Genomic DNA, 115,343 nt, shown 5'->3' with positions numbered 1-115,343 from the left:
TTTCGGATCATAGTTCTGATCTTTGCTACGGCCATACCCTGCCACCAGCTGTGACTGGAAAATACCCTGGTTATAGCGCAACCCGGTGTCCCAGTTCTGGCTGTAAACCTGACGCGTGTCCGGCCGCCCATCAATGCCGGTCGCGCCATAGTGATCGTAACCGTCATACGCGGAGCGGTTATCGTAGCCAAAGCCACGGACGAATCCGCTGACGCTGTCGGTAAACTGCTGCTCCACCGAGCCAAACAGCGATTTACTCATAAAACCATCGCGGTCTGGCTGGCGCGGGGCATCTTTTGCGGCAATATCAAAACCACGGGTATAGGTATAATCACCGGCCATGGTGATTTTGGTTTTATCGAACACCTGCTGGAAGGCACCGTTATAGTTTTGATACCCCTTTGAACCGACACCCGCAGAAATTTCCGCACCCGGCTTGTCGCGCCCGGTAATGATGTTAATCACACCGCCAATCGCGTCGGAGCCATACAGCGCCGAACGTGGGCCGCGAATGTACTCAATACGCTGAATCAGCGACGTCGGAATTTGGCTTAAATCGGGAACGTTGCTGATCCCGGCATTATTCAGGGGGATACCATCAATCAGTACCAGAACATGGCGGGATTCTGTACCGCGAATAAACGTTGAAGAGGTTGACCCCATCCCGCCGCTTTGTGCGATGTCCACACCCGGCAGGCGTGACATGATTTCCACAACACTCGTTGCCTGCCAGCGTTCAATATCCTCACGGGTCACGACGGAGGTCGGAGCCAGAACGGTTTTTGCTGGTTGTTCGAAACGGTTTGCTGTCACCACCAACGAGTCGGCGCTTTCCTGCGCCCAGCCCGAAAATGCCGTGACGGAAAACGCCGTCAACAGCGATACTTTTTTAATCATTGTTAAAGCATCCACAATATAAGAAGGATGCCGCAGGCCTCATCGATAGCACGCGATGATGAAACCAAATGCGACGTGATCCCGGCAGGTCTTCGGGCTGGGTGGCGTTATACGGATGAAGACTTCCCATTTTCACAGTGTCTACAACTCTCATCCCGCCAGTCTTTACCGCTGCGCGTCAGCTCCAGATTTGCACTGGATTCCCTTTTCACTCTCAGGAGACCGGAAACAGAATGCTACAATTAGACACGTATAGATGTCCAGATAGCTATTAGCCATTAAATCTGGACATCCACTGCACAATCCCTACAATCCCCGCGTAATTCTTTATCACTCAGGACGCATCATGACCCCCGAACACCTCCCGACAGAACAGTACGACGCACAGCTGGCAGAAAAAGTTGTCCGCCTGCAAAGTATGATGACGCCTTTCAACGCGCCGGTTCCCGAGGTGTTTCGTTCTCCGGTCAGCCACTACCGTATGCGCGCTGAGTTCCGCATCTGGCACGATGGCGATGACCTGTACCACATCATTTTCGATCAGCAGACGAAATCCCGCATTCGCGTAGACAGTTTTCCGGCGGCGAGTGAGCTCATCAACCAGCTGATGACGCTAATGATCGACGGTGTACGCAATAATCCGGTGCTGCGCAACAAGCTGTTCCAGATTGACTACCTGACCACTCAAAGCAATCAGGCCATTGTTTCTCTGCTCTATCACAAAGCGCTGACCGACGAGTGGCGCGAGCAGGCAGAAGCCCTGCGCGATGCGCTGCGCGCACAGAACATCAACGTGCACCTGATTGGCCGCGCGACCAAAACCAAAATCATGCTGGACCAGGATTACATCGACGAGCGTCTGCCGGTAGCAGGTAAAGAGATGGTTTACCGTCAGGTAGAGAACAGCTTCACCCAGCCGAATGCCGCCATGAACGTGCAGATGCTTGAGTGGGCGCTGAAGGCGACAGAAGGGTCTAAGGGCGATCTGCTGGAGCTCTACTGCGGTAACGGCAACTTCTCGCTGGCGCTGGCGCGTAATTTCGAGCGCGTGCTGGCGACGGAAATCGCCAAACCGTCGGTGGCAGCCGCGCAGTACAACATCGCCGCTAACCATATTGATAACGTACAAATTATTCGTATGGCGGCAGAAGAGTTTACCCAGGCGATGAACGGCGTACGCGAGTTTAACCGCCTGCAAGGGATTGATTTGAAGAGCTACCAGTGTGAGACAATTTTTGTCGATCCGCCGCGCAGTGGCCTGGATAGCGAAACCGAGAAGATGGTGCAGGCGTACCCGCGTATTTTGTACATCTCCTGTAACCCGGAGACGCTGTGCAAGAATCTGGAAACATTAAGCCAGACGCACAAGGTTGAACGTCTGGCGCTGTTCGATCAGTTCCCGTATACGCACCATATGGAGTGCGGCGTTTTACTTACCGCACGGTGATCTGTAGGCCGGATAAGCGTAGCGCCATCCGGCATTTTTTGGCAGATGGCGCTTCGCTTACCTGCCCTACAAATAATTCATTACTCCGGTAACTGGCTCTTGCGGCTACGCATGCGCGAGCCAATCCAGAACACCAGCGCCACAGACAGTACCGCAGGCAGGAAGTTAGAGCCAATATCCGGATACTCTGCGCGCACCACGGTGCTGTACAACAGTACACCCAGAATAAAACAGGCTGCGGCCAGTCCCGGTAACCCAACCGGCATGGTGCGGTTCAGATAACGTTGATGCAGGCAGTACACCGTCAGCACCAGCGCGATAATCGGGAAAATCGAGAACGGTACAATTGAGCTAAAAACCGCCGCAAACGTACCATTAATGGATAAGCCAGCGATCAATGCCAGCAACAGCGTTCCTTTATCCTGACCTGACTGTTTCATTACTCACCTTCACTCATCGTTTTGATGTGCCAACTTCTCTTGTTCACGGCGATACCAGTAGTACGCACCTTTAGAAATCATCCGCAGCTGCAATACCAGTCGCTCTTCGAGTTGCTTACGTTGTTCAATGCTGACATCCAGCGCTTCGGCACCCGCGCTGAAAACAATCGTCACCATCGCCTCGGCCTGTGCTTCAGTAAACGCACGCGGCATATGGTTTTCGAGTTCAAGATAGTCGGCAAGTTCCGCGATGAAATGCTGAATTTCACGCGCGACGGCGGCACGAAACGCGGCTGACGTTCCGGAACGCTCACGCAACAGCAGGCGAAACGCGTTAGGGTTATTGCCGATAAATTCCATAAATGTCGACACGGAGGTGCGGATCACGCTGCCGCCTTTGGCGATACGCTGACGCGCCTGACGCATAAGCTGGCGCAGCATCAAACCGCTCTCGTCGACCATGGTCAGGCCCAGTTCATCCACATCACGGAAATGACGATAGAAGGACGTTGGCGCAATCCCGGCCTCGCGCGCCACTTCACGCAGGCTCAAACTGGCAAAACTCCGCTCAGCACTCAGTTGACTGAATGCGGCTTCCACCAGCGAACGCCGGGTTTTCTCTTTTTGTTGTGCTCTTACGCCCATCACGATAGTTGAATCCTTCCAAAGGCCCGTTGGCACTATACCAGAGAATAAAATTAATCTGTTTACCTGGCTTTGTGAATGATTGTTTACGGGCGGTTTGTGCTCCACTGCCCGAAAAAAGCACAACGATAATTGGGTTACCCTGGCAATGATGTTATGATTCTGTTGCTTTTATGTATAAGAACAGGTAAGCCTTGCCATGCCACATTCCTACGATTACGACGCAATAGTTATTGGTTCCGGCCCCGGCGGCGAAGGTGCTGCTATGGGTCTGGTAAAACAGGGAGCCAGAGTAGCGGTTATTGAGCGCTACCATAACGTCGGCGGCGGTTGCACCCACTGGGGCACCATCCCTTCGAAAGCCCTCCGCCACGCCGTTAGCCGCATTATCGAATTTAACCAGAACCCTCTTTACAGCGACCACTCCCGACTTCTTCGTTCCTCCTTTGCCGATATCCTGAATCACGCAGACACGGTCATTAACCAGCAGACGCGCATGCGTCAGGGTTTCTATGAGCGCAACCACTGTGAAATTCTGCAAGGGAACGCGCATTTTGTGGATGAACACACCCTGGCGCTGGAGTGCCACGACGGTTCGGTTGAGACGCTCACCGCTGAAAAATTTGTGATCGCCTGCGGCTCCCGTCCTTACCATCCGGCAGACGTGGATTTCTCGCACCCGCGCATTTACGACAGCGACTCCATCCTCAGCCTGCACCACGAGCCACGCCATGTGATCATCTACGGCGCGGGCGTGATTGGCTGCGAATATGCGTCGATTTTCAGGGGAATGGAGGTCAAAGTTGATCTGATCAACACCCGCGACCGCCTGCTGGCGTTCCTCGATCAGGAGATGTCAGATTCCCTCTCCTACCACTTCTGGAACAGCGGCGTGGTGATTCGCCACAACGAAGAGTACGAGAAAATCGAAGGCTGCGACGACGGTGTGATCATGCACCTGAAATCTGGTAAGAAGCTGAAGGCGGACTGCCTGCTGTACGCCAACGGCCGTACCGGCAACACGGATTCATTGCAGCTGGAGAATATCGGGCTTGAAACCGACAGCCGCGGTCAGCTCAAGGTCAACAGCATGTACCAGACTGCGCTGCCGCACGTTTACGCGGTGGGCGACGTGATTGGTTACCCAAGCCTGGCCTCCGCCGCGTACGATCAGGGCCGCATCGCCGCACAGGCGCTGGTGAAAGGTGAAGCGACGGCGCATCTGATTGAAGATATCCCGACGGGCATCTACACCATTCCGGAAATCAGTTCTGTCGGCAAAACCGAGCAGCAGCTGACGGCCATGAAGGTGCCTTACGAGGTGGGTCGTGCCCAGTTTAAACATCTGGCGCGGGCGCAAATCGTGGGGATGAGCGTGGGTACGCTGAAGATCCTGTTCCATCGCGAGACGAAAGAGATCCTCGGTATTCACTGCTTCGGTGAGCGCGCGGCGGAAATCATTCATATCGGCCAGGCGATCATGGAGCAAAAAGGTGGTGGCAACACCATTGAGTACTTCGTTAACACCACCTTTAACTACCCGACCATGGCGGAAGCCTATCGGGTAGCTGCGCTAAACGGCTTAAACCGCCTGTTTTAACGCGCTGTCGAAATGGCCATCCATCGCACCCCGGATGGCCTCTGCCAGCTGCTCATAGCGGCTGCGCAGCGGTGACCCCGGACGATAAACCAGACCAATGGTGCGACGCGGCTCCGGCTTAATACAGGGCAGATAGACCACGCCATCACGTTTACGCTCGTGCGGCACCGCCAGCGCCGGCAGCAGCGTAATACCGCTTCCCGCCGCCACCATATTACGCAGCGTTTCCAGGCTGGTTGCGCGGAAATGGGTATCTTCATCGGCACCCGCTTCGAAGCAGAAGCCCATCGCCTGATCGCGCAGACAGTGGCCATCTTCCAGCATCAGCAGTTTTTCACCGGCCAGATCGGCCATCGGCACGCGATCGCGGTTCGCCCACGGGTGATCTTCATAGATCGCCAGCATCATCGGCTCATCGAACAGCGGTACTTCAATAAACGCTTCACTCTCTTTGACCAGCGCCAGGATCGCGCAGTCGAGCTTGCCGCTGTCTAACTGCGCCAACAGCTGATGGGTTTGCGCTTCATGCAGGTACATTTCGAGTTTCGGGAACGTCTGGTGCAGCATCGGAATGATTTGCGGCAACAGGTACGGGCCAACGGTTGGGATCAGGCCAATATGCAGCGGGCCGGACATCGCTTCCCCCTGCTGGCTTGCCATTTCCTTGAGCACTTTGACCTCGCGCAGTACGGTGCGCGCCTGATCCACCAGCAGCAGACCTGCCTGCGTGAACAGTACCTTACGACTGGTGCGCTCCAGCAGCATCACGCCCAGCTCATCTTCCAGCTTGCGGATCTGACCGCTCAGCGTTGGCTGGCTGACGTGGCAGGAGTCTGCCGCGCGGCGAAAATGGCGATGCTCAGCTAACGCTACCAGGTATTCAAGATCACGAATATTCATTATTCATCCTCCGTCGCCACGATAGTTCATGGCGATAGATAGCATAGCAACGAACGATTATCCCTATCAAGCATTCTGTTGAATAATACATCACATAGACGAGGCGGCACGTTTTTGACCCTTGACGTCCCCGCACCGTCAGCGAGTTTCTCTCAAAACTCGAAAAACTAAAGCCAACGTGAACTTTTGCGGACCCCGTGGTCCGCTTTTTTTTGCGTAAAAAAAAGCCCAGCACTAAGCCAGGCTCCGTTTTTCTCCCTCTCCCTGTGGGAGAGGGCCGAGGTGAGGGCACCAGCCCGCACTATTCAAACCAATTCAAACCAACCGGTTTTTCGCATCCGCAATCGCCTGCGCTACCTGCTTCGGCGACACGCCACCTTTCGCTGCACGCTTATCCAGGCAGGATTGCAGGGCCAGAATCGGGTAGACATCCTCCCCGATAACCGCGCTGAATTTTTGCAGGTCGGCAAGCGCCAGCTCTTCAAGGGCTTTACCCTGACGAATCGCTTCCACCACCGCTTCACCCACAATATGGTGCGCCTCGCGGAACGGTACGCCTTTCGCCACCAGGTAGTCCGCCAGCTCGGTAGAGTTAGCATACCCCTGCTGCGCCGCTTCCTGGCAGCGCGGACGTTTCACCTGAATGCCGTCCAGCACCAGCGCGCCCATATGCAGACAGTCCAGCCAGGTGTCGAGCGCGTCGAACAGCCCCTCTTTGTCTTCCTGCATGTCTTTGTTGTATGCCAGCGGCAGCCCTTTCAGGGTCATCATCATACCGGTCAGCGCGCCCTGCACACGGCCACACTTACCGCGGATCAGCTCCAGCGCATCCGGGTTTTTCTTCTGCGGCATCAGGGAGGAGCCGGACGTCACGCGGTCGGACAGCTCTACAAACCCGGCTTCGCCAGAGTTAAAGAAGATCAGGTCTTCGGCAAAGCGCGACAGGTGCACCATCCCGATAGAGGCATTCGAGAGCAGCTCCAGCACGTGGTCACGGTCAGAGACGCTGTCCAGGCTGTTGCGGGTGGCGGAGGCAAAGCCCAGCCAGCCTGCCAGCTGCTCACGGTCGATTTCATACGCCGTACCGGCCAGCGCGCCGCTGCCCAGCGGGCTGACGTCCAGACGCTTTAAGGTATCCTGTAAACGGCTCTCATCACGCGCCAGCATCTCAACGTAGGCCAGACACCAGTGCGCGAACGTCACCGGCTGCGCGCGTTGCAGGTGGGTATAACCCGGCATCACCGCATCCTGATTGCTCTGCGCGGTGTCCACCAGTGCGCTCTGCAACTGACGATTCGCCGCCAGCAGTTCGCCGATGGTCTCTTTGCACCACAGCTTCAGGTCGGTCGCCACCTGGTCATTACGGCTACGCCCGGTATGGAGCTTTTTACCCAACTGGCCGACTTTATCGATCAGTTTGCCTTCCACCCAGCTGTGAATATCTTCGGCATCGCTCTGGAGGATTTGCTCCGGATCCAGACGCACCTCTTCCAGCAGGTTGTTCAGCGCCTCTTCCAACTGCTGCTGTTCGTCTGCGGTCAGCACGCCAACGGTCACCAGCGCTTTGGACCAGGCCACAGAGCCGACAATATCCTGTTCGGCCAGGCGGTAGTCGAAGCGCAAAGAGTCGTTGAACTGTTTGAACCGCTGATCCGCTGCCTGTGTAAAACGCCCACCCCAAAGTGCCATAACGAATTTCCTTAATGATGATATTTTTGCCCGGTGGCGCTGCGCTTACCGGGCCTACAAAATTCACGTAGGCCGGATAAGCGAAGCGCCATCCGGCACAGAATCTTAAGCCAGAATACGCGTGCCAATCGGCGTGCCGTTAAACAACGCCGGGAGTTGCTCCGCGTGACGCCAGGAGGCGATATCCACCGGGCGGCCCAGCGTGCGGGCCGCATCCAGCGCGGCGTTCACTTTAACGATCATGCCGTCGGTGATAATGCCCTGATCGATCAGCTGCTCGGCTTTTGCGGCGGTCATTTCCGCAATGCGCTGGCCTTTGCCGTCCAGAATGCCGCTCACGTCGGAGAGCAGGATCAGGTCTGCGCCCAGCGTTGCCGCCAGCGCCGTCGCCGCCTGGTCCGCATTGACGTTCATCAGTTCGCCCTCTTCGGTCACGCCGATTGAGCTCACCACCGGCAGGAAACCGCCTTCCAGCAGGGTGTTAATCAGCTCAGGCGAACCTGGCTGCGCCAGTCCAACATGGCCAAGCTCTTCGTCGAGCTGGGTCACTTTTACGCTATCTCCATCGCCCAGACAGAGGCCAACGGAGGCGATATGGTGTTTCTTCGCCCACGCCAGCAGCGTTTTGTTCGCCGTTCCCGCCAGCGCGCCGGTAATGATGTCAATCTGATCCGCTGGCGTCACGCGCAGGCCATTTTTCTTTTTCACCGGCAGGTTGAGCCCTTTCATCAGCTCATCCACCACGCAGCCGCCGCCGTGCACAATCACCAGCGGACGTTGGTGTGATTCGCGATAGTTCACCAGTGCGGTAAACAGGCGCTCCAGCGCTTCTTCGCTGTCCAGCAGTACACCACCGAGTTTGATAATTAATGGATTCATCATCACACCTTAAATAAGAGCCTGCGTTTCAGGGAAGCCGAAACGAATATTTGCACACTGCATTGCCTGTGCGGCAGCGCCTTTGAGTAAGTTATCTTCTGCGGCGACCACAATCAGATGCTCGCCCTGCACGGCAAAGCCGATGTCGCAGAACGGCAGGCCAACCACGTTTTTCAACGCCGGCACGCCTTTGTCATACAGGCGCACCAGCGGTTTATCCGCATACGCCTGCGTGAAGACCTCGCTCACCTGTTCTTTGGTCACACCCGGTTTCAGGCGGCAGGTAATGGTTTCGAGGATCCCACGCGGGAAGCTGCCGAGGTGCGGGGTGAAAATCACGTCCGCGCCCAGATGGGTGGTGATTTCAGGGTGATGGCGGTGATTAAACACGCCATACGGCTGAAGGCTCACTTCGCAGAAGCTGTTGGAGATCGCCGCTTTGCGCCCGGCGCCGCTCACGCCACTGGTGGCGTTGATCACCGGCCACTGATGCAGATCCAGCAGACCGGCGTCGATCAGCGGCTTCAGGGAAAGCTGCGCCGCCGTCGGGTAGCAGCCCGGCACGGCAATCAGATCCGCTTCTTTCAGTTTGTCAGCGCTCCACTCCGCCAGGCCGTACACCGCTTTTTCGAGCAGATCCGGGTGCTGATGGGTGAAACCGTAATATTTTTCGTAGAACGCGCTGTCGTTAACGCGAAACGCGCCGGAGAGATCAAAGACCACGCAGCCGGCCGCTAAAAATTGCGGTGCCAGGTCGTGGCTAACTTCATGCGCCGTGGCTAAAAACACAACGTCAACGCCGTCGGTGAACTCGCTGATGTCAGACATGGGCTGCAAAGGCAAATCAACCACGCCCTTAAGCTGTGGATGCAAATCGGAAATTAACTTTCCGGCATCATTGCTTTGCGCTGACACGGTCAAAGCGGTTATGGTCATATGAGGGTGGCGATTTACGTAGCTTACAAGCTCTGCGCCCGCATAACCGCTAGCGCCTACAATCAGCGTATTCAACATCGGGTTCCTTTATGCTCAACGATAATGTATTTTTATTCACATTTATTGCATGAATATTGATACTATCACGACCTAAGGTGTGTCAACAATGAAAATGAACTTACCGCCATTTATCGAGATTTACCGCGCCCTGATTGCCACACCCTCCATCAGCGCGACGGAAGAAGCCCTGGATCAGAGCAATGAGTCTTTAATCAATCTGCTGGCGGGTTGGTTTAGCGATCTTGGGTTTAACGTTGAGGTTCAGCCCGTCCCCGGAACACGCCACAAATTTAACCTGCTCGCCAGTACCGGACATGGCGCGGGCGGCCTGCTGCTGGCTGGCCACACTGACACCGTGCCGTTTGATGATGGCCGCTGGACGCGCGATCCGTTCACGCTGACCGAACATGACAACAAACTCTACGGTTTGGGCACCGCCGACATGAAAGGCTTTTTCGCCTTTATCCTCGACGCGCTGCGTGACGTGGACGTGACAACCCTGAAAAAGCCGCTCTACATTCTGGCGACCGCCGATGAAGAGACCAGCATGGCGGGCGCACGTTATTTCTCTGAAAACACATCGATTCGTCCTGACTGCGCGATCATCGGCGAACCGACCTCTCTGCAACCGATTCGGGCGCACAAAGGCCATATTTCTACCGCGGTGCGCGTGCTCGGACAGTCCGGCCACTCCAGCGATCCGGCGCGCGGCGTGAACGCCATCGAGCTGATGCATGACGCGATTGGCCGCATCATGACCCTGCGCGACGATCTGAAAGAGCGCTATCACTACGAGGCGTTCACCGTGCCGTATCCGACGCTAAACCTCGGCAGCCTGCACGGCGGTGATGCGTCCAACCGTATCTGCGCCTGCTGCGAACTGCATATGGATATCCGTCCTCTGCCGGGCATGACGCTGAGCGATCTGGATGGCTTACTGAACGAAGCGCTGGCACCGGTCAGCGAGCGCTGGCCGGGCCGTCTGACGGTCTCCGAACTGCATCCGCCGATTCCAGGCTACGAATGTCCGCCTGACCATCAACTGGTTCAGGTGGTGGAAAAACTGCTCGGCGAGAAAACCGACGTGGTGAACTACTGCACCGAAGCGCCGTTTATTCAGACGCTGTGCCCGACGCTGGTTCTGGGCCCTGGCTCCATCAACCAGGCCCACCAGCCGGACGAATATCTCGAAACCCGCTTCATCAAGCCCACTCGCGAACTCATTACCCAGGTTGTGCATCACTTCTGCTGGCATTAAAAACGCACCGAACAGTCCCCTCTCCCTGTGGGAGAGGGTTAGGGTGAGGGCAACAAATCGCATGATCTTCGTCACATTCCCATAAGCATCTCTTATCTGACGCAATACGAATTAAATTTCGTAAATTGCCCACATTTATTCGTTTGCTGAACCGTTTTCGCAGCAATTGACGACGGGGGTTTTACGTGGCTTTATAAAGGGAGATGACAAAATAATGTCCAGAAGATTTTCGCATGGGCATAAACAAAAATGATGGGGTGACTGGGTTTTTATGAACGAACAATATTCCGCGTTGCGTAGTAATGTCAGTATGCTCGGCAAAGTGCTTGGAGATACCATCAAAGACGCACTGGGGGAGAACATCCTCGACCGCGTTGAAACCATCCGCAAGCTGTCCAAATCTTCCCGCGCCGGTAACGAGGCCAATCGTCAGGAGCTGCTCACCACCTTGCAGAACCTCTCCAACGATGAGCTGCTGCCCGTTGCCCGCGCCTTCAGCCAGTTCCTGAACCTGGCAAACACCGCTGAGCAATACCACAGCATTTCGCCAAAAGGCGAAGCGGCCAGCAACCCGGAAGTCATTGCCCGCACCCTTCGTAAACTCAAAGACCAGCCCGACCTCAACGAAGCGACCATCAAAAAAGCGGTGGAATCCCTTTCGCTGGAGCTGGTGCTGACCGCACACCCAACCGAAATCACCCGTCGTACGCTGATCCACAAAATGGTGGAAGTGAACAACTGTCTGAAGCAACTGGATAACAAAGACATTGCCGACTACGAACGTAACCAGCTTATGCGCCGTCTGCGCCAGCTGATTGCCCAGTCCTGGCACACGGATGAAATTCGTAAGCATCGCCCAAGCCCGGTCGACGAAGCCAAATGGGGCTTTGCGGTGGTGGAAAACAGCCTGTGGGAAGGGGTCCCCAACTACCTGCGCGAGCTGAACGAACAGCTGGAAGAGAACCTGGGCTACCGCCTGCCGGTTGATTTTGTTCCGGTGCGCTTTACCTCCTGGATGGGCGGCGACCGCGACGGCAACCCGAACGTGACGGCGGAAATCACCCGCCACGTCCTGCTGCTGAGCCGCTGGAAAGCGACCGACCTGTTCCTGAAAGATATTCAGGTGCTGATCTCCGAGCTGTCGATGGTGGAAGCCACGCCGGAACTGCGCGCGCTGGCCGGTGAAGAAGGCGCCAGCGAACCGTACCGTTTCCTGATGAAAAAACTGCGCGGTCAGCTGATGGCCACTCAGGCCTGGCTGGAAGCGCGCCTGAAAGGCCAGCGCCTGCCGAAGCCGGAAGGTCTGCTGAGCCAGAACGAACAGCTCTGGGAGCCGCTGTACGCCTGCTATAAATCGCTCCAGGCCTGTGGGATGGGCATCATTGCCAACGGCGAACTGCTCGACACCCTGCGCCGCGTGAAGTGTTTCGGCGTGCCGCTGGTGCGTATCGACGTTCGTCAGGAAAGTACCCGTCATACCGAAGCACTGGGCGAGCTGACCCGCTACCTCGGCATCGGCGACTATGAAAGCTGGTCAGAAGCCGACAAACAGGCGTTCCTGATCCGCGAGCTGAACTCCAAGCGCCCGCTGCTGCCGCGCAACTGGGAGCCAAGCAACGACACCCGCGAAGTACTCAACACCTGTAAAGCGATCGTGGATGCGCCGAAAGGATCGGTGGCCGCCTATGTGATCTCCATGGCGAAGACCCCGTCCGACGTGCTGGGCGTTCACCTTCTGCTGAAAGAAGCGGGCATTGACTATGCTCTGCCAGTGGCCCCGCTGTTTGAGACCCTCGACGACCTGAACAACGCTAACGACGTGATGACCCAGTTGCTGAACATCGACTGGTATCGCGGCTTTATTCAGGGCAAACAGATGGTGATGATTGGCTATTCCGACTCCGCGAAAGATGCGGGCGTGATGGCAGCCTCCTGGGCGCAGTATCAGGCGCAGGATGCGCTAATCAAAACCTGCGAAAAAGCCGGTATTGAACTGACCCTGTTCCACGGACGCGGCGGCTCCATTGGCCGTGGCGGTGCGCCTGCACACGCAGCGCTGCTCTCTCAACCACCAGGAAGCCTGAAAGGCGGCCTGCGCGTGACCGAGCAGGGTGAGATGATCCGCTTCAAGTACGGCCTGCCGGAAGTGACCATCAGCAGCCTGTCGCTCTATACCAGTGCGATCCTGGAAGCCAACCTGCTGCCGCCGCCGGAGCCAAAAGAGTCCTGGTGCCGGATCATGGACGAGCTGTCTGACATCTCCTGCGACCTCTATCGCGGCTACGTGCGTGAAAACAAAGACTTTGTGCCTTACTTCCGCTCAGCAACGCCTGAGCAGGAGCTGGGTAAACTGCCTCTGGGTTCGCGCCCGGCCAAGCGTCGCCCGACCGGCGGCGTTGAATCGCTGCGCGCCATTCCGTGGATCTTCGCCTGGACGCAAAACCGTCTGATGCTGCCGGCCTGGCTGGGTGCCGGTGCGGCGCTGCAAAAAGTGGTGGAAGACGGAAAGCAGAGCGAACTGGAAACCATGTGCCGCGACTGGCCATTCTTCTCTACCCGTCTGGGCATGCTGGAGATGGTCTTCTCGAAAGCCGACCTGTGGCTGGCGGAATACTACGATCAGCGTCTGGTGAAACCAGAGCTGTGGGCGCTGGGTAAAGAGCTGCGCGAGCTGCTTGAAGGCGATATTAAAGTGGTGCTGGATATCGCTAATGACTCCCACCTGATGGAAGACCTGCCGTGGATCGCCGAGTCTATCCAGCTGCGTAACATCTACACCGACCCGCTGAACGTTTTACAGGCTGAACTGCTACACCGTTCGCGTCTGGCGGAGGAGGAAGGTAAAGAGCCGGATCCGCGCGTTGAACAGGCGCTGATGGTAACGATAGCAGGCGTTGCGGCAGGTATGCGCAACACCGGTTAATGCTCAGTGCCCGGCAGCGCTACGCTTGCCGGGCACTTCTCGATCTTCCCCCTTCCCTGATCTCCTCCTCAATCTTTGCCACCGGTAAGGCAATCACGTTTCCCTTAGACGTAGCGCAACAAATGACCGGCACGCCGGGAGTAGAGTCACTCTTAGTGCAGTTCGAACAGGACAGAATTTACCTCAAACACTAAGGGAGTAATGTTATGGACCGTGTCATTCAATCCCCGGGAAAATACATCCAGGGCGCAGATGTTCTCACTCGCCTCGGCGACTACCTGAAGCCGCTGGCAAATCGCTGGCTGGTGGTGGGCGATAAATTTGTGCTGGGTTTTGCTGAAGAAACCCTGCGCCAGAGTTTTAAAAAAGCCGGACTCCATGCCGAAATTGCACCATTTGGTGGCGAATGTTCGCAAAATGAAATCGATCGCCTGAAAAAACTGGCCGACAGCGCTGACTGTCTGGCGGTGCTGGGTATCGGCGGCGGAAAAACGCTGGATACTGCCAAAGCGCTGGCCCACTTTATGGACGTGCCGGTGGCCATTGCCCCGACCATTGCCTCCACCGATGCGCCGTGCAGCGCCCTTTCCGTGATTTATACCGACAGCGGCGAGTTCGATCGCTACCTGATGCTACCGCACAACCCGAACATGGTGATTGTCGATACCAAAGTGGTGGCGGGCGCACCTGCGCGCCTGCTGGCCGCCGGGATTGGCGATGCCCTGGCAACCTGGTTTGAAGCGCGCGCCTGTTCGCGCAGTGGCGCCACGACCATGGCGGGCGGCAAGTGCACGCAGGCGGCGCTAGCGCTGGCAGAGTTGTGCTACAACACGCTGGTTGAAGAGGGCGAGAAAGCGATGCTGGCGGCGGAACAGCACGTGGTCACACCGGCTCTGGAACGCATTATCGAAGCCAACACCTATCTCAGCGGCGTGGGCTTTGAAAGCGGCGGGCTGGCGGCGGCGCATGCCATTCACAACGGCATGACGGCGGTGCCGGATGCGCATCATTTCTACCATGGTGAAAAGGTCGCGTTCGGCACGCTGACGCAACTGGTACTGGAGAACGCGCCGGTTGAAGAAATTGAGACCGTCGCCGCGCTTTGCCACAGTGTTGGGCTGCCGATCACGCTGGCGCAGCTGAATATCAAAGAGGATATTCCGGCCAAAATGCGGCTGATCGCGGAGGCGTCCTGTGCCGAAGGGGAAACCATTCACAACATGCCTGGCGGCGTAACGCCGGATCAGGTCTATGCGGCGCTGCTGGTGGCGGACCAGTACGGACAGCGTTTCCTTCAGGAGTGGGAGTAATAAAAAAGCCGGGTGGCGCTGCGCTTACCCGGCCTACATGGCACTTTAATTTGTAGGCCGGGTAAGGCGTAGCCGCCACCCGGCACAATGGCTACTTCACGTCAAACCGGTCCAAATCCATCACTCGCGCCCACGCGGCAACAAAATCACGAACGAACTTCTCGTGTGCATCACTGCTGGCGTAAACTTCGGCCAGCGCACGCAGGACGGCGTTTGAACCGAAGACCAGATCGGCGCGGGTCGCGGTGTATTTCACTTCCCCGCTGGCGCGATCGCTACCGGCAAACAGCTCGTTTGAGTCGTCGGTCGCTTTCCACTGGGTGTTCATATCCAGCAGATTAACGAAGAAGTCGTTGCTCAGCACGCCCTCGCGGTTGGTAAACACGCCATTCTTGCTGCCATCGAAGTTTGCACCCAGTACGCGCAGACCGCCGATCAGCACCGTCAGTTCCGGCGCGGTCAGGGTCAGCTGCTGGGCTTTGTCGATCAGCAGCGACTCCGTAGTGGACACATCCACCTGCGCACGGTAGTTGCGGAAACCGTCGGCAACCGGTTCGAGCAGGTTAAACATCTCGATGTCCGTCTGGTCCTGACGCGCATCCACGCGGCCCGGGGTGAACGGTACGTTGACGTAAACGCCCGCGGCTTTCGCCGCCTGCTCAACGCCCACAACACCCGCCAGCACGATGATATCGGCCAGTGAGGCTTTATTAGTGGTGCGCTGGATTGCTTCCAGAGCCGGTAACGCCCGCACCGCCGCGGCGTTCACATCCCAGTCGCGCTGAGGCGCCAGCGCCAGACGCGCGCCGTTAGCGCCGCCACGCTTGTCGCCGCCGCGGAAGGTCGATGCCGACGCCCAGGCCACGGAAACCAGCTCGCTCACGGAGAGACCAGAGGCCGCGATTTCCGCTTTCAGGCTTTCAATATCTTCCTGCGTCGGATGGAACACCGGTTGAGGCAGCGGATCCTGCCAAATCAGATCTTCTTTCGGTACTTCCGGGCCGATGTACCGCGCTTTTGGCCCCATATCGCGGTGGGTCAGCTTGAACCACGCGCGCGCAAAGGCTTCGTTGAAGGCCTGCGGATCGTTCAGGAAGCGACGGGAAATTTTCTCGAATTCCGGATCAAAACGCAGCGTCAGGTCGGTGACCAGCATGGTTGGCTTGCGTTTTTTTGACGGGTCGAACGGGTCAGGCATAATTTCCGGCGCATCCACGGCTTCAAACTGAATGGCGCCCGCCGGGCTACGCGTCTGCACCCATTCGTATTTGAACAGGTTCTCGAAGAAGTAATTGCTCCACTGGGTCGGGGTTTGAGACCAGATAACTTCCAGCCCGGAGGTGATGGCGTCAGCGCCAATACCGGTGCCGTGCGTGCTGGCCCAGCCCAGGCCCTGCGCTTCAATCGGCGACGCTTCCGGGTCAGTGCCCACGTGCGTGGCTTCACCTGCGCCGTGCGTTTTACCGAGCGTATGGCCGCCCGCAATCAGCGCGACGGTCTCTTCGTCATTCATGCCCATGTTGCCAAAGGTAGCGCGGATCGCCGCCGCCGCAGACAGCGGTTCACCGCTGGCGTTCGGCCCTTCCGGGTTAACGTAAATCAGGCCCATTTCGGTGGCCGCAAGCGGGCGCTTCGCCAGCGCTTCCGGGTCACGGTGGGTCAGCCAGGCTTTTTCATCGCCCCAGTTCACGTCCAGATCCGGTTCCCAGACGTCTTCACGCCCGGCACCGAAACCAAAGGTGCGGAAGCCGGAGTTCTCCAGCGCCACGTTACCCGCGAGGATAAAGAGGTCAGCCCAGGAGATTTTTTGTCCGTATTTTTGCTTAATTGGCCACAGCAGGCGGCGAGCCTTATCCAGGCTGACGTTATCCGGCCAGGAGTTCAGCGGTGCAAAGCGTTGCTGACCGCGTCCGGCGCCGCCGCGACCGTCAACGGAGCGATAGGTACCCGCACCGTGCCAGGCCATACGGATAAACAGGCCCGCATAGCTGCCCCAGTCGGCAGGCCACCACGGTTGTGAGTCGGTTAACAGTGCTTTGAGATCGCCCTTAAGGGCGGAATAGTCGAGCTTGCTGAATTCTTTGCGGTAGTCGAAGTCTTCACCCAGAGGGTTAGAACGGCTGGAGTGTTGATTAAGTAGATCGATGCGAAGTTGTTTAGGCCACCATTCTTTGCTGCCGGTACCTGCACCCGCGCTATGATCGACGCCGCCCTGGTGGAACGGACATTTGCCGGCGGATGCCGCGTTATTGGTCTCGTCTGACATGCTCATCGCTATGCTCCCTTTACAGTGTTACCGTTACGATATACACCACTAGCGATAAGAGATAGTTGAATTAATCCACAGATTCGATAGCTAATACCTTTTAACTCTCCGTTCGATTAAAAATCCCTCATTTTATGAGGGTTTTTTACTTTACAGCGCCGGGCGAACACCGAGCGTATGGCAAATGGCGTAGCTCATTTCCGCGCGGTTCAGGGTATAGAAATGGAAATCTTTCACCCCTTCGCGACTTAAAATCTTCACCATGTCCATCGCGATATTGGCCCCCACCAGCTTACGGGTTTCCGGATCGTCGTCCAGCCCTTCGTACATTTTGGACATCCACAGCGGAATGCGCACGTTGGTCATATCTGCGAATTTCTTCGCCTGTTTGAAGTTCGAGACCGGCAGAATGCCAGGAATGATTTCGACATCAATACCCGCCGAGACGCAGCGGTCGCGAAAGCGCAGGTAGCTTTCCACGTCAAAGAAGAACTGAGTAATCGCGCGGTTAGCACCGGCCTCCACTTTACGCTTCAGGTTGAGCAGATCCGCCTGGGCGCTTTTGGCTTCCGGGTGAACTTCAGGGTAGGCGGCCACGGAGATATCAAAGTCGGCAACGTCTTTCAGCAGCCCGACCAGATCGGTGGCATACATCTCCGGCTTGCCGCTGCCTGGCGGGAGGTCGCCGCGCAGGGCCACAATGTGGCGAATGCCGTTATTCCAGTAGTCCTGGGCAATGGCGCGCAGTTCATCACGGGTGGCGTCGATACAGGTCAGGTGCGGTGCCGCTTCCAGACCGGTTCGATCTTTAATGCCCTTAATGATGCTGTGCGTGCGGTCACGCTCACCGGAGTTGGCGCCGTAGGTTACGGAGACGAACTTCGGCTTCAGGCTGCTCAGGCGATCGATAGAGCTCCACAGGGTTTGCTCCATTTCACTGGTGCGCGGCGGGAAAAATTCAAAAGAGACGTTAATCTGGCCGTTTACTTCGGCCAAGCTCTGATTCAGTGCTTCCCGCTGGTTGGCGTGAAAAAAGCTCATACCTTACCTCTATCTTTCGCGTGTCGATGTTTGTTGTGTTGTGAACTTCTATACGTTTAGACGTCCAGATGTAAAAATGACGGAAAAGCGGGATGACGTCAACAGAAATAATCAACAATAACGGTGAGGTTTGTTCAGGCAAGATGAAGGGCGTTCATGATGGGGGTGAGTGCGGTCTGCTGCCCTCACCCTAACCCTCTCCCACGGGGAGAGGGAACAAGCGAAATTACAGCAGCTTAGCCAGACGATTAATGTCAGACTGAATGGCTCCGGCGGTGACATCGCGTCCCGCGCCCGGGCCACGGATCACCAGCGGGTTATCGCGATACCAGCGGCTTTCGATGGCGAAGACGTTATCGCACGGCAGGAGCGCCGCCAGCGGATGTTCAGGACGCACCGCCTCCACGCCCACGCGCGCTTTACCGTTCGCCTCGAAGCGCGCCACGTAACGCAGCACCAGGCCCATCTCGTTAGCCGCTTCCAGACGTTGCACCATCTGCTCGTTCAGCTCGTCGCCGTTCTCGAAGAAGTGATCGACGGACCCTTCCTCGCAGCCCGCAGGCACCAGCGACTCAACGCGTACCTGACCCGGCTCAATGTCGTAGCCGGCTTCACGCGCCAGGATCACCAGCTTACGCATCACATCTTTACCGGCAAGGTCAACGCGGGGATCCGGCTCGGTTAAGCCCTGCTGCCACGCCTGATCCACCAGGTCGGTGAACGGAACGGTGCCATCAAACTGCAAAAACAGCCAGGAGAGCGTGCCGGAGAAGATCCCGCTCAGCGCCAGAATGCTGTCGCCGCTTTCAATCAGGTCGCGCACGGTATGGTTCACTGGCAGGCCCGCGCCAACGGTGGCGTTATACAGCCAGTGACGGCCCGTTTTTTCGAATGCGTCATGGATCTGACGGTATTTATCAGTGCTGCTCGCGCCCGCCAGTTTGTTGGCGCTGATGACGTGGAAACCGTGGCTGGCGAAATCCAGATACTGATCGGCCAGCTGTTCGCTGGCGGTCACATCCAGCACCACCAGATCGTCGTACGGGTGCGCGCGCATCCACAGGAACAGCGACTCTTCATCCTGCTCAACCGCTTCATCGTTAAAGAAGGCCAGCGCCCGGCTGGCGTCCAGCCCTTCGTAGTTCAGCAGGCTGCGGCGGCTGTCCACCACCCCTGCCAGAATAAATTCAAACCCGGTACGCGCCGAAAGCGTTACCTGCTCGCGGGCGAACAGCTCCAGCCAGCGGGAACCGATATTCCCTTTCCCGAACAGTACCAGGCCGATGCGTTTTTCCGCGCGGAACAGGGAGGTGTGCAGACCCTGAATCAGGCTTTCGGTTGGCCCTTTACGCAGCACGGCAACCAGACTGATGCCCTCTTCCGACTGCCAGGTGAACTCCACCGGCTGACCTTTCAGTTGCTGCCAGAAGCGGTGGCAGTGGAGCGGGTTACGGGTGACGCCCGCGCCCACCATCGCCACCAGCGCCAGCCCCTGACGCAGGCGAAGCTCGCCCGGCAGGCCCGCTTCATCCAGAATTTTCAGGGCGCTGTCCACCACTTCAGCGGTATAGCAGAACTGCAACAGCTGACGATCGTTATGTACGCCAACGGCCAGCGGACGCACCTGGGCACGTTTCAGGATGGTGTCGATATCTTTGTGTGCCAGTTTGAAATCCTGGCCCGCAGGCACCTGGAACTCAATCAGGCAGATGTCATCATGGCTGGTGACAATGCGCGCGCCCGTACCGGATGCCAGCACGCGTTCAATGCGGGTGGAACCCTGATCCGGCGTGTAGCTACAGCGTAGTTGCAGGTCGATGTCGCTGCCGGAAACCGGCTGTAGCGTGCGCGCGTGCAGCACCGGGGCCGCCAGACGCGCCAGTTCGCTCGCTTCGTCGAGACGCAGCAGCGGCAGCAGGCAGGCATCTTTTACTTTGCGCGGGTCCGCGCTGTAGACACCGGCCACGTCGCTCCAGATGGTGACGCGGGACACGCCCGCCAGGGCGCCAATCTGCGTTGCCGAGTAGTCAGAGCCGTTGCGGCCCAGCAGAACGGTTTCGCCAGCATTGCTGCGGCTGATAAAACCGGTGACGACAATACGTTTACCAGGATGTTGCACCAGCAGCTGTTGCAGCAGCGGGTAAGACAACCCTTCGTCCACCTGCGGCTGCGCGGCACGTTCGGCACGCAGGAAATCACGCGCGTCGAGCCAGGCGGCTTCCACACCAAGATGTTGCAGCACGGCGGCCATCAGGCGCGCAGACCACACTTCACCGTGGCCAACCACTTCCGCATACACTGCATCGGTAATGCCGCTGTCCAGCAGAGCGGCCAGACGCTCAAGGTCGTGCGTAAAAGCGCTAATCAGCCCGTCCGCCACGTCCGCAGGCAGCAAACCGGCAATCAGTTCACTCTGGTAACGACGTAAGGACTGTTGCACCTGATGCGCAGAGAGGCGATCGGTCTGGCTCAGTTTCAGCCAGCTAATCAACTGGTTGGTGGTGCTGCCCGCCGCAGAGACAACCATCATGTCCCCCGGCTGTGAATACTCGGTCATGATCCCTGCGACACGCAGGTAACATTTCACATCAGCAAGACTACTACCACCAAACTTGTGCAGCTGACGACCCTTCGTCCCTGCCTGCGCTATCACACTCATGATTACCCCTTGGCTGCGACCCGGAAGCCATTTTCCAGATCGGCAATTAAATCTTCAGAATCTTCAATACCGGTCGAGATACGCAGCAGCGTCTCGGAAATCCCGGCGGCGGCACGTGCTTCGGGTGCCATACCTGCGTGCGTCATGGTTGCGGCGTGGGAGATCAAGCTTTCTACTCCCCCTAAGGATTCCGCCAGCGTAAACAATGACAACCCGCTCAGGAAGCGACGCAGCGTTTGCTCGTCACCGTCCAGTTCAAAACTTAACATCGCGCCAAATCCTTTCTGTTGGCGCGCGGCAATCTCGTGCCCCTGATTTTCCGGCAGCGACGGGTGATAAAGCTTCTTCACCAGCGGCTGGGTTTTCAGGAAATCCACGATCGCCTGGGCATTACGCTGCGCCACGTCCATACGCGGCGACAGCGTACGGATGCCGCGCAACAGCAAATAGCTGTCGAACGCGCCCGCGGTGACGCCAATGTTATTGGCCCACCATGCCAGTTCGGTGACTACCTCAGGATCTTTGGCAATCACCACACCTGCTACTACGTCAGAATGGCCGTTCAGATATTTAGTGCATGAATGCAACACCAGATCGGCACCCAGTGCCAGTGGGTTCTGAAGGGCCGGACTGAGGAACGTATTATCCACTACACTTATCGCTCCCGCATCCCTTGCGAGCTGACAAATTTTCGCAATATCGACTACGCGCAACAATGGATTGCTTGGACTTTCCACCAGCACCAGCTTCGGCTGCTCGGCAAGCGCCTGTTTCAGCGCCTGTTCGTCGTTTTGATCGACAAACAGCACACGGTAGCAGCCACGTTTCGCCAGGCTATCAAACAGACGATAGCTGCCGCCATAACAGTCGTGCGGCGCCACCAGCAGATCGCCAGGTTTCAGGAACACCGTAGTCACCAGGTGAATGGCAGACATGCCGGTATTGGTTAATACCGCACCCGCGCCGCCTTCCAGTTCCGCCAGCGCGCGCTGCGTGACGTCACGCGTAGGATTGCCGCGACGCGAGTAGTCATGCGCGCGGGGTTCATTAAATCCGGTGAAATTATAGGTGCTGGAGAGATGAATTGGCGGGACAACGCAGCCGTACTGCTCGTCATCATTCAATCCGCTACGCACTGCGATGGTGGCCTGTTTACGCGTCATGGTGAGGCTTCCTGGCGAATGAGGTGAAAAGTCAGGCACCAGAGTAAACATTGAAAGTATGGACGTCAATACATCTGGACATCTAAACTTCTTTGCGTATAGATTGAGCAATGTGCAAATAGCCGTTAAAATTATATGCTTTAGGACACGCTACAGCGGCAATATCCGTGCCTCGGTATCGTCTCTACGGTAAACTACGCAAGATTACGGTTCAAAACTGATGGTTACCGGTTTTGCACCTTTAGATTAATGACTGAGAGGATTAAAGGTATCTCATGGCTGAATGGAGCGGCGAATATATCAGCCCATACGCTGAGCACGGTAAGAAGAGTGAGCAAGTCAAGAAAATCACGGTGTCCATTCCTCTGAAGGTGTTGAAGATCCTCACCGATGAACGTACGCGTCGTCAGGTGAACAACCTGCGTCACGCCACCAACAGCGAACTGCTGTGCGAAGCGTTCCTGCATGCGTTTACCGGCCAACCGTTGCCGAACGATGACGATCTGCGCAAAGAGCGCAGTGACGAAATTCCAGAAGAGGCGAAGGTGATCATGCGTGAACTGGGTATCGACCCGGATACGTGGGAATACTGATAAGCGGATACAAAAAAGGCACCTTGCGGTGCCTTTTTTTCGGGAAACTTATTTAGCGCCCGGGATGCTGAAACGCTTGTTGAAGCGGTCAACACGGCCACCGGTTGCAACATCACGCTGCTTACCAGTGTAGAACGGGTGGCATTTGCCGCACACGTCCAGGTTCAGATCGTGACCCACGGTAGAGCGGATCTGGATAGAGTTACCGCAAGAGCAGTTTGCAGTAATCATTTCGTATTTCGGGTGAATATCTTTTTTCATGGGAGAACCTCAGTTAAGGCCGCGTCGCTCTTCCAGCCCTAACGCCAGACACCACGCGATGTTGAATGTAAGTTCTTTGGCGTAAAATACACCAAAGGCGGCGAATCATACAGAATTTGACCAACGTATGCAAACTGATCCGCACGCCGCTTTCACTAATGTGTATACTAACGCGCCACTTTTCAAGTCAGGAAGATTCGATGCCCGTCGCTCACGTTGCCCTGCCCGTTCCGCTTCCCCGCACCTTTGACTACCTGCTGCCCGACAGCATGAGCGCCAAAGCGGGCTGTCGCGTGACCGTGCCGTTTGGCAAACAGCAGCGCGTGGGGATCGTGGTGTCCGTCAGCGAACACAGCGAACTGCCGCTTAACGAGCTGAAATCGGTTGTTGAGGTGCTGGACAGCGAGCCGGTTTACTCCACCAGCACCTGGCGACTGCTGCTGTGGGCGGCAGATTATTATCATCATCCGATTGGCGACGTGCTGTTCCATGCCCTGCCCATTATGCTGCGCCAGGGCAAGAGCGCCAGCCACGCGCCAATGTGGTACTGGTTTGCCACCGAGCAGGGCCAGGCGGTGGACATTAACAGCCTGAAGCGCTCGCAGAAACAGCAGCAGGCGCTGGCCGCGCTGCGCCAGGGAAAAATCTGGCGCCATCAGGTCGACGAGCTTGAGGTAAGCGAAACCGCGTTGCAGGCATTAAGGAAGAAAGGGCTGAGCGAGCTGGCCAGTGAAGCACCTGCCCTTCACGACTGGCGCGACGGCTTTTCCGTCTCGGGCGGTGGCCTGCGTCTGAATACCGAGCAGGCCACCGCCGTGGGCGCGATTCACAGCGCCGCCGATCGTTTTTCCGCCTGGCTGCTGGCGGGCGTCACCGGCTCCGGTAAAACCGAAGTATATCTGAGCGTGCTGGAAAACGTGCTCGCGCAGGGCAAACAGGCGCTGGTGATGGTGCCGGAAATCGGCCTGACGCCGCAAACCATCGCGCGTTTCCGTGAACGCTTTAATGCGCCCGTTGAGGTTCTGCACTCCGGCCTGAACGACAGCGAGCGCCTCAGCGCCTGGCTGAAAGCGAAAAACGGCGAAGCAGCAATTGTGATCGGCACCCGTTCATCGCTGTTTACGCCCTTTAAAAATCTCGGCGTTATCGTAATCGATGAAGAGCATGACAGCTCCTATAAACAGCAGGAAGGCTGGCGCTATCACGCCCGCGACTTAGCCGTGTACCGCGCCCACAGCGAGCAAATCCCCATTATTCTCGGGTCCGCCACCCCCGCGCTTGAAACGCTGCACAACGTTCGCCAGCGTAAATACCACATGCTGCGCCTGACGCGCCGTGCGGGGAATGCCCGCCCGGCCATTCAGCATGTGCTGGATTTGAAAGGCCAGCAGGTGCAGGCCGGGTTAGCGCCTGCGCTGATTAGCCGCATGCGCCAGCATTTGCAGGCGGGCAACCAGGTGATCCTGTTCCTGAACCGCCGCGGCTTCGCGCCTGCGCTGCTGTGCCACGACTGCGGCTGGATCGCGGAGTGCCCGCGCTGCGATCACTACTACACCTTCCACCAGGCTCAGCGCCATTTACGCTGCCACCACTGCGACAGCCAGCGTCCGGTCCCCCGTCAATGCCCGTCCTGCGGCTCAACGCACATCATGCCGGTCGGTCTGGGAACGGAACAGCTTGAACAGGCGCTCGCGCCCTTCTTCCCGGACGTACCCATCTCCCGTATCGACAGGGATACCACCAGCCGTAAAGGGGCGCTGGAGCAGCAACTGGCGGAAGTGCATCGCGGCGGCGCGCGCATCCTGATTGGTACTCAGATGCTGGCGAAAGGGCACCACTTCCCGGACGTGACGCTGGTCGCCCTGCTGGACGTCGACGGCGCGCTGTTCTCCGCGGATTTTCGCTCCGCCGAGCGTTTCGCCCAGCTTTATACCCAGGTTGCCGGTCGCGCTGGTCGAGCGGGTAAGCAGGGCGAGGTGGTGCTGCAAACGCACCACCCTGAACATCCGCTGCTGCAAACTCTGCTGCACAAAGGCTATGACGCCTTCGCGGACCAGGCGCTGGCCGAACGTCAGACGATGCAGCTTCCCCCATGGACCAGCCACGTTATCATCCGTGCGGAAGATCATAATAACCAGCAGGCTCCGCTGTTCCTGCAACAGCTGAGAAACCTCCTGCAAGCCAGCCCGCTGGTGGATAATCAGCTGTGGATTTTAGGCCCGGTACCCGCGCTCGCCCCGAAACGCGGCGGCCGTTTCCGCTGGCAACTGTTACTTCAGCACCCCTCGCGTATCCGTTTACAGCAGATCGTCAGCGGCACGCTGGCGCTGATCAATACCCTACCGGAAGCGCGAAAAGTGAAGTGGGTTCTTGACGTCGATCCGATTGAAGGCTGAAGACGGATCGAAAAATTTAATGCGCCTCACACTTTTTATGAAAATTCTGTAACCGATTCCATTAACTATCTGTAAAAATGGTGCTGTCCGCAGTTCGGTGTTCAGGCGAGGAGAAGACGTTGAAGTCCAGGAAAGAGGTTGCCTCGGCGACCATGAAAGACGTTGCCGAGAAAGCACAAGTCTCAACAGCAACCGTGTCCCGCGCATTGATGAACCCTGACAAAGTCTCCCAGGCGACCCGAAACCGGGTTGAAAAGGCGGCGCTTGAGGTCGGTTATTTCCCGCAAGCCATGGGGCGCAACGTTAAACGCAACGAATCCCGCACCATCCTGGTGATCGTGCCGGATATCTGCGATCCCTTCTTCAGCGAAATCATCCGCGGCATTGAGGTCACGGCCGCCGCCCAAGGCTATCTGGTGCTGATTGGCGATTGTGCTCACCAGAACCAGCAGGAAAAAACGTTCATCGACCTGATCATCACCAAGCAGATTGATGGCATGCTGCTGCTTGGCTCACGCCTGCCGTTTGATGCCAGCATTGAAGAACAGCGCAATTTACCGCCGATGGTCATGGCGAACGAATTCGCGCCGGAGCTGGAGCTGCCAACCGTTCATATCGATAACCTCACCGCCGCATTCAACGCCGTGAACTATCTTCAGGAACTGGGGCATAAGCGTATCGGCTGTATCGCCGGACCAGAAGAGATGCCGCTGTGTCATTACCGCTTGCAGGGCTACGTTCAGGCGCTGCGCCGTACCGGGGCTATCGTCGATCCGCACTACATTGCGCGCGGTGATTTCACCTTTGAAGCGGGCGGGCAGGCGCTGGAAAAATTGCTGTCCTTGCCAGAACCGCCCACCGCGGTCTTCTGCCACAGCGACGTGATGGCGCTGGGGGCGTTATCCTACGCCAAACGTCACGGCCTGCGCGTGCCGCAGGACCTGTCGATAATCGGTTTTGATAATATTTCACTTTCGGAGTTTTGCGATCCGCCGCTTTCGACCGTTGCACAGCCGCGGTATGACATCGGCCGTGAAGCGATGCTGCTTTTGCTGGATCAGCTGCACGGTCAATCAGTTAGCAGTGGGTCACGACTACTGGATTGTGAGCTGATTGTGCGCGGCTCTACCCAGGCATTAACTTAAAGTAAATACCTTTCGACACCCTTATCTGGTCAAAGCCCCGTCGCTTAAGTAACATGGCGGGCTGACGAACGAATAAATACAGCGAAACGATAGTGGCACAACGAGATTATGTACGTCGCGGCCAGCCGGCACCTTCGCGACGCAAAAAGAGTAGTTCAAAAAGCAAGCAACGCAGCCTGTCTGCTGTCTCCCCAGCTATGGTCGCCATTGCTGCGGCTGTGCTGGTGGCCTTTATTGGCGGCCTCTACTTCATTACGCATCATAAAAAAGAAGAGTCTGAAGCCCTTCAGGGTAACAAGGTCGTTGGCAACGGCCTGCCGCCGAAGCCTGAAGAGCGCTGGCGCTACATTAAAGAGCTGGAAAGCCGCCAGCCTGGCGTACGTGCGCCTACCGAGCCTTCTGCCGGGGGTGAAGTAAAGAATGCCGATCAGCTGACGGACGAACAGCGTCAATTGCTCGCTCAGATGCAGGCGGACATGCGCCAGCAGCCTACGCAGCTGAACGAAGTACCGTGGAACGAACAAACCCCGGCGCAGCGTCAGCAAACGTTGCAGCGCCAGCGTCAGGCTCAGCAGCAAACGCAACAGCAGCAGTGGACGCAGACGCAGCCGGTACAGCAGCCGCGTTCACAACCGCAGCAGCAGACGCGTACCGTACAAACTCAGCCTGTCCAGCAGCAACCGAAGGCGCAGCCGCAGAAGCAAACGGCACAGCCGTATCAGGATCTGTTGCAGACGCCTGCGCATACCACTGCGCAACAGCCAAAAACGCAGCAGGCTGCGCCGGTCACCAAAGAGACCGAGGCACCGAAGCAGACGGCTGAGAAAAAAGATGAACGCCGCTGGATGGTTCAGTGCGGTTCGTTTAAAGGCGCCGAACAGGCAGAAACGGTGCGTGCTCAGCTGGCATTTGAAGGATTTGACTCTCGCATTACCACCAACAACGGCTGGAATCGCGTAGTGATTGGACCGGTCAAAGGCAAAGAAAACGCAGACGGCACCATTTCCCGTTTGAAAGTGGCTGGCCACACAAACTGCATTCGACTCGCCTCCGGGGGTTGAAACCCCCAAAATCCCCCCCATCTATCATTTAATTCAGCCCTGAGCACAGGCTCAGGGCTTCTGTTTCCCGAATCTGTAACCAGGGGGTCTGCTCGTGACAACAATAGTAAGTGTACGCCGTAACGGCCAGGTGGTAATTGCCGGTGATGGCCAGGCCACGCTGGGTAATACCGTCATGAAAGGCAACGTGAAGAAAGTACGTCGTCTTTATAACGACAAAGTGATCGCCGGTTTCGCAGGCGGCACGGCTGATGCCTTCACGCTGTTTGAACTGTTTGAACGCAAACTGGAAATGCATCAGGGTCATCTGGTGAAAGCCGCCGTTGAGCTGGCAAAAGACTGGCGTACCGACCGCATGCTGCGCAAGCTCGAAGCGCTGCTGGCCGTGGCTGACGAAAACGCCTCGCTGATCATCACCGGTAACGGCGACGTGGTTCAGCCTGAAAACGACCTGATTGCCATCGGCTCTGGCGGCCCGTACGCCCAGGCCGCAGCCCGTGCGCTGTTGGAAAATACCGACATGAACGCGCGCGATATCGCGGTGAAAGCGTTGGATATTGCAGGTGATATCTGCATCTATACCAACCACAATCACACCATCGAAGAATTACCGTCTAAAGCGTAAGGATCGCCCATGTCTGAAATGACCCCACGCGAAATTGTCAGCGAACTGAACAAGCACATTATCGGCCAGGACGACGCCAAGCGCTCCGTGGCTATCGCACTGCGTAACCGCTGGCGTCGCATGCAGCTCGACGAAGAGCTTCGCCACGAAGTGACACCCAAAAATATTCTGATGATCGGCCCGACCGGTGTGGGTAAAACCGAAATCGCCCGTCGTCTGGCCAAACTGGCTAACGCGCCGTTCATCAAAGTTGAAGCCACCAAGTTCACCGAAGTGGGCTATGTGGGTAAAGAAGTGGACTCCATCATCCGTGACCTGACCGACTCGGCGATTAAGATGGTGCGTGTCCAGGCAATTGAGAAAAACCGCTATCGCGCCGAAGAGATGGCCGAAGAGCGTATTCTCGACGTGCTGATCCCACCGGCAAAAAACAACTGGGGACAGGCTGAACAGCAGCCTGAACCTTCTGCTGCGCGTCAGGCATTCCGCAAAAAACTGCGCGAAGGCGAGCTGGACGACAAAGAGATTGAGATCGATCTCGCTGCCGCGCCAATGGGCGTGGAAATTATGGCACCTCCGGGCATGGAAGAGATGACCAGCCAGTTGCAGTCCATGTTCCAGAACCTGGGCGGGCAGAAGCAGAAAGCGCGTAAGCTGAAAATCAAAGACGCGATGAAGCTGCTGATTGAAGAAGAAGCCGCGAAGCTGGTTAACCCGGAAGAGCTGAAACAGGATGCTATCGACGCGGTTGAGCAGCACGGTATCGTGTTTATCGACGAAATCGACAAGATCTGTAAGCGCGGCAACGCGTCCGGCCCGGATGTCTCACGCGAAGGCGTTCAGCGCGACCTGCTGCCGCTGGTGGAAGGTTGCACCGTCTCCACCAAGCACGGCATGGTTAAAACTGACCACATTCTGTTTATCGCCTCCGGTGCGTTCCAGATTGCCAGCCCGTCTGACCTGATCCCGGAACTTCAGGGACGTCTGCCAATCCGCGTCGAGTTGCAGGCGCTGACCACCGAAGATTTCGAACGTATCCTGACTGAGCCAAACGCTTCTGTGACCGTACAGTACAAAGCGCTGATGGCGACCGAAGGCGTGAACATTGAATTTACCGATGACGGTATCAAGCGCATCGCCCAGGCCGCGTGGCAGGTCAACGAAACCACCGAAAACATCGGTGCGCGTCGTCTGCACACCGTGCTGGAACGCCTGATGGAAGACATTTCTTATGATGCGAGCGACCTTAACGGTCAAAGCATTACCATTGACGCAGACTATGTGGGCAAACACCTGGATGCGTTAGTGGCAGATGAAGATCTGAGCCGTTTTATTCTATAATCGCGTTCAATGCATTTTCATCACTGTTGATGGGGGCTATGGCCCCCATTTTTATTGGCTAAATAACTATGACTGATATCAGCCGTACACAGGCGTGGCTCGAAAGTCTGCGTCCTAAAACGCTTCCTCTGGCTTTTGCCGCCATTATCGTCGGTACCACGCTTGCCTGGTGGCAGGGTCATTTCGATCCGCTGGTAGCAGGTCTGGCGCTTGTCACCGCCGGGCTGCTGCAAATCCTCTCTAATCTCGCCAATGATTACGGCGATGCGGTAAAAGGCAGCGACAAGCCTGACCGCATCGGGCCGCTGCGCGGCATGCAAAAAGGGGTGATTACCCAGGCACAGATGAAGCGGGCGCTGATTATCACCGTGGTGTTGATTTGCCTGTCCGGGCTGGCGCTGGTGACGGTCGCCTCGAAAACCACCAGTGATTTCATTGGCTTCCTGGTGCTGGGCTTGCTCGCCATTATTGCAGCCATTACCTATACCGTCGGGACGCGTCCTTACGGGTATATTGGTCTGGGCGACATCTCCGTGCTGGTGTTCTTCGGCTGGCTGAGCGTGATGGGAAGCTGGTACTTACAGGCGCACACGGTGATCCCTGCCCTGTTCCTGCCGGCGACCGCCTGTGGTCTGCTGGCGACGGCGGTGCTGAATATCAATAATCTGCGCGACATCGATAGCGACCGCGAGAACGGTAAAAACACGCTGGCCGTGCGTCTGGGTCCGGTGAATGCACGCCGCTATCACGCCTGCCTGCTCATCGGCGCGCTGGTCTGCCTGGCGCTGTTCAATCTGATTTCGCTGCACAGCCTCTGGGGCTGGCTGTTTGTGCTCGCCGCACCGCTGCTGATTAAGCAGGCCCGCTACGTTATGCGTGAACTCAGCCCGGCCGCCATGCCACCGATGCTGGAACGTACGGTAAAAGGCGCGCTGTTGACTAACCTGCTGTTCGTCATCGGGATTGTCTTAAGCCAGACGCTGAGTTAGCTGACAAATATCAATTAACAATTGATGATTTTGCCAACAACGCATTTCGCACGATATACTGAACACATTCGCAGCAACAGAGCGTTAAACCTATGAAATACGATACCTCCGAGCTTTGTGACATCTACCAGGAAGATGTCAACGTCGTTGAACCCCTGTTCTCCAACTTTGGTGGGCGGTCGTCGTTTGGCGGACAAATCATCACGGTGAAATGTTTCGAGGACAACGGGTTGCTGTACGATCTGCTCGAAGAGAACGGTCGTGGTCGCGTCCTGCTGGTGGATGGTGGCGGTTCAGTGCGCCGTGCACTGATCGATGCGGACCTCGCCCGCCTTGCGGTGCAAAACGAGTGGGAAGGGATTGTGGTCTACGGCTCCGTGCGCCAGGTGGACGATCTCGAAGACCTGGATATCGGTATTCAGGCCATTGCCGCCATTCCGGTTGGCGCAGCGGGTGAAGGCATCGGCGAAAGCGACGTGCGCGTTAACTTCGGCGGCGTGACCTTCTTCTCGGGTGACCACCTTTATGCTGACAATACCGGCATTATCCTTTCTGAGGATGCGCTGGATATTGAGTAGTTAATCGGTAAGCGAGATGCATAAAAAAACCGCCAACAGCAATGTGGCGGTTTTTTTGTCCCTCGGGATTCGCGGTCCGTTGGGTGATATTGCAACCTTTAACCAGGATTTTTATCTTACCCTGGTTCATTCCTCAGGTAACCCCTGTCGACCCTTTATAAATTCCTAATTATGTGTGGAAACCTTAACTCCGCAGCTGTTGCTCATTATGATGCTGTGTCCCTTTCCGCCATCTCGCAAATGGGCATCGGTCCAGGGAAAGGTGTATTCACAACCGTAAAGCAACCTTTAACCGGGCTTGTGTCCACCGACTTATCACCGATGGTGAACGGTGGAGCGGTAAGCAGCAGGGACCGCATAATGAAACGCTATTTATGTATCGCGTTCATTGTCGCCAGCGTACTCGTTGTAAAGAGCGATGAACCTGTTGGGTTTGTTGCTTTTGCTACGACAGCGCAGGACAAGTAGCGTTAAGGCCGCCCAGGGCGGCCTTTTTTATGGTTTGATATCGGTTAGCGGAAACCATAAAAAAGCCGGGTGGCGGCTTCGCCTTACCCGGCCTGTTCAATGCATTCCCTAAGGAAATTAAACTTCTTCCATACGTCCCAGCAGCGCCTGCAAGCGTTCCTGCCAGCCGTTCTGCTGTTCGCGCAGCTGGTTGTTTTCGCGCTCCAGTTCTTCACGGCTGTGTTGAGCATTCTGAACTTCCTGTGACAGGGAGTTGTTCTTCTCTTTCAGCTCTTCAATTTCCATTTGCAGCAGCGTGATGGTGTCAATCGCCTGCTGTACTTTCGATTCCAGTTTCTCAAACACTTCTAAAGACATGATCCTACCTCTCCTGAATTGCAAGGCGACGCTTTAACGTAAACGCGCACAACATATGTTCCGATTGTATGGAGCGCCGTCGCCCCTGTCCAGCGGCATGCCACGCAGATCGCGGTTTGCAACACTTTTCGGCCTCGTCCTGGTGCGTTCGCCGCATATACCCCTAAGTTGTTAACCCATAAGTTAAAGAAATGATTCAGCCCATAATCATTATCTGATGCAAAAACGCGCTTTATGGCGCGAAAACGCTCATTTTATTGACGCAGACCACACATTTAGATTTCGATATTTCTCGTTTGTGCTCGTTAACGATAAATTAACACTATGTCTACAGGGCATCGTGACTGTCACGGGCGGTCACGCAAACAATAAACATTACTCTTTTGCAGGATTCCGATTATGAGTCAGACATCAACCTTAAAAGGCCAGTGTATTGCCGAGTTCCTGGGTACCGGGTTGTTGATATTCTTCGGAGTAGGCTGTGTCGCAGCACTGAAAGTGGCGGGTGCCAGTTTTGGTCAGTGGGAAATCAGTATTATCTGGGGTCTGGGCGTGGCGATGGCCATCTACCTGACCGCAGGGGTTTCCGGTGCACATCTTAACCCGGCGGTGACCATCGCGTTGTGGCTATTCGCGTGTTTTGACGGACGCAAAGTTGTTCCTTTCATCATTTCGCAATTTGCCGGCGCCTTTTGCGCAGCGGCGTTAGTTTACGGGCTTTATTACAATCTTTTCATCGACTTCGAACAGACGCATCATATGGTGCGTGGCAGTGTCGAAAGTCTGGATCTGGCAGGCATTTTCTCAACGTATCCGAATCCGCATATCAATTTTGTGCAGGCGTTCGCGGTTGAGATGGTGATTACCGCTATTCTGATGGGCGTCATCATGGCGCTGGGCGACGATGGAAACGGCATTCCGCGCGGCCCGCTGGCGCCACTTTTGATTGGCCTTCTGATTGCGGTAATTGGCGCATCCATGGGTCCGCTGACCGGCTTTGCGATGAATCCGGCGCGTGACCTGGGTCCAAAAACCTTCGCCTTCTTTGCGGGATGGGGCGATGTCGCCTTCACGGGCGGCAAAGACATTCCTTACTTCCTGGTTCCGCTGTTCGGGCCAATCGTAGGGGCGGCGCTGGGCGCATTCGGCTATCGCAAATTAATTGGTCGCCACTTACCGTGCGACACTTGTGTGGAAGAGGAGAAAGAGACGGCTTCCACCACACAACAAAAAGCTTCGCTGTAATCTGACTACGGGACACATACCATGACCGAAAAAAAATATATCGTTGCGCTCGACCAGGGCACCACCAGCTCCCGCGCTGTCGTAATGGATCATGACGCGAACATTGTCAGCGTGTCTCAACGCGAATTTGAGCAAATTTACCCGCGTCCAGGCTGGGTAGAACACGACCCGATGGAGATCTGGGCGTCGCAAAGCTCCACGCTGGTGGAAGTGCTGGCGAAAGCCGACATCAGTTCTGACCAGATTGCCGCTATCGGTATCACCAACCAGCGTGAAACGACTGTGGTCTGGGAGCGCGAAACCGGTAAGCCCATCTACAACGCCATTGTCTGGCAGTGCCGTCGTACGTCAGAGATCTGCGAACAGCTGAAGCGCGAAGGAATGGAAGAGTACGTGCGCAGCGCCACCGGCCTGGTGGTTGACCCCTATTTCTCCGGCACCAAAGTGAAGTGGATCCTCGACCACGTGGAAGGTTCACGCGAGCGCGCACGACGTGGCGAGCTACTGTTCGGCACCGTCGATACCTGGCTTATCTGGAAGATGACTCAGGGACGCGTTCACGTCACCGACTACACCAACGCCTCGCGCACCATGCTGTTCAACATCAACACCCTTGAGTGGGATGACAAGATGCTGGACGCGCTGGACATTCCGCGCGCGATGCTGCCAGAAGTCCGTAAGTCTTCAGAAGTGTATGGCCAGACCAACATTGGCGGTAAAGGTGGCACCCGTATTCCTATCGCCGGTATCGCCGGTGACCAGCAGGCGGCCCTGTTCGGCCAGCTGTGCGTCAAGGAAGGGATGGCGAAGAACACCTACGGCACCGGTTGTTTTATGCTGATGAACACCGGCGAGAAAGCGGTGAAATCAGAAAACGGTCTGCTGACCACCATCGCCTGCGGCCCGCGCGGCGAAGTGAACTATGCCCTGGAAGGCGCGGTATTCATGGCGGGTGCCTCCATTCAGTGGCTGCGCGACGAGATGAAGCTGATCAGCGATGCGTTTGACTCCGAATACTTCGCGACCAAAGTGAAAGACACCAACGGCGTGTACGTGGTGCCAGCGTTCACCGGTCTGGGCGCACCGTACTGGGATCCGTATGCCCGCGGCGCGATTTTCGGCCTGACGCGCGGCGTGAACTCTAACCACATCATTCGCGCGACGCTGGAATCTATCGCCTATCAGACGCGCGACGTGCTGGAAGCGATGCAGGCTGACTCCGGCATTCGTCTGCACGCCCTGCGCGTGGACGGCGGTGCGGTAGCCAACAACTTCCTGATGCAGTTCCAGTCCGACATTCTGGGCACCCGCGTTGAACGTCCTGAGGTGCGAGAAGTGACGGCGCTGGGCGCGGCGTATCTGGCAGGTCTGGCGGTTGGCTTCTGGCAAAACCTCGACGAGCTTCAGGAAAAAGCGGTTATCGAACGCGAATTCCGTCCTGGCATCGAAACCACCGAGCGCAACTACCGCTATAGCGGCTGGAAGAAAGCGGTGAAACGTGCCCTGGCGTGGGAAGAGCACGACGAGTAAACCTATATTCCCTCTCCCCTGGGAGAGGGTTAGGGTGAGGGGCTCCGACCGCACCGGTCCCCTCGCCCCTCCCCACTCTGTGATAAACTTCGTGCAATTCCTTTTGATTGTACGAGTACCTCATGAAACGTGAACTTGCTATCGAGTTTTCCCGCGTCACCGAAGCTGCCGCCCTCGCAGGCTACAAGTGGCTGGGCCGTGGCGACAAAAATACCGCAGATGGTGCAGCCGTCCACGCCATGCGCATTGTGCTTAATCAGGTCAATATCGATGGCACTATCGTCATTGGCGAAGGCGAAATCGACGAAGCGCCGATGCTCTACATCGGTGAAAAAGTCGGGACGGGCAAAGGCGATGCCGTGGATATCGCGGTCGACCCAATCGAAGGCACCCGTATGACGGCGATGGGCCAGGCCAACGCGCTGGCGGTACTGGCGGTGGGCGATAAGGGCTGCTTCCTCAACGCCCCCGATATGTATATGGAAAAACTGATCGTCGGTCCTGGCGCTAAAGGCGCTATCGACCTTAGCCTGCCGCTGGACGCCAACCTGCGCAATATCGCTGCGGCGCTGGGTAAAGCGCTCAGCGAACTCACCGTGACCATTCTGGCGAAACCGCGCCACGACGCCACCATTGCGTACCTGCAAGCGCTCGGCGTACGCGTGTTTGCTATTCCGGATGGCGACGTTGCCGCCTCTATTCTGACCTGCATGCCTGACAGCGAAGTCGACGTGCTTTACGGCATCGGCGGCGCGCCGGAGGGTGTGGTCTCTGCGGCAGTGATCCGCGCGCTGGACGGCGATATGCAGGCGCGTTTGCTGCCACGCCATGAGGTCAAAGGCGACAGCGACGAGAACCTTCGCATTGGTGCAGACGAACTGGCGCGCTGCGCGGCGATGGGCATCGAGGCCAATAAAGTGCTCGCGCTGAACGAGATGGCCCGCAGCGATAACGTGGTCTTCTCCGCAACCGGCATCACCAAAGGCGATCTGCTGGACGGCATCACCCGCAAGGGCAACATGGCCACCACTGAAACCCTGCTGATCCGTGGTAAATCCCGCACCATTCGTCGCATTAAGTCCATTCATTATCTCGATCGTAAAGATCCGGACGTACAGACGCACATTCTGTAAAACCGTTTGATCGATAGAGCTTTCCGGCCCGAATGGGCTGGAAATGTTTCCCGCAAGTACGGAAGATAGAAGAGAGAAACAGCACAGGAGAAGATCATGGCGGACTGGGTAACAGGTAAAGTCACAAAGGTACAGTTCTGGACCGATGCGCTATTTAGCCTCACGCTGCACGCTCCCGTTCATCCGTTTACTGCCGGGCAGTTTGCCAAGCTCGGGTTGGATATTGACGGTGAACGCGTACAGCGCGCCTACTCTTACGTTAATGCGCCTGATAACCCGGACCTTGAGTTCTATCTGGTCACCGTCCCGGACGGTAAGCTCAGCCCACGCCTCGCCGCGCTGAAGCCGGGCGATGAAGTGCAGATTGTCTCCGACGCGGCGGGGTTCTTCGTGCTGGATGAAATCCCCGACTGTGACACGCTCTGGATGCTGGCGACCGGCACGGCCATTGGCCCGTATCTTTCCATTCTGCAATACGGCAAAGATCTGGAGCGCTTTAAAAATATCGTGCTGGTTCACGCCGCGCGCTACGCCGCAGACCTGAGCTATTTGCCGCAGATGCAGGCGCTGGAACAGCGTTATGGCGGGAAGTTAAAAATTCAGACGGTGGTCAGCCGCGAAACCGCAGCCGGCTCGTTAACCGGTCGCGTTCCGGCGTTGATTGAAAGCGGCGCGCTGGAAGAAGCGGTGGGTTTACCGATGAATACCGAAACCAGCCATGTGATGCTGTGCGGTAACCCGCAGATGGTACGCGATACGCAGCAGTTGCTGAAGGATACCCGGCAGATGACGAAGCACCTTCGCCGCCGGCCGGGCCACATGACCGCCGAACACTACTGGTGATCAGCGGTACTTCACCTCAAGGGTATCTTTTCCATATTTGTTCTCGCTCTGGGTGCCGATAAACGCGCCCAGTTCGACAACCATCATTACAAAGATAACCGTCGGCAGCAGTCTGCCCACCACCCATGGGAGGATTGAGGGCAGCATTGACCAGTTCCCCGCCACCAGCATCCACGCCAGAATAATCAGGAAAGCCCATGCGCCGGAGCGGCCACGATCGTGCAGACGTTTCACCACTACGGCGGCGGTTGGCCACAGTAAACAGACCAGCGCAAATGCCGCCGTTTGCGTGCTCAGCCATGCGTTGTAGGCAACAAAAAACAGTAGCAGCATGGCGACAACCCACGTTGCAATCCAGATCCAGAAGTCACGGCGTCCAATACGCCCTTTGAATGAAAACAGCCACTGCTGTATGGTCATGTAAGGTTCCTTATTATTGTTTAGCCCGCATTTTACCCTGGAGTTGTGACCTTTTGACAAGCCGACAAGATATCGTTTTAATCATGGGCAATGATGGCCAGGGGCAATGTTGATGAAAAGTTCGGCACACTCTCTTTATTTGTGTTTAGCGATGCTGAGCGCCAGTTTTTCCCTCTATGCCGCGGAAACGGCTTCCCCGGTCACCGCCCCCTATCTTCTGGCGGGCGCCCCCTCTTTCGATCAATCTATCAGCCAGTTCCGCGAAGCCTTCAACAAAGAAAACCCCTCACTTCCGCTGGGAGAGTTCCGTGCGATTGACAGCGCCCGCGATACGCCGACCCTGACCCGCGCGGCCAGCAAAATTAACGAGAATCTGTATGCCTCTACCGCCCTTGAGCGCGGAACGTTAAAAATCAAAAGTATGCAGATCACCTGGCTGCCGATTCAGGGGCCAGAGCAGAAAGCGGCGAAAGCGAAAGCGCTGGAGTACATGAGCGCTATTCTGCGCGCCTTTACCCCCACCTTCACGAAAGCACAAAGCCAGCAAAAGCTGCAAAAACTGCTTACCGCCGGGAAAAACAAACGCTATTACGCCGATACGGAAGGTGCCGTTCGCTATGTCGTCGCAGATAACGGCGAAAAGGGGCTGACCTTCGCGGTTGAACCGATTAAGCTGGCTCTATCAGACGCACTCGAGGGGGCGAATTAATGACAAAAAGCAAAGCCTTTCGAGGGAAAATCTCTATACTGATTCACAGACCATGCTGCCCGACAGGGCGGCCATATTCCTTAATTCGCTTATTGAGCGTGGAGAATTGAAATGCGACATCCTTTAGTGATGGGTAACTGGAAACTGAACGGCAGCCGCCACATGGTAAACGAACTGGTTGCTAACCTGCGTAAAGAGCTGGCTGGCGTGACCGGCTGCGCGGTTGCTATCGCTCCGCCGGATATGTACCTGGATCTGGCTAAACGTGCCGCTGACGGCAGCCACATCATTCTGGGCGCGCAGAACGTTGACGTTAACCTGTCTGGCGCGTTCACCGGTGAAACCTCCGCTGAAATGCTGAAAGATATCGGCGCGAAATACATCATCATCGGCCACTCCGAGCGTCGCACCTATCACAAAGAATCCGATGAGTTCATCGCGAAGAAATTCGCTGTGCTGAAAGAGCAGGGTCTGATCCCGGTTCTGTGCATCGGTGAAACCGAAGCAGAAAACGAAGCAGGCAAAACCGAAGAAGTGTGCGCACGTCAGATCGACGCTGTGCTGAAAACCCAGGGCGCGGCAGCGTTCGAAGGCGCGGTTATCGCTTACGAGCCAGTCTGGGCGATCGGTACCGGCAAATCTGCAACTCCAGCGCAGGCACAGGCGGTGCACAAGTTCATCCGTGACCACATTGCAAAAGCAGACGCGAAAGTGGCTGAGCAGGTCATCATCCAGTACGGCGGTTCCGTTAACGCATCAAACGCAGCTGAGCTGTTCACCCAGCCAGACATCGATGGCGCACTGGTTGGCGGCGCATCCCTGAAAGCAGACGCTTTCGCGGTGATCGTTAAAGCGGCAGAAGCGGCTAAGCAGGCGTAATGCTGTTGCGGCGGGTGGCGCTTCGCTAACCCGCCCTACGGTTCTGTAGGCCCGGTAAGCGTCAGCGCCACCGGGCTTTTTTACAGCCGTCCCAGTAGGCTAAACCACAAATAATCCAGCGGCAGCAGCACCAGATACGTCGCAATCGCCAGCGCCAGACAGAGCAGCATCCCCGCCTTCGCAGGCACTTTCCCTAAGCCCATCGCCACCACAATCGGCGACGCCTGATACGGCAGCAGCGGCGTGGAATACCCCAGCACCTGAATCATGATCACCGACAGCAGCGGGAAGCCGGTCGCGTCCGAGAAGCTCTGCGCCAGCGTGGTGTACAGCGCAGGAACGCCGTTGGCGGTCATAATGAAGTTGAGCGCCGTGGTGATCCCCGTCAGCGCCAGGAAGCTGGTAAACGGGCGGTCTGCATCCAGCGGCATGATATGGAGCAACGCCTCGCCTACGGCCGCACCGATACCGGTCTGCGTCACCGTAACGGCCAGCCCGAGTATACCCGCGACGTAAATACAGGTGCGCATATTCACCCCCGCCGAGAACTCCTCCCCGGTGATAAAACCGATGCGCGGCAGCATAACGATGACCGAGGCCGCCAGCCCCGTCCACGCTGGCCCAACGCCGTGCCAGCTCTCCGTCACCCACATCGTCAACACCACCGCCAGCAGCCAGGCGAGTCGTTTTTCGTCACGCCCCATCGGTTCCGATGGCGTGAGATCCTTCGCCGGTTTCGGGTTGCCGGGGAACAGCCAGCAGATCAGGCCAATCAGAATCAGGCCTTTGAGAATACCCAGCACCGGGGTGTGCAGCAGCAGATACGGGACATAGTTGAGGTGGATACCGTATGAGCCTTCCGCCGCGCCGCTCATCACCAGGTTGGGCACGTTGGCGGGCAAAATAGTGGCCGAGAGCTGGAAGGTGCCAAACCCGACCGCCAGCGCCAGGCCAAACCAGGCCCGCGAGCCATCAGGAATGCCGGCCCGCTTCGCCATCGCGGCGACAATCGGCATCAGCAGCGCAATACGTCCCATGTTCGACGGCATCACGAATGCCAGGGCATAGCTCAGCAGCACAACGCTCGCCACCATCAGCGCCCAGGAGTCGGTAAGCTTTGCCGACAGCGCCCGGGCAGCCCTGTCCGCCAGGCCGGTTTTCCGAATCGCCACGCCCAGCACAAAGCCGCTGAACACCAGCCAGAAGGCAGACGAGGCGAAGCCGCCGAAGATCACTTCCGGCGGGGCGATTCTGGCGGTCATCGCCGCCGTGAAAAACAGCAGCGCGGTGATAAATTCCGGCAACAGCGACGTCGCCCACAGCACGATGGTGACGCCGACGATCAGCGAGGGAAGCAGCAGAGGATGCGTTAACCAGAGCGACATACCTGTCTCCTGTAGAATTTTTCAGCAAGTCTACGGCGACAGGCAGGGCGAGTAAACGCTATTTATGGTGGGGTCACTTCAGGATATCGCATTGATGATCCTGCAATTCCTCAGCCGACGCGCGGTTAAAGGTAAGCAGGTTACGCTCTGTCGCCAGCAATACAAACGAGCCGTCCGACTGCTGTGCCATCGCCAGCGCGAAGCGTCCCATATGATCGCGGGCTTCCGGCAGCTCTTCCGCCAGCATCATAAACGGGCTGCGCTGCACCAGTTCGTTCTCCGTCACCCGACGGGCAAGGTATTCATGCCCTTCCAGCCCGCCCGGAAGCGGTAACCACTGGGTGCTGATTTGCCCCTGCGACGCGTTCAGCTTCTCGCGCACGTCCGGGCGCAGACAGGAGATGTGGATATGAAAATGGTTTTGCGTGCGCCCGGTCGGGGAGTTGATGGTCAGCGAAACGGCGCTGTCAGGCACGTCGGCCCCCCGTTTCATACTCATAAAATGGCGAGACTGCCATGCCAGCCAGAAGAAATTCGGTGTCTGCGGCTCAGTCAGCAGCGGGCTTTCGGTGCCGTTGATACGGTACGTGGGCATCAGCAGGTATTGCAGCGGCCCGTTGCGGTCCTTGAACACCACGTAGCCCGCATCTGGCTTCACCTGCGCACACGGTGCCGGGTTACGGTTATGCAGCTGGTTGGGCACACACTGGTCGAGAACGATATGACGCAACGCATTCGGATTACCCGCTTTCATCCAGTACACGCCGCCTGCGGCAAGGGCGATAACGATCAGAATCAGTAAGATAATTTTTTTCACAACGCGTTCCCTGTTTTCAATAGAGGCAAAAGAGTAACGCAAAATGATGACCAAATAAAAAACCCGGCGGATTTCTCACACCGGGTTACCGTGTCGTTCTTTGTAAAACGCTTAGCGCTTGCTGATCTGGTCGAAGGTGCCGCCGTTAGAGAAGTGCTCTTTCTGCGCTTTGGTCCAGCCGCCAAACACATCATCAATAGTGAACAGCTTCAGTTTCGGGAAGGCGTTTTCGTATTTCTTCGCGACGGTCTCATCGCGCGGGCGGTAGAAGTTTTTCGCCGCAATTTCCTGCCCTTCAGGTGAGTAGAGGTACTTCAGATAGGCTTCCGCCACCGCTTTGGTGCCCTTCTTATCAACAACCTTATCGACGACGGAGACGGTCGGCTCAGCGAGGATGGATTCGCTCGGGGTGACGATCTCGAACTTGTCTTTACCCAGCTCGTTGGTCGCCAGCAGGGCTTCGTTTTCCCAGGCGATCAGCACGTCGCCAATGCCGCGTTCGACGAAGGTGTTGGTTGCGCCGCGCGCGCCGGAGTCCAGCACCTCGACGTTTTTAAACAGTGCTTTGACGAAGTCCTGTGCTTTGGCCTGATCGCCGTTGTTGTGGTGCAGCGCGTAGCCCCAGGCTGCCAGATAGTTCCAGCGTGCGCCGCCGGAGCTTTTTGGGTTCGGGGTAATGACAGACACGCCTGGCTTAATCAGGTCGTTCCAGTCCTTAATCTGTTTCGGGTTGCCTTTACGCACCAGGAAGACAATGGTCGAGGTGTATGGCGCAGAGTTGTCCGGCAGACGCTTGATCCAGTTTTTGTCGATACGGCCACGCTCGGCGATAGCGTCAACATCGTAGGCCAGCGCCAGGGTCACCACGTCGGCTTCAATACCGTTGATCACCGATGTCGCCTGCTTACCGGAACCGCCGTGAGACTGGCGAACCACCACGTTATCGCCGGTTTCCTGTTTCCAGTGCGCCGCGAAGGCTTTGTTGTACTGGTCGTATAGTTCACGCGTCGGATCGTACGACACGTTCAGTAACTGAATGTCCTTTGCCAGAACGCTGGTCGATGCCAGCAATAATGTTAACCCCACGCCCCATTTATTCATCGCCCAGCTCTCTTGTGTAGTGTTTTGATGAATGCAGCGTGCCAGAAAGCTAACCGATGATTAAAGAATAAAAAAAGATTGGCTATAACGTGGAGGAATAAAAAATCCGTGGGCACAAAAAAGCCGGGTGGCGGCTACGCCTTACCCGGCCTACGGACCGTGCTTTTGTAGGCCGGGTAAGGCGTAGCCGCCACCCGGCGCAATACAGACGCCAATCAGTACAGTTTTTTCGCGCAGTCCAGCCAGTCACCTTTGAACGGACGCTTCATGTTTTCAATGGCATCGATGATGTCATGGTGAACCAGTTTCTCGTTCTGGATACCGACGCAGCGGCCGCCGTGACCCTGAAGCAGTAGCTCGATCGCGTACGCGCCCATGCGGGACGCCAGGATACGGTCGTACGGGCCTGGGGAACCACCACGCTGAATGTGACCCAGAACGGTCGCGCGGGTTTCGCGTTTGGTTTCGGTTTCGATGTACTTCGCCAGCTCGTCAACGTCACAGATGTGCTCGGTGATAGCAACGATGGCGTGTTTCTTACCTTTCGCGATACCGGCTTTGATTTCAGCGACCAGATCTTCACGGCTAAATTCCACTTCCGGCACCACCACGAACTCACAGCCACCGGCAATTGCCGCCGCCAGAGTCAGGTCACCGCAGTAACGGCCCATCACTTCAACAATAGAAATACGCTGGTGAGAGGAAGAGGTGTCACGCAGGCGGTCAATCGCTTCCACAACGGTACCCAGCGCGGTGAAATAACCGATGGTGTAGTCGGTGCCTTTGATGTCATTGTCGATGGTGCCAGGCAGGCCGATGCACGGGAAGCCCATTTCAGTCAGACGTTTTGCACCCATGTAGGAGCCGTCGCCGCCGATAACCACCAGCGCATCCAGACCCCGTTTTTTCATGTTTTCGATAGCCACTTCACGGATGTGTTCGTCACGGAATTCCGGGAAGCGTGCAGAACCGAGGAAAGTACCGCCACGGTTGATCATGTCAGACACGCTGTAGCGGTCGAGCTGAACCATGCGGTCTTCATACAGACCCAGGTAACCGTCATAGATACCAAAAACTTCCAGACCTTCCGTCAGCGCTGCACGGACAACCCCACGGATTGCCGCGTTCATGCCCGGCGCATCACCGCCGCTTGTCAACACACCGATTTTCTTAATCATGACTACCTCTGAACTTAGGAACGCAAAATTGAAATCTGCTGCCGGAAGAAACTGTTCAACCGTCGAATACTGCAAATAGTATATCAATCCCTTCCAGCTGAATTGATTCAGGTCAGGCCATATGGTGGTAATTTATCCACAAAATGCTGCTCTGGCTCACTTTTTTACAACGAATTACGAAAGCTCAAAACGCCCTGGGTACGACAGAGCACGGATCCTGATGAATAATGACGTCTGACCCAGGGAAACGCTGCAAAATCGCCTGCTCCACCTGTTCAGCGACCATATGCGCCTGAACCAGTGGCAGGTTGTCTTCCATTTCCAAATGAATCTGAATAAAGCGGGTCGGCCCTGACTGCCGCGTACGAAGATCGTGAGCACCACTGACGCCAGGCCAGTTGGTCACGATGGCATAAATTTCATCACGTTCTGCATCCGGAAGCGCACGGTCAAGAAGCGACTGTACCGCTTCATACCCCATCCGCAAGGCGCTGTATAAAATATAGATCCCTATCCCTAACGCAAACAAAGCATCGGCCCGATGCCAGCCATACCAGGCCAGACCAAGCGCAATAAGAATAGCCCCATTCATCATAACATCAGACTGATAATGAAGCATATCGGCCCGTACAGCCTGGCTTTGTGTTTTGCGTACAACCCAGCGCTGGAACGTTACAAGAACAAGTGTGCTTATAAGTGCAACTACCGTTACGACCACGCCAACGCCCGGATCGTTCATCGGAGAAGGCGAAATAAGATGCTGAATACCGGTCAAAAACAGGAAAAGCGCAGAGCCCGAAATAAACATGCTTTGTGCCAGCGCGGCCAGCGATTCCGCTTTGCCGTGGCCAAACGTATGCTCTTCATCCGCCGGTTGCAGCGAGTAGCGCACCACCAGCAGGTTGGTCAGCGAGGCGGCAATATCCACCAGTGAATCCACCAGTGCCGCCAGAATACTGACCGACCCGGTGTACCACCACGCGAAAATTTTAATGATCAGCAAACACGACGCCATCACCGTCGCGGCTATTGCGGCCCGGCTTACCAGCCGTCCATAGGATTGATTCATAAACACTCCTGTCATGCCATGGCGCTAGTATAACGGATGGTGGTGGAGTGAAAGGATGAATAAAGCGTTAACAAACCTGAACGATGGGCAAAAAAAACCCCCACATCATGTGGGGGAAGACAGGGATGGTGTCTATGGCAAGGAAAACAGGGTTTACTGGTTACTACGGGTACTGCTATTGCTACTGAAAAGCGTCATATCTGAGCTTCGCTGCATCCGTGCAACCTCACGCAACTGGTTCATACGTTGCTGATGTTTGGTATTCAAAACCGCTTGCTGCTCGGGCGTTAGCAGGTGGAACATCTGGTTGCGAACCTTCGCCATCTCTACCTGGCGGGCAACCTGTTCCTGCGCCATTTTTTCGGCCTGAGCGCGTACAGCGCTTTCGTCAAAATTTTCTGCGGTGACAAGGCGATGCATTGTCTCCATTTCGCTAACATTAACAGGGGGCTGGTCGTGTCTCGCCCTCTGCATCAGATCTCGCATCTGTTGACGCTGATGTTCGGTTAAACTTATGCCGTCAAACATATGGCTTTGGCTGCTGTGCTGCGTTGCGCCCTCTGCTGAGGAACCGTTATCGCTGATGATAGCTACAGCAGCCTGGCTAAACGCACTGAAGGCCAGCGTTGAGGCCATGACGGCAGCGGTAACTTTGCGCATCACTTGCTCCCAAAATCTTTCGTGTCGCGATTCAACGAGAGACAGTCTACGATTCAGGCTGCAAACATGCGTCAGGGGGTGTAAAACAACGTAAAGTCATGGATTAGATAGCCTTGATGTCGTAATTTCTGCCTCGGAGGTATTTAAACAATGAATAAAATCCTGTTAGTTGATGATGACCGAGAGCTCACATCTCTTTTAAAGGAGTTGCTCGACATGGAAGGTTTCAACGTCCTGGTTGCCCATGATGGGGAACAGGCGCTGAGTCTCCTTGACGACAGCATCGATTTACTTTTGCTCGACGTCATGATGCCGAAGAAAAACGGTATTGATACGTTGAAAGAGCTTCGCCAGACACACCAGACTCCCGTCATTATGCTGACCGCACGCGGCAGCGAGCTTGACCGCGTACTCGGCCTTGAGCTGGGTGCGGATGACTATTTACCTAAGCCGTTCAACGACCGTGAACTGGTGGCCCGTATTCGCGCGATCCTGCGCCGCTCTCACTGGAGCGAGCAGCAGCAGAATACCGACAACAGCTCGCCTACGCTGGAAGTGGACTCCCTGAGCCTGAACCCGGGCCGCCAGGAAGCGAGCTTCGATGGTGAAACGCTGGAGCTAACCGGCACCGAGTTCACCCTGCTGTATCTGCTGGCACAGCATCTCGGCCAGGTGGTGTCGCGTGAACACTTAAGCCAGGAAGTGCTCGGCAAACGCCTCACCCCGTTTGACCGCGCCATCGACATGCATATCTCGAACCTGCGCCGTAAGCTGCCGGAGCGTAAAGACGGTCACCCCTGGTTTAAAACCCTGCGTGGTCGCGGTTATCTGATGGTTTCCGCTTCATGATAGGCAGCTTAACCGCCCGCATCTTCGCCATCTTCTGGCTGACGCTGGCACTGGTTTTAATGCTCGTTTTGATGTTGCCAAAACTCGACTCACGCCAGATGACGGAGCTACTCGACAGCGAGCAACGTCAGGGCGTGATGATCGAGCAGCACGTGGAAGCGGAGCTGGCAAACGATCCGCCGAATGATTTAATGTGGTGGCGCAGGCTGTTTCGCGCTATCGACAAGTGGGCGCCCCCCGGACAACGTCTTTTACTGGTCACCAGTGAAGGCCGCGTGATTGGGGCCGATCGCAATGAAATGCAGATTATCCGCAACTTTATTGGCCAGGCGGATAATGCCGATCACCCACAGAAAAAGAAATATGGTCGGGTAGAGATGGTCGGTCCTTTCTCGGTGCGGGATGGGGAAGACAATTACCAGCTCTATCTGATTCGCCCTGCGAGCAGTTCCCAGTCCGACTTTATCAACCTGCTGTTTGACCGTCCGCTTTTGCTGTTGATTGTCACGATGCTGGTCAGTTCCCCGCTGCTGTTATGGCTGGCGTGGAGCCTGGCGAAACCGGCGCGTAAGCTGAAAAATGCGGCGGACGAAGTGGCGCAGGGCAACCTGAGGCAGCATCCGGAGCTGGAATCCGGGCCGCAGGAGTTCCTGGCCGCCGGAACCAGTTTTAACCAGATGGTCTCTGCTCTTGACCGCATGATGACCGCGCAGCAACGCCTGCTGTCGGATATCTCCCACGAGCTGCGGACGCCGCTCACGCGCTTACAGCTGGGTACCGCCCTGCTGCGCCGCCGCAGCGGTGAGAGTAAAGAGCTGGAGCGTATTGAGACGGAAGCGCATCGCCTGGACAGCATGATCAACGATCTGCTGGTGATGTCTCGCAATCAGCAGAAAAACGCGCTGGTGAGCGAAACGGTGAAAGCCAATCACCTCTGGCATGAGGTGCTGGACAACGCGGCGTTCGAAGCGGAGCAGATGGGCAAATCGTTCACCGTCAACTTCCCGCCGGGCCCGTGGCCGCTCTACGGTAACCCCAACACGCTGGAAAGCGCGCTGGAGAATATCGTGCGTAACGCCCTGCGCTATTCGCACACGAAGATTGAAGTGGCGTTTTCGGTGGATAAAGACGGGATTACCGTCATTGTCGATGACGATGGTCCTGGCGTCAGCCCGGAAGATCGCGAGCAGATTTTCCGTCCGTTCTACCGCACCGACGAGGCGCGCGACCGTGAATCTGGTGGTACGGGGCTAGGTCTGGCGATTGTTGAAACCGCCATGCAACAGCACCGTGGCTGGGTGAAAGCCGATGACAGCCCGCTGGGCGGGCTGAGGTTAACGCTGTGGCTGCCGCTGTATAAGCGTTCGTAACCGTATGTGCCGGGTGGCGGCTTCGCCTTACCCGGCCTACTTTCTACGGAACCTCTTTCCCCCACAATCTCCGCGAACTGCTCTCGATCTTGCCGCTTAACCGCCGCTTCTGCATCGTTCTGGTCCAGCTGGTGGATAATCCCGCCGCTGACAGCAGGCGGTGATACTGCTCGTCATCAAACGGCATATGCCAGGCAATTGCGCAGGCCTCGTATACCGACACCTCACTCAAGCGCGAAGCCAGCTCAAGCGGCGCATCCGCCGAAACCTGTCCCGCCTGCACAACGCGATACAGCCAGCCGGTTTTACCCGCGTTTTGCAGCTGGGCCGACATATCCTGAATGCCGAAATGGTAATTAAGCTTAAAGCACGGTGAGCGCGGCTGGGTGACCTGAATCAAAGCATCGCCCCAGCGGTAAATATCGCCGATAAAGACGTTCTTCTCCGTCAGCCCCTCCGTTGAGAGATTTTCGCCAAACGCGGGGGCAACGAAGAGGTCCGCCTGTTCAGGAAATTCGGCTTTCCAGTGCTGATAGTGCTCGCGCGGATAGTGGCACAGCGCGCGATCGGGCCCGCCGTGGATTTTCTTTTCAGCCTGCTGGTCACCCGCAAGCCCGAGATCGGTCAACGTCAGCTCACCGTCGACCTGCACTTTGGCGATGGCGCTCGGGCGGCTGCCTTCGTACTCCCTTACCTTGCCTGTAAACACATTCACCGGGTAATGCATCTCCACTCCTTCAGATACAAAAAAAGCGAGTCATCAGACTCGCTTCTCACAGGCGTCAATGCAACCTTATTTTTTAGCGGCGAAACGCGCTGCTGCTTCGTCCCAGTTCACTACATCCCAGAAGGCTTTGATGTAGTCAGGGCGACGGTTTTGGAACTTCAGGTAGTAAGCGTGTTCCCACACGTCCAGACCCAGAATTGGGAAGCCGGATGCGCCAGAGATAGCTTCACCCATCAGCGGGGAGTCCTGGTTAGCGGTAGAAACGACCGCCAGTTTGTCACCTTTCAGGACCAGCCACGCCCAGCCAGAGCCGAAACGGGTTGCAGCGGCTTTTTCGAATTCCGCTTTGAAGTTGTCAACGGAACCGAAGTCACGCTCGATAGCCGCTTTCAGGTCGCCCTGAAGGGTGGTGCCGGTTTTCAGGCCTTTCCAGAACAGGCTGTGGTTAGCGTGACCGCCCGCGTTGTTGCGCAGCACGGTTTTCTTGTCTGCCGGCAGCTGGTCCAGTTTGGTGATCAGCTCTTCAACAGGCAGATTAGCGAACTCTGGCAGGCTTTCCAGCGCAGCATTCGCGTTGTTCACATAGGTCTGGTGGTGTTTAGTGTGATGGATTTCCATCGTCTGCTTGTCGAAATGCGGTTCCAGTGCGTCGTAGGCATACGGCAGGGATGGCAGTGTATAACTCATAATCCTCTCCATTATTGTCGGGCGGCACAGCTGTTAATGCCGCGTAAGCAGTTGGTTCATTATAGTTAATTAAATGATATTGAAAATGATTATCAATGCCGTAGTTTTTATAAGGTTATTAGATTTTTGATAAATGACAAAATTGTGAGTCTGCTCACGTGCTTAACGTGCTGATTGCCATCCTGAACAAAAGTGCGGCAACCTTCTGAAGGTTCCCAAACCGCCTCATTTTTACACTCATCAAGTCGGCGGGAAGCCTCCGGCTATAAAAACGATGAGGATGTAAAAATGAATCATGCGATTACGATGGGTATTTTCTGGCATTTGATAGGCGCGGCCAGTGCAGCCTGTTTCTATGCCCCGTTTAAAAAGGTGAAAGGCTGGTCATGGGAAACCATGTGGTCCGTTGGCGGCACCGTGTCCTGGCTGATTTTGCCATGGACAATCAGCGCCATGCTGCTGCCCGATTTCTGGGGCTACTTCTCCTCCTTCAGCGCCTCCACCCTGCTGCCGGTATTCCTGTTCGGCGCGATGTGGGGCATCGGTAATATCAACTACGGCCTCACCATGCGCTACCTAGGCATGTCGATGGGGATTGGCATCGCGATTGGCATTACGCTGATTGTTGGCACCCTGATGACGCCAATCCTCAACGGCCACTTCGACGTGCTGATCAACACTCAGGGCGGGCGAATGACGCTGCTGGGCGTGCTGGTGGCGGTGATCGGCGTGGGCATCGTCACCCGCGCAGGCCAGCTGAAAGAACGCAAGATGGGCATCAAAGCCGAAGAGTTCAACCTGAAGAAAGGGCTGCTGCTGGCGGTGATGTGCGGCGTCTTCTCGGCGGGCATGTCGTTCGCCATGAACGCCGCCAAACCGATGCACGACACCGCTGCGGCGCTGGGCGTCGATCCGCTGTACGTTGCCCTGCCAAGCTACGTGGTGATCATGGGCGGCGGCGCGCTGGTAAACCTCGGCTTCTGCTTCATTCGTCTGGCAAAAGTGAAGAACCTGTCGGTAAAAGCCGACTTCTCGCTGGAAAAACCGCTGATCGTCACCAACGTCCTGCTCTCCGCCCTCGGCGGTCTGATGTGGTATCTGCAATTCTTCTTCTACGCCTGGGGTCACGCCAGTATTCCGGCGCAGTATGACTACATGAGCTGGATGCTGCACATGAGCTTCTACGTGCTGTGCGGCGGGCTGGTTGGGCTGGTGCTGAAAGAGTGGAACAACGCCGGGCGACGTCCGGTTGGCGTGCTGAGCCTGGGCTGTGTGGTGATTATCATTGCGGCCAATATCGTCGGCCTCGGCATGGCGAACTGATTACGCTGCCTTTCGACTGCGATGACGCCACTGAACCGGCGTCATCCCCACCTCACGGTTAAACACCACCGAAAAGTAGTTACTGTCCTCAAAGCCGCAGCGCATCGCCACTTCACTCACCATCAGCTCCGTATGCTGTAACAGGTACTGGGCGTGGCAGATGCGCAGCTGGCGCAGATAGTGGTTGACCGTCATCCCCGTCTGGGTGCGGAACTGCTGGCGCAGCGCGCGCTCGCTGCACTGCTCCTGCTCGCAGAATTTTTCCAGCACGAAACTCTTGTTCAGACTGCCCGCAAGCCGGGTGATGAGCTTATCCAGCAGCGCTTCCTGCGTGGTAGCAGAGGGATTATCCGTAGCGTAACGATGCCGCTTCAGGGTCATCACCAGCTGGGCAAAAAGCAGCTCCGACATCTGGTTTGCCACCGGATCGCTCTTCTGGCTCTCCTGCTCCAGCTGGGAAATCGTCTGGCGCACCTGAGCCATGCCGTTGCTGCTTAAGCGCCAGTGCGGTTCGCCTCTGGCATCATGAAAACCGGGGATATTGCCCGCCCAGTCGACATTCAGTTTAAGTCTGTCGGGGCAGTAGATGACGTTCTGCAACACCAGATCGTTAACCGAGGCGTAGGAGTGTTTGTCTTCAGCGCGGATGTAGAACAGGTCTCCGCGCGTGATGCGGTAGGGGCGGTCGTTGAGGACGTGCAGGCCGTTGCCTCGCCATACCAGCACCAGCTCGCAAAACTCGTGGGTGTGCTCGGCAAAGACGTTTTGCGGGTAGCGGTCGGCCACCGCGACGGCCTGACTCGCGGAGGCAAAAAAATCATCTTTGCGAAGAATGAGCTGAGCAGCCACACCACAACCTCTACGGCGAATAACCGGACATTATTAGCCTTTTTGCAGCAAAAAAACGGTGACTGCCCTCGCGTTACTGAAGCAACGCGTCTTTCCCCTGACGAATATCGCGCGGCGACCAGTTAAACTCCCGGCGAAAAAGCGTCGAAAAGTGGTTACTGTCGCCGAATCCGCAGCGATAGGCGATATCGGTGACGCTTTCGTCGGTATGACGTAAAAGGTGCCGCGCTTTGATCAGGCGCAGACGGTTGAGGTAGCGCTGCGGCGTCAGCCCGGTATGCTGCTTGAGCTGACGATGCAGCGTGCGCAGCGAGAGCGAAAAGTCATCCGCCAGCGTTTCCCAGCAGACATCTTCGGCAAAATGATCTTCCAGCCAGGCCATCAGCTGATTCAGGCGCGCGTCGTTATTTTCCAGCCCTTCCACCAGGCTGCTGCGCCGCAGCAGCACCAGCAGTTGCATAAACAGCAGCTCGCGGGTAGCAATGGCGTGCGTCTCCTGTCCATCCTCGCTCTGCTCCATCTGGCTCACCAGCTGACGCACCTGCTGCAACGTGGACTGATTCACCCGCCAGTGCGAGGGGTAGTGACCGTCCTTCTCCTGCGGCAACAGCTGATTCAGCCCGGAGAGAAACTGGAACGCATCCGGAGAACGATAGAGCACATTAGTCAGGCAAAGGTTGTCGGTATGTTCATACAGGTGCCTGTCGTGATCGCGCACGAAGCACACCGTACCGCCGCTGATGGTATACGGCTGACCGTTAAACACGTGGATACCCGTTCCGTGCTCAACAATCACAATTTCATGAAAATCATGATGATGCTCCGGGAACGCAGCCTGAGGCAGCCGTGGCTCAATCGCGACCGGCGAAGCCCCCGAAGGAAAAAAATCGACGCTGTGCAGTACGGTCATAACGGCCCCCACCAATGAGAAAAGTTCTCAAAATAGTAATTAAGGCCTTCCACGCTCACCTTAAATTTTTGACAGCAAACCGCGCAAAAGCTGTCGGTTTTTCAAGAAACAGACGGAAAGATCAGGAAATGCGGTCAGCGTCACACTGCCTGCAAACCCCGCCATTACTGGAAACTGTGAACTCCCTCACGTTCATCTTTGCTTTCTTGCCAGCGCGAGATTTGGGCTGTCAGTGGCGAGAAGGTGGCTATTTCTTCCCTTTCTTACACTCCTCGCTAATGACTTAAGAAAGGACCCGACCATGACTTTTCGCCATTGTGTGGCTGTCGATTTAGGCGCATCCAGCGGCCGTGTAATGCTCGCCACCTGGGACTGCGACCTGCACACCCTTACGCTTCGCGAAATGCACCGTTTCGCCAATTGTCTGCAAAAACAGGACGGTTTTGTTACCTGGGATATCGACGCCCTGGAAGCAGAGATCCGCACCGGACTTCACAACGTCTGCGAAGACGGTATTCGCATCGACAGTATCGGCATTGATACCTGGGGTGTGGATTACGTACTGCTGGACAGTCACGGCGAACGCGTCGGCCTGCCCGTCTCCTACCGCGACAGCCGCACCGATGGGCTAATGGCGCACGCCATCGCCCAGCTTGGCAAGGAGAACATCTATGGTCGCAGCGGCATTCAGTTTCTGCCGTTTAACACGCTGTATCAGCTGCGCGCGGTAGTTGAGCAACAGCCAGAGCTGGTCGAAAAGGTGGCGCATGCGCTGCTGATCCCGGACTACTTAAGCTACCGTCTGACCGGCAACATGAACTGGGAATACACCAACGCCACCACCACGCAGCTGGTTAACATCAACACCGATAACTGGGATGAACATCTGCTGGCCTGGACGGGCGCCTCGCCGTCCTGGTTCGGCGCGCCAACCCATCCGGGCAATGTGATCGGCCACTGGCTTTGCCCGCAGGGGAATGAGATCCCCGTTGTCGCCGTCGCCAGTCACGACACCGCGAGCGCGGTCATTGCCTCGCCGCTCGCCGGCAAAGATGCGGCGTACCTCTCTTCCGGCACCTGGTCGTTGATGGGCTTCGAGAGCAAAACACCCTACACCAGCGATGCCGCACTGGCGGCGAACATCACTAACGAAGGTGGCGCCGAAGGGCGCTACCGGGTGCTAAAGAACATCATGGGCCTGTGGCTGCTCCAGCGGGTGCTGAAAGAGCAGAACATCACCGACCTGCCCGCGCTTATCGCGGAAACCGAAACGCTGAAGGCCTGCACCTTCCTGATTAACCCGAACGACGACCGCTTTATCAACCCGGCGCACATGAGCGCTGAAATCCAGGCCGCCTGTTTTGAAGCGGGGCAGCCGGTACCTTCCCGCCCCGCCGAGCTGGCGCGCTGCATTTTTGACAGTCTCGCCCTGCTCTATGCCGACATCCTGAGCGAGCTGGCTGACCTTCGCGGCAAACCGTTCACGCAGCTGCATATCGTGGGCGGCGGCTGCCAGAACCAGCTGCTGAACCAGCTCTGCGCGGATGCCTGCGGCATTACCGTGGTGGCAGGTCCGATTGAAGCCTCCACGCTCGGCAATATCGGCATTCAGCTGATGACCCTGGACGAACTTTCAAACGTCGACGATTTCCGTTCGGTGGTGACGGCGAATAACAGCCTGACCACCTTCACCCCCCATCCCTGCCATGAAATTGCCCGCTACCGGGCGCAGTTTCAGCAAAAACGACTGACTAAGGAGCTTTGCGCATGACCACTCAACTTGAACAAGCCTGGGACCTGGCTAAACAGCGTTTCGCCGCCGTCGGCGTGGATGTCGAAGAGGCGCTGCGCCAGCTCGACCGTCTGCCCGTCTCCATGCACTGCTGGCAGGGTGATGACGTTGCTGGCTTCGAGAACCCGGGCGGTTCCCTGACGGGGGGGATTCAGGCCACGGGTAACTATCCGGGCAAAGCGCGCAACGCCACCGAACTGCGTGCGGATCTGGAGCTGGCGCTGAGCCTGATCCCCGGGCCAAAGCGCCTGAATCTGCACGCCATTTATCTCGAATCCGACGAGCCGGTGGCGCGTAATGAAATCAAACCGGAGCACTTTACGAACTGGGTGACGTGGGCGAAAGCCAACAAGCTGGGCCTGGACTTTAACCCCTCCTGCTTCTCGCACCCGCTGAGCGCGGACGGCTTTACCCTTGCGCACGCCAACGACGAAATCCGCCAGTTCTGGATCGACCATGTCAAAGCCAGCCGCCGCGTTTCTGCGTATTTCGGCGAGCAGCTTGGCACACCGTCGGTGATGAACATCTGGATCCCGGACGGTATGAAGGACATCACCGTCGACCGACTGGCCCCGCGCCAGCGCCTGCTGGCCGCGCTGGATGAGGCCATCAGCGAGAAGCTGGACCCGGCGCACCACATCGACGCCGTGGAGAGCAAGCTGTTCGGCATTGGCGCCGAGAGCTACACCGTCGGCTCGAACGAGTTCTACATGGGGTACGCCACCAGCCGCCAGACCGCGCTGTGCCTGGATGCCGGCCACTTCCACCCAACCGAGGTGATCTCCGACAAGATCTCCGCCGCCATGCTCTACGTGCCACGCCTGCTGCTGCACGTCAGCCGTCCGGTGCGCTGGGACAGCGACCACGTGGTGCTGCTGGATGACGAAACCCAGGCCATTGCCAGCGAAATCATCCGCCACGATCTGTTCGACCGCGTACACATTGGCCTCGACTTCTTCGACGCTTCCATCAACCGCATCGCGGCGTGGGTTATCGGCACCCGCAACATGAAGAAAGCCCTGCTGCGCGCGCTGCTGGAGCCTGTCGCCGCCCTGAAACAGCTGGAAGAAAACGGCGACTACACCGCGCGCCTGGCGCTGCTGGAAGAGCAGAAATCCCTGCCGTGGCAGGCGGTGTGGGAGATGTACTGCCAGCGTCACGATGCGCCTGCGGGCAGCCAGTGGCTGGACAACGTGCGGGCATATGAGAAAGACGTTCTTGCCGCTCGTCAGTAAAAAACATTGCCCGGCGGCGCGTTGCTTGCCGGGCCTACAGGTAAAAGTAGGCCGGGTAAGCAACGCGCCACCCGGCATTTTCAAAGGAAACACAGTATGCAGACCATCACCACCTCCTGGTTCGTCCAGGGCATGATCAAAGCCACCTCCGACGCCTGGCTGAAGGGCTGGGACGAGCGCAACGGCGGCAACCTGACGCTACGCCTGGACGATGCGGATATCGAGCCATTTGCCGCCGATTTCCACCAGAAGCCGCGCTATATCGCCCTGAGCCAGCCGATGCCGCTGCTCGCCAACACGCCGTTTATCGTCACCGGTTCCGGGAAGTTCTTCCGCAACGTCCAGCTCGACCCGCAGGCCAACCTCGGCGTAGTGAAAGTGGATAGCGACGGCGCGGGCTACCACATTCTGTGGGGGCTGACGGATGAGGCGGTGCCCACCTCAGAACTGCCGGCGCACTTCCTCTCCCACTGCGAGCGCATCAAGGCGACCAATGGCAAGGACCGCGTGATCATGCACTGCCACGCCACCAACCTGATCGCCCTGACCTACGTGCTGGAAAACAATTCTGATTTCTTCACCCGCAAATTGTGGGAAGGCAGCACCGAGTGTCTGGTGGTGTTCCCGGACGGCGTCGGCATTCTGCCGTGGATGGTGCCGGGCACCGACGAAATCGGCCAGGCAACCGCGACGGACATGCAGAAACATTCACTGGTGCTGTGGCCGTTCCACGGCGTCTTCGGCAGCGGCCCGACGCTGGATGAAACCTTCGGCCTGATCGACACCGCCGAGAAATCCGCGGAAGTGCTGGTAAAGGTCTATTCCATGGGCGGCATGAAGCAGACCATCACCCGGGAAGAACTGATCGCCCTGGGTAAACGCTTTGGCGTCACCCCCATGCAGTCGGCGTTAGATTTGTACCAATAACAACATCGCGCCCCGCTCACCGAGACGGGGCGAAAACCACCTGCAATCCCTACAACTAACTCAAGTCAGTGGAGTAAAAGCAATGAAAATAAAAGCAAGCTTGATCCTCACCGTTGCCGCTCTGGCGTTGTCCGGTTCCGCTTTAGCAGAAGTGAAAATCGCCCTGGTGGCGAAGTCCTTAGGGAATGGATTCTTCGAGGCAGCGAACGTCGGCGCGCAGGAGGCGGCCAAAGAGTTAGGCGATGTAAAAGTGATTTATACCGGCCCGACCACCACCACGGCGGAAGCGCAGATCGAGGTGCTGAACGGGCTGATCGCCCAGGGCGTTGATGCGATCGCGATTTCCGCGAACGATCCGGACGCCGTCGTGCCGGTGCTGAAAAAAGCGATGCAGCGCGGCATCAAGGTTGTGTCGTGGGATTCCGGCGTGGCGAAAGCCGGGCGTCAGATCCACCTCAACCCGTCCAATAACGCCCTGATTGGCGAAACTAACGTCAAGCTCGCCGCCGATGCCCTGAAAGCGCTGAACGTGGAGAAAGGCGATGTGGCGGTGCTGAGCGCCACGCCAACCTCCACCAACCAGAACACCTGGATTGCGGAGATGAAAAAGGTGCTGCCGAAGTACCCGTCCGTCAATCTGGTGACCGTGGCCTACGGGGACGATCTCTCTGACAAGAGCTACCGCGAAGCGGTCGGCCTACTGAAAACCTACCCGGAGCTGAAAGTGATTGTTTCGCCTTCTTCCGTGGGCATTGTGGCTGCCGCGCAGGCGGTGAAGGACCAGGGCAAGATTGGCAAAGTGTACGTCACCGGTTTAGGCCTGCCGTCTGAGATGGCGGGCGCGGTGAAGTCCGGCGCAAGCAAGAGCTTTGCCATCTGGAACCCGATTGACCTGGGCTATGCCGCAACCTACCTGGCGGATGACCTGGTAAAAGGCACCGCCACGAAAGGTGAGGCCAGCATGGGCAAGCTGGGCAAAGTGAAGCTGGATGCCGACGGCAACGGCGCGATGGCCGAGCCGTTCGTTTACGATGCCAGCAATATTGATAAGTTCTCAAAAATCTTTTGATGCGATTTGTAGGCCGGATAAGCGTAGCGCCATCCGGCAAAAGGCGGGTGGCGCTGCCGCTTACCCGCCCTACAAATTCCCCTGTCCAGGAGAACTATCATGACCCCATTGCTACAGCTTTCTGGCATCACCAAGGTGTTCCCCGGCGTGCGTGCTCTTGAGAACGTGCAGCTTGCGCTGTGGCCCGGCAAAGTGACGGCGCTTATCGGCGAAAACGGCGCGGGCAAGTCGACGCTGGTCAAAGTGATGACCGGCATATACCAGCCCGACGAGGGCGAAATTCTCTACAAGGCGATCCCCGTTCACCTTCCGACGCCGGAGTCGGCGCATAAAATGGGCATCACCGCCATTCACCAGGAAACCGTCCTGTTCGATGAACTCTCGGTTACCGAAAATATCTTTGTCGGTCAGTACCTTCACAAAGGCTTCCTGAAAAAGCTCGACTGGCCGGAAATGCACCGCCGGGCGCAGTCTATTCTCGCCCGCCTTGAGGTGCAAATCGACTCGCGCGCAACGCTGAAAACCCTGAGCATCGCCCAGCGTCACATGGTGGCGATTGCCCGCGCGCTGTCGTTTGAGGCGCAGGTGGTGATCCTCGATGAACCCACGGCGGCGCTGTCACAGCATGAAATCCTCGAGTTTTACCAGATTGTGGAGCGCTTAAAGCAGGAGGGAAAAGCCATCCTGTTTATCTCCCACAAGTTCGACGAGATTTTTGAGCTGGCCGATCACTACACCATTTTGCGCGACGGCGTGTTCGTCGGTGCAGGGGCAATAAATGAGATCACCGAGGAGCGGATGGTGTCGATGATGGTCGGGCGCGCCATTACCCAAACCTTCCCGAAAATAGACTGCGAAAAAGGCGAGACGGTGCTGGAGGTGAAAAACCTCTGCCATCCAACCGAGTTTGCGCATATCTCGTTCTCCCTGCGTAAAGGGGAAATCCTCGGCTTTTACGGGCTGGTGGGTGCCGGGCGTACCGAGCTGATGCAGGCGCTTTCCGGCGTCACGCGACCATCGTCCGGGGAAATTATCCTCAACGGACAGCCCCGGCGCTTCCGCCAGCCTGCGGATGCGATCAAAGCCGGTATCGTCTGCGTGCCGGAAGAAAGGCAGAAACAGGGGGCGATTATCGCCCTGCCGATTGCCCAGAACATCAGCCTGCCTCAGCTCAGCAGGCTCAATCCGAACGGCGTACTGCACGACGACCGCGAATGGAAGCTGGCAGACGAATACGCCAGGCGCCTGCAAGTGAAAGCCTTCAGCTGGAAGCAGGCGGTGGAGACCCTCTCTGGCGGCAACCAGCAAAAGGTGGTGATCGGCAAATGGCTGGCGACGCACCCTGACGTGATCATCCTCGATGAGCCAACAAAAGGCATCGATATCGGCTCAAAGGCAGCCGTGCATCAGTTTATGTCCGAGCTGGTCAGTCAGGGGCTGGCGGTGATTATGGTCTCGTCCGAACTGCCGGAAGTGATGGGCATGGCGGATCGCATTATCGTCATGCACGAGGGGCTGATGGTGGCCGAATACCAGGCGGGAGACGCGACGGCGGAAACCATCGTCAGCGCCGCCAGCGGTGCAAAACAGGAGGCGGCATAAATGCTTAGCTCACTCTTAAAACACCGCGAGGCGCTGCTTGGCGCGGTGATTGTCCTGATGGTCGTCGCCATTGGCAGCCGCGTGCCATCGTTTATCGCACCGGGCAACCTGGTGGAGATGTTTAACGACACCGCCATTCTGATCGTCCTCGCGCTCGGGCAGATGATGGTGCTGCTCACTAAAGGCATCGACCTGTCGATGGCGGCTAATCTGGCCCTGACCGGGATGATTGTCGCCCTGATTAATTTCCATTACCCGGACGTGCCCGTCTGGGCGCTGCTGATCCTTGCCAGCGCGCTTGGGCTGCTGATGGGCGCTATAAACGGCCTGCTGGTGTGGAAACTGGGCATTCCGGCGATTGTGGTCACGCTCGGCACCATGAGCATCTACCGCGGAATGATCTTTTTGCTCTCCGGCGGCGGCTGGGTGAACTCCAACCAGATGGGTGCAGACTTCCTCGGCCTGCCGCGTGCGTCAGTGCTGGGCCTGCCGGTGCTGAGCTGGTGCGCCATCGCCGTACTGCTGCTGGTGGGCTACTTCCTGCGCTACAGTCGCACCGGACGGGCGCTCTACACCGCCGGCGGGAACGCCACGGCAGCGTACTACACCGGGATCAACGCCGGGAAAATGCAGTTCATCAGCTTCTGCCTTTCCGGTCTGCTGGCCGGGTTCTGCGGCTACCTGTGGATATCACGCTTTGCCGTTGCGTATGTTGACGTCGCTAACGGTTTTGAATTGCAGGTGGTGGCAGCCTGTGTGATTGGCGGGATCAGCACCATGGGCGGCACCGGCCGCGTGCTCGGCTGTCTGTTCGGGGCGCTGTTCCTTGGCGTCATCAACAACGCCCTGCCGGTGATCGGCGTCTCCCCGTTCTGGCAGATGGCGATTTCCGGCTCGGTCATTGTCATCGCTGTGCTGCTGAACGAGCGCGGCAACAAGCGCAAAGGCAGGCTGATCCTGCGCGACGCGGCGCTGGCACGTCAGAAACTGGCGGTGAAACCATGAGCAAAATGATGACATCTGAAGAGTTCAAACCCACTTCTGCGCCGGGCATCTTCCAGCGCCTGCTGTGCTGGGAGGGCTTCCTGCTGGCGGTGACGCTGGCGGTGTTTGTGGTGAACGCGCTCGCCTCGCCCTACTTCCTCAATATCTGGAACCTCTCCGACGCGACGTTCAACTTCACGGAAAAAGCGATCATTGTGTTGCCGATGGCGATGCTGATTATCGCCCGGGAAATTGACCTGTCTGTGGCCTCCACCATCGCGCTCAGCTCCACGGTGATGGGCTTTTGCGCGGCAGCGGGCGTCGATACGCCACTGCTGGTGTGCGTGGGATTAGGCGTCGGGCTACTGTGCGGGCTGTTCAACGGTATTCTGGTGACACGCTTTAACCTGTCGTCCATCGTCATCACCATCGGCACCATGAGCCTGTACCGCGGGATCACCTACATCCTGCTCGGGGACCAAGCGCTGAACAGCTACCCGGAGAGCTTCGCCTGGTTCGGCCAGGGCTACGTCTGGGGTGCGCTGTCGTTTGAGTTCGCGCTGTTTATCGTGCTGGCCGCTCTGTTTGCCTTTGTGCTGCACCGCACCAATTTTGGCCGCCGCACCTACGCCATCGGCAACAACCCGACCGGCGCGTGGTACTCCGGCATCAACGTGAAGCGCCACAACCTGATCCTGTTTGCGCTGGTAGGACTGATGTCCGGCCTGGCGTCGGTGCTGCTCACCTCGCGTCTGGGCAGTACCCGCCCGACCATCGCGATGGGCTGGGAGCTGGCGGTGGTGACGATGGCGGTGCTCGGCGGCGTCAATATTCTCGGTGGGTCCGGCAGCATGGTGGGCGTGATTATCGCCGCCTTCCTGATGGGGCTGGTGACCTTTGGCCTGAGCCTGCTTAACGTGCCCGGCATCGTGATGTCGGTGATTATCGGCGCGATGCTGATCGTGGTGATTTCGCTGCCGATTATTACCCGCCGGGTGATGCAGCGAAGACGGATCTCATAGCCGGGTGGCACTGCGTTTACCCGGCCTACTTAACCGTAGGCCCGTGCAAGCGCAGCGCCGCCGGGCATAAAAATCACAGTAATTAAGGAGAATTATCATGAGCTTTATGTTGGCACTCCCCAAAATCAGCCTGCACGGCGCGGGCGCGATCGGCGATATGGTCAATCTGGTGGCAAACAAACAGTGGGGAAAAGCGCTGATTGTCACCGACGGCCAGCTGGTGAAACTTGGCCTGCTCGACAGTTTGTTTTCCGCGCTCGACGCCCATCAGATGTCGTATCACCTGTTCGATGAGGTATTCCCGAATCCGACGGAAGCGCTGGTGCAAAAAGGCTATGCGGCATATCAGGATGCGGAGTGTGATTACCTGATTGCCTTTGGCGGCGGTAGCCCGATTGATACCGCCAAGGCGATCAAAATCCTCACCGCCAATCCCGGTCCGTCAACCGATTACTCCGGCGTCGGCAAAGTAAAAAACGCGGGCGTACCGCTGGTGGCGATCAACACCACCGCAGGCACGGCGGCGGAGATGACCAGCAACGCGGTGATCATTGACGCCGCGCGACAGGTGAAAGAGGTGATTATCGACCCGAACATCATCCCGGATATCGCCGTGGACGATGCCAGCGTGATGCTTGATATTCCGGCCTCCGTGACCGCCGCAACCGGCATGGATGCCTTGACCCACGCCATTGAAGCCTACGTGTCCGTCGGCGCGCACCCGCTGACCGATGCCAACGCGCTGGAGGCGATTCGCCTGATCAACCTCTGGCTGCCGAAAGCGGTTGACGATGGTCATAACCTGGAAGCGCGCGAGCAGATGGCCTTTGGTCAGTATCTGGCGGGCATGGCGTTTAACAGTGCCGGTCTGGGGCTGGTGCACGCCCTGGCGCACCAGCCGGGCGCGACGCACAACCTGCCGCACGGCGTGTGCAACGCCATTCTGCTGCCGATCATCGAAAACTTTAACCGCCCGAACGCGGTTGCCCGATTTGCCCGCGTGGCGCAGGCGATGGGCGTTGACACGCGCGGCATGAACGATGAAGCGGCCAGCATGTCGGCCATTCAGGCGATTCGCGACCTGAGCGCTCGCGTCGGCATTCCGTCCGGATTTAGCCAGCTCGGCGTCACCAAAGCCGATATTGAAGGCTGGCTGGATAAAGCCCTCGCCGACCCGTGCGCGCCGTGCAACCCGCGCACCGCCAGCCGCGATGAGGTCCGCGAGCTGTACCTGGAGGCATTATGATCCGCAAAGCGTTTGTGATGCAGGTAAACCCGGACGCGCACGAGGAGTACGCACGTCGCCACAACCCGATCTGGCCCGAGTTGGAAGCGGTGCTGAAAGCCCACGGCGCGCACCACTACGCCATCTATCTCGACAAAGCTCGCAACCTGCTGTTTGCGACGGTGGAGATTGAATCGGAAGAGCGCTGGAACGCGGTGGCAAACACCGATGTCTGCCAGCGCTGGTGGAAATATATGGGTGACGTTATGCCGTCGAACCCGGATAACAGCCCGGTGAGTTCGGCGCTGAAAGAGGTGTTTTACCTGGACTGATGTGTTAACGCTGCTGCCCCCGAGGCGGCAGCAATCTCCCGCCTGCCACTCAGCGTAAACGCCGACACCACCGTGATCGCCAGCACGAAGCAGCCCAGTATCAGATACGTCTCCTGGAAGCCGACCCGGTCATACATATTTCCGGCAAAGGCGGAGAGGAAGATCGCCGCCGACTGTTTGGCAAACTGGAAGCCAATCAGGTAGATGGTGGCCGACAGGCGCGTATCAAACACCCCGGTGATGTACTTGAATGCCCCCACCAGCAGGAACGGGACTTCCAGCGCGTGCAGCATCTTCAGGGCAATCACCTCCACGGCAGTGGTGGCAAACGACGAGCCGATAATGCGCGTCGCCATGATCACCCCGGCAATCAGCAGCGTGTTTTTCGCGCCGATGCGGTTAATGATCCACGGCGAGCAGAACATAATGATCGCGTTACAGATTTCCCCCGCCGTGGTGGCGAAACCAAAGGCACGGGTCCCCTCCTGCGGCGTGGCGAAGAAGGTTTTGAAGAAGGTGGCAAACTGCTGGTCGAAGACGTCATACACGCAGGCCACGCCAATCACGTACAGGATGAACATCCACATTCTGCGCTGGCGGAACAGGGTAAAGACGGTTTTAGCGGTGATCTGCGGCTGATTCGCGCCCAGGGCGTTCATCACCTGCGCCGTCTGGTTAGGCTTCGGTTTCGCGACCACCAGCAGCAGCATCAGCAACAGCGCCGCGGCCGACCCCATCCAGAAGACGTACGACGGATCGATGCCGAACAGGATGCCGCCCGTTGAGGCGCACAGCCCCCAGCCGAGACAGCCGAACATACGCGCCTTGCCGTACTCAAAAAAGCTGTTGCGGCTTACGCGCTCAATATAGGCCTCAATCGCCCCCGACCCCGCTGAGAAGACAAAGCCGATATACAACCCACCGCTCAGCGCCCCCAGCCAGATATTGGTTTTCAGCAGCGGGGCGAAGACGTACAGGAAGAACGGCGCGAACAGGAACAGCAGCACCGAGATGATCCAAAGCAGGTGTTTTTTCAGCCCCAGCTTGTCCGAAATGACCCCCAGCACCGGCTGGAAGGCAATGGCCGACAGCGAGATGCAGGAGAAAACAATCCCGGTATGGGTTTTGTTCAGGCCGATGATGTCCGACAGCCAGATCGGCAGGAACGGAAAGCAGGTGGCCATGATGAAGAAGTAGAGAAAGAAGAACAGCCCGAAGATCCAGAAATTAGGGTTGTCTTTGTGGGTACAGGTTGTTGTGTTCATTATTTTTATCCTCAACGGAGGGCCGGTTGCCCGGCCCGTCACCCTTACACGCGTTCCACACCAATCAGAATGGCGGTTTCCGGATCCAGAATCGGCAGTGCAATACCCGCCTGCATCAGCCACTCACCGCTTACCGTTTGCGGCGCGTTCATCCACGCCGGCAGCTTACGCATGGTGTGCCCGCCCTTGCCCGTAATCTGGATGTTCGGGTGATCGAGCAGCGTGATGCGGTACAGCGCGCTGGCGTCTAACCCCGGCATGCGCAGCGGCATCATCAGGGTGTAATCCGGCATCGCGAGCTGGCTGACCAAAAACAGCCCCTGCGTCTTATCTTCGCTCACTATACCCTGCGCCAGGGTGGTGGCGTCCGGCATATCCACGCGCCACTGGGTGCCGTGATGAATGACCTCTCGCCACCGCTTGTGCAGCGCGGCGTAATGGCGATAGCCTTCACGCTCCTGCGCATCGACGGTGAGCGGATCCAGCTCCAGCCCCATGTGACCAAACAGCGCTGTTAGCCCGCGGAACTGAATGCTGTGCTGGCGGAAGGTGGCGTGACATTTATGATGACCGATATGCGCCCCCATCACCTCCGGCGGGAAGAAGTAGCTCATGCCGCGCTGGATAGTGTTGCGCTCCAGCGCGTCGTTGTTGTCGGACGCCCAGAAGCGGTGGCTGCGGGTCAGCACTTCGTAATCAATACGCCCGCCACCCGACGAGCAGGATTCAAACTCAATGTGCGGGAAGCGCTCGCCCAGCACGTCCAGCAGGCGATAAAACTGGCGCGTCTGGGCGTCGGCGGAGGCTTTGCCCTTGTGCCCTGGCTGCACCAGCTCGCGGTTCATATCCCATTTCACGTAGTCGACCGCGTGTTCGCCCAGCAGCCAGCTCATGCGTTCGACCAGATATTCAAAGGCCTGCGGAATATTGAGATTGAGGACCAGCTGGTGTCGCCCGGTCGCCTGGGCGTAGCCCGGCAGCGCCAGCACCCAGTCAGGGTGCGCGCGATACAGATCGGAATCCGGGTTAATCATCTCCGGCTCAACCCAGATACCAAACTCCATGCCGAGCTGTTTAACGTGATCGATTACCGGCTTTAGGCCGTTCGGGTATTTTTTCTCGTCCAGATACCAGTCGCCCAGCGCGGCGTGGTCGTCGTTGCGGCCTTTAAACCAGCCGTCGTCAATGATAAAGCGCTCCACACCCAGCGCTGCGGCCTCGTCGGCCATGCGCATGATGTAGTCCGGGTCGTGGTTGAAGTAGATCCCCTCCCAGGTGTTGAGGTGCACCGGGCGCGGTTTATCTTCCGGGAAGCGGATAACATTGTCGCGCAGGTAGCGGTGGAACTGCTGGCTCATGCCGTTCAGCCCGTGCGGGGAGTGACTGGCATACAGGCGCGGCGTCCAGAGCGTTTCCCCCTCTTCAATCGCCATTTCACCCGGCAGGTAGAGCGCTTCGGCCTGCATATAGCGGCGGCCATCGGTTTTCGCCTCTGCGCGCAGGCGGTGGTTACCACTCCAGCCCAGATGTATACCCCAGACGTTGCCGTGCATTTCACTGAATGACGGCGTACCTGAAATCAGCGCCGGGAAATGTTCATGGGAGGTTTTACCCCGACGGTTTTCAATCACAAAGCTGTCATGTTCAAGCATCACGCGGTGCGGCTGAAACTCCCTGATCCAGCGTCCGTGGAAGGCCATCACCTCCTGCGCGCGTTCGGCCACCGGCAGCGTCACGGCAAATCGATCCACCTGCCACGCCTGCGTTTTCAGGTTGGTTAACCCATGACGCACCACCAGTACGCCGCTGGCATCCAGCGTTATTTCACTGGTCAGGCGCAGGCCTGCATGCTCGTCTTCAGCAGTGATTGTCAGGGCGTTTAACGCCTGCTGCACCTGCGTGGTTTTAAATACCGGCGATCCGTCCAGCCCCTGGCGGTGCCCCTCGATGCCCGGCGAGCCAAACAGCCCATGCCCCAGCTCTGCCATCAGCGTGACGGGGGAGTCGACGTCCAGCCTGCCATTAGCAACCGGGCGCGCAATACTCAGCACATCCTGCGGCGTAAAGTGCTGAAGGTGCGGCCCCCAGTAGAGAATTTCGGCGAACGGGTGGGTTTTTAGCACCACGTCAACCGTATTGCTTTCAAGTCGAAAAATGGCATCTTGCATCGGACATCTCCTGTCATCGGGATGTCCTGAGTGTTGATCCGAAACGTTTCGGATACAAACCAAAACGTTTCGGATCTGTGATCGGGTTTTGAATTTTTGGTGTAATCAGGCCGTCTGGCCTGGGGAAAATTCCGGCTGCCAGAGCACCTGAAGGGTGTCGATGTCGTCGCCGTTAATCAGCTGGCGCACCATATCGGCAATCTGTTTCCCGACGCCCTGACGGGTAGACTGGATCACCGCCGCGACGTCGATATCGACAATGCTGTCCTGCGGTAAGCCGTCATAGACCACCAGCGAAACGGCATTTTCACCGGTTAAGCGCCCCATCTGCGCCAGGGCCATCGCTGCGCCGTCGCCGTGGGTGTTGCAGTCAGTAATGATGGCCGTGGGCGGCTGCGGCAGGGAGAGAAGTTCTTGCGTGGTGGCATACCCCACGCGACGCGAAGGGGGCATGGCGCGCAGCCATTCGCTGGAAAGTCCGGCTTCCCGCAGCGCGTCCAGGTAGCCCTGGCGGCGCTGGGTGATGAATGCCTGGTTGTTGCTTTCGCCCAGCAGCGCAATGCGCTGATGGCCTTTCTCGATCAGCCAGCGGGTGGCCTGATATGTGCCGGCATAGTTGTCGAAATCGAACCACGCGTACGGCTGCGGGAGCTGGCTGCGGCCGAGCGCCAGGAACGGGAACCCGGCGGCCTGTAGCTGCTCAAGACGCGGATCGTGATCCAGCGTATGCGCCACAATCAGCGCATCCACGCGTCGGCTCTGCACCATGCGCATATAGCTGTGTTTGTCCGCCAGATCGTCGTCAGCGATGAGCAGCAGGTCAATCTCATGTCGCGCCAGTTCGTGGCTAATTTCGCCGACCATGTCCATAAAAACGCTGTTATTGAGCGGAACAGGATGCACCGGAAACACCAGCCCGACGGCGTCGATTTTGCCCATCTTCAGGCGACGGGCAAAGGTATTTGGTCGGTAGCCACGGCGCTGGGCCTCCGCTTCCACGCGGGCGCGCGTCTCAGCAGAAACGTCGTCATACCCGTTGAGGGCGCGGCTGACGGTGGTAACAGACAGCCCCAGTTCTTTGGCAATGGCTTTAAGCGACATGATTTTCCGTATCTTTGTTAGTTTTGTTCCGCCACCAGCAGCGCGTGCGTATCTGGCTCCAGCGCCTTAAAGATATGCGGCTGGTCAGCGGGGTAGCAAATGTAATCTCCCGGGCCGAGCTCTTCCGCCGCGTCGATCAGACCGACCATCGCCCGCCCCTGGGTCACGATAATATGCTCAACCGAACCAGGCGGATGGGGCTGGGAAATACGGTCTGCCCCCGGCTGAGTCAGCAGCAGATAGATGTCACGACGCGCGCCAGGCGGACACGCCGCGAGCAAAATCGCCTCGTAGTTCGCCTGCCCGGCGACGACTTTTGTGCCCTCGCCGCGGCGGATCACCTGCGTGACGGGTTGCTGCGGCTCCAGTAACCGGGCAAACGGAATATCCAGCGCCACGCAAAGCGACCACAGCGTTTCCAGGCTAGGATTGCCGTTGCCAGACTCCAGTTGAGAAAGCGTGGATTTGGCGATCCCGGCACGGCGGGCAATTTCCGCCAGTGAGAGCCCGGTTCGCAAGCGTTCTCGCACCAGGCTTTTGGCGATCACGCTGATTGGCTGCGTCATAATAACGGCCTCTTTCTCTCTATAACGAACGAATCGTTCGTCTTGTAAAACGTTTCTGATGCGTTCATTATAATGGAAATACGTTCGATATGGCTAAAATGGTATGAAGAATCACCTCTCTTGCCTGAAAGGCGACACGATAAAAGCGATCGTCCTGGTCTGCCTCGCGGTGGGCGTGGTCGGCATGTCTTATGGCTCACTGGCGATGGCCTACGGTTTCCCGCTGTGGGTGCCGTTTGTCCTCTCCCTCACGGTGCTGGCAGGCGCATCCGAGTTTATGTTTATCGGCATCGTGGCGAGCGGCGGCAATCCGCTGGCAGCGGCAGCGGCCGGTTTACTGGTTAACGCGCGCCATGTGCCGTTCGGCGTTACGGTGCGTGAACTGGTGGGCAAGCGCGGCCTGAGCTTTCTGGGCTGTCATATCATGAATGATGAAAGTGTGGTGTTCGGCCTGTCGCAAAAAACCGCCGAGCAGCGTAAAGCGGCCTACTGGCTGTGCGGCCTGGGCGTGGCAATCATCTGGCCGCTGGGGGCGGTGCTGGGCGCGATGGTCGGCAAGCTGCTGCCAGATCCGGAAACCATCGGGCTGGACGCGGTGTTCCCGGCGATCCTGCTGGCGTTAGTGGTGCCGGCATTTAAAAACCGTACCACGCTGATCCGCGCCTGTAGCGGCGCAGTGTTGTCGCTGGCCGCCGTACCGTTTGCGCCGGTTGGCCTGCCGGTGCTGCTCTCTTTGCTCGGCCTTGCCGCGAGGAAAAAATAATGGAAAACATGACGGTTTTTATTCTCGGCATCGCCATTCTTTCTGCCGGAACCTATCTGATGCGTCTCGGCGGGGCGAAACTCGGTAGCCGGCTGGCGCTTTCTGAACGGTCGCAGGCGCTGCTTTCAGACGCGGCAACCGTTTTGTTGTTCTCCGTCGCGCTGGCAACAACGTTTTATGAAGAGGACCATTTTGCCGGGATGGCGCGCGTACTGGGGGTGGGGTTCGCGGTGTTTCTGGCCTGGCGCAAAATGCCGTTAATTGTGGTGATCGTCGCGGCGGCGGTGGTGACGGCGCTGCTGCGTCTGGCGGGGATCCACTAAGAAAAATGCCCGACAGAACAGCGCTGCCGGGCATCTGAGGGGTTAATGCGCAGGAAGCGTATCGACGTTAAGCGTCAGCGTTTCTTCAAAATCCGTTGTGTTAGTAACGCTAAACGCCTTGTCAGAGAGATAGGTCGTGATCATCATGGTGGCGACAAACTGCTCGCCCGCCACTTCTGTACCGTTTACGGCAGCCAGCGCTTTTTCCGGCTTTAGCGTCACCTGAGAAGCGCCTCCCTGAACGGCTACCGCGCCAATATCGACCGCGGCCAGCTGCACGGGGTTCCCGTCCACCCGCCCATCTTTGAATTCGATTTTCATCGCGCCGCTGTCCGTAAAACGATACGCCAGGTTCTGTCGGGCAATCCCGTCTACGGAGATGCGCATTTTGCGCACATCCGGACACAGCACCGAAACCTGAACTTCACGCATCACAGAAGCATAACCGTTGTACACTTTGCCAATATGTTCAGCGGACGTTTGCCGCATATCCTCTTTACGGTAGCGCCCGTAATCGACTTTCTTCACCGCCGACATCATTTCACAGGCGCCGTCATCAGCCTGCGCCATTCCCGAAAGTCCCGCTGCGCCGCAGAGCAGCATAAGCATCAGCGCGTATTGACGAACGTTATTCAGAGACATTTCCCTGTCACCTCTTCATAGAATTTATTCGGTTTTGCCTCCGGCAGGGTGTACGTCAGCCTGCAACGCCCTTCATCCAGCTTCGCATACAGCTGCTGGCTGGCAGAGATATCGTTCAGGAAGATCACGCCGTCTTCTGGCGCACTCGTCACATACTCCCCTGCCGCGTCCACAATCGAGACACCTTCCGGCAGCGGCGTACCGTCCGCACGGCGTATACTGAGCAGCACGCGGCGCTGGCTTAACGTCGCAAACTCCCACTTCGCCACAGCGCCGTGAGACGCTTTGATCGCTGTTCTGCCATTTCTTACGTCCAGATTGCCTGGCAGGCTTTCCGTGTTGATCTCAATCGTGCTTTCACGGAACGGCGACAGCGCAGGAATAATCGCCTGGCCCCATTTATCGGTCCATACCGCGCCGCGCGGGGTACCTATCTCGATACCAGCCACCGGTTTATCCAGTCTGGCAATGGCGTACGTATCGGTCACGCGGTAAGGCGAGAAGGTCACCCCGTCGCTGTGGGCGACAATCCCGCCGCTTAATGCTGCTGAGTAGTTGGTATTGCTGTCGTTATCTCCTCCTGCCGCCAGCGCCAGGTTGGTGTAATGCAGATTACTGTTCAGCGAGCTGTCCCAGCTGGTGGTGTTCTCTTCCTGGTCCTGAGTGACCCCCACCGTGTACTGGTTCTCAGCGTTGAGCGAGCCCATTGCCCGCGTGCCGTAAGAACGCTTACCTTCGCTCTCGCGATACCAGGAGCTGGTTGTCACGCCTGAGCGTCCCAGCGGGATCGACACGTTTACGTAAAACTGATCGTTGTCGCTGCTGTCGTGCCGGCTGACATCCGACTCCCAGTTCACGCTCACGTTGAAGTATTTAAAAGTCTGTGACCACGACGAGATAAACCGGCGACTGTCATAGTCGCTGTTCCAGCTCTCGTTGCGATAATAGCTGAGGGAAAAGCGGCCCAGCGTGGTACTCGACCAGTTGATACCGACGCTGGTGTCGTATTTGGTTTGCGACATATCGTCATCGTCGCCGTAAAGTTCCGCCATCTCGCGATAGTCCGGTGTGCCATAGCTACCGCCCAGCGAAAGCCCAATGCCCCACGGCAGGGAGTAACCCAGATCCAGCGTCGTTTTGTTGCCGTCGGTTTGCGTCTGGTTGTCTATTGACGCCAGAAAACCCAACGAGGCATACAGGTTCTGCATCGGTATGGTATCGAGGTTGCCGGAGAAGCCATAATAGTGGTTATCCGCCATCACCATACCGGCCAGGAAATTGACACGCTTATTGACAGACCAGCCGTCATTGGCGGACACCACCCACGGATTTTCAAAGCGTGAGTCCATGTCTTCAACGCGGCCCATAGCCAGCGTAAAGCCCGGGGCACGGCCTATATGATTGCTGCGGAACGTACTTGCCGAGACAGTGAATCGGTTTTCGCTGCCGTCAGTCTCGGTGACCGTTACGTTCAGGTCGGTGTTGAGGTTCGCCAGCGGCACGTCATCCAGGTTGAACGGACCGGCAGGAACCAGCGTTGAGTAAATAAGCTGTCCGCCCTGGCGGATATCGACGCGCGCCTGCGGATTACGGGCAATACCGCTGACTTCGACGCCCGTCCCCACCTGAGGAGTGAGTGCGGTATCCGGCATCATCTGGACCCCGTAAATTCCCGGAATACTGAAGCGGCTGTTGGCGATGTTAATCTGGCCATCCTGCACCATCACGCCATAATCGGTAAAGGTACGCTGGGCATAGGTGTAGAGGGAGTCGACATCAAAATCCTGATCGCTGCCGTCGCTAATGAACTGCGTGCTGCGCACAATCCAGTCTCCGGCATTAAAGCCCATTTCAAAGGTCGACTGGAAACGGTCAGCGTTCTCATCATCATAGTGATTATGGGTGCCAAACATGGAGTAATTCAGCATGGCTGCACGTCCGCCACGCACCTCGGCGAACTGTCGGTCATAATCAGGGTCGATCGCTTCAGGCGGTACAACAACCGATATTTCATCAATATCCGGCGAAGTCTGAATCGTTGATCCGGACCAGTAGTGATAAATCTTCGGGCAGGTGCCTCTTTTCGTCTGTTTAATCAGGCCCGCGTTTTCCAGAAACGCTTTATCAATACAGGGCGTTCCTTCCTCATCAAATTTCACGGGCATAATATTGCGCTGCTTACCATTAATATTAACCGTCACATTATGGTAGCCAGGGGTAAAACGGGGAGTGAGGGAATAGTAATCCGCAATGGCCGGATCAAGCCCGTTATTTTTTAAAGCATCGCTGTCAAATATGGCTCGCGCCAGTTCCAGAGATTCATTCGCATTAGAGGAAATCTCAGCCCGAATATTAAATGCCAGCACGCTAAGGCAAAACACGAGCATTCCCTTTTTACAGGAACCGTTTAACATAACTACTCCATGTTTGTTAAGTGATTTTATTGCTGAAGGTCGGCGATATATTTCCCTGCCTTATAGCCATAACGCGTTGCCGGATAGATTTCGATTTGTTTTTCGGATGCTGATATTTTGGCTGGGGCGCTGGCCGTCATTTTTTCGCCAGGAAGAATGTAAGTCTTAGCTAATGTCGCGATCGTACCCGAGGCCATTAATTTCACCTTTTGCTCCAGTCGGACGACATAAGGCGTATTATTCTCAACCGTGACATTGCCATTTTTTATCTGCCAGGTGAGTGCCTTCCAGGGTTCAATATTTACCGCCAGGCCAGCCGGGTGAATAATGACGGGAAGGTTCTGGCTAAACACCACTTTAACTTTATTTTTTTCACGCTGAGGGATAGCGGTAAAAATGACACGCTTAAAATGTTCCACCTTCAGCGGCTCATTACTGTTTTTCAGCACAAAACGCACGCGCTGGGTTTTACCCGCATCTACGCGCACAACCGGCTGCGTGGCAATCAGACCCGGTTTGGGGTCGTCCGGGAGATCAATAATTTTGGTGTACAGCAGCTGTGCTTCAGCATCGGTGTTTTTAACATCCATGCTGGCCCCCTGCTTGTCTTCATTGACAATAAGCAGCGAGGTATCCGGCACCATCCCGGCAGCCATACCGTTGAATGAGGCCAGCAGGCAGGCACAGATCAGCGTTCTCTTTAAAAGCAGCATAATATTAGTCCATTAATATTGGTATAGGACACCCCACCGAAGTGAGGTGTCAGGTATTTCATGATACGTGGGGGTGATTACAGATAAACCAGCTCAACGTTGGTTAAGCCGTCCAGGGTGGCTTCATCCGTGATATTTAAATCGTTGGTTGGGTTAATCATCGCGGCAATGCCCACGTTGAAGTTAATTTTAGTTTGTGCAACAGGTGCCACTGTACCGGTCGCTTGATCTGTGAAGGAATAAATCTCACTCTTATCAGGTTTCACCTGTAAGTAGCGAAACCCGCTTTTAACTCCCCATGATGCGCCGTTATCGCTGGTGAAGATTGGATAAAGGTTTACACCGTCTCCGTTAGTCGTCGCCCCGTCGGTCTTTTGGATACCCATTGAATAAGCGCCAATCTTCTTATCGCCATACATCCCCAGGCCAGCCGTAAAACCCGCACTGGTAATGAAATCCGAATCAATAAAGTTCACCGGCATATTCTCCGTAGGCGCAGAATCCACATGCGAATCGTTAAAGGTCACGCCAACGCGGGTCGCTTCTTCACAGGTAATAGAAATAGGGATAATTTTAACATCCGCCAGAGGGGTTGGGGTGGTGGAATTCAGACTAGCCACCTTCATGGTACCAAAATCAGCAATACCGCCACCGCTAATAAATGCCGGTGTACAGGAAGACGGAACAATTTTCCCCGTAACCTGAATATCAACACTGGAAGCCGCCATTGCTGAAGACGCCGCTACTGCCAGTACAGATGCCAGCACTCCTTTTTTAAACATCGCGTTCATTTAATTTCCTTATATGAGTTAAATACAAAATAAACCAAAAGAGAAATATTTGGTTTTAGGGGTAAAGATTTAATATTGTTTTTGAAACTATCATCATGAATAACCGGGGTCAATGACTCCGAATCTCTTTAGGATTAAAGCCTGAGGATTTCCTTATTATTTGGGATCAATTATTGATTATTTATATAATAAACCCCGAAATACAGTCTGAAAGACATGAAATCATACATTATTGAAATGAATTAAAAGAACTGGTCAGACCTTGTATTTAGATCATGTATGAGATTGCTGATTTTTAAGTAAGGGTAACTCAACCGGACGGCACATTATAGTTATTATTCAACCAATAAGAAATATCCCGGAGGATATGGCTATCTTCTGTCAGGTTGAAAATACAGGCGGTTTGTACAGGAAGGCGGGTTAAAACAGGGGAGCAGAATGAAACCTGTCCCTGCTCCGAAGAGCAAGGGACAGCGGCTATATGACTTATTTGTTCAGTTCAGCGGTCATGTGTACGCGGTTACCGGTGAATGCCTGGGTAATTTTGTAGGATGACGCGCCCGCTTCCTGAGCCTGTGCGGCGATTTTGGCTTCTGCGCCATCGAGGGTAGAGGCGGATGCAGTCACAGTCTGCGCAGCGAAAGAACCGAAAGAAGCAGCCAGAGCGATTACAGCGACAAAAGTTTTGATGCTTTTCATGAGATAAACCTTTTCGTTAAGTTGTTTAGATAAGGCACCGTGCCTTGATGAGATAAATACTAGCCCTCATCATGAACAACTAAAAGCGGAAGGTTTTGCTATACTCATTCAAAATTACTGATTAACAATTAATCGCTGCGGATGGGTGTAAATTGTCGCCCTGCCCGGCTTGCAGAACCCCACCAGCGTCAGGTTGCAGCGCTCTGCCACTTCGACCGCCAGCGTTGTCGCAGCCGACACCGCAAACAGGATCTCCACGCCGCACATGGCCGCTTTCTGCACCATTTCATAGCTGGCGCGGCTGGAAACGAGCGCGGCCCCTTGCTGCCAGACGGCATCTTCACGCGCGCGACGGCCCAGCAGCTTATCCAGCGCCACATGGCGGCCCACATCTTCATGACCTCCGACGATCTCGCCCGACGGGAGCACCCACGCCGCAGCATGTGTACAGCCGCTCAGCTGACCTATGGGCTGGACATCATTGAGGTGCTCCAGGGCTTTGTCGAGGTTACCGAGGTTGAAGGTCTGGGTAAACGGCAGCGGCGCGACGGGCTTACCGATATCGTTAAGCTGTTCAACGCCGCACACGCCGCAGCCGGTACGTCCGGCCAGCGCCCGGCGGCGCTCTTTCAGCCCCATAAAGCGACGACTGGAGAGTTCGATTTGTACTTCAAGACCATTACAGGCCTGAACCACATCCATACCGTAGATCTCCTGCGGATGCGCAATGATGCCTTCCGAGAGGGAAAAACCTATGGCGAACAGTTCCAGATCTTTCGGCGAAGCCATCATCACCACATGCGAAATCCCGTTGTAAACCAGGGCAACGGGGACCTCTTCCGCCAGAAAATCCGGCGTGGCATGTGAAATGTGAGGCGGTCTGTGTACCGACAGTTCCACAATGCCCGCAGGCAGTGGCGACACGTGGGCAGCACGGTTTTGTTTAGACACAACGGTATTCCTGAACAACCACGGAAGTGAGCCTGCTATTGCAACACAAACGGCAGGCCTTACGCATAGTATGGATCAACTTTTCAGCAACCATTCTCCTACTCAATACGGAGGGGTGCAACCGATCAGCTGCTACACCTCTTTAACATGCACAGGATAAAATGTGATTGATATCACATTTTATAATCAATGCCGTGATAATACGTTCACTTTGTTTTAACCCCGTTAGAACAGGCGTACCGACATTGTGGTATTCTGGGCTTATCCCTCGGAGAAATGAGGGATTAATGCAAATTTTTCTCCTTTGCGGTTAATTCTCAACCGCAAAGTAAAACTACATAGCAATGTCGTAATGAACCAAGGAGTGACCCATGCAGGTCAGCAGAAGGCAGTTCTTTAAGATCTGCGCTGGCGGTATGGCAGGCACCACGGCGGCGGCACTGGGCTTTGCGCCCGGTGTAGCGCTGGCGGAAACACGGCAGTATAAACTGCTGCGCACCCGCGAAACCCGTAACACCTGTACGTACTGCTCCGTCGGCTGTGGGCTGTTAATGTATAGCCTCGGCGACGGTGCGAAAAACGCCAAAGCATCCATTTTCCACATCGAAGGCGATCCGGATCACCCGGTCAACCGTGGTGCGCTGTGTCCGAAAGGGGCCGGTCTGGTAGATTTTATCCACTCCGAAAGCCGCCTGAAGTTTCCTGAGTATCGCGCTCCCGGCTCTGACAAATGGCAGCAAATCAGCTGGGAGGAAGCGTTCGATCGCATCGCTAAGCTGATGAAAGAAGACCGCGATGCCAACTTTATCGCGAAGAATGCCGAAGGCACCACCGTTAACCGCTGGCTCTCCACCGGCATGCTGTGTGCTTCAGCGTCGAGTAACGAAACCGGCTATTTAACCCAGAAATTTACGCGCGCACTCGGTATGCTCGCGGTCGACAACCAGGCGCGTGTCTGACACGGACCAACGGTAGCAAGTCTTGCTCCAACATTTGGTCGCGGTGCGATGACCAACCACTGGGTCGACATCAAAAACGCCAACCTCATTGTGGTGATGGGCGGTAACGCCGCTGAAGCGCACCCTGTCGGGTTCCGCTGGGCGATGGAAGCCAAAATCCACAACGGCGCGAAGCTGATTGTGATCGATCCCCGCTTTACGCGTACAGCGTCAGTGGCGGATTTCTACACCCCAATTCGTTCAGGTACTGACATCACTTTCCTGTCAGGCGTATTGCTGTACCTGATGACCAACGAAAAATATAACCGCGAGTACACCGAAGCTTATACCAACGCCAGCCTGATCGTGCGTGAGGATTACCACTTCGAAGATGGCCTGTTCAGCGGTTATGACGCCGAAAAACGCAAATATGACAAAACCAGCTGGAACTACGAGCTGGACGAAAACGGCTTTGCGAAGCGCGACACCACCCTGCAACACCCGCGCTGCGTGTGGAACCTGCTGAAAGAGCACGTGTCCCGCTATACGCCGGAGGTTGTCGAAAACATCTGTGGGACGCCGAAGGCGGACTTCCTGAAGGTGTGCGAGCTGATAGCGGAAACCAGCGCGAAAGATAAAACCGCGTCGTTCCTGTATGCGCTCGGCTGGACGCAGCACTCCATCGGCGCGCAGAACATCCGCACCATGGCGATGGTTCAGCTGCTCCTCGGCAACATGGGGATGGCAGGCGGCGGCGTGAACGCCCTGCGCGGTCACTCCAACATTCAGGGTCTGACCGACCTCGGCCTGCTGTCTCAGAGCCTGACGGGTTACATGAACCTGCCGAGCGAGAAACAGACCGACCTGCAAACCTACCTGACGGCCAGCACGCCAAAACCGCTGCTCGAAGGCCAGGTGAACTACTGGGGCAACTATCCGAAGTTCTTCGTCTCGCTGATGAAAGCCTTCTACGGCGACAAGGCGACGGCGGAAAACAGCTGGGGCTTTGACTGGCTGCCGAAGTGGGACAAAGGTTACGACGTACTTCAGTACTTCGAAATGATGCACCAGGGCCAGGTCAACGGCTATATCTGCCAGGGCTTTAACCCGGTGGCGTCGTTCCCGAACAAGAACAAGGTTGTCGAGTCTCTGTCGAAGCTGAAGTTCCTGGTGACGATTGACCCGCTCAATACCGAAACGTCGACGTTCTGGCAGAACCACGGTGAGTCGAACGATGTCGATCCGTCGAAGATTCAGACCGAAGTGTTCCGTCTGCCGTCTACCTGCTTCGCGGAAGAGAACGGGTCTATCGTCAACTCCGGCCGCTGGTTGCAGTGGCACTGGAAAGGCGCGGATGCCCCGGGCATCGCCTTGAACGACGGCGAGATCCTGGCCGGTATCTTCTTACGTCTGCGTAAAATGTACGCGGCTGAAGGCGGCGCAACGCCTGAGCCGGTGCTGAACATGACCTGGAACTACTCGACGCCAGAGAATCCGTCTCCGGAAGAAGTGGCGATGGAGAGCAACGGTAAGGCGCTGGCGGACGTTATCGACCCGGCGACCGGTGCGGTGCTGGCGAAGAAAGGCGATCAGCTCAGCACCTTTGCGCACCTGCGCGATGACGGTACGACCTCCAGCGGCTGCTGGATCTTTGCCGGTAGCTGGACGCCGAAAGGCAACCAGATGGCCAACCGCGATAACGCCGACCCGTCGGGCCTCGGCAATACGCTGGGCTGGGCATGGGCATGGCCGCTTAACCGCCGCATCCTCTATAACCGCGCCTCAGCTGACCCGCAGGGCAACCCGTGGGATCCGAAGCGTCAGCTGCTGAAGTGGGACGGCGCGAAATGGGGCGGCGTGGATATTCCGGACTACAGCACTGCCGCACCAGGCAGCGATGTCGGGCCGTTTATCATGCAGCCTGAAGGGATGGGGCGCCTGTTTGCTATCGATAAGATGGCGGAAGGTCCGTTCCCGGAACACTACGAGCCGTTTGAGACGCCGCTGGGTACCAACCCGCTGCACCCGAACGTGGTCTCTAACCCGGCAGCCCGCATCTTCAAGGGCGATTTTGAAGCGCTGGGTAAAAAGGACAAGTTCCCGTATGTCGGCACCACTTACCGTCTGACCGAGCACTTCCACTACTGGACCAAGCACGCGTTGCTGAATGCCATCGCGCAGCCGGAGCAGTTTGTGGAGATCGGCGAGAAGCTGGCGAACAAACTCGGCATTGCCCATGGCGATACCGTGAAGGTCTCCTCTAACCGCGGCTACATCAAAGCCAAGGCGGTGGTGACCAAGCGTATTCGCACGCTGAACGTTCACGGTCAGCAGGTGGATACCATCGGCATCCCAATTCACTGGGGTTATGAGGGCGTGGCGAAGAAAGGGTTCATTGCGAACACCCTGACGCCGTTCGTCGGTGATGCGAACACGCAGACGCCGGAGTTTAAGGCCTTCCTCGTGAACGTGGAAAAGGTGTAACGGAGACGACTTATGGCTTATCAATCTCAAGACATTATCCGTCGTTCCGCGACTAACGGTTTCACGCCCGCGCCTCAGGCGCGGGACCACCAGCAGGAAGTGGCGAAGCTTATCGACGTGACCACCTGTATCGGCTGTAAAGCCTGTCAGGTGGCCTGTTCAGAGTGGAACGACATCCGTGACGAAGTGGGTCACAACGTCGGGGTGTACGACAACCCGGCGGACCTGACCGCCAAGTCCTGGACGGTAATGCGTTTCTCGGAAGTGGAGCAGAACGACAAACTGGAATGGCTTATCCGCAAAGATGGCTGTATGCACTGTGCGGATCCGGGCTGCCTGAAGGCGTGTCCGTCAGAAGGGGCTATCATTCAGTATGCCAACGGCATCGTCGACTTCCAGTCCGAGCAGTGTATTGGCTGCGGCTATTGCATCGCGGGTTGTCCGTTTGACGTGCCGCGCCTGAACCCGGAAGACAACCGCGTCTACAAATGTACGCTGTGCGTTGACCGCGTAAATGTCGGCCAGGAGCCAGCGTGCGTGAAGACCTGTCCAACTGGCGCTATCCACTTTGGCTCCAAAGAGGATATGAAAACGCTGGCGGCAGAGCGCGTGGGCGAGCTGAAAACCCGTGGTTACGATAACGCAGGCCTGTACGATCCGGCCGGGGTTGGCGGTACGCACGTGATGTACGTGCTGCACCACGCCGACAAGCCGAACCTGTATCACGGCCTGCCGGAGAACCCGGAAATCAGCGCGACCGTGAAGTTCTGGAAAGGTATCTGGAAACCGCTGGCCGCGGTCGGTTTTGCGGCCACCTTCGCAGCGAGCATCTTCCACTACGTCGGCGTTGGTCCGAACCGTGCGGAAGAGGAAGACGACAACCTGCATGAAGAGAAAGACGAGGTGCGCAAATGAGAAAACGTGACACCATCGTGCGCTACACCGCGCCGGAACGCATCAACCACTGGGTCACCGCCTTCTGCTTCATGCTGGCGGCGATAAGCGGGCTGGGGTTCTTCTTCCCGTCCTTCAACTGGCTGATGCAGATACTGGGCACGCCGCAGCTGGCGCGCATCCTTCACCCGTTCGTGGGTGTGGTGATGTTTGCCTCGTTCATCATCATGTTTTTCCGCTACTGGCACCATAACCTAATCAATCGGGATGATATCTTTTGGGCGAAGAATATTCGTAAGATCGTCGTCAACGAGGAAGTGGGTGATACCGGGCGTTATAACTTCGGCCAGAAATGCGTATTCTGGGCGGCGATTATCTTCCTGGTCCTGTTGCTGGTGAGCGGCGTGATCATCTGGCGTCCGTACTTTGCGCCTGCTTTCTCAATCCCGGTGATCCGATTCGCGCTGATGCTGCATTCATTTGCCGCAGTGGCGTTAATTGTGGTTATCATGGTGCATATTTACGCCGCCCTCTGGGTGAAAGGCACCATTACCGCGATGGTGGAAGGCTGGGTCACCAAAACGTGGGCGAAGAAACATCACCCGCGCTGGTACCGAGAAGTCCGCCAGAAACAGGAAAAGTCATCTGAATGAGTATTCGCATAATCCCGCAAGATGAGCTGGGGTCGAGCGAGAAACGTACGGCGGAGTATATTCCGCCGTTGTTATTCCCCAGACTCAAGAACCTCTACAACCGCCGCGCAGAGCGTCTGCGCGAGCTAGCAGAGAACAACCCGCTGGGCGATTTTCTGCGTTTTGCCGCGCTGGTCGCCCATGCGCAGGAAGTGGTGCTGTACGACCATCCGCTGCAAATGGACCTGACCGCACGCATCAAAGAAGCCAACGAGCAGGGCAAACCGCCGCTGGATATTCACGTCCTGCCGCGCGACAAGCACTGGCATAAGCTGCTGCATTCCCTGATCGCCGAGCTGAAGCCCGAGATGAGCGGCACGGCGCTGGCAGTCATTGAGAACCTGGAAAAAGCCTCCGATCAGGAGCTGGAAGAGATGGCGAGCGCGCTGTTTGCTTCCGACTTCTCACTGGTGAGCAGCGATAAAGCGCCGTTCATCTGGGCTGCGCTGTCGCTCTACTGGGCGCAAATGGCGAGCCTGATTCCAGGTAAAGCCCGCGCCGAATACGGCGAAGCGCGCCAGTTCTGCCCGGTGTGTGGTTCAATGCCGGTCTCCAGCATGGTGCAAATCGGCACCACTCAGGGGCTGCGCTACCTGCACTGCAACCTGTGTGAAACCGAGTGGCACGTGGTGCGCATCAAGTGCAGCAACTGCGAACAGACCCGCGATCTGAACTACTGGTCGCTGGAAAATGAAGACGCGGCGGTGAAAGCGGAGAGCTGCGGCGACTGCGGGACCTACCTGAAGATTCTGTATCAGGAAAAAGACCCGAAAGTCGAAGCCGTGGCCGACGATCTCGCCTCGCTGATTCTGGACGCGAAGATGGAGCAGGAGGGCTTTGCCCGCAGCTCGATCAACCCGTTCCTGTTCCCGGGTGAAGGGGAGTAATCTCCTGTGAGAGTGCCGGGCGGCGCGAGCTTGCCCGGCCTACACCTGGTAAGGCGTAAGGACCTCGTCAATACCCGCAAAATCTTTCGTGTTGCGAGAAATCAACGGACATTTTCTGCTCTGCGCTGTGGCCAGAATGATAGCATCAGGCAGTTTCATTCCATGCTTCTCACGTAGTAAAACGCTTCTTTCCGCAATATCCCGAGACACATCAATAATTTCAAAAGCGCCCATAACGGCTGCCGTTTTCGCTTCATGACCATGCCTGCGAGCGCTCACCATTACTTCCATCCAGGTAATTAAGCTGATGGCACGATGCGACGCGGTATGCTCAATCGCATCCGCAGCTTCAATACGGTTGTTGAAGAGATCAATGAGAATATTGGTATCAAACACTGCCATGTGCTCCATGATTACCACTCCTCACGCAGCTTGCGTTCATACTCAAGCCCGTCCTCTTTTCTGTCTCCCCACAGACCAAGCGCATTTCGGATAACAGAAGAACTCTGCTGGTCGAGATACAGCTCTATCGCTTCCCGAAGCAGTTCAGCACGTGGTTGATTTCGCAATTGCTTGAGATTATCCAAACGTTGAATCACGTCATCAGACAAATCGATAAGTATTCTGCCCATATCAAGTTCCGCCAAAACGCTCATATATCACCTTAGTATATCATCTTTGGTTAATTTTCAGGCAAAATACTCTTTATCAATTTAGGGTGAAAGGACGTTTTTTAGGGAATGATCGATTTTGCGAGCCGCTTTCCACAATATGCACCTCTCAACATTTCTCTGTTTTCATCTGCTGTAAACCAGGCTATAAACTGTATAAAAACACAGTAAAAGGACGTAATCATGGCACTGGAAAAGGGTATTGATAAGCTGGTACAGGAGTTTATTGCCACAGGACGACCTTCCTCGCGAAAGCAGAGTATTGATGACCGGAGAAGCGGATATGTCGCCAGCACAGCGCTAGCCGGGGAAACAGAAACGCGTGTCCAGGTTGAAACGCTTGTTCTTGAGGATATGACCTTTCGGGTATTTTCGCCTTTCAATGCCCCTGAAACGTTATCTTGTGCCCTCTACTATCATGGCGGTTGTTTTGTCAGCGGTGGGTTTGAAACCCATGATAATCAGCTTCGCCAACTGGCGTTTTACGGTAACTGCCGGGTCATTGCGGTTCAGTACAGACTCGCACCCGAGCATACTTTCCCCGCTGCGCATGACGATGCAGAGAGAGCGGCAGATCTTGTCTGGCAAAATGCAGAACAATTAGGTGTGGATAAAAACCGGATTACACTTTGTGGAGACAGCGCGGGAGGTCATCTTGCGCTGGTAACGTCATTGCGGCTTAAGGCCAAAGGTCTCTGGGATCCCGCGCAGCTCATTCTTATCTACCCCATGCTCGACGCTACGGCCAGTTTTGAAAGCTATACCCTCAATGGCATGGATTACGTGATTACTCGCGATACCCTTTTGAGCGGCTATGAAATGTATCTGGCTGGAGCCGACCGTCAACATCCTGAAGTCAGCCCACTGTGGCGCAACGACTTTAGCGGTCTGCCGAAGGTCCATATTGTTACCGCGGAATATGATCCGTTACGCGACGAAGGCGAGGCGCTTTATCAGCGCCTCACGGAGCAAGGCGTGAAGTGTACCGCTCAACGATGGTGGGGTGTAATACACGGCTTCTTCCAGTTGGGTGGAATTAGCCAGTCAGCGCGAGACGTTATGCGAGATATTGCCTGGCGCATTAACCATGCCGGGCGAGAGTGAGAAGGAGACTATTCCTCCTCGTTCCCGCCCTCTTCATACGCGCCATACGGCTTCGCTGGCAGAACGATATAGGTGCCTTCAAACACCGCGCCTGGCGTTTCATCGCCGAACAGCTCCACCTGCATCTGTACGCGTGCTTTACGTCCACGCGCCAGACGGTCGAGATCGCCGCCCAGTGCGCCCAGGTCAGCAACCGCGCTCGGCTTGCCGCTGATCGGGGCGCTGTAGCGGATATGGGCATCGGCCAGAATAATGGTGCCGCCGAGATGACGTTCGCGCAGCATCAGCCAGATCAGTCCCCAGCCGGTGAGCGTGGCAAGTGAAAACAGGCTGCCGGCAAACAGGGTATGGTGCGGGTTCTGGTTGCCGGTTTCCGGCATGGTGGTAATAAATTTTTGCCCGGTGTACTGCTGAATACGCACACCCATTTTTTCACTGAGCGGAATGTGCTGATACCACGCCTGCTGGAGCTGCCCGCACCAGTCGGCGCGATGGAGAATATCGTCCAGCGTGGCGATGGGTTTGATCATCAAAAAGTGACGAATCGGCGTAGTTTGCGGGGCGGTGATTTCCCCCTGATTCACGAAACCAAGCTTGGCAAAGAACTCAACGGCATCTTCGCGGGCGCTACAGGTGACACGCTTGACCCCTTCCTGACGGGCAACGGATTCCAGCGTCATAGCCATCAGCGTTCCAAGGCCTTTGTCCTGCACGGAGGGATGAACGGCCATAAAGCGGATTGAAGCTTCGTTGTCGGCATTGATATACAGACGTCCCACGGCAACGAGGTTGCCCTCTTCATCAACCACCATCTGGTGGTGCGCCATCGCGTCCCAGGCGTCGCGTTCAGAGCCTTTAGGTTGATGCAGTGGCTTGCGCAGCATTTCCCAGCGGAAATGGTAATAAGCGTCTAATTCTTCTTCCGTTTGCGGTACTCGAAGGTGATACATAGCTGTACTCTCTCTTGTTACCCGCGGCCATGCCGCCAGTTGGCTCATACCTGGAGCCAGAATGTGACGGGGCCATCGTTCACCAGCGAAACCTGCATATCCGCAGCGAATCGTCCGGTTTGTGTATTCATGTCCTGTTGGCGACAGCGCTCAACAAAGTACTCGTAAAGGGCTTCTGCGCGATCCGGTGCCGCGCCCTTCGAAAAACTCGGGCGCATGCCGCGTTCGGTATCCGCGGCCAGCGTAAACTGGGAGACCACCAGCACGCTGCCGCCCGCCTGCTGAACGTTCAGGTTCATCTTGCCTTCCGCATCGCTGAAAATGCGGTAGCCCAGTACGCGCTCACACAAGCGGTTGGCTTTTTGTTCGTCGTCATCCTTTTCGACACCCAGGAGCACCAAAAGTCCTGGGCCAATTTCACCCGTCACCTCATCCGCCACGGTGACGCTGGCACGGGTTACGCGCTGAATCAATGCAATCATGGTTGGTCTGCTTCTTGTTGTTTTTCAGCTTCTGCTGCTTTTTTGAGTTCGCGGTAGACCCCGAGAGTGACAGTTATTTCGGCGCCAAGCAAGACGATACACCACGTCCAGTAGACCCAGACAAACAAAATGGGGATCACCGCCAGCACGCCGTAAATCAGCTGATAAGAGGGGAACATGGTGATATAAAGCGCGAATCCTTTCTTGCCCAGCTCAAAGAGCAACGCCGCGACCAGCGCACCCACCACGGCATCCCGGTTGGGTACGCGCGTGGTTGGTACCACGCTGTAGAGCAGCCAGAACGAAAGCCACGATAAAATCAGCGGGAATATACGCAGCACGTTATCGATCACGCTGTTTAAGTCGGTCGCCCAGCGCAGCGAAAGAAGGTAGGAACTGATCGCCAGGCTTGCCCCCGCCAGCAATGGGCCAAGGGTTAAAATCATCCAGTAGACGGCAAAGGAGTAAACCTTCGGGCGGACTTTTTTGCTCCGCCAGATGGTGTTGAGCGCACTGTCGATGGAGTACATCAGCAGCAGCGCGGTAACAATAAGCCCACATGCCCCCACCGCCGTCATCTTGCTGGAGTTTGCGACAAACTGTTCAATGTAGTTCTGGATCACATCGCCGGTGGCAGGAATAAAGTTCGCGAAAACAAAATGGCGAAGCTGCATGCTCACATCGGCAAACATCGGAAACGCCGAAAAAAGCGCAAAAATCACCGCCACCAGCGGCACCAGCGAGAGCAAGGACACGTAAGCGAGATTGCCCGCCAGCGTGGTCATGTTGTCCTCGTCAATGCGATGCCAGAGGAGTTTCAGCCACGCCCTCAGCGGGCGCGTGTGGTGATTGGCTTTTTGATGAACGGTTTTTAGCATAACTGCTTCGCAAAGTAGTTCGGTATCGTCTCTTTTCCGGTCACCAGAATGGAGGTGATACCTAACTGATTAGCCCCTTCTATATTATCGGCGTTGTCGTCAAAAAAGACCGCATCCGCCGCCGTGAATCCTTCTTCCTGCAATACCGCCTGATAGATGCGCGCCTCAGGTTTACGCATCCCCATCTCCTGGGAGAGATACACCTTATCTGCCGCCGCGTGGATTTCCGGGTATTCATCCGGCCAGAAGGTGGTATGCAGGCGGTTGGTATTCGACAGGACGACGACACGATACCCCTGCTCGCGCAGCTTGTGCATGATGTCGATCACTTCGGGGCGGATCGCGACAAATATGGCCTGCCAACCGTGGGAAAACTGCTCGTAGCTTAACGAGAGACCCATTTCCTGACAGAAACGCTCTGCGAACGCTTCATCGCTGATCTCACCGCGCTCGTGCAGATGGAAAGTCTCACCCATCGCGAAATTCTGCTTTAACGTCGCCAGCGGAACACGGCTAAAATCGCTCCATGCGCCCAGCACCCGGTTAAAATCGATATCGACGATTACATTTCCTAAGTCAAAGATATAAAGCATGTTTATCTCCTTTCGCCGTGGAAAAGTAACTGTAGCGGGAAAGAGAAACTTTAGCTATGCGCCAGATTCAGCTTAGAGAAAGGAAAGGCCCGAATCGCAATATCGGGCCATAGGATTTTCAGCCAGCCTGCTGCTCTTCTCCGGAATTGACTTCGACAACCTCAACCTTGCTGGATTTGAGGTGATTTTGCAGCGCCGGGCCGGGCAGCTCATCGGTGAACAGCGCCGTCGCCTGCGCCACGTTGCCGATTTCAACCGCCGCGGAGGCGTGGTATTTCGTATGATCGGCCGCCAGTAAAATGTGACGGGAGTGAGCGATCATGGTTTTCACCACGCTGGCTTCGTTAACGTCAAATTCCATCATCGCGCCGTCGTGCTCTATCGCCCCGACGCTGGTGACCAGGTAATCTGCGCGAAATCCTGACACGAACGCCGTTGCCGCAGGACCGATAATGCCGCCGTTATGCGGGCGCAGCGTACCGCCGGGCACCATCACCTCAAAGCGCGGATTCTTATAAAGAATGTGCGCCACCCGCAGGCTGTTAGTGATGATGCGCAGATGATTATGGTTAAGCAGTGCCCGGGCAACGTGCTCCACGGTCGTCCCGATGGTGATAAAAATGGTCGAACCGTCGGGAATATAGTCCGCAATCGCTTCGGCAATCGCCCGTTTCTCTTCGGTAAGCGAGACTTCACGCTGTTCGAACGCCGTGTTGACCACGCTGGATGCCCTGCCCGCGCCGCCGTGATGACGGGTGATCAGCCCCTGCTCGCTGAGCTTACGGATATCCCGGCGCACGGTTTGCGTGGAGACATCCAGCAGCTGCGCCAGTTCATCAATGTTCATATAGCCGCGATCGGCAATCAGCGTCAGCAGCTGATCGTGACGCGGGTTGCCGGTCAGTTCGGTAAGGCTCATGGGCTGTCCTCTGAAAACCATCACGCCCCGCATTTTATACAAAAAGTGACAAAAAAGAGCGGGTTTGATCACAGTCGGGTATACCCGCGCGCCCGCCGGGCTTTGTACATTTCAGTGCTGCGACGGCGCTGGCAAAACGCACGGCGTCTGCGGCGGGTAATTTCTGCCCCAGGCTGACCGCCAGCGCACCGTGGAACACGTCGCCCGCCCCGGTGGTATCAATGACGTTCACTTCAAAACCAGGCTGATGACATAGCGTGTCGTTTTCCAGCCAGAAACAGCCGTCTCGCCCCTGCGTAACATACACATGTCCATTTGTGAGCGTTTGTGCTTTCTTCAGCGCGTTTTCGGTTTCATCCAGCTGCGTTAAACGCCGCAGTCCTGGCGCGGAGAAGGCCGCGTGGTCGCTTAAGGCAATCAGATCCGCGATGTCCTGCGGGGTGACATCCGCATCCAGCAGCGTCGGTACGCCCTGCTGACGGGCCAGGGTAAATGCCTGTTTTGCCCCGTCATGCCAGCGCACGTCGGCTAAGACAATGTCCCACTGAGAGAAGTCGATTTCTTGCAACCAGTCTGCCGACGCAGGGAGATCGGGGCTGGGGTAGTTGGCAATCACCCTTTCCCCACCTGCGTCCACCAGCACCGCCGACTGTGACGAACGAGCCCCCTTAAACACGCGCGTAAAGCGGGTATTCACCCCCAGGGATTCCAGCTCCGCAAGCAGTCGTCTGCCGGTATCGTCGTCCCCCACCCGGCCAATAAAATCCACTTCCGCGCCCAGTTTCGCGGCTGCCACTGCCGCCGTTGCCGCCGGGCCGCCGCCCACTTCCGTATAGTCTTTTGCGACATATTTCCCACCTTCTTTCGGTAAATCATCGAGATACCAGATGCGATCCAGCACGGTAATGCCGACACAAACGATGCGAGTCATGGTGATTCCTTCTGCGATTTCTGATGCCTTCATTTTAATTTCACCAAATGTTTAAAAAGTGACCCGTGTCAATTTTTTGACTATAAATTACAAATACGATCAAAAACAGACACCACAAACGCGCAAAAATTGACACGATGTGACAGGAGAGAGGCATGTCAGCAATCGCATTTATCGGCTTAGGACAGATGGGCGCGCCCATGGCGAAGAATCTGTTGAAACAGGGCCACCAGCTTAACGTTTTTGATGTGAACCCGCAGGCGGTTCAGGCGCTGGTAGAGAGCGGCGCCCGGGCGGCGGGAACGCCAGCGCAGGCCGTAACGGAGGCCGAATTCGTCATTACCATGCTGCCAAACGGCGACCTGATGCGCAGCGTGCTGTTCGGCGAGCACGGCGTATGCGAAGGGTTATCCCGCGACGCGCTGGTCATTGATATGTCCACCATTCACCCGCTGCAAACCGACGCACTGATCCGCGACATGGCTGAGCAAGGCTTCAGCCTGATGGACGTGCCCGTCGGACGCACCTCTGATCATGCCATCGCCGGTACGCTGCTCCTGCTGGCGGGCGGTACGGCGCAGCAGGTTGAGCGCGCCACCCCCGTCTTAATGGCGATGGGCAATGAACTGATTAACGCTGGCGGGCCGGGCATGGGCATCCGCGTGAAGCTCATCAATAACTACATGAGCATCGCCCTGAACGCCCTTTCCGCCGAAGCCGCCGTACTGTGCGAAGCGCTTGGCCTCTCCTTTGACGTGGCGCTCAAGGTGATGAGCGGCACGCCGGCGGGTAAAGGCCACTTCACCACGTCATGGCCGAACAAGGTGCTGAAAGGGGATCTTTCACCCGCCTTCATGATCGATCTTGCGCATAAGGATCTGGGGATCGCCCTCGACGTGGCCAACCAGCTCCACGTTCCGATGCCGCTGGGCGCGGCTTCCCGCGAAGTTTACAACCAGGCACGCGCCGCCGGGCGCGGGCGCGAAGACTGGACAGCCATTCTTGAACAGGTTCGCGCATCTGCCGGGCTGAAAAAAACACACTGATACGAAAGGACTGAGGAATGACGATGTACACCCTGAAAGATATCACCCGACCTTCCGGCGGTTTTGCGATGCTGGCCGTGGATCAGCGCGAAGCGATGCGCCTGATGTTTGCTGCCGCAGGCGCGCCGGTGCCGGTAACCGACCAGCACCTGACGGATTTCAAGGTCAATGCGGCGAAAATTCTGTCGCCGTACGCCTCTGCGATCCTCGTCGACCAGCAGTTCTGCTACCGCCAGATTGTCGAGCAGCAGGCCGTGGCCAAAAGCTGCGCAATGATTGTCGCCGCCGACGAGTTTATCCCGGGGAACGGCATTCCGGTCGACAGCGTGGTGATCGACAAGAACGTCGACGCGCAGGCGGTCAAACGCGATGGCGGTAAGGCGCTGAAGCTGCTGGTGCTGTGGCGCAGCGATGAAGATCCGCAGCAGCGCCTGGAAATGGTGAAAGCGTTCAATACGCTGTGCCACGACAACGGGCTGCTGAGCATTATCGAGCCGGTGGTGCGTCCCCCGCGCCGCGGCGCCGCGTTTGACCGCGAGCAGGCGATTATCGATGCGGCCAAAGAGCTGGGCGACAGCGGTGCCGACCTCTACAAAGTGGAAATGCCGCTGTTTGGTAAGGGCACGCAGCACGAGCTACTGACGGCCTCGCAGAAGCTGAACGAGAACATCGCCATGCCGTGGGTGATCCTCTCCTCCGGCGTGGACGATAAGTTATTCCCGCGTGCCGTAAGCGTCGCCATGCAGGCGGGGGCATCGGGCTTTTTAGCCGGGCGCGCCGTCTGGTCATCGGTGATTGGCCTGCCGGACACCGAGCTGATGCTGCGTGATATTTCCGTGCCAAAACTTCAGCGTCTGGGTGAGATCGTCGACGAAATGATGGCTCGCCGTTGAAAAAGGACCCGAACATGAAATGGTTTAACACCCTGAGCCATAACCGCTGGCTCGAACAAGAGACCGACCGCATTCTCGATTTCGGTAAAAACGCCGCCGTACCGACCGGCTTTGGCTGGCTGGGCAATAACGGGCAGGTGCGCAGCGATATGGGCACCCATCTGTGGATCACCGCCCGCATGCTGCACGTTTACGCGGTGGCGGCGAACATGGGGCGCCCCGGCGCGTACGCGCTGGTTGAGCACGGCATTAATGCCCTGAACGGTCCGCTGCGCGATAAACAGCACGGCGGCTGGTACGCCTGCGTAAACGATGAAGGCGTGATTGATGCGTCCAAGCAGGGCTATCAGCATTTCTTCGTCCTGCTGGGCGCGGCGAGCGCCGTCACCACCGGCCACCCGCAGGCACGCAAGCTGCTGGACAATGCCATCGAGGTGATTGAGCGCTACTTCTGGAGCGAACAGGAGCAGATGTGCCTGGAGTCCTGGGACGAAGCCTTCAGCAAAACGGAAGATTACCGCGGCGGTAACGCCAATATGCACGCCGTGGAAGCCTTCCTCATCGTCTATGACGTGACCCACGACCGGAAATGGCTCGACCGCGCCCTGCGTATCGCCTCGGTGATTATTCACGACGTGGCGCGCAAAGGGGAGTACCGCGTTAACGAGCATTTCGACACCAGCTGGAACCCGATCCGCGATTACAACATCGATAACCCTGCCCACCGCTTCCGTGCCTACGGCGGCACGCCGGGGCACTGGATCGAGTGGGGCCGCCTGATGCTGCACCTGCGCGCCGCGCTGGAAGCCCGCTTTGAAACCCCGCCGGAGTGGCTGCTGGAAGATGCGAAAGGCCTGTTTCACGCCACTATTCGCGACGCCTGGGCACCCGACGGGGCGGACGGCTTTGTCTACTCCGTGGGCTGGGACGGCAAGCCTATCGTGCGCGAACGCGTGCGCTGGCCAATCGTCGAGGCGATGGGCACGGCCTATGCCCTCTATACCGTGACCGGCGAGGCGCAGTACGAAGCCTGGTATCAGAAATGGTGGGATTACTGCATCAAGTACCTGATGGATTACGAAAACGGTTCATGGTGGCAGGAGCTGGACACCAATAACGAAGTGACCACCAAAGTCTGGGACGGCAAGCAGGATATTTACCACCTGCTGCACTGCCTGGTGATCCCCCGCCTGCCGCTGGCGCCGGGCTTAGCCCCTGCCGTCGCCGCCGGATTACTGGATAGCCTGGCCAAATAATAAAGACGGAGTTTTTATGCGTACCCTACACAATATTGACCTGAAAAATAACGAAAGTGGTTTTACCCTGCGCTGGCAGGACCGTCTGATTTTATCCCACACCGCGGATGCCCCTTGCCTGTGGATCGGCGCAGGCGAGGCGGATATCGAGATGTTTCGCGGCAATTTCAGCATCAAAGACAAGCTTAACGAAAAGATTGCCCTGACGAACGCGACCGTAACGCAGCAAAGCGCGGGCTGGGCAATCCGCTTTACCCGCGGCGACGCGGTGAGCGCGACGCTGCTGGTGGGCGTGGATGGCGAAGGCCGTCTGGAGCTGAAGCTGAAAAATGACGCCGCCAGCCATAACCGCATCTGGCTGCGGCTGGCGGCTCAGCCTGACGATCATATCTACGGCTGCGGCGAGCAGTTCTCGTATTTCGATCTGCGCGGCAAGCCGTTCCCGCTGTGGACCAGCGAGCAGGGCGTGGGCCGCAACAAGCAGACTTACGTCACCTGGCAGGCCGACTGCAAAGAGAACGCGGGCGGCGATTACTACTGGACCTTCTTCCCACAGCCTACCTTCGTGAGCACCCAGAAGTACTACTGCCACGTGGATAACAGCTGTTATATGAACTTCGACTTCAGCGCGCCGGACTTCCACGAGCTGGCATTCTGGGAAGATAACGCCACGCTGCGCTTCGAATGCGCAGAAACCTACGTCGATCTGCTGGAAAAACTGACCGGCCTGCTGGGGCGTCAGCCTGAACTGCCGGACTGGGTTTACGACGGCGTGACGCTGGGTATTCAGGGCGGCACCGAGGTGTGTCAGCAGAAGCTCGACGCCATGCGCGAGGGCGGCGTGAAGGTAAACGGCATCTGGGCGCAGGACTGGTCCGGCATCCGGATGACCTCCTTTGGCAAACGCGTAATGTGGAACTGGAAGTGGAACAGCACGCTCTATCCGCAGCTTGATGAGCGGATTGCGCAGTGGAAAGAGGAAGGGGTGCAGTTCCTCTCCTATATCAACCCTTACGTCGCCAGCGATAAAGATCTCTGCGAAGAGGCGTCGAAGCGCGGCTATCTGACCAAAGATGCCGACGGCAAGGATTACCACGTTGAGTTCGGCGAGTTCTACGCGGGCGTTATCGACCTGACTAACCCGGAAGCCTACAGCTGGTACAAAGAGGTGATCAAAAAGAACCTGATCGAACTGGGCTGCGGCGGCTGGATGGCCGATTTCGGGGAATATCTGCCGACCGATACCTTCCTGCACAACGGCGTGAGCGCGGAGATCATGCATAACGCCTGGCCTGCCCTGTGGGCGAAATGTAACTACGAAGCGCTGGAGGAGACCGGCAAGCTCGGGGAGATCCTGTTCTTCATGCGCGCGGGCTACACCGGCAGCCAGAAGCACTCTGTGATGATGTGGGCGGGGGATCAGAACGTCGACTGGAGCCTGGACGATGGTCTGGCGTCCGTCGTACCGGCGGCGCTGTCGCTGGCGATGACCGGGCACGGGCTGCACCACAGCGACATTGGCGGCTATACGACCCTCTTCGAGATGAAGCGCAGCAAAGAGCTGCTGCTGCGCTGGTGCGACTTCAGCGCCTTTACGCCGATGATGCGTACCCACGAGGGCAACCGCCCTGGCGACAACTGGCAGTTCGACGGCGACGCGGACACCATCGCCCACTTCGCGCGCATGACCACCGTCTTCACCACTCTGAAGCCGTACATCAAAGCTGCGGTAGCGCAGAACGCGAAGAGCGGCCTACCGGTGATGCGCCCGCTGTTCCTGCACTACGAGGACGACGCGCGCGCCTACACGCTGAAATACCAGTACCTGTTTGGCCGCGATCTGCTGGTGGCGCCGGTTCATGAAGAGGGACGCCGCGACTGGTCGCTCTATCTGCCGCAGGACACCTGGGTCAATGCGTGGACCGGGGAAACCTGCCAGGGCGGTGACATCACCGTTGATGCCCCGCTCGGCAAACCGCCGGTCTTCTATCGCCAGCACAGCGAATGGGCAGATCTGTTTAGCACCTTACGTCATATCTGATAAGGCTCGCCCGCGGGGAAACCTGCGGGCAGACGGAGAACAATAATGAGTCAACATACTTCTGATCCGGCAACCCTGCGCCTGCCGTTTAAAGAAAAACTCGCCTACGGGATGGGCGATCTCGGCTCGAACATCCTGCTTGATATCGGCACGCTGTATCTGCTGAAGTTCTACACCGACGTGCTGGGGCTGCCTGGCACCTACGGCGGGATTATCTTCCTGATTGCGAAGTTTTTTACCGCCTTCACCGATATGGGCACCGGGATCATGCTCGATTCCCGGCGCAAGATCGGCCCGAAAGGGAAATTCCGCCCGTTCGTGCTGTATGCAGCCTTCCCGGTAACGTTGCTGGCGATAGCTAACTTCGTCGGCACACCGTTTGAAATTACCGGTAAAACGGTGATGGCGACGGTGCTGTTCATGCTGTACGGCCTGTTCTTCAGCATGATGAACTGCTCCTACGGCGCGATGGTGCCCGCCATTACCAAAAACCCGGACGAGCGTGCTTCGCTGGCCGCCTGGCGCCAGGGCGGCGCCACGCTGGGTCTGCTGCTCTGTACGGTGGGCTTTGTCCCGGTGATGAACCTGATTGAGGGCAACGACCAGCTTGGCTACATCTTTGCCGCCACCCTCTTCTCGCTGTTCGGGTTGTTCTTTATGTGGTGGTGCTATAAGGGCGTAACCGAGCGTTACGTCGAGACGCAGCCTGCTAACCCGGCGCAGAAACCGGGGCTGTTGCAGTCGTTTCGCGCCATCGCCGGGAACCGTCCGCTGTTTATCCTGTGCATCGCTAACCTGTGCACGCTGGGCGCCTTTAACGTTAAGCTCGCCATTCAGGTCTACTACACGCAGTACGTACTGAACGACCCGATCCTGCTGTCGTACATGGGCTTCTTCAGCATGGGCTGTATTTTTATCGGCGTCTTTATGATGCCCGGCGCGGTGCGGCGCTTCGGTAAGAAAAAGGTCTACATCAGCGGGCTGATGATTTGGGGGGCGGGCGATCTGCTTAACTACTTCTTCGGCGGCGGCTCGGTGAGCTTCGTGGCGTTCTCCTGCCTGGCGTTCTTCGGCTCCGCGTTCGTGAACAGCCTGAACTGGGCGCTGGTGTCCGATACCGTGGAATACGGCGAGTGGCGCACCGGCGTACGCTCCGAGGGGACGGTCTACACCGGCTTTACCTTCTTCCGTAAGGTATCGCAGGCGCTGGCGGGCTTCTTCCCGGGGATCATGCTCACGCAGATCGGCTATGTGCCTAACGTGGTGCAATCCGCCGGCACGGTTGAAGGGCTACGGCAGCTGATATTTATCTATCCGAGTCTGCTGGCAGTCATCACCATCGTGGCGATGGGCTGCTTCTACAACCTTAACGAGAAGATGTATGTGCGCATCGTGGAAGAAATTGAGCTGCGCAAACGTACGGCATAAATGACGTGATTGAGCGCCCTGCGGGGCGCTTTGAGGATCGACCATGACACATAATACTGATCCGTTAACCCTGAAATTGAGCCTGCGAGAGAAGTGCGCCTACGGGATGGGTGATTTTGGCTCGAACCTGATGCTGTGTATTGGCACGCTGTATCTGTTGAAGTTTTACACGGACGAGCTGGGCATGCCCGCGTTCTACGGCGGCATCATTTTTCTGGTCGCCAAGTTCTTTACCGCGTTTACCGACATGCTGACCGGGGTGCTGCTGGACTCCCGGCGTAATATCGGCGCGCGGGGCAAATTCCGGCCATTCATTCTCTACGCCTCCGTTCCGGTGGCGCTGGTGGCCACGGCGCAGTTTATGGCCAACGACTTTAGCCTGACGGTGAAAACGGCCCTCGCCACCGTGCTCTTCATGATGTTTGGCCTCTGCTACAGCCTGATGAACTGCGCCTACGGTGCAATGGTTCCGGCCATCACCAAAAACCCGAACGAGCGCGCGCAGCTTGCGGCGTGGCGTCAGGGCGGCGCAACGGTAGGACTGTTGCTCTGTACTGTCGGCTTTATGCCGATTCAGGCGCTGTTCGTCAGCCAGCCCTCACTCGGCTATCTGGTGGCCGCGCTGGTGTTCGTCACCGGGGGACTGTTCTGCATGTGGTGGTGCTACAGCGGGGTGAAAGAGCGCTACGTCGAGCTTACGCCCGATCACCATAAACCCGGCATTCTGAAATCGTTCTGCGCGATTTTCCGCAATCCGCCGCTGCTGGTGCTGTGCATCGCCAACCTGTGTACCCTCGCCGCGTTTAACATCAAGCTGGCGATTCAGGTCTATTACACCCAGTACGTGCTGAACGATCTGCATCTCCTGTCGTGGATGGGCTTTTTCAGCATGGGCTGCATTCTGATTGGCGTGTTTCTGGTGCCTGGCGCGGTAAAGCGCTTTGGCAAGAAACCGGTCTATCTGGGCGGGCTGACGCTGTGGGCGGTGGGCGACGTGCTGAACTTCGTCTGGGGGACCAGTTCCCTGCTGTTCGTGCTCTTTTCCTGCATGGCCTTTTTCGGCACCGCGTTTGTGAACAGCCTGAACTGGGCGCTGGTGCCGGATACGGTTGATTACGGCGAGTGGAAAACCGGGATCCGCGCCGAAGGGTCGGTGTATACCGGCTATACCTTCTCGCGCAAAATCTCCGCGGCGCTGGCAGGTTTTCTGCCCGGTATCATGCTGACCCAGATTGGCTATGTTCCCCATGCCGTACAGAGCGCAGGCACGCTGCTTGGGTTGCGTCAGCTTATTTTCCTCTGGCCGTGCGGCCTGGCGATCGTTGCCGCCGTGACCATGGGGCTGTTTTATAAACTCAACGAAGCGCGCTTCGCCTTTATTATCGAGGAGATTGGAAAACGGAAAAAACAGACCGCGACTACCCCTGAGATAACCACCAACAATAAAGCGTCAGCAGTCACTTTATAACAATAAATCCGGCCAGTATGTCCTTCCTGTTTATCAGGAGGGAGGCCTTTCTGTACCTGATACATGGACAAATTATGAAAAGAATCATCACCGTACTGATCGTGTCGTCTGTGTCCTGCCCGGTTTTTGCCGGGGCCTATGTCGAAACGCGCGAAGCCTACAACACCGCCTCTGAGCTGCACGAAGTGATCCTGCGTGCGGGCTATAACTTCGATATGGGCGCGGGACTGATGTTCACCAACGCTTATAACGTGGGGAAATGGGACGAACTGAAGCACAGCTATAACGAAATTGAGGGGTGGTATCCACTCTTCAAACCGACCGACAAACTGACCTTCCAGCCCGGCGGCTTGATTAATGACAGCAGCGCAGGATCAGGTGGCGCGGTTTATTTAGATACTAACTATAAATTTACGGACTGGTTTAATCTGACGTTCCGCTATCGCTATAACCATAACAATTACGATACGCCGGACTATAACGGGCAGATGGATAAGAACGACACACATGAATTTGCCAACTACTGGAATTTCAAAGTGACGGATGCGTTTTTCTACACCTTTGAGCCGCACTTTTTCCAGCGGGTGAATGATTACCACAGCAAAAATGGCAAAGACCATCACTGGGAAATTACCAATAAATTCAGCTATAAGATCGACAGAAACTGGCTGCCGTATCTTGAGCTACAGTGGCTGGACCGATGGAATGATTACAACCGCGAGCAGTACCGGATCCGTTTAGGGTTGCGGTATTCGTTCTAATAAAAAAAGCCGCTGATCGCTCAGCGGCTTTTTCGTTGCCGGGTGGCGCATGCGCTTACCCGGCCTACGGCATAACCGAATTACTCTTCTTTCGCACCGCGCATTGCACGTTTACGATCGTTCTCGGTCAGGTGACGTTTACGGATACGAATTGACTGAGGCGTCACTTCGACCAGTTCGTCATCATCGATGAATTCCAGAGCCTGCTCCAGGGTCATCTTGATCGGTGGAACCAGAACCGTTGCTTCGTCAGTACCGGACGCACGCATGTTGGTCAGTTTCTTACCGGTCAGGCAGTTTACCGTCAGGTCGTTAGAACGGCTGTGAATACCGATGATCTGGCCTTCGTAAACTTCAGCACCGTGACCCAGGAACAGCTTACCGCGATCCTGCAAACCGAACAGCGCAAACGCAACCGCTTTACCCTGACCGTTGGAGATCAGCACGCCGTTGTTACGCTGGCCCACTTCGCCCGGACGAACGTCGTCGTAGTGGCTGAAGGTGGAGTAAAGCAGACCAGTACCGGAAGTCATGGTCATGAACTCAGAACGGAAGCCGATCAGGCCACGGCTTGGGATCACGTAGTCGAGACGTACGCGGCCTTTGCCATCTGGATTCATGTTTTTCAGGTCGCCTTTACGCTCACCCAGTGCCTGCATCACAGAACCCTGGTGCTGCTCTTCAACGTCCAGCGTTACGTTTTCGAATGGCTCTTGTTTACGGCCATCGATTTCGCGGAAGATAACTTTCGGACGGGAAACCGCCATCTCGAAACCTTCACGACGCATGTTCTCGATCAGAACAGACAGGTGCAGCTCACCACGACCCGAAACGCGGAATGCATCAGCGTCTTCGGTTTCTTCAACGCGCAGCGCAACGTTGTGCACCAGCTCTTTGTTCAGGCGGTCAAGGATCTGACGAGAGGTAACAAACTTACCTTCTTTACCACAGAACGGAGAGGTGTTGACGTTGAAGAACATGGATACGGTTGGTTCATCAACGGACAGGGCTGGCAGCGCTTCGACGTTCTGCGGATCGCAGATGGTGTCGGAGATGTTCAGTTCACCCAGACCGGTGATGGCAATGATGTCGCCCGCTTCAGCGATGTCGCTCTCGATACGCTCAAGACCCAGGTGAGTCAGAACTTTACCGACTTTACCGTTACGGGTTTTGCCTTCGCTATCGATGATAGTGACCTGCTGGTTAGGCTTCACTTTACCGCGCTTGATACGACCAATGCCGATTACGCCAACGTAGTTGTTGTAGTCGAGCTGAGAGATCTGCATTTGCAGGGTGCCTTCCAGGTCAACGTTTGGCGCAGGAACGCGGTCAACAATCGTCTGGTACAGCGGAGTCATGTCTTCCGCCATGTCTTCGTGATCCAGACCGGCGATACCGTTCAGCGCAGACGCATAAACGATAGGGAAGTCCAGCTGTTCGTCGGTCGCGTCGAGGTTAACGAACAGGTCGAAGACCTGGTCAACAACCCAGTCAGGACGCGCGCCAGGACGGTCAACCTTGTTGATCACAACGATAGGTTTCAGGCCGTGGGCAAATGCTTTTTTGGTCACGAAGCGCGTTTGCGGCATAGGGCCATCAAATGCGTCAACCACCAGCAGCACGGAATCCACCATGGACATCACGCGCTCAACTTCACCACCGAAGTCGGCGTGCCCTGGGGTATCAACGATGTTGATACGGTAGTCATTCCATTTGATAGCGGTGTTTTTGGCGAGGATGGTAATCCCACGCTCTTTCTCCAAATCGTTGGAGTCCATCACACGCTCTTGAGTTTCGGCACGAGCATCAAACGTACCGGACTGCTGTAGCAGCTTATCAACCAGGGTAGTTTTACCATGGTCGACGTGCGCGATGATGGCGATATTACGCAATTTTTCGATCACAACTTTGCCTCAGGCATTTAGAAATAGCGCGTTATTGTACACGGATTAATCGCACTACAAAACAGGATCACAAACATCCCCCGCAAACAAGTATTGCAGAGATGCTTTGTGATCGCTTTCACGGAGCGGTAAAAGGGCACTTTAACGTAAATTGCACCAATATGGTGCTCGATGTTCACACAGAAGCACTATAATGGTGCAACAAATCCAATGTGGTGCAGCCCTTCTGCACTATGGTGCGCATGATAACGCCTTTTTGGGGTGTTTTAAAAGTTGGCACAGATTTCGCTTTACAGAAATACAGTAAAAATATGGCAGCCCAGCCGATTTGAAGACCTCGTTACCACGACGACAATGACCAATCTGGAGAGTTAAGTATGTCCGCTGAACACGTTTTGACGATGCTGAACGAACATGAAGTGAAGTTTGTTGATCTGCGCTTCACCGATACCAAAGGTAAAGAACAGCACGTCACGATCCCTGCTCATCAGGTGAACGCCGAATTCTTTGAAGAAGGCAAAATGTTTGACGGCTCCTCCATTGGCGGCTGGAAAGGCATTAACGAATCCGACATGGTTCTGATGCCAGATGCAACCACTGCGCTCATTGACCCGTTCTACGAAGAACCTACGCTGATCATCCGCTGCGATATCCTGGAACCTGGCACGCTGCAAGGCTATGACCGTGACCCACGCTCCATCGCAAAACGCGCTGAAGAGTACCTGCGTTCTACCGGTATCGCAGACACCGTTCTGTTCGGGCCAGAGCCAGAGTTCTTCCTGTTCGATGACATCCGTTTTGGTGCTTCCATTTCTGGTTCCCACGTCGCTATCGATGACATCGAAGGCGCATGGAACTCTTCCACCAAATACGAAGGTGGTAACAAAGGTCACCGTCCGGGCGTGAAAGGCGGTTACTTCCCGGTTCCTCCGGTCGATTCTTCACAGGACATCCGTTCTACCATGTGTCTGATCATGGAAGAGATGGGCCTGGTTGTTGAAGCGCACCACCACGAAGTGGCAACGGCTGGCCAGAATGAAATCGCAACCCGCTTCAACACCATGACCAAAAAAGCGGATGAGATTCAGATCTACAAATACGTTGTGCACAACGTTGCGCACCGTTTCGGTAAAACCGCGACCTTCATGCCAAAACCCATGTTCGGCGACAACGGTTCCGGTATGCACTGCCACATGTCCCTGTCCAAGAACGGCACCAACCTGTTCTCTGGCGACAAATATGCGGGTCTGTCTGAGCAGGCGCTGCACTACATCGGCGGTGTTATCAAGCACGCTAAAGCGATCAACGCCCTGGCGAACCCGACCACCAACTCCTACAAGCGTCTGGTCCCAGGTTACGAAGCACCGGTGATGCTGGCTTACTCTGCCCGTAACCGTTCTGCGTCTATCCGTATCCCGGTGGTGGCGTCTCCGAAAGCGCGTCGTATCGAAGTGCGCTTCCCGGACCCGGCGGCTAACCCATACCTGTGCTTCGCAGCACTGCTGATGGCCGGTCTGGACGGTATCAAGAACAAGATCCACCCGGGCGAAGCCATGGACAAAAACCTGTACGACCTGCCGCCAGAAGAAGCGAAAGAGATCCCACAGGTTGCCGGCTCTCTGGAAGAAGCCCTGCAAGCGCTGGACGCAGACCGCGAGTTCCTGACCGCTGGCGGCGTGTTCACCGATGAAGCGATCGACGCTTACATCGCGCTGCGTACCGAAGAAAACGACCGCGTTCGCATGACGCCGCACCCGGTTGAGTTCGAACTGTACTACAGCGTTTAATTGATTTGTTTTACCCGGCGCATACGCGTCGGGAGTAGTTGCCGTGGAAACTTTAGCCCATCTTCGGATGGGCTTTTTTCTCCACCAACAACCTGATCTCACGCGCTTTTTACCTCTAAAACGCTATACTGCACTAAAATAGTGCAACGACTCCAGGAGACTGCTGAATGGCAACTGGCACGCTGCCCGATGCTGGGCAGATCCTCAATTCTTTGATTAACAGTATCTTGCTGGTCGACGACGAGCTGGCGGTGCATTACGCCAACCCGGCGGCGCAGCAGCTGCTCGCTCAAAGCGCCCGTAAACTGTTTGGCACGCCGCTGCCTGAACTGCTGAGCTATTTCTCGCTGAATATTGGTCTGATGCAGGAGAGTTTGCAGGCGGGTCAGGGCTTCACCGATAACGAAGTGACGCTGGTGATTGACGGACGCTCGCATATTTTGTCCCTCACCGCACAGCGCCTGCCAGATGGCATGATTCTGCTGGAAATGGCGCCGATGGATAACCAGCGTCGTCTCAGCCAGGAGCAGCTACAGCATGCTCAGCAGATTGCGGCGCGCGACCTGGTACGCGGGCTGGCTCATGAAATTAAAAACCCGCTGGGCGGCTTACGCGGTGCGGCACAGCTTTTGACCAAAGCGCTGCCTGACCCTGCCCTGGCGGAGTATACCAACGTCATTATCGAGCAGGCGGACCGTCTGCGTAATTTGGTCGATCGCCTGCTCGGGCCGCAGCAGCCGGGGATGCATGTTTCAGAAAGCATTCACAAGGTGGCGGAGCGGGTGGTGAAACTCGTCTCTATGGAGCTGCCGGATAACGTCACGCTGGTGCGTGATTACGACCCAAGCCTGCCGGAGCTGGCGCACGATCCGGACCAGATTGAACAGGTGTTGTTGAACATTGTGCGTAACGCGTTGCAGGCGCTAGGCCCGGAGGGTGGCGAAATTATTCTGCGTACCCGCACCGCGTTCCAGCTGACGCTGCACGGCGTGCGTTATCGTCTGGCGGCACGTATTGATGTGGAAGATAACGGGCCGGGGATCCCGCCGCATCTCCAGGACACCCTGTTCTACCCGATGGTCAGCGGTCGCGAAGGCGGCACCGGGCTGGGGTTATCCATAGCCCGTAATTTGATTGACCAACACTCCGGCAAAATTGAATTTACCAGTTGGCCGGGACATACCGAGTTTTCGGTTTTCCTGCCGATTAAAAAATAAAGGTGACGTTTATGCAACGAGGGATAGTCTGGGTAGTCGATGACGATAGCTCCATCCGTTGGGTGCTTGAACGCGCGCTCACAGGAGCGGGATTAAGCTGCACGACATTTGAGAGCGGCAGCGAAGTGCTCGACGCACTCACCACCAAAACGCCGGACGTTCTGCTCTCGGATATTCGCATGCCGGGCATGGACGGACTGGCGCTCTTAAAGCAGATCAAACAGCGCCACCCCATGCTTCCGGTCATCATAATGACCGCCCACTCCGACCTGGATGCCGCCGTTAGCGCCTACCAGCAGGGGGCGTTTGATTACCTGCCAAAACCGTTTGATATCGACGAAGCCGTTGCCCTGGTCGAACGCGCCATCAGCCACTATCAGGAGCAACAGCAGCCCCGCCACGCGCCGGATTTCGGGCCTACGACGGACATCATCGGTGAAGCGCCGGCCATGCAGGACGTGTTTCGCATCATCGGGCGTCTGTCGCGCTCGTCTATCAGCGTCTTGATTAACGGTGAATCAGGGACCGGTAAAGAGCTGGTTGCGCACGCCCTGCATCGCCACAGCCCGCGGGCGAAAGCGCCTTTCATCGCCCTGAACATGGCGGCGATCCCCAAAGATTTGATTGAATCTGAGCTGTTCGGCCACGAAAAAGGGGCGTTTACCGGGGCAAATACCATTCGTCAGGGACGCTTTGAACAGGCTGACGGCGGAACGCTATTCCTGGATGAAATCGGCGATATGCCGCTGGATGTTCAGACCCGACTGCTGCGCGTGCTGGCAGATGGCCAGTTTTACCGCGTGGGCGGCTATGCGCCGGTGAAGGTGGACGTGCGTATTATTGCCGCGACGCACCAGAACCTGGAGCTGCGCGTGCAGGAGGGGAAATTCCGTGAGGATTTATTCCATCGTCTGAACGTGATCCGCGTCCACCTCCCGCCGCTGCGCGAGCGTCGGGAAGATATCCCGCGTCTGGCGCGCCATTTCCTGCAAGTGGCGGCCCGCGAGCTGGGCGTGGAAGCCAAGCAGCTTCATCCGGAAACGGATGCCGCCCTCACCCGTCTGGCGTGGCCGGGCAACGTGCGTCAGCTGGAAAACACCTGTCGCTGGCTGACCGTGATGGCCGCCGGACAGGAAGTGTTGATTCAGGATCTCCCCGCCGAGCTGTTTGAAGCCACCGTGCCCGAAAGCACCGCCGGACATGCGCTGCCGGACAGCTGGGCGACGCTGCTGGCGCAGTGGGCAGATCGCGCGCTGCGTTCCGGTCATCAAAATCTGCTCTCCGAAGCGCAGCCTGAGATGGAGCGCACGCTGTTGACTACCGCGCTTCGTCATACCCAGGGCCACAAACAGGAAGCGGCTCGCCTGTTGGGATGGGGTCGAAACACCCTGACGCGCAAGCTGAAAGAGCTGGGAATGGAGTGATCTTACTCCGCTGTGTAAAGGTTACTAATTGAGCGCAAAGTGCCGTTATTTTGCGCTTTACTGTTCCGATGAGTTTTGTATGATCGTGCCCGGAAACAGGGGGGAGCATCATGCTGGAATCATTAGTGACTTTGCTTTCGAGCGGAGCAGCAGAAAGCCACACGCCACAAACTGCCGTTGCGGCGGTATTGTGTGCGGCACTGGTTGGGCTGTTTAGCTAACGAGCTGTTGATGAAAAGCCGGGTGGCGGCTTCGCCTTACCCGGCCTACATAAGTGCGAGATGTAGGCCGGGTAAGCGAAGCGCCACCCGGCATTGCAGCTCAAATCACCCGCGAGAACTGCTGTAAACGCGCCTTCTGACGCAGATAGGCATCGAAGCACATGCAGATATTACGAATCAACAGACGTCCTTTCGGCGTGACGACAACCGCACTCTCCGACACATCCACCAGCCCGTCTTTCGCCAGCGGCGCCAGAAGCTTCAGGTCTTCGGCAAAGTAATCGCTGAATTGCAGATCCCATTGCGACTCCACCTCGCGAAATTCGAGACGGAAGTTGCAGATAAGCGCCTTAATCACATCACGACGGATGCAGTCGTCGCGCGTTAGCGCAATGCCGCGCCACAGCGCGTTGCCGGTTTCGTCTATCTGCTGATAGTACAGCTTCAGCTCTTTCTGATTCTGGGCGTAGCAGTCGCCAATCATGCTGATGGCGGAGACGCCCATTCCGAGCAGATCGGTATCGCCCTGGGTGGTGTAGCCCTGGAAGTTACGGTGGAGAACACCTTCGCGCTGGGCAATCGCCAGTTCATCGTCAGGGCGGGCAAAGTGATCCATTCCGATAAACTGATAGCCGGTTTCGGTCAGCGAGGCGATGGTCTCCTGCAAAATGTCCAGCTTCTGCTGGGCGGAAGGCAGATCCGCATCTTTGATTTTGCGCTGAGCGGCGAACAGCGTCGGCAGGTGCGCATAGTTAAAGACGCTCAGACGGTCCGGGTTAAGCTCAGCCACGCGTTTAAGCGTGTAGGCGAAGCTCTCCGGCGTCTGCTTCGGCAGGCCGTAAATCAGGTCTATATTCGTTGAGGTAAAGCCGATTTCACGCGCATGGTTGAGTAAGGCAAAGATAAACGCTTCGTCCTGCTCGCGGTTTACCAGGCGCTGTACTTCTTTGTTGAAGTCCTGTACGCCCATACTCAGGCGGTTGAAACCTTCGGCGCGTAAATGATCCAGCACATCCAGTTCGATTTCACGCGGATCGACCTCGATCGAAATTTCGGCGTCGTCGTTAAAACTAAAATTGCCGCGCAGCAGCGCCATCAGGCGGCTGATCTGCGCTTTATTCAGATAAGTTGGCGTACCACCGCCCCAGTGAAGCTGGCTGACGTGACGCCCTTTAAACAGCGGTGCGCGGTGCAGAATTTCCTGTTCGAGCGCATCGAGGTATTGATCGGCTTTGTGCTGCTGGCGGGTAACGATTTTATTGCAGCCGCAGAAGTAGCAGAGCTTATGGCAGAACGGAATATGGACGTAGAGCGACAGCGGGCGCTCGGGATAGCGCGCCACAGCTTGCTGAAAATCCGCCTCGCCGAAAGCATCAGAAAACTCCAGCGCGGTGGGGTATGAGGTATAACGCGGCCCGGAATAGTTATATTTCTGGATCAGGGCCAAATCCCAGTCGATAGATGGTACAGACATGCTCACTCCTTCCGTTGGTGTCGCGTTCGTATACGGCGGCCCGTTCTGGTCCCGTTGCGGGACATCATTCGGGTACGCAGCCACTTCTGTCGCCGCGACAACCGCCGTAGTTTAACGAATAACCACACCAGATAACATATAACCGGAAGGGTTATAAGCAGGACGAGTGTACCTGCCGGGTGCAAATGTTAGTTTCCACCTTTCAGCAGACGCATCATATCTTCCTGCTTTTCGTCTTCCTCTTCGTCTTCTTCATCATCGTAGGACAGACCCAGCTTCTGCATCAGTTCATCAATGCGGTCCAGTTTGGCGTCCACCCAGGACTGCTCTTCAGCGGTCAGGGTTTCACCCTCTTCAAGACGTTCCAGCAGCGCATCCAGGCGCTCATCGTTCTCCAGCATATCCAGCTCAGCCTGCGGTGAAAGCATAGGTTTCTCGCTCTTTGGTTTGTGCTGCTTAGTGACCGGCGTGTCTGTCACGCCCAGTGGAATGGGAGTTTTACTGCCGATACGAGGATCTTTCTGCTGTTTGCCTTTTGCAGAAGCGCCTGCGGCACCGCCACCGTTAGCACGGCTACCCGCAGCATGGCCACGATGTTTTTTATCGCGTTTGCGATCGCGCGCTTCCTGATTCAGTTCTTCGCGCGTTTTGCGGCGTGCTTTTGCAGGGCGTTTCACGCCCGCAGCGGAGGTCGGTTTTTTCATGATGTTTTATCTTTAAGTCGTTTTCTTCAGTATAGAATTGCGGCGAAATCTAGCAGAAAGCAAGCAAAGAAAAAAGGCGACAGAGCAATCTGTCGCCTTTTTTCCTGACTCACAACCCTTAACGGGTCAGACATTCCCTGTTTGCCTGCAACAAACCCTGTTTATCCCTTGGCTACTACCGTCCGTGATACGGTTCCGTTTCCTGTTAAAAACGCCTCCAGGCGCCGGTCGTCCTGACAATCCTGAGTCTTCGCCTCCTGGCGCTCCTGACCCTTATCCTTAAGTCGTTATCCTGTTGGCATCCTCGCCCTGGCACACACTTTACCTTGTTCCCTTAAACTAACAAGCTATGAAAAGGTACAAAACCGGATTTTCAGATAATTACTCATTAATAACTCTTTGAATTTTAATATTTTGAGTTTTTTAGCGCCTGCGATTTCTCTTAAATTTCTCATACGCTTAAGGGCAGATCTCTTACATTCCGTAGGGCTTTCACTTACATGTCAATGACGAAGGGAAAAGCCTTTTGCCCGCATTCAGGTATAATCCCCGCAGATTACGATTTTTGGAGACGACCACGTGACTACCTGGAACTACCAACAGACGCATTTTGTCACCAGTGCGCCCGATATTCGCCACCTGCCCTCAGACACAGGGATTGAAGTGGCATTTGCTGGCCGCTCCAATGCGGGAAAATCCAGTGCCCTGAATACGCTCACCAATCAGAAAAACCTGGCGCGTACCTCAAAAACACCTGGCCGTACTCAGCTGATTAACCTGTTTGAAGTGGCTGAAGGCAAACGCCTGGTCGATTTACCGGGCTACGGTTACGCGCAGGTACCGGAAGAGATGAAGATCAAATGGCAGCGTGCGCTGGGTGAATACCTGGAAAAACGCATGTGTCTGAAAGGTCTGGTGGTGCTGATGGATATTCGTCATCCGCTAAAAGATCTCGACCAGCAGATGATTGACTGGGCGGTGGCAAGCGATATTGCGGTGCTGGTGCTGCTGACAAAAGCAGATAAGCTGGCGAGCGGCGCGCGCAAGGCGCAGGTGAACAAGGTTCGTGAAGCGGTGCTGGCATTCAACGGTGATGTACAGGTTGAACCGTTCTCCTCGCTGAAAAAGCAGGGCGTGGATAAACTGCGACAGAAGCTCGACAGCTGGTTTAACGATCTGGAACCGGCGACTGAAGCGGAAGCAGAGTAACAACAGGCGCGGCGATGACCGCGCTTTTTTTCGCCTGAAACTTTCTTTGCCGCAATAAAAAACGCCCCAGTCATTACTGACTGGGGCGGCTAAAATATTCAGCCAAATCCGATTACGTGAAGTAAAAGGTCTGAAAGATAGAACATCTTACCTCTGTACCCTACGTCGTTAACTCTACTCTTTTTTTATCGCTGGACAAAGCACTTTTTGTAGTTTTTTTTCATTCTTTACATAGGGAATTCTAATGATCGTCACAAAACGCGCGTACTTATGTTGCTTACTTACATAAAACGCGCGTTATTCCGATAACCATTAGTGAGCCTGATCCCAGTTTTCGCCGCTACCCACTTCCACCAGCAATGGTACGTCCAGCTTCATGCTGTTTTCCATCAGTTCATGGATCTTCTGAGAGACCGTCTCCAGATCGTCTTTATGAACTTCAAAGACCAGTTCATCGTGTACCTGCATGATCATTTTCACGCGCGGTTTCTCTTTTTCGAGCCAGGCATCGACGGCAATCATTGCGCGTTTAATGATGTCCGCCGCAGTGCCCTGCATAGGGGCGTTGATCGCAGCACGTTCAGCACCAGCCCGGCGCGCGGCGTTGCTGGATTTGATGTCCGGAAGGTAGAGACGACGGCCATCCAGCGTTTCAACGTAGCCTTTCTCTTTCGCCTGCGCGCGGGTACGTTCCATATATTCCAGCACGCCCGGATACCGCTCGAAGTAGAGATCCATATACTTCTGCGACTCTTTACGCGGGATATTGAGCTGGCGTGAAAGACCAAAGGCACTCATGCCGTAAATCAGACCGAAGTTGATCGCTTTTGCACTACGACGCTGCTCGTTTGTCACGCTCTCCAGCGGCAGCCCAAACACTTCGGCAGCGGTTGCCCGGTGGATGTCCTTCCCTTCGGCAAAGGCCGTCAGCAGGCCTTTGTCGCGTGACAGGTGCGCCATAATACGCAGTTCGATTTGCGAGTAGTCCGCGGAGACAATCAGATAATCCTCTGGCGCAATGAAAGCCTGGCGAATACGGCGGCCCTCTTCATTACGCACCGGAATGTTCTGAAGGTTAGGATCGGTTGACGAAAGTCGCCCGGTCGCCGCCACAGCCTGGTGATAGGAGGTGTGCACGCGGCCCGTTTTCGGGTTGATCATCAACGGCAGTTTGTCGGTATAGGTCGATTTCAGCTTAGCCAGACCACGGTATTGCAGAATAACTTTTGGCAGCGGATAGTCCAGCGCCAGCTCTTCCAGCACCTCTTCAGAGGTTGAAGGGGCGCCACCCGGGGTTTTCTTCAGCGGCTTGATACCCTGTTTTTCAAACAGGATGGTTTGCAGCTGTTTCGGTGAAGACAGGTTAAATGCCTCGCCAGCAAGCTCATGAGCTTTCTGTTCAAGCTCGGTCAGGCGCTGCGCCAGCTCACCAGAGTGGTTATGCAGCACCGTTGGGTCGATTTTAACGCCATTGCGCTCAATGCGGGACAGCACAGGCACCAGCGGCATCTCAATGTTCTGGAACACATTCAGCGGCCCTTCGTGCTTCTGCAATTTCGGCCACATTTTGAGATGCAGCTGTAGCGTGACGTCAGCGTCTTCCGCGGCGTAGCGGCCTGCTTCTTCCAGCGCGATCTGGTTAAAGGTCAGCTGATTTTTGCCCTTACCGGCAATTTCTTCAAAGGTGATGGTTTTGTGTTTCAGCCAACGATCGGATAAGGAATCCATATCATGGCGGCCCGCCACGCTGTCCAGAATGTAAGATTCCAGCATGGTGTCAAAAGCGATACCACGCAGCTCAATGCCGTAGTTTTGCAGAATACCGCGGTCGTACTTCAGGTTTTGCCCAACCTTCAGCACTTTCTCATCTTCCAGAATCGGCTTCAGCAGTTCTAAGGCGCGCTCGCGGGAGATTTGCTCCGGCGCATCCAGATAGTCGTGAGCCACCGGAACATAGGCTGCAATACCCGGCTCCGTTGCGAATGACAGGCCCACCATATTAGCCGTAATGTTATCAAGGCTGTCCGTTTCGGTATCGAAAGCAAATACTGGCGCTTTTTTCAGCTTTTCAATCCAGGCGATGAGCCGTGACTCTTCAAGGATGGTTTCATAGTTGTCGAAGGAGAGCGCTACCGCCTCTTCTTCTGCCTGCTCTTCGGCATTGACAACGATGGTCTCTTTCGGCTTCGCCGCAGGTTTAGCCCCTTTCGCCTGAAGCCATTTCCCGGCTTCAACATCCGCGGTCCAGCGTTTAAATTCGTATTTTCTGAACAGGCCAAGCAGTTCGGCGGCGGCGGGTTCCTGCACTTCCAGCTGCTCGCAGGTAAGCTCCAGCTCTACGTCAGTTTTGATGGTGGCCAACTGATAGGAGAGATAAGCCACCTCTTTGTTATCGGCGAGCTTTCCGGCCATGGTTTTTGCGCCACGGAAGGTAAGACCGGCAATTTTGTCGGGTTCTGCATACAGCGTATCCAGCCCGCCCAGCCCTTGCAGCAGCGCCTGAGCTGTTTTTTCGCCTACGCCCGGTACGCCAGGAATGTTATCCGAGGAATCGCCCATCAGGGCGAGGAAATCAATAATGAGCTCTGGCGGCACGCCATATTTGGCGACCACTTCTTCCGGGCCAAGAATGGTGTTTGTCATGGTGTTGATCAGCGTGATCCCGGGCGTTACCAGCTGCGCCATGTCTTTATCACCGGTACTGATCAGAACCGGGCGGCCTGCTTTTTCCGCTTCGCGCGCCAGGGTACCAATTACGTCATCAGCTTCAACGCCTGAGACCGCCAGCAGTGGCAGCCCCATCGCTTTCACCATAGCGTGCAACGGTTCAATTTGCGCACGCAGATCGTCAGGCATAGGGGGACGGTGAGATTTGTAATGCTCAAATAATTCATCGCGGAAGGTTTTACCCTTCGCATCAAACACCACGGCCGCATGGGTTGGGTGGTATTGCAGAATCAGGCTGCGAAGCATATTCAGCACGCCGTACATTGCGCCGGTAGGTTCCCCTGCGCTGTTGGTCAGAGGAGGAAACGCATGATACGCCCGATACAGGTAAGAAGAGCCATCGACGAGTATAAGTGGGTTTTCTGGGATCTGAACCATAATGTCCGTGCCTTTTATGAATTTATGGGTAAAGGATGCCACAGAAGGATGAAAACATCAGGTTTTAGCGCTTTATACAGAAAAAGATTTTGCGATCGGGAAGATCGCTCGCAAAACAAAACTGTGGATAAGTTTGTGCATATTTTTAATACAGGTGAATAACAGCTTTATAAAAGTGATACTGAAAACTTATTTATATAATAAAATCAAAGCATTGCTATAAGATCACTTAAGATCGCGCTTCACTGATGTTTATTTAGTCTATGTGGATATAAGACTTAAGCACTCTGTCTATATGCAAAAATTCGCTGCCTGGCAGGAAAAGCCGCAGCCTCCTGGTGTGAAACCGCCCTGGTCTGAGCGAATTTCTGATAAGATCGGCGCCCAGCACCGGATAGCCGGCTGCTCAATTACAGCTAACTATCTGAATAAATTCATTATGTCGAGAATACTCGCAGCGATAACATTATGGTTAAGCGTCATTTTAACTATTCTGGTTACCATCGCCTGTTCTGTGCCAATCATCGTTGCCGGAATAATTAAACTTCTGCTGCCTGTCCCTCCGGTATGGCGCGCGGTGTCTGCTTTTTGTAATTTTATGATGTACTGCTGGTGTGAAGGGCTGGCGATCCTGCTGCATCTGAACCCCTGGCTGAAGTGGGATGTTCAGGGGCTGGAGAAGCTGAACAAAAAGAACTGGTATCTGCTGATCTGCAATCACCACAGCTGGGCCGACATCGTTGTATTGTGCGTACTGTTTCGCAAACACATTCCGATGAACAAATACTTTCTGAAACAGCAGTTGGCCTGGGTGCCTTTCATTGGTCTGGCCTGCTGGGCGCTGGATATGCCGTTTATGAAACGCTATTCACGCAGCTATTTGATTCGTCATCCGGAACGCCGCGGTAAGGACGTGGAAACCACGCGCCGTTCTTGCGAGAAGTTTCGCGCGCATCCCACCACCATTGTTAACTTCGTCGAAGGATCGCGCTTTACCGAAGAGAAGCGCCAGCAAACTCGCTCTCCTTATCAGAACCTGTTGCCGCCAAAGGCTGCGGGTATCGCAATGGCGCTCAACGTGCTGGGTGAGCAGTTCGATAAATTGTTAAACGTAACGCTCTGCTATCCGGAAAACGACAGGACGCCGTTCTACGATATGCTCAGCGGCAGGCTGACGCGTATCGTTGTCCGCGTTGATCTGGTGCCCGTCAATACTGAGCTGCACGGGGATTACGTCAACGATAAAAACTTCAAACGTCGTTTCCAGCTTTGGCTTAATACACTCTGGAAAGAGAAAGACGAGCAGATAGCGAAGATTAAATCTTCATACAAAAACGCCGGTCAGTGACCGGCGGTTTTCTTTATGTTTGTTACTTTTTCTCAACCAGGTATTTCACGGTATCAGCGTACTGTTGTACGAAGATATCCATGCTGGTCGTGTCCATACCACGCATATTCACCTGGTATTTGCCGTTAACATACATCGCCGGCACGCCCTGCAACTGGAAGTCAGCGGCAGCTTTTTCCTGCTGTGCCACGAGAGATTTCACCACGAAACTGTTCCAGGCAGCGTCGTAGTCTTCACCTTTAACACCGGCATCCACGAACACTTTACGGATATCTGCCGTAGTTTGTACGGTCTGGGTTTTCTGTACGGCTTCAAACATAGGCGCGGTGATCTTATCTTCCACACCCAGCGCAATCGCGACCGCCCATGCCTGAGTCAGATCTTTACCCAGTGGGCCAAGGAACTCAACGTGGTATTTCGTCATTTTGGTGCCTTCCGGCAGCTTTTTCTTCACGTTGTCAGAAACATGAAGTACCTGCTCAAACTCGTAGCAGTGCGGGCAGTAGAAGGAGAAGAACTCCAACACCTGAGGCTCGCCAGCAACAGGCTTGTCCAGCGTAATGTACTGCTTGCCGTCGGTAAACTGCGCAGCAGTTGCGCTAAATGCCAGAATCATACCAGCCAGCGCCAGCCAAATTTTTTTCATGATTAACTCTCTCCTGGGTGTGTCCAATTAATACATCGGCGTTAATTGCAAAGGGGGTTCCTGTAGAACCTTAACCTGCGCGGTAAATGTGGATATCTGGTTGCGCCAGTAATCCTCCCCGGTAAGCCAGGGGAAATTTCGGGGAAAAGCCGGGTCTTCCCAACGCCTGATTAACCACGCGAGATAATAAACAAATCGCATCGCACGTAAAGGTTCTATCAAGGCAATTTCGTCTGAATTAAAGGGGCTAAATTCTTCATAAGCTTCAATTATGGTCTCAAGCTGCATGCGCAGCTCGGCTTTATCACCGTTGAGCAGCATCCACAGATCCTGCACCGCGGGTCCCATACGTGCGTCATCAAGATCGACAAATAGTGGGCCATCGCGCCAGAGAATATTCCCGGCGTGGCAGTCACCGTGCAGGCGCAGAGTAGTAATATCATCCCGCCAGCAGGCTTTTACAGCATCAATAAGCTTATCGGTCGCCGTGAGGAAATTATCCTTTAGCGCATTCGGGATCAGCGCCGATGTTTCGAATACCTGTCGCGGCTCAACAAGATATTCCTGAACACCAATCGTCGGACGGGCAACAAACGGTTTTTTACGTCCCGTCTGATGAATGCGCCCCAGATAGCGGGCAACCCATTCCATCTGATCGATATTATCTGCCTCAAACTGTCTTCCGCCCAGGCTCGGAAATACCGCGTAGTAAAAGCCCTGATGGGTCAGCAGCGTTTGGTTATTGAATTTAATGGGTGCCGCAACGGGAACATCGTCATCCAGCAGATCGTGGGCAAACTGATGCTCTTCCTGAATTTGTTCTGCGGACCAGCGCTGTGGACGGTAAAACTTTACGACAAAGCGCTGGCGCTCTTCGTCCTGAAATTGGTAGACACGGTTTTCGTAGCTGTTTAAAGGGGTTAACCCGGAATCCACCCGAATACCCTGTTCGAACAGCGCATCCATAATGGTATCCGGGTGTAGTGTCTGGAAAGTAAAAGCCTGGTCGTTCATCCGATCATCCGGAAATTATACGAATGATTCAGGATATCATCTTGTGGCGATTTCGGTGGCTCCGCTTACAAGCTTTTACTCTTTAATTACGCCTCGGGCACGCAGTAATGCGGTTTTAAAATCCTCTTCATAATCTTTCTGAATGCCAGGAATAACAGCATCTTTAGCCGAGTCACGCATTTTCAGGTGGTAGATCAGGATGTCGTCAGAAAGGTCTGCCAGTTCGCCATCAAAACCTGACTCTTTCGCCAGTTTCTGTAAAAATTGCATCAGATTCAGCTCTGGCTCTTTTTGCCAGGCCGGCTGGAGAAGCTCAATGACTTCATTAAGACGTTTACATTTCATGGTAGTGCTCCTTTCATTTAGAGAGACACGTTAGCAGGGTCAATCCCACAATAAAAGAGGCGATATTCGTGAATCAATGCCAGGAAATCATCGGAGTTGTTCTGGCCGGGGGCAGGGCAACGCGTATGGGCGGAAAGGATAAGGGGCTTCAGCTCCTGAATAACACACCATTATGGCAGCATGTTGCTGATACGCTTGCAGATCAGGTGTCCTCGATGGCGATCAGCGCTAACCGACATGTTGATATTTATCAGCGCAGCGGGTATCCGGTTTATCAGGATAACCTGGTGGACCACCCCGGTCCGCTGGCGGGAATGCTTTCCGTTATGCAGCAGTCGCATGGAGAGTGGTTTCTCTTTTGTTCCTGTGATACGCCCTTCATCCCGTCCTGCCTGGTTGAACGTCTGGTGCAGCGGCGCGGTGGTGCTCCCGTCGTCTGGGTACACGACGGTGAACGCGACCATCCAACGATCGCATTGATTAATCGCTCGTTAATATCCGCGCTGGAAGATTACCTGGCCGCAGGAGAGCGGCGCGTCATGGTATTTATGCGTCAGTCCGGAGGGCATTCCGTTGATTTCAGCGACATGAAATCGGCGTTTGTGAATGTAAACACGACGGAAGATTTGCAGATAATGCAGGAGAAGAAATGATACCCGTATTAGCGATCTCTGCCTGGAGTGGCACCGGGAAGACTACGCTGCTAAAAAAACTAATACCAGCACTTTGCGCCAAAGGCATTCGTCCCGGATTGATTAAGCATACGCACCATAACATGGATGTCGATAAGCCGGGGAAAGATAGCTATGAGCTGCGTAAGGCTGGCGCTGCACAAACGATGGTGGCGAGTAACCAGCGCTGGGCGTTAATGACAGAAACACCGGATGAAGCACCGCTGGATCTCGTTTATCTTGTCAGCCGGATGGATCACTCCACGCTGGATCTGGTGCTGGTTGAGGGGTTTAAGCATGAGGCCGTGCCTAAGATCTTGCTGTTCAGAAACGGCGCCGGGCATGATGTTAGCGAACTAATGCTGGATGAGCATGTGATTGCCGTGGCCAGTGACGTTGCGTTGTCGCTGGAAGTACCGGTTCTGGATTTGAATAATGTGGAGGGGATTGCAGCGTTTATTTTGGCGTGGTGTGCAGTCTGAGATCTGCCGGGTGGCGGCTTCGCCTTGCCCGGCCTGCCGTTTTTCAGCAAACAAACGCAAAAAGGCCATCCTTCCGGATGGCCTCTTCACTTGATTGATGCCTGGCAGTTCCCTACTCTCACATGGGGAGACCCCACACTACCATCGGCGCTACGGCGTTTCACTTCTGAGTTCGGCATGGGGTCAGGTGGGACCACCGCGCTAAAGCCGCCAGGCAAATTCTGTTAATCTGTATCAGGCTGAAAATTTCGTCTCTTCGCCAAAACATCTTCGGCGTTGTAAGGTTAAGCCTCACGGTTCATTAGTATCGGTTAGCTCAACGCATCGCTGCGCTTACACACCCGACCTATCAACGTCGTCGTCTTCAACGTTCCTTCAGGAGACTTAAAGTCTCAGGGAGAACTCATCTCGGGGCAAGTTTCGTGCTTAGATGCTTTCAGCACTTATCTCTTCCGCATTTAGCTACCGGGCAGTGCCATTGGCATGACAACCCGAACACCAGTGATGCGTCCACTCCGGTCCTCTCGTACTAGGAGCAGCCCCCCTCAATTCTCCAGCGCCCACGGCAGATAGGGACCGAACTGTCTCACGACGTTCTAAACCCAGCTCGCGTACCACTTTAAATGGCGAACAGCCATACCCTTGGGACCTACTTCAGCCCCAGGATGTGATGAGCCGACATCGAGGTGCCAAACACCGCCGTCGATATGAACTCTTGGGCGGTATCAGCCTGTTATCCCCGGAGTACCTTTTATCCGTTGAGCGATGGCCCTTCCATTCAGAACCACCGGATCACTATGACCTGCTTTCGCACCTGCTCGCGCCGTCACGCTCGCAGTCAAGCTGGCTTATGCCATTGCACTAACCTCCTGATGTCCGACCAGGATTAGCCAACCTTCGTGCTCCTCCGTTACTCTTTGGGAGGAGACCGCCCCAGTCAAACTACCCACCAGACACTGTCCGCAACCCGGATTACGGGTCCACGTTAGAACACCAGCCATTAAAGGGTGGTATTTCAAGGTTGGCTCCACGCAGACTGGCGTCCACGCTTCAAAGCCTCCCACCTATCCTACACATCAAGGACCAGTGTTCAGTGTCAAGCTATAGTAAAGGTTCACGGGGTCTTTCCGTCTTGCCGCGGGTACACTGCATCTTCACAGCGAGTTCAATTTCACTGAGTCTCGGGTGGAGACAGCCTGGCCATCATTACGCCATTCGTGCAGGTCGGAACTTACCCGACAAGGAATTTCGCTACCTTAGGACCGTTATAGTTACGGCCGCCGTTTACCGGGGCTTCGATCAAGAGCTTCGCGTTGCCGCTAACCCCATCAATTAACCTTCCGGCACCGGGCAGGCGTCACACCGTATACGTCCACTTTCGTGTTTGCACAGTGCTGTGTTTTTAATAAACAGTTGCAGCCAGCTGGTATCTTCGACTGATTTCAGCTCCGCCCGCAGGGGCTTCACCTACATATCAGCGTGCCTTCTCCCGAAGTTACGGCACCATTTTGCCTAGTTCCTTCACCCGAGTTCTCTCAAGCGCCTTGGTATTCTCTACCTGACCACCTGTGTCGGTTTGGGGTACGATTTCGTGTTACCTGATGCTTAGAGGCTTTTCCTGGAAGCAGGGCATTTATCACTTCAGCACCGTAGTGCCTCGTCATCACACCTCAGCGTTAATAAGGTACCGGATTTACCTGGAACCTCCGCCTACATGCTTAAACCGGGACAACCGTCGCCCGGCTGACATAGCCTTCTCCGTCCCCCCTTCGCAGTAACACCAAGTACAGGAATATTAACCTGTTTCCCATCGACTACGCCTTTCGGCCTCGCCTTAGGGGTCGACTCACCCTGCCCCGATTAACGTTGGACAGGAACCCTTGGTCTTCCGGCGAGCGGGCTTTTCACCCGCTTTATCGTTACTTATGTCAGCATTCGCACTTCTGATACCTCCAGCATGCCTCACAGCACACCTTCAACGGCTTACAGAACGCTCCCCTACCCAACAACACATAGTGTCGCTGCCGCAGCTTCGGTGCATGGTTTAGCCCCGTTACATCTTCCGCGCAGGCCGACTCGACCAGTGAGCTATTACGCTTTCTTTAAATGATGGCTGCTTCTAAGCCAACATCCTGGCTGTCTGTGCCTTCCCACATCGTTTCCCACTTAACCATGACTTTGGGACCTTAGCTGGCGGTCTGGGTTGTTTCCCTCTTCACGACGGACGTTAGCACCCGCCGTGTGTCTCCCGTGATAACATTCTTCGGTATTCGTAGTTTGC

Annotated in this window: 102 protein-coding genes, 1 rRNA gene, 1 riboswitch and 3 other annotated features (1 of these 107 only partly in view); of the genes, 53 read left to right on the top strand and 50 right to left on the bottom strand. The window is 56.2% G+C overall.

Annotated elements, in window-relative coordinates:
• Positions 1–897 carry the start of a TonB-dependent vitamin B12 receptor BtuB gene (gene btuB, locus SK54_RS02660; protein WP_048246684.1) on the bottom strand. The gene continues 954 nt to the left of window position 1, outside the view, so the window shows 897 of its 1,851 coding nt (coding positions 1–897); the start codon lies at positions 895–897; its stop codon lies off the left edge, out of view.
• Positions 898–962: 65 nt separating this feature from the next.
• Positions 963–1,139, bottom strand: a riboswitch (cobalamin riboswitch).
• A gap of 104 nt (positions 1,140–1,243) precedes the next feature.
• Between btuB and trmA the strand changes: the two genes are divergently transcribed.
• Positions 1,244–2,344 carry a tRNA (uridine(54)-C5)-methyltransferase TrmA gene (gene trmA, locus SK54_RS02655; RefSeq protein WP_003862063.1) on the top strand — a complete coding sequence of 367 codons (1,101 nt, stop codon included), beginning with the start codon at positions 1,244–1,246 and terminating at the stop codon, positions 2,342–2,344.
• Positions 2,345–2,424: 80 nt separating this feature from the next.
• Here the strand turns inward: trmA and SK54_RS02650 are convergent, their stop codons facing one another.
• Positions 2,425–2,784, bottom strand: coding sequence for a YijD family membrane protein (locus tag SK54_RS02650; RefSeq protein WP_017383113.1), 360 nt, complete (start codon positions 2,782–2,784; stop codon positions 2,425–2,427).
• A 9-nt stretch (positions 2,785–2,793) separates the two neighbouring features.
• On the bottom strand, positions 2,794–3,432 hold the full coding sequence (gene fabR / locus SK54_RS02645) for an HTH-type transcriptional repressor FabR (RefSeq protein ID WP_003862059.1): 639 nt from the start codon (positions 3,430–3,432) through the stop codon (positions 2,794–2,796).
• A 196-nt stretch (positions 3,433–3,628) separates the two neighbouring features.
• Between fabR and sthA the strand changes: the two genes are divergently transcribed.
• Positions 3,629–5,029: a Si-specific NAD(P)(+) transhydrogenase gene (sthA, locus tag SK54_RS02640; protein WP_003862057.1), complete on the top strand. Its 1,401-nt coding sequence runs from the start codon at positions 3,629–3,631 to the stop codon at positions 5,027–5,029.
• On the opposite strand, the gene oxyR is transcribed toward sthA, so the two are convergent.
• The 4 genes from oxyR to argC all read right to left on the bottom strand — a co-directional run bounded on the left by oxyR (position 5,012) and on the right by argC (position 9,511).
• The gene (gene oxyR / locus SK54_RS02635) at positions 5,012–5,929 is read right to left on the bottom strand and encodes a DNA-binding transcriptional regulator OxyR (RefSeq protein ID WP_003862055.1); all 918 of its coding nucleotides are present in this window, start codon (positions 5,927–5,929) and stop codon (positions 5,012–5,014) included. The two genes, sthA and oxyR, sit on opposite strands and share 18 nt — an antisense overlap.
• Before the next feature lie 315 nt (positions 5,930–6,244).
• Complete coding sequence (gene argH / locus SK54_RS02630; RefSeq protein WP_048246682.1) at positions 6,245–7,618, bottom strand: argininosuccinate lyase; 1,374 nt, start codon at positions 7,616–7,618, stop codon at positions 6,245–6,247.
• Positions 7,619–7,723: 105 nt separating this feature from the next.
• Complete coding sequence (gene argB / locus SK54_RS02625; protein WP_015569958.1) at positions 7,724–8,500, bottom strand: acetylglutamate kinase; 777 nt, start codon at positions 8,498–8,500, stop codon at positions 7,724–7,726.
• Between the two features lie 6 nt (positions 8,501–8,506).
• Positions 8,507–9,511, bottom strand: a complete 1,005-nt coding sequence (argC, locus tag SK54_RS02620; protein WP_015569957.1) for an N-acetyl-gamma-glutamyl-phosphate reductase — start codon at positions 9,509–9,511, stop codon at positions 8,507–8,509.
• A gap of 88 nt (positions 9,512–9,599) precedes the next feature.
• On the opposite strand from argC, the gene argE reads away from it, so the two are divergent.
• The 3 genes from argE (at position 9,600) to SK54_RS02600 (ending at position 14,984) form a co-directional block, all read left to right on the top strand.
• A complete protein-coding gene (gene argE / locus SK54_RS02615) occupies positions 9,600–10,751 on the top strand; it encodes an acetylornithine deacetylase (RefSeq protein ID WP_015569956.1) in 1,152 nt (383 codons plus the stop codon).
• A 271-nt stretch (positions 10,752–11,022) separates the two neighbouring features.
• Positions 11,023–13,674, top strand: coding sequence for a phosphoenolpyruvate carboxylase (gene ppc / locus SK54_RS02610; RefSeq protein WP_017383108.1), 2,652 nt, complete (start codon positions 11,023–11,025; stop codon positions 13,672–13,674).
• A gap of 206 nt (positions 13,675–13,880) precedes the next feature.
• Complete coding sequence (locus SK54_RS02600; RefSeq protein WP_003862047.1) at positions 13,881–14,984, top strand: bifunctional L-1,2-propanediol dehydrogenase/glycerol dehydrogenase; 1,104 nt, start codon at positions 13,881–13,883, stop codon at positions 14,982–14,984.
• A 91-nt stretch (positions 14,985–15,075) separates the two neighbouring features.
• Here SK54_RS02600 and katG read toward each other — a convergent pair whose 3' ends face one another.
• The 4 genes from katG to metB form a co-directional block, all read right to left on the bottom strand.
• On the bottom strand, positions 15,076–17,256 hold the full coding sequence (gene katG / locus SK54_RS02595; protein ID WP_017383105.1) for a catalase/peroxidase HPI: 2,181 nt from the start codon (positions 17,254–17,256) through the stop codon (positions 15,076–15,078).
• A 144-nt stretch (positions 17,257–17,400) separates the two neighbouring features.
• Positions 17,401–18,291, bottom strand: coding sequence for a methylenetetrahydrofolate reductase (metF, locus tag SK54_RS02590; protein ID WP_032104303.1), 891 nt, complete (start codon positions 18,289–18,291; stop codon positions 17,401–17,403).
• A gap of 226 nt (positions 18,292–18,517) precedes the next feature.
• Positions 18,518–20,950: a bifunctional aspartate kinase/homoserine dehydrogenase II gene (locus SK54_RS02585; protein ID WP_017383103.1), complete on the bottom strand. Its 2,433-nt coding sequence runs from the start codon at positions 20,948–20,950 to the stop codon at positions 18,518–18,520.
• A gap of 2 nt (positions 20,951–20,952) precedes the next feature.
• Complete coding sequence (metB, locus tag SK54_RS02580; RefSeq protein WP_015569951.1) at positions 20,953–22,113, bottom strand: cystathionine gamma-synthase; 1,161 nt, start codon at positions 22,111–22,113, stop codon at positions 20,953–20,955.
• Positions 22,114–22,388: 275 nt separating this feature from the next.
• Here metB and metJ point away from each other — a divergent pair, with 275 nt between their 5' ends.
• Positions 22,389–22,706 (top strand): met regulon transcriptional regulator MetJ, encoded by a 318-nt coding sequence (gene metJ, locus SK54_RS02575; RefSeq protein WP_006179183.1) that lies wholly within the window; start codon positions 22,389–22,391, stop codon positions 22,704–22,706.
• 48 nt (positions 22,707–22,754) lie between these two features.
• Here the strand turns inward: metJ and rpmE are convergent, their stop codons facing one another.
• Complete coding sequence (gene rpmE / locus SK54_RS02570; protein WP_003862040.1) at positions 22,755–22,967, bottom strand: 50S ribosomal protein L31; 213 nt, start codon at positions 22,965–22,967, stop codon at positions 22,755–22,757.
• Between the two features lie 200 nt (positions 22,968–23,167).
• Here rpmE and priA point away from each other — a divergent pair, with 200 nt between their 5' ends.
• From priA to rraA, 7 genes are all read left to right on the top strand, one after another.
• Positions 23,168–25,363 carry a primosomal protein N' gene (gene priA, locus SK54_RS02565; protein ID WP_048246680.1) on the top strand — a complete coding sequence of 732 codons (2,196 nt, stop codon included), beginning with the start codon at positions 23,168–23,170 and terminating at the stop codon, positions 25,361–25,363.
• Positions 25,364–25,482: 119 nt separating this feature from the next.
• The gene (gene cytR, locus SK54_RS02560; RefSeq protein WP_032651968.1) at positions 25,483–26,508 is read left to right on the top strand and encodes a DNA-binding transcriptional regulator CytR; all 1,026 of its coding nucleotides are present in this window, start codon (positions 25,483–25,485) and stop codon (positions 26,506–26,508) included.
• Between the two features lie 92 nt (positions 26,509–26,600).
• Positions 26,601–27,569, top strand: a complete 969-nt coding sequence (gene ftsN, locus SK54_RS02555; protein WP_047055747.1) for a cell division protein FtsN — start codon at positions 26,601–26,603, stop codon at positions 27,567–27,569.
• A gap of 94 nt (positions 27,570–27,663) precedes the next feature.
• Positions 27,664–28,194, top strand: a complete 531-nt coding sequence (gene hslV / locus SK54_RS02550) for an ATP-dependent protease subunit HslV (protein WP_003862036.1) — start codon at positions 27,664–27,666, stop codon at positions 28,192–28,194.
• A 9-nt stretch (positions 28,195–28,203) separates the two neighbouring features.
• Positions 28,204–29,535: an HslU--HslV peptidase ATPase subunit gene (hslU, locus tag SK54_RS02545; RefSeq protein WP_015569947.1), complete on the top strand. Its 1,332-nt coding sequence runs from the start codon at positions 28,204–28,206 to the stop codon at positions 29,533–29,535.
• Between the two features lie 62 nt (positions 29,536–29,597).
• Positions 29,598–30,524, top strand: coding sequence for a 1,4-dihydroxy-2-naphthoate polyprenyltransferase (menA, locus tag SK54_RS02540; protein ID WP_087924327.1), 927 nt, complete (start codon positions 29,598–29,600; stop codon positions 30,522–30,524).
• Positions 30,525–30,616: 92 nt separating this feature from the next.
• The gene (gene rraA, locus SK54_RS02535) at positions 30,617–31,102 is read left to right on the top strand and encodes a ribonuclease E activity regulator RraA (RefSeq protein ID WP_003862032.1); all 486 of its coding nucleotides are present in this window, start codon (positions 30,617–30,619) and stop codon (positions 31,100–31,102) included.
• A gap of 585 nt (positions 31,103–31,687) precedes the next feature.
• Here rraA and zapB read toward each other — a convergent pair.
• Entirely contained in the window at positions 31,688–31,927 is a 240-nt protein-coding gene (zapB, locus tag SK54_RS02525) for a septal ring assembly protein ZapB (protein WP_003862031.1), read from the bottom strand.
• A gap of 399 nt (positions 31,928–32,326) precedes the next feature.
• Between zapB and SK54_RS02520 the strand changes: the two genes are divergently transcribed.
• From SK54_RS02520 to fpr, 4 genes are all read left to right on the top strand, one after another.
• Positions 32,327–33,172 (top strand): MIP/aquaporin family protein, encoded by an 846-nt coding sequence (locus SK54_RS02520; protein WP_015569943.1) that lies wholly within the window; start codon positions 32,327–32,329, stop codon positions 33,170–33,172.
• 21 nt (positions 33,173–33,193) lie between these two features.
• A complete protein-coding gene (glpK, locus tag SK54_RS02515; RefSeq protein ID WP_006808669.1) occupies positions 33,194–34,702 on the top strand; it encodes a glycerol kinase GlpK in 1,509 nt (502 codons plus the stop codon).
• 122 nt (positions 34,703–34,824) lie between these two features.
• Complete coding sequence (glpX, locus tag SK54_RS02510; protein ID WP_015569942.1) at positions 34,825–35,835, top strand: class II fructose-bisphosphatase; 1,011 nt, start codon at positions 34,825–34,827, stop codon at positions 35,833–35,835.
• 96 nt (positions 35,836–35,931) lie between these two features.
• Positions 35,932–36,678, top strand: a complete 747-nt coding sequence (gene fpr / locus SK54_RS02505) for a ferredoxin--NADP(+) reductase (protein ID WP_003862024.1) — start codon at positions 35,932–35,934, stop codon at positions 36,676–36,678.
• Here fpr and SK54_RS02500 read toward each other — a convergent pair whose 3' ends face one another.
• A complete protein-coding gene (locus SK54_RS02500) occupies positions 36,679–37,098 on the bottom strand; it encodes a DUF805 domain-containing protein (RefSeq protein WP_006808672.1) in 420 nt (139 codons plus the stop codon). It lies immediately after the preceding gene.
• Between the two features lie 112 nt (positions 37,099–37,210).
• On the opposite strand from SK54_RS02500, the gene SK54_RS02495 reads away from it, so the two are divergent.
• Positions 37,211–37,807 carry a DUF1454 family protein gene (locus SK54_RS02495; protein ID WP_017383094.1) on the top strand — a complete coding sequence of 199 codons (597 nt, stop codon included), beginning with the start codon at positions 37,211–37,213 and terminating at the stop codon, positions 37,805–37,807.
• A gap of 111 nt (positions 37,808–37,918) precedes the next feature.
• The gene (gene tpiA / locus SK54_RS02490) at positions 37,919–38,686 is read left to right on the top strand and encodes a triose-phosphate isomerase (RefSeq protein ID WP_003862019.1); all 768 of its coding nucleotides are present in this window, start codon (positions 37,919–37,921) and stop codon (positions 38,684–38,686) included.
• A gap of 80 nt (positions 38,687–38,766) precedes the next feature.
• Here the strand turns inward: tpiA and SK54_RS02485 are convergent, their stop codons facing one another.
• The 6 genes from SK54_RS02485 to cpxP all read right to left on the bottom strand — a co-directional run bounded on the left by SK54_RS02485 (position 38,767) and on the right by cpxP (position 44,896).
• Entirely contained in the window at positions 38,767–40,071 is a 1,305-nt protein-coding gene (locus tag SK54_RS02485) for an SLC13 family permease (RefSeq protein ID WP_048246678.1), read from the bottom strand.
• A 73-nt stretch (positions 40,072–40,144) separates the two neighbouring features.
• The gene (locus SK54_RS02480; RefSeq protein WP_003862014.1) at positions 40,145–40,888 is read right to left on the bottom strand and encodes a CDP-diacylglycerol diphosphatase; all 744 of its coding nucleotides are present in this window, start codon (positions 40,886–40,888) and stop codon (positions 40,145–40,147) included.
• A 111-nt stretch (positions 40,889–40,999) separates the two neighbouring features.
• On the bottom strand, positions 41,000–41,989 hold the full coding sequence (locus SK54_RS02475) for a sulfate ABC transporter substrate-binding protein (protein WP_032668967.1): 990 nt from the start codon (positions 41,987–41,989) through the stop codon (positions 41,000–41,002).
• Positions 41,990–42,204: 215 nt separating this feature from the next.
• Positions 42,205–43,167, bottom strand: coding sequence for a 6-phosphofructokinase (gene pfkA, locus SK54_RS02470; RefSeq protein WP_003862009.1), 963 nt, complete (start codon positions 43,165–43,167; stop codon positions 42,205–42,207).
• 184 nt (positions 43,168–43,351) lie between these two features.
• Positions 43,352–44,236, bottom strand: a complete 885-nt coding sequence (gene fieF, locus SK54_RS02465; RefSeq protein WP_017382698.1) for a CDF family cation-efflux transporter FieF — start codon at positions 44,234–44,236, stop codon at positions 43,352–43,354.
• A gap of 153 nt (positions 44,237–44,389) precedes the next feature.
• Positions 44,390–44,896, bottom strand: a complete 507-nt coding sequence (gene cpxP, locus SK54_RS02460; RefSeq protein WP_003862006.1) for a cell-envelope stress modulator CpxP — start codon at positions 44,894–44,896, stop codon at positions 44,390–44,392.
• Between the two features lie 150 nt (positions 44,897–45,046).
• Here cpxP and cpxR point away from each other — a divergent pair, with 150 nt between their 5' ends.
• A complete protein-coding gene (cpxR, locus tag SK54_RS02455; protein ID WP_003862004.1) occupies positions 45,047–45,745 on the top strand; it encodes an envelope stress response regulator transcription factor CpxR in 699 nt (232 codons plus the stop codon).
• Complete coding sequence (gene cpxA, locus SK54_RS02450) at positions 45,742–47,115, top strand: envelope stress sensor histidine kinase CpxA (RefSeq protein ID WP_015569937.1); 1,374 nt, start codon at positions 45,742–45,744, stop codon at positions 47,113–47,115. The genes cpxR and cpxA overlap by 4 nt, the downstream gene beginning before the upstream one ends.
• Before the next feature lie 43 nt (positions 47,116–47,158).
• Here the strand turns inward: cpxA and yiiM are convergent, their stop codons facing one another.
• Both yiiM and sodA read right to left on the bottom strand, forming a co-directional pair.
• Entirely contained in the window at positions 47,159–47,842 is a 684-nt protein-coding gene (yiiM, locus tag SK54_RS02445; RefSeq protein ID WP_017382697.1) for a 6-hydroxyaminopurine reductase, read from the bottom strand.
• 66 nt (positions 47,843–47,908) lie between these two features.
• The gene (gene sodA / locus SK54_RS02440; protein WP_003861999.1) at positions 47,909–48,529 is read right to left on the bottom strand and encodes a superoxide dismutase [Mn]; all 621 of its coding nucleotides are present in this window, start codon (positions 48,527–48,529) and stop codon (positions 47,909–47,911) included.
• A 288-nt stretch (positions 48,530–48,817) separates the two neighbouring features.
• On the opposite strand from sodA, the gene rhaT reads away from it, so the two are divergent.
• Entirely contained in the window at positions 48,818–49,852 is a 1,035-nt protein-coding gene (gene rhaT, locus SK54_RS02435; protein WP_048246676.1) for an L-rhamnose/proton symporter RhaT, read from the top strand.
• Here rhaT and rhaR read toward each other — a convergent pair whose 3' ends face one another.
• Positions 49,853–50,701 (bottom strand): HTH-type transcriptional activator RhaR, encoded by an 849-nt coding sequence (rhaR, locus tag SK54_RS02430; RefSeq protein WP_017382695.1) that lies wholly within the window; start codon positions 50,699–50,701, stop codon positions 49,853–49,855.
• Between the two features lie 73 nt (positions 50,702–50,774).
• Positions 50,775–51,611, bottom strand: coding sequence for an HTH-type transcriptional activator RhaS (gene rhaS, locus SK54_RS02425; RefSeq protein WP_015569934.1), 837 nt, complete (start codon positions 51,609–51,611; stop codon positions 50,775–50,777).
• A 301-nt stretch (positions 51,612–51,912) separates the two neighbouring features.
• On the opposite strand from rhaS (SK54_RS02425), the gene rhaB reads away from it, so the two are divergent.
• The 9 genes from rhaB to rhaM all read left to right on the top strand — a co-directional run bounded on the left by rhaB (position 51,913) and on the right by rhaM (position 61,799).
• The gene (gene rhaB / locus SK54_RS02415; RefSeq protein WP_033487975.1) at positions 51,913–53,382 is read left to right on the top strand and encodes a rhamnulokinase; all 1,470 of its coding nucleotides are present in this window, start codon (positions 51,913–51,915) and stop codon (positions 53,380–53,382) included.
• On the top strand, positions 53,379–54,638 hold the full coding sequence (rhaA, locus tag SK54_RS02410) for an L-rhamnose isomerase (RefSeq protein ID WP_047746078.1): 1,260 nt from the start codon (positions 53,379–53,381) through the stop codon (positions 54,636–54,638). The genes rhaB and rhaA overlap by 4 nt, the downstream gene beginning before the upstream one ends.
• A 96-nt stretch (positions 54,639–54,734) precedes the next feature.
• Positions 54,735–55,565 (top strand): rhamnulose-1-phosphate aldolase, encoded by an 831-nt coding sequence (gene rhaD, locus SK54_RS02405; RefSeq protein WP_015569930.1) that lies wholly within the window; start codon positions 54,735–54,737, stop codon positions 55,563–55,565.
• An 82-nt stretch (positions 55,566–55,647) separates the two neighbouring features.
• Positions 55,648–56,634, top strand: a complete 987-nt coding sequence (gene rhaS, locus SK54_RS02400; RefSeq protein ID WP_032649875.1) for a rhamnose ABC transporter substrate-binding protein — start codon at positions 55,648–55,650, stop codon at positions 56,632–56,634.
• Positions 56,635–56,733: 99 nt separating this feature from the next.
• Positions 56,734–58,236, top strand: a complete 1,503-nt coding sequence (locus SK54_RS02395; RefSeq protein ID WP_048246673.1) for a sugar ABC transporter ATP-binding protein — start codon at positions 56,734–56,736, stop codon at positions 58,234–58,236.
• Positions 58,237–59,241 carry an ABC transporter permease gene (locus SK54_RS02390; protein WP_045327161.1) on the top strand — a complete coding sequence of 335 codons (1,005 nt, stop codon included), beginning with the start codon at positions 58,237–58,239 and terminating at the stop codon, positions 59,239–59,241.
• Positions 59,238–60,242, top strand: coding sequence for an ABC transporter permease (locus SK54_RS02385; protein ID WP_015569926.1), 1,005 nt, complete (start codon positions 59,238–59,240; stop codon positions 60,240–60,242). The genes SK54_RS02390 and SK54_RS02385 overlap by 4 nt, the downstream gene beginning before the upstream one ends.
• A 97-nt stretch (positions 60,243–60,339) precedes the next feature.
• Positions 60,340–61,488 carry a lactaldehyde reductase gene (gene fucO, locus SK54_RS02380; RefSeq protein WP_033487978.1) on the top strand — a complete coding sequence of 383 codons (1,149 nt, stop codon included), beginning with the start codon at positions 60,340–60,342 and terminating at the stop codon, positions 61,486–61,488.
• Positions 61,485–61,799 carry an L-rhamnose mutarotase gene (rhaM, locus tag SK54_RS02375; protein WP_015569925.1) on the top strand — a complete coding sequence of 105 codons (315 nt, stop codon included), beginning with the start codon at positions 61,485–61,487 and terminating at the stop codon, positions 61,797–61,799. The genes fucO and rhaM overlap by 4 nt, the downstream gene beginning before the upstream one ends.
• Here rhaM and SK54_RS02370 read toward each other — a convergent pair.
• From SK54_RS02370 to SK54_RS02355, 4 genes are all read right to left on the bottom strand, one after another.
• Positions 61,787–63,064, bottom strand: coding sequence for an MFS transporter (locus SK54_RS02370; protein WP_015569924.1), 1,278 nt, complete (start codon positions 63,062–63,064; stop codon positions 61,787–61,789). The genes rhaM and SK54_RS02370 overlap by 13 nt on opposite strands.
• A gap of 44 nt (positions 63,065–63,108) precedes the next feature.
• Positions 63,109–65,232 (bottom strand): alpha-galactosidase, encoded by a 2,124-nt coding sequence (locus SK54_RS02365; protein WP_048246671.1) that lies wholly within the window; start codon positions 65,230–65,232, stop codon positions 63,109–63,111.
• 105 nt (positions 65,233–65,337) lie between these two features.
• Positions 65,338–66,333, bottom strand: a complete 996-nt coding sequence (locus SK54_RS02360) for a LacI family DNA-binding transcriptional regulator (RefSeq protein ID WP_003861974.1) — start codon at positions 66,331–66,333, stop codon at positions 65,338–65,340.
• Positions 66,334–66,350: 17 nt separating this feature from the next.
• Positions 66,351–66,899: a helix-turn-helix domain-containing protein gene (locus SK54_RS02355; protein WP_003861973.1), complete on the bottom strand. Its 549-nt coding sequence runs from the start codon at positions 66,897–66,899 to the stop codon at positions 66,351–66,353.
• A 103-nt stretch (positions 66,900–67,002) separates the two neighbouring features.
• Here SK54_RS02355 and SK54_RS02350 point away from each other — a divergent pair, with 103 nt between their 5' ends.
• Together SK54_RS02350 and SK54_RS02345 are read left to right on the top strand one after the other, a co-directional pair.
• On the top strand, positions 67,003–67,662 hold the full coding sequence (locus tag SK54_RS02350) for an AzlC family ABC transporter permease (protein WP_015569922.1): 660 nt from the start codon (positions 67,003–67,005) through the stop codon (positions 67,660–67,662).
• The gene (locus tag SK54_RS02345; protein ID WP_048246669.1) at positions 67,662–67,985 is read left to right on the top strand and encodes an AzlD domain-containing protein; all 324 of its coding nucleotides are present in this window, start codon (positions 67,662–67,664) and stop codon (positions 67,983–67,985) included. The genes SK54_RS02350 and SK54_RS02345 overlap by 1 nt, the downstream gene beginning before the upstream one ends.
• Before the next feature lie 42 nt (positions 67,986–68,027).
• Here SK54_RS02345 and SK54_RS02340 read toward each other — a convergent pair whose 3' ends face one another.
• The 6 genes from SK54_RS02340 to fdhD all read right to left on the bottom strand — a co-directional run bounded on the left by SK54_RS02340 (position 68,028) and on the right by fdhD (position 74,195).
• Positions 68,028–68,627, bottom strand: coding sequence for a DUF1120 domain-containing protein (locus tag SK54_RS02340; RefSeq protein ID WP_032649890.1), 600 nt, complete (start codon positions 68,625–68,627; stop codon positions 68,028–68,030).
• Entirely contained in the window at positions 68,618–71,041 is a 2,424-nt protein-coding gene (locus SK54_RS02335; RefSeq protein WP_048246667.1) for a fimbrial biogenesis usher protein, read from the bottom strand. The genes SK54_RS02340 and SK54_RS02335 overlap by 10 nt, the downstream gene beginning before the upstream one ends.
• A gap of 26 nt (positions 71,042–71,067) precedes the next feature.
• A complete protein-coding gene (locus SK54_RS02330) occupies positions 71,068–71,754 on the bottom strand; it encodes a fimbria/pilus chaperone family protein (protein WP_017382678.1) in 687 nt (228 codons plus the stop codon).
• A gap of 77 nt (positions 71,755–71,831) precedes the next feature.
• Positions 71,832–72,545 (bottom strand): DUF1120 domain-containing protein, encoded by a 714-nt coding sequence (locus tag SK54_RS02325; RefSeq protein ID WP_015569917.1) that lies wholly within the window; start codon positions 72,543–72,545, stop codon positions 71,832–71,834.
• A 486-nt stretch (positions 72,546–73,031) separates the two neighbouring features.
• A complete protein-coding gene (locus SK54_RS02320) occupies positions 73,032–73,244 on the bottom strand; it encodes a YdgH/BhsA/McbA family protein (RefSeq protein WP_015569916.1) in 213 nt (70 codons plus the stop codon).
• Positions 73,245–73,358: 114 nt separating this feature from the next.
• Positions 73,359–74,195, bottom strand: a complete 837-nt coding sequence (gene fdhD, locus SK54_RS02315) for a formate dehydrogenase accessory sulfurtransferase FdhD (RefSeq protein ID WP_017382677.1) — start codon at positions 74,193–74,195, stop codon at positions 73,359–73,361.
• Positions 74,196–74,566: 371 nt separating this feature from the next.
• Here fdhD and fdnG point away from each other — a divergent pair, with 371 nt between their 5' ends.
• The 4 genes from fdnG to fdhE are packed head-to-tail and all read left to right on the top strand — an operon-like array spanning position 74,567 to position 80,090.
• On the top strand, positions 74,567–77,617 hold the full coding sequence (gene fdnG, locus SK54_RS02305; RefSeq protein ID WP_085929672.1) for a formate dehydrogenase-N subunit alpha: 3,051 nt from the start codon (positions 74,567–74,569) through the stop codon (positions 77,615–77,617).
• Between the two features lie 12 nt (positions 77,618–77,629).
• Positions 77,630–78,532 carry a formate dehydrogenase subunit beta gene (gene fdxH / locus SK54_RS02300; RefSeq protein ID WP_014072386.1) on the top strand — a complete coding sequence of 301 codons (903 nt, stop codon included), beginning with the start codon at positions 77,630–77,632 and terminating at the stop codon, positions 78,530–78,532.
• On the top strand, positions 78,529–79,164 hold the full coding sequence (fdoI, locus tag SK54_RS02295) for a formate dehydrogenase cytochrome b556 subunit (RefSeq protein WP_015569914.1): 636 nt from the start codon (positions 78,529–78,531) through the stop codon (positions 79,162–79,164). The genes fdxH and fdoI overlap by 4 nt, the downstream gene beginning before the upstream one ends.
• A complete protein-coding gene (gene fdhE, locus SK54_RS02290) occupies positions 79,161–80,090 on the top strand; it encodes a formate dehydrogenase accessory protein FdhE (RefSeq protein ID WP_003861956.1) in 930 nt (309 codons plus the stop codon). The genes fdoI and fdhE overlap by 4 nt, the downstream gene beginning before the upstream one ends.
• 39 nt (positions 80,091–80,129) lie before the next feature.
• Here fdhE and SK54_RS02285 read toward each other — a convergent pair whose 3' ends face one another.
• Together SK54_RS02285 and SK54_RS02280 are read right to left on the bottom strand one after the other, a co-directional pair.
• Positions 80,130–80,501: a PIN domain-containing protein gene (locus tag SK54_RS02285; protein WP_015569913.1), complete on the bottom strand. Its 372-nt coding sequence runs from the start codon at positions 80,499–80,501 to the stop codon at positions 80,130–80,132.
• A 2-nt stretch (positions 80,502–80,503) separates the two neighbouring features.
• Positions 80,504–80,746, bottom strand: a complete 243-nt coding sequence (locus SK54_RS02280) for a ribbon-helix-helix domain-containing protein (protein ID WP_015569912.1) — start codon at positions 80,744–80,746, stop codon at positions 80,504–80,506.
• 198 nt (positions 80,747–80,944) lie between these two features.
• On the opposite strand from SK54_RS02280, the gene SK54_RS02275 reads away from it, so the two are divergent.
• The gene (locus SK54_RS02275) at positions 80,945–81,865 is read left to right on the top strand and encodes an alpha/beta hydrolase (RefSeq protein ID WP_015569911.1); all 921 of its coding nucleotides are present in this window, start codon (positions 80,945–80,947) and stop codon (positions 81,863–81,865) included.
• A gap of 8 nt (positions 81,866–81,873) precedes the next feature.
• Here the strand turns inward: SK54_RS02275 and fabY are convergent, their stop codons facing one another.
• From fabY to SK54_RS02245, 6 genes are all read right to left on the bottom strand, one after another.
• The gene (gene fabY / locus SK54_RS02270) at positions 81,874–82,815 is read right to left on the bottom strand and encodes a fatty acid biosynthesis protein FabY (protein ID WP_015569910.1); all 942 of its coding nucleotides are present in this window, start codon (positions 82,813–82,815) and stop codon (positions 81,874–81,876) included.
• 44 nt (positions 82,816–82,859) lie between these two features.
• Positions 82,860–83,297, bottom strand: a complete 438-nt coding sequence (dtd, locus tag SK54_RS02265) for a D-aminoacyl-tRNA deacylase (protein WP_015569909.1) — start codon at positions 83,295–83,297, stop codon at positions 82,860–82,862.
• A complete protein-coding gene (locus SK54_RS02260; RefSeq protein ID WP_003861949.1) occupies positions 83,294–84,175 on the bottom strand; it encodes a virulence factor BrkB family protein in 882 nt (293 codons plus the stop codon). Before SK54_RS02260 ends, dtd begins: the two co-directional genes overlap by 4 nt.
• On the bottom strand, positions 84,169–84,768 hold the full coding sequence (gene yihX, locus SK54_RS02255) for a glucose-1-phosphatase (RefSeq protein ID WP_048246664.1): 600 nt from the start codon (positions 84,766–84,768) through the stop codon (positions 84,169–84,171). Before yihX ends, SK54_RS02260 begins: the two co-directional genes overlap by 7 nt.
• A 118-nt stretch (positions 84,769–84,886) precedes the next feature.
• The gene (locus SK54_RS02250) at positions 84,887–85,687 is read right to left on the bottom strand and encodes a DeoR/GlpR family DNA-binding transcription regulator (RefSeq protein WP_003861944.1); all 801 of its coding nucleotides are present in this window, start codon (positions 85,685–85,687) and stop codon (positions 84,887–84,889) included.
• Between the two features lie 34 nt (positions 85,688–85,721).
• The gene (locus tag SK54_RS02245) at positions 85,722–86,618 is read right to left on the bottom strand and encodes a sugar kinase (RefSeq protein WP_048246663.1); all 897 of its coding nucleotides are present in this window, start codon (positions 86,616–86,618) and stop codon (positions 85,722–85,724) included.
• 155 nt (positions 86,619–86,773) lie between these two features.
• Between SK54_RS02245 and yihU the strand changes: the two genes are divergently transcribed.
• From yihU to ompL, 7 genes are all read left to right on the top strand, one after another.
• Positions 86,774–87,664, top strand: a complete 891-nt coding sequence (gene yihU, locus SK54_RS02240; protein ID WP_048246661.1) for a sulfolactaldehyde 3-reductase — start codon at positions 86,774–86,776, stop codon at positions 87,662–87,664.
• A 17-nt stretch (positions 87,665–87,681) separates the two neighbouring features.
• Positions 87,682–88,557, top strand: a complete 876-nt coding sequence (yihT, locus tag SK54_RS02235; protein WP_015569905.1) for a sulfofructosephosphate aldolase — start codon at positions 87,682–87,684, stop codon at positions 88,555–88,557.
• Between the two features lie 14 nt (positions 88,558–88,571).
• The gene (yihS, locus tag SK54_RS02230; RefSeq protein ID WP_017382670.1) at positions 88,572–89,813 is read left to right on the top strand and encodes a sulfoquinovose isomerase; all 1,242 of its coding nucleotides are present in this window, start codon (positions 88,572–88,574) and stop codon (positions 89,811–89,813) included.
• A 16-nt stretch (positions 89,814–89,829) separates the two neighbouring features.
• Positions 89,830–91,854 (top strand): alpha-glucosidase, encoded by a 2,025-nt coding sequence (locus tag SK54_RS02225; RefSeq protein WP_048246659.1) that lies wholly within the window; start codon positions 89,830–89,832, stop codon positions 91,852–91,854.
• A 45-nt stretch (positions 91,855–91,899) separates the two neighbouring features.
• Positions 91,900–93,282 (top strand): MFS transporter, encoded by a 1,383-nt coding sequence (locus tag SK54_RS02220; RefSeq protein WP_048246657.1) that lies wholly within the window; start codon positions 91,900–91,902, stop codon positions 93,280–93,282.
• A 43-nt stretch (positions 93,283–93,325) separates the two neighbouring features.
• A complete protein-coding gene (locus SK54_RS02215) occupies positions 93,326–94,750 on the top strand; it encodes an MFS transporter (protein ID WP_045327139.1) in 1,425 nt (474 codons plus the stop codon).
• A 74-nt stretch (positions 94,751–94,824) separates the two neighbouring features.
• The gene (ompL, locus tag SK54_RS02210) at positions 94,825–95,511 is read left to right on the top strand and encodes a porin OmpL (protein ID WP_003861929.1); all 687 of its coding nucleotides are present in this window, start codon (positions 94,825–94,827) and stop codon (positions 95,509–95,511) included.
• An 80-nt stretch (positions 95,512–95,591) separates the two neighbouring features.
• Here the strand turns inward: ompL and typA are convergent, their stop codons facing one another.
• Positions 95,592–97,415, bottom strand: coding sequence for a ribosome-dependent GTPase TypA (gene typA, locus SK54_RS02205; RefSeq protein WP_006808726.1), 1,824 nt, complete (start codon positions 97,413–97,415; stop codon positions 95,592–95,594).
• A gap of 377 nt (positions 97,416–97,792) precedes the next feature.
• Here typA and glnA point away from each other — a divergent pair, with 377 nt between their 5' ends.
• The 4 genes from glnA to SK54_RS22435 all read left to right on the top strand — a co-directional run bounded on the left by glnA (position 97,793) and on the right by SK54_RS22435 (position 102,064).
• Positions 97,793–99,202 carry a glutamate--ammonia ligase gene (gene glnA, locus SK54_RS02200; protein WP_003861925.1) on the top strand — a complete coding sequence of 470 codons (1,410 nt, stop codon included), beginning with the start codon at positions 97,793–97,795 and terminating at the stop codon, positions 99,200–99,202.
• A gap of 167 nt (positions 99,203–99,369) precedes the next feature.
• Entirely contained in the window at positions 99,370–100,419 is a 1,050-nt protein-coding gene (glnL, locus tag SK54_RS02195) for a nitrogen regulation protein NR(II) (RefSeq protein WP_003861923.1), read from the top strand.
• Between the two features lie 11 nt (positions 100,420–100,430).
• Positions 100,431–101,843, top strand: a complete 1,413-nt coding sequence (gene glnG / locus SK54_RS02190; protein ID WP_003861919.1) for a nitrogen regulation protein NR(I) — start codon at positions 100,431–100,433, stop codon at positions 101,841–101,843.
• Positions 101,844–101,953: 110 nt separating this feature from the next.
• Positions 101,954–102,064 carry a YshB family small membrane protein gene (locus SK54_RS22435; RefSeq protein WP_017382667.1) on the top strand — a complete coding sequence of 37 codons (111 nt, stop codon included), beginning with the start codon at positions 101,954–101,956 and terminating at the stop codon, positions 102,062–102,064.
• A gap of 100 nt (positions 102,065–102,164) precedes the next feature.
• Here the strand turns inward: SK54_RS22435 and hemN are convergent, their stop codons facing one another.
• The gene (hemN, locus tag SK54_RS02180) at positions 102,165–103,538 is read right to left on the bottom strand and encodes an oxygen-independent coproporphyrinogen III oxidase (protein WP_015569899.1); all 1,374 of its coding nucleotides are present in this window, start codon (positions 103,536–103,538) and stop codon (positions 102,165–102,167) included.
• Between the two features lie 188 nt (positions 103,539–103,726).
• Entirely contained in the window at positions 103,727–104,242 is a 516-nt protein-coding gene (gene yihI / locus SK54_RS02175; protein ID WP_015569898.1) for a Der GTPase-activating protein YihI, read from the bottom strand.
• A gap of 579 nt (positions 104,243–104,821) precedes the next feature.
• Between yihI and yihA the strand changes: the two genes are divergently transcribed.
• Positions 104,822–105,451, top strand: coding sequence for a ribosome biogenesis GTP-binding protein YihA/YsxC (yihA, locus tag SK54_RS02170; RefSeq protein WP_003861913.1), 630 nt, complete (start codon positions 104,822–104,824; stop codon positions 105,449–105,451).
• Between the two features lie 312 nt (positions 105,452–105,763).
• On the opposite strand, the gene polA is transcribed toward yihA, so the two are convergent.
• The gene (gene polA, locus SK54_RS02165) at positions 105,764–108,556 is read right to left on the bottom strand and encodes a DNA polymerase I (protein ID WP_017382666.1); all 2,793 of its coding nucleotides are present in this window, start codon (positions 108,554–108,556) and stop codon (positions 105,764–105,766) included.
• 439 nt (positions 108,557–108,995) lie between these two features.
• Between polA and SK54_RS02160 the strand changes: the two genes are divergently transcribed.
• Positions 108,996–109,904, top strand: a complete 909-nt coding sequence (locus SK54_RS02160; protein ID WP_026080562.1) for an acyltransferase — start codon at positions 108,996–108,998, stop codon at positions 109,902–109,904.
• Positions 109,905–109,926: 22 nt separating this feature from the next.
• Here SK54_RS02160 and dsbA read toward each other — a convergent pair whose 3' ends face one another.
• The 3 genes from dsbA to SK54_RS02145 form a co-directional block, all read right to left on the bottom strand.
• Complete coding sequence (dsbA, locus tag SK54_RS02155; RefSeq protein WP_003861908.1) at positions 109,927–110,550, bottom strand: thiol:disulfide interchange protein DsbA; 624 nt, start codon at positions 110,548–110,550, stop codon at positions 109,927–109,929.
• A 27-nt stretch (positions 110,551–110,577) separates the two neighbouring features.
• Positions 110,578–111,564: a serine/threonine protein kinase gene (locus tag SK54_RS02150; RefSeq protein WP_048246655.1), complete on the bottom strand. Its 987-nt coding sequence runs from the start codon at positions 111,562–111,564 to the stop codon at positions 110,578–110,580.
• A gap of 75 nt (positions 111,565–111,639) precedes the next feature.
• Positions 111,640–111,909 (bottom strand): YihD family protein, encoded by a 270-nt coding sequence (locus SK54_RS02145; RefSeq protein ID WP_003861904.1) that lies wholly within the window; start codon positions 111,907–111,909, stop codon positions 111,640–111,642.
• A 68-nt stretch (positions 111,910–111,977) separates the two neighbouring features.
• On the opposite strand from SK54_RS02145, the gene mobA reads away from it, so the two are divergent.
• Positions 111,978–112,562 carry a molybdenum cofactor guanylyltransferase MobA gene (gene mobA / locus SK54_RS02140; protein WP_048246652.1) on the top strand — a complete coding sequence of 195 codons (585 nt, stop codon included), beginning with the start codon at positions 111,978–111,980 and terminating at the stop codon, positions 112,560–112,562.
• Positions 112,559–113,062, top strand: coding sequence for a molybdopterin-guanine dinucleotide biosynthesis protein MobB (gene mobB / locus SK54_RS02135; RefSeq protein WP_048246651.1), 504 nt, complete (start codon positions 112,559–112,561; stop codon positions 113,060–113,062). Before mobA ends, mobB begins: the two co-directional genes overlap by 4 nt.
• A gap of 99 nt (positions 113,063–113,161) precedes the next feature.
• On the opposite strand, the gene rrf is transcribed toward mobB, so the two are convergent.
• Positions 113,162–113,277, bottom strand: a 5S ribosomal RNA gene (gene rrf, locus SK54_RS02130).
• A gap of 78 nt (positions 113,278–113,355) precedes the next feature.
• Positions 113,356–114,228, bottom strand: a sequence feature (23S ribosomal RNA rRNA prediction is too short).
• Between the two features lies 1 nt (position 114,229).
• Positions 114,230–114,989 (bottom strand) — a sequence feature (23S ribosomal RNA rRNA prediction is too short).
• 76 nt (positions 114,990–115,065) lie between these two features.
• Positions 115,066–115,262, bottom strand: a sequence feature (23S ribosomal RNA rRNA prediction is too short).
• Positions 115,263–115,343 lie beyond the last annotated feature (81 nt).

This window comes from Enterobacter sp. MGH120 (genome assembly GCF_001037725.1).
Lineage (GTDB): Bacteria > Pseudomonadota > Gammaproteobacteria > Enterobacterales > Enterobacteriaceae > Enterobacter > Enterobacter hormaechei_C.
Note: the sequence above shows the minus strand (reverse complement) of the source record. Positions and strands in the feature narration are given on the sequence as shown.

Excerpts from the sequence above, each read along its gene's own strand:
- SK54_RS02325 (WP_015569917.1), bottom strand. The coding sequence starts at position 72,545 with ATGAACGCGATGTTTAAAAAAGGAGTGCTGGCATCTGTACTGGCAGTA.
- hslU (WP_015569947.1), top strand. The coding sequence starts at position 28,204 with ATGTCTGAAATGACCCCACGCGAAATTGTCAGCGAACTGAACAAGCAC.
- SK54_RS02500 (WP_006808672.1), bottom strand. The coding sequence starts at position 37,098 with ATGACCATACAGCAGTGGCTGTTTTCATTCAAAGGGCGTATTGGACGC.
- sodA (WP_003861999.1), bottom strand. The coding sequence starts at position 48,529 with ATGAGTTATACACTGCCATCCCTGCCGTATGCCTACGACGCACTGGAA.
- SK54_RS02280 (WP_015569912.1), bottom strand. The coding sequence starts at position 80,746 with ATGAGCGTTTTGGCGGAACTTGATATGGGCAGAATACTTATCGATTTG.
- sthA (WP_003862057.1), top strand. The coding sequence starts at position 3,629 with ATGCCACATTCCTACGATTACGACGCAATAGTTATTGGTTCCGGCCCC.
- fabY (WP_015569910.1), bottom strand. The coding sequence starts at position 82,815 with ATGTATCACCTTCGAGTACCGCAAACGGAAGAAGAATTAGACGCTTAT.
- SK54_RS02355 (WP_003861973.1), bottom strand. The coding sequence starts at position 66,899 with ATGACGCAGCCAATCAGCGTGATCGCCAAAAGCCTGGTGCGAGAACGC.
- oxyR (WP_003862055.1), bottom strand. The coding sequence starts at position 5,929 with ATGAATATTCGTGATCTTGAATACCTGGTAGCGTTAGCTGAGCATCGC.
- rhaS (WP_032649875.1), top strand. The coding sequence starts at position 55,648 with ATGAAAATAAAAGCAAGCTTGATCCTCACCGTTGCCGCTCTGGCGTTG.
- ompL (WP_003861929.1), top strand. The coding sequence starts at position 94,825 with ATGAAAAGAATCATCACCGTACTGATCGTGTCGTCTGTGTCCTGCCCG.
- SK54_RS02250 (WP_003861944.1), bottom strand. The coding sequence starts at position 85,687 with ATGAGCCTTACCGAACTGACCGGCAACCCGCGTCACGATCAGCTGCTG.
- katG (WP_017383105.1), bottom strand. The coding sequence starts at position 17,256 with ATGAGCATGTCAGACGAGACCAATAACGCGGCATCCGCCGGCAAATGT.
- ppc (WP_017383108.1), top strand. The coding sequence starts at position 11,023 with ATGAACGAACAATATTCCGCGTTGCGTAGTAATGTCAGTATGCTCGGC.
- argC (WP_015569957.1), bottom strand. The coding sequence starts at position 9,511 with ATGTTGAATACGCTGATTGTAGGCGCTAGCGGTTATGCGGGCGCAGAG.
- rhaA (WP_047746078.1), top strand. The coding sequence starts at position 53,379 with ATGACCACTCAACTTGAACAAGCCTGGGACCTGGCTAAACAGCGTTTC.
- glpX (WP_015569942.1), top strand. The coding sequence starts at position 34,825 with ATGAAACGTGAACTTGCTATCGAGTTTTCCCGCGTCACCGAAGCTGCC.
- SK54_RS02385 (WP_015569926.1), top strand. The coding sequence starts at position 59,238 with ATGAGCAAAATGATGACATCTGAAGAGTTCAAACCCACTTCTGCGCCG.
- fdxH (WP_014072386.1), top strand. The coding sequence starts at position 77,630 with ATGGCTTATCAATCTCAAGACATTATCCGTCGTTCCGCGACTAACGGT.
- priA (WP_048246680.1), top strand. The coding sequence starts at position 23,168 with ATGCCCGTCGCTCACGTTGCCCTGCCCGTTCCGCTTCCCCGCACCTTT.
- dsbA (WP_003861908.1), bottom strand. The coding sequence starts at position 110,550 with ATGAAAAAAATTTGGCTGGCGCTGGCTGGTATGATTCTGGCATTTAGC.
- SK54_RS02340 (WP_032649890.1), bottom strand. The coding sequence starts at position 68,627 with ATGTCTCTGAATAACGTTCGTCAATACGCGCTGATGCTTATGCTGCTC.
- rpmE (WP_003862040.1), bottom strand. The coding sequence starts at position 22,967 with ATGAAAAAAGATATTCACCCGAAATACGAAATGATTACTGCAAACTGC.
- yihU (WP_048246661.1), top strand. The coding sequence starts at position 86,774 with ATGTCAGCAATCGCATTTATCGGCTTAGGACAGATGGGCGCGCCCATG.
- SK54_RS02600 (WP_003862047.1), top strand. The coding sequence starts at position 13,881 with ATGGACCGTGTCATTCAATCCCCGGGAAAATACATCCAGGGCGCAGAT.
- argE (WP_015569956.1), top strand. The coding sequence starts at position 9,600 with ATGAAAATGAACTTACCGCCATTTATCGAGATTTACCGCGCCCTGATT.
- tpiA (WP_003862019.1), top strand. The coding sequence starts at position 37,919 with ATGCGACATCCTTTAGTGATGGGTAACTGGAAACTGAACGGCAGCCGC.
- SK54_RS02650 (WP_017383113.1), bottom strand. The coding sequence starts at position 2,784 with ATGAAACAGTCAGGTCAGGATAAAGGAACGCTGTTGCTGGCATTGATC.
- rraA (WP_003862032.1), top strand. The coding sequence starts at position 30,617 with ATGAAATACGATACCTCCGAGCTTTGTGACATCTACCAGGAAGATGTC.
- cpxR (WP_003862004.1), top strand. The coding sequence starts at position 45,047 with ATGAATAAAATCCTGTTAGTTGATGATGACCGAGAGCTCACATCTCTT.
- SK54_RS02350 (WP_015569922.1), top strand. The coding sequence starts at position 67,003 with ATGAAGAATCACCTCTCTTGCCTGAAAGGCGACACGATAAAAGCGATC.
- SK54_RS02225 (WP_048246659.1), top strand. The coding sequence starts at position 89,830 with ATGCGTACCCTACACAATATTGACCTGAAAAATAACGAAAGTGGTTTT.
- rhaM (WP_015569925.1), top strand. The coding sequence starts at position 61,485 with ATGATCCGCAAAGCGTTTGTGATGCAGGTAAACCCGGACGCGCACGAG.
- glnA (WP_003861925.1), top strand. The coding sequence starts at position 97,793 with ATGTCCGCTGAACACGTTTTGACGATGCTGAACGAACATGAAGTGAAG.
- SK54_RS02215 (WP_045327139.1), top strand. The coding sequence starts at position 93,326 with ATGACACATAATACTGATCCGTTAACCCTGAAATTGAGCCTGCGAGAG.
- yiiM (WP_017382697.1), bottom strand. The coding sequence starts at position 47,842 with ATGCATTACCCGGTGAATGTGTTTACAGGCAAGGTAAGGGAGTACGAA.
- zapB (WP_003862031.1), bottom strand. The coding sequence starts at position 31,927 with ATGTCTTTAGAAGTGTTTGAGAAACTGGAATCGAAAGTACAGCAGGCG.
- cpxP (WP_003862006.1), bottom strand. The coding sequence starts at position 44,896 with ATGCGCAAAGTTACCGCTGCCGTCATGGCCTCAACGCTGGCCTTCAGT.
- SK54_RS02160 (WP_026080562.1), top strand. The coding sequence starts at position 108,996 with ATGTCGAGAATACTCGCAGCGATAACATTATGGTTAAGCGTCATTTTA.
- trmA (WP_003862063.1), top strand. The coding sequence starts at position 1,244 with ATGACCCCCGAACACCTCCCGACAGAACAGTACGACGCACAGCTGGCA.
- yihT (WP_015569905.1), top strand. The coding sequence starts at position 87,682 with ATGACGATGTACACCCTGAAAGATATCACCCGACCTTCCGGCGGTTTT.
- fpr (WP_003862024.1), top strand. The coding sequence starts at position 35,932 with ATGGCGGACTGGGTAACAGGTAAAGTCACAAAGGTACAGTTCTGGACC.
- argB (WP_015569958.1), bottom strand. The coding sequence starts at position 8,500 with ATGATGAATCCATTAATTATCAAACTCGGTGGTGTACTGCTGGACAGC.
- glpK (WP_006808669.1), top strand. The coding sequence starts at position 33,194 with ATGACCGAAAAAAAATATATCGTTGCGCTCGACCAGGGCACCACCAGC.
- mobB (WP_048246651.1), top strand. The coding sequence starts at position 112,559 with ATGATACCCGTATTAGCGATCTCTGCCTGGAGTGGCACCGGGAAGACT.
- SK54_RS02275 (WP_015569911.1), top strand. The coding sequence starts at position 80,945 with ATGGCACTGGAAAAGGGTATTGATAAGCTGGTACAGGAGTTTATTGCC.
- SK54_RS02365 (WP_048246671.1), bottom strand. The coding sequence starts at position 65,232 with ATGCAAGATGCCATTTTTCGACTTGAAAGCAATACGGTTGACGTGGTG.
- metJ (WP_006179183.1), top strand. The coding sequence starts at position 22,389 with ATGGCTGAATGGAGCGGCGAATATATCAGCCCATACGCTGAGCACGGT.
- fdoI (WP_015569914.1), top strand. The coding sequence starts at position 78,529 with ATGAGAAAACGTGACACCATCGTGCGCTACACCGCGCCGGAACGCATC.
- metF (WP_032104303.1), bottom strand. The coding sequence starts at position 18,291 with ATGAGCTTTTTTCACGCCAACCAGCGGGAAGCACTGAATCAGAGCTTG.
- SK54_RS02220 (WP_048246657.1), top strand. The coding sequence starts at position 91,900 with ATGAGTCAACATACTTCTGATCCGGCAACCCTGCGCCTGCCGTTTAAA.
- SK54_RS02285 (WP_015569913.1), bottom strand. The coding sequence starts at position 80,501 with ATGGAGCACATGGCAGTGTTTGATACCAATATTCTCATTGATCTCTTC.
- argH (WP_048246682.1), bottom strand. The coding sequence starts at position 7,618 with ATGGCACTTTGGGGTGGGCGTTTTACACAGGCAGCGGATCAGCGGTTC.
- SK54_RS02150 (WP_048246655.1), bottom strand. The coding sequence starts at position 111,564 with ATGAACGACCAGGCTTTTACTTTCCAGACACTACACCCGGATACCATT.
- metB (WP_015569951.1), bottom strand. The coding sequence starts at position 22,113 with ATGACGCGTAAACAGGCCACCATCGCAGTGCGTAGCGGATTGAATGAT.
- SK54_RS02485 (WP_048246678.1), bottom strand. The coding sequence starts at position 40,071 with ATGTCGCTCTGGTTAACGCATCCTCTGCTGCTTCCCTCGCTGATCGTC.
- cpxA (WP_015569937.1), top strand. The coding sequence starts at position 45,742 with ATGATAGGCAGCTTAACCGCCCGCATCTTCGCCATCTTCTGGCTGACG.
- fieF (WP_017382698.1), bottom strand. The coding sequence starts at position 44,236 with ATGAATCAATCCTATGGACGGCTGGTAAGCCGGGCCGCAATAGCCGCG.
- polA (WP_017382666.1), bottom strand. The coding sequence starts at position 108,556 with ATGGTTCAGATCCCAGAAAACCCACTTATACTCGTCGATGGCTCTTCT.
- glnL (WP_003861923.1), top strand. The coding sequence starts at position 99,370 with ATGGCAACTGGCACGCTGCCCGATGCTGGGCAGATCCTCAATTCTTTG.
- SK54_RS02585 (WP_017383103.1), bottom strand. The coding sequence starts at position 20,950 with ATGAGTGTGATAGCGCAGGCAGGGACGAAGGGTCGTCAGCTGCACAAG.
- SK54_RS02370 (WP_015569924.1), bottom strand. The coding sequence starts at position 63,064 with ATGAACACAACAACCTGTACCCACAAAGACAACCCTAATTTCTGGATC.
- dtd (WP_015569909.1), bottom strand. The coding sequence starts at position 83,297 with ATGATTGCATTGATTCAGCGCGTAACCCGTGCCAGCGTCACCGTGGCG.
- rhaD (WP_015569930.1), top strand. The coding sequence starts at position 54,735 with ATGCAGACCATCACCACCTCCTGGTTCGTCCAGGGCATGATCAAAGCC.
- SK54_RS02245 (WP_048246663.1), bottom strand. The coding sequence starts at position 86,618 with ATGACTCGCATCGTTTGTGTCGGCATTACCGTGCTGGATCGCATCTGG.
- yihS (WP_017382670.1), top strand. The coding sequence starts at position 88,572 with ATGAAATGGTTTAACACCCTGAGCCATAACCGCTGGCTCGAACAAGAG.
- SK54_RS02520 (WP_015569943.1), top strand. The coding sequence starts at position 32,327 with ATGAGTCAGACATCAACCTTAAAAGGCCAGTGTATTGCCGAGTTCCTG.
- SK54_RS02390 (WP_045327161.1), top strand. The coding sequence starts at position 58,237 with ATGCTTAGCTCACTCTTAAAACACCGCGAGGCGCTGCTTGGCGCGGTG.
- SK54_RS02330 (WP_017382678.1), bottom strand. The coding sequence starts at position 71,754 with ATGCTGCTTTTAAAGAGAACGCTGATCTGTGCCTGCCTGCTGGCCTCA.
- SK54_RS02360 (WP_003861974.1), bottom strand. The coding sequence starts at position 66,333 with ATGTCGCTTAAAGCCATTGCCAAAGAACTGGGGCTGTCTGTTACCACC.
- SK54_RS02260 (WP_003861949.1), bottom strand. The coding sequence starts at position 84,175 with ATGCTAAAAACCGTTCATCAAAAAGCCAATCACCACACGCGCCCGCTG.
- hemN (WP_015569899.1), bottom strand. The coding sequence starts at position 103,538 with ATGTCTGTACCATCTATCGACTGGGATTTGGCCCTGATCCAGAAATAT.
- SK54_RS02335 (WP_048246667.1), bottom strand. The coding sequence starts at position 71,041 with ATGTTAAACGGTTCCTGTAAAAAGGGAATGCTCGTGTTTTGCCTTAGC.
- SK54_RS02345 (WP_048246669.1), top strand. The coding sequence starts at position 67,662 with ATGGAAAACATGACGGTTTTTATTCTCGGCATCGCCATTCTTTCTGCC.
- fucO (WP_033487978.1), top strand. The coding sequence starts at position 60,340 with ATGAGCTTTATGTTGGCACTCCCCAAAATCAGCCTGCACGGCGCGGGC.
- rhaS (WP_015569934.1), bottom strand. The coding sequence starts at position 51,611 with ATGACCGTACTGCACAGCGTCGATTTTTTTCCTTCGGGGGCTTCGCCG.
- SK54_RS02495 (WP_017383094.1), top strand. The coding sequence starts at position 37,211 with ATGAAAAGTTCGGCACACTCTCTTTATTTGTGTTTAGCGATGCTGAGC.
- SK54_RS02475 (WP_032668967.1), bottom strand. The coding sequence starts at position 41,989 with ATGAATAAATGGGGCGTGGGGTTAACATTATTGCTGGCATCGACCAGC.
- pfkA (WP_003862009.1), bottom strand. The coding sequence starts at position 43,167 with ATGATTAAGAAAATCGGTGTGTTGACAAGCGGCGGTGATGCGCCGGGC.
- SK54_RS22435 (WP_017382667.1), top strand. The coding sequence starts at position 101,954 with ATGCTGGAATCATTAGTGACTTTGCTTTCGAGCGGAGCAGCAGAAAGC.
- SK54_RS02145 (WP_003861904.1), bottom strand. The coding sequence starts at position 111,909 with ATGAAATGTAAACGTCTTAATGAAGTCATTGAGCTTCTCCAGCCGGCC.
- fdhE (WP_003861956.1), top strand. The coding sequence starts at position 79,161 with ATGAGTATTCGCATAATCCCGCAAGATGAGCTGGGGTCGAGCGAGAAA.
- glnG (WP_003861919.1), top strand. The coding sequence starts at position 100,431 with ATGCAACGAGGGATAGTCTGGGTAGTCGATGACGATAGCTCCATCCGT.
- yihI (WP_015569898.1), bottom strand. The coding sequence starts at position 104,242 with ATGAAAAAACCGACCTCCGCTGCGGGCGTGAAACGCCCTGCAAAAGCA.
- SK54_RS02395 (WP_048246673.1), top strand. The coding sequence starts at position 56,734 with ATGACCCCATTGCTACAGCTTTCTGGCATCACCAAGGTGTTCCCCGGC.
- yihX (WP_048246664.1), bottom strand. The coding sequence starts at position 84,768 with ATGCTTTATATCTTTGACTTAGGAAATGTAATCGTCGATATCGATTTT.
- rhaT (WP_048246676.1), top strand. The coding sequence starts at position 48,818 with ATGAATCATGCGATTACGATGGGTATTTTCTGGCATTTGATAGGCGCG.
- rhaB (WP_033487975.1), top strand. The coding sequence starts at position 51,913 with ATGACTTTTCGCCATTGTGTGGCTGTCGATTTAGGCGCATCCAGCGGC.
- SK54_RS02320 (WP_015569916.1), bottom strand. The coding sequence starts at position 73,244 with ATGAAAAGCATCAAAACTTTTGTCGCTGTAATCGCTCTGGCTGCTTCT.